This is a genomic window from Halopseudomonas sp. (assembly GCF_036960865.1).
In the GTDB taxonomy this organism is placed as follows: domain Bacteria; phylum Pseudomonadota; class Gammaproteobacteria; order Pseudomonadales; family Pseudomonadaceae; genus Halopseudomonas.
Genome location: NZ_JBALWE010000007.1, coordinates 173,014 through 275,170, shown reverse-complemented (window position 1 = coordinate 275,170; position 102,157 = coordinate 173,014). Strand labels below are relative to the sequence as shown.

94 protein-coding genes and 1 tRNA gene are annotated in these 102,157 nt (G+C 58.5%); 63 read left to right on the top strand and 32 right to left on the bottom strand.

The genetic code is table 11. From position 1 onward, the window contains the following. The 3 genes from V7747_RS12235 to V7747_RS12225 all read left to right on the top strand — a co-directional run. A partial coding sequence (locus V7747_RS12235; protein ID WP_335616303.1) for a transposase occupies window positions 1–558 on the top strand: 558 nt, incomplete at its 5' end. A gap of 63 nt (window positions 559–621) precedes the next feature. Beyond that, window positions 622–942, top strand: a complete 321-nt coding sequence (locus tag V7747_RS12230) for a hypothetical protein (RefSeq protein WP_335616302.1) — start codon at window positions 622–624, stop codon at window positions 940–942. 281 nt (window positions 943–1,223) lie between these two features. Further along, window positions 1,224–1,817: a hypothetical protein gene (locus V7747_RS12225; protein WP_335616301.1), complete on the top strand. Its 594-nt coding sequence runs from the start codon at window positions 1,224–1,226 to the stop codon at window positions 1,815–1,817. Between the two features lie 12 nt (window positions 1,818–1,829). Here the strand turns inward: V7747_RS12225 and V7747_RS12220 are convergent, their stop codons facing one another. Continuing rightward, entirely contained in the window at window positions 1,830–2,402 is a 573-nt protein-coding gene (locus tag V7747_RS12220) for a Smr/MutS family protein (protein WP_335616300.1), read from the bottom strand. Window positions 2,403–2,498: 96 nt separating this feature from the next. Between V7747_RS12220 and prmB the strand changes: the two genes are divergently transcribed. After that, a complete protein-coding gene (gene prmB / locus V7747_RS12215) occupies window positions 2,499–3,410 on the top strand; it encodes a 50S ribosomal protein L3 N(5)-glutamine methyltransferase (RefSeq protein WP_335616299.1) in 912 nt (303 codons plus the stop codon). A 3-nt stretch (window positions 3,411–3,413) separates the two neighbouring features. On the opposite strand, the gene V7747_RS12210 is transcribed toward prmB, so the two are convergent. Both V7747_RS12210 and V7747_RS12205 read right to left on the bottom strand, forming a co-directional pair. Beyond that, a complete protein-coding gene (locus V7747_RS12210) occupies window positions 3,414–4,193 on the bottom strand; it encodes a hypothetical protein (protein ID WP_335616298.1) in 780 nt (259 codons plus the stop codon). Window positions 4,194–4,290: 97 nt separating this feature from the next. Continuing rightward, entirely contained in the window at window positions 4,291–5,064 is a 774-nt protein-coding gene (locus V7747_RS12205) for a sulfite exporter TauE/SafE family protein (protein WP_335616297.1), read from the bottom strand. A 112-nt stretch (window positions 5,065–5,176) separates the two neighbouring features. On the opposite strand from V7747_RS12205, the gene aroC reads away from it, so the two are divergent. The 4 genes from aroC (at window position 5,177) to V7747_RS12185 (ending at window position 8,242) form a co-directional block, all read left to right on the top strand. Beyond that, window positions 5,177–6,268, top strand: a complete 1,092-nt coding sequence (gene aroC / locus V7747_RS12200) for a chorismate synthase (protein ID WP_335616296.1) — start codon at window positions 5,177–5,179, stop codon at window positions 6,266–6,268. 38 nt (window positions 6,269–6,306) lie between these two features. Further along, entirely contained in the window at window positions 6,307–7,437 is a 1,131-nt protein-coding gene (locus V7747_RS12195; protein ID WP_335616295.1) for an MFS transporter, read from the top strand. 10 nt (window positions 7,438–7,447) lie between these two features. Beyond that, window positions 7,448–7,975, top strand: coding sequence for a hypothetical protein (locus V7747_RS12190; RefSeq protein ID WP_335616294.1), 528 nt, complete (start codon window positions 7,448–7,450; stop codon window positions 7,973–7,975). Between the two features lie 75 nt (window positions 7,976–8,050). Next, window positions 8,051–8,242: a PLDc N-terminal domain-containing protein gene (locus V7747_RS12185; protein WP_335610468.1), complete on the top strand. Its 192-nt coding sequence runs from the start codon at window positions 8,051–8,053 to the stop codon at window positions 8,240–8,242. Window positions 8,243–8,332: 90 nt separating this feature from the next. On the opposite strand, the gene V7747_RS12180 is transcribed toward V7747_RS12185, so the two are convergent. Next, window positions 8,333–9,106: a ferredoxin--NADP reductase gene (locus V7747_RS12180; RefSeq protein WP_335616293.1), complete on the bottom strand. Its 774-nt coding sequence runs from the start codon at window positions 9,104–9,106 to the stop codon at window positions 8,333–8,335. Window positions 9,107–9,207: 101 nt separating this feature from the next. Between V7747_RS12180 and V7747_RS12175 the strand changes: the two genes are divergently transcribed. Next, on the top strand, window positions 9,208–10,095 hold the full coding sequence (locus V7747_RS12175) for a LysR family transcriptional regulator (protein WP_335616292.1): 888 nt from the start codon (window positions 9,208–9,210) through the stop codon (window positions 10,093–10,095). 67 nt (window positions 10,096–10,162) lie between these two features. On the opposite strand, the gene V7747_RS12170 is transcribed toward V7747_RS12175, so the two are convergent. From V7747_RS12170 to V7747_RS12160, 3 genes are all read right to left on the bottom strand, one after another. After that, window positions 10,163–10,702 carry a glycine zipper 2TM domain-containing protein gene (locus tag V7747_RS12170; RefSeq protein WP_335616291.1) on the bottom strand — a complete coding sequence of 180 codons (540 nt, stop codon included), beginning with the start codon at window positions 10,700–10,702 and terminating at the stop codon, window positions 10,163–10,165. Between the two features lie 145 nt (window positions 10,703–10,847). Next, entirely contained in the window at window positions 10,848–14,084 is a 3,237-nt protein-coding gene (locus V7747_RS12165) for a bifunctional diguanylate cyclase/phosphodiesterase (RefSeq protein WP_335616290.1), read from the bottom strand. 171 nt (window positions 14,085–14,255) lie between these two features. Beyond that, a complete protein-coding gene (locus V7747_RS12160; protein WP_335616289.1) occupies window positions 14,256–15,191 on the bottom strand; it encodes a LysR family transcriptional regulator in 936 nt (311 codons plus the stop codon). Window positions 15,192–15,344: 153 nt separating this feature from the next. Here V7747_RS12160 and leuC point away from each other — a divergent pair, with 153 nt between their 5' ends. From leuC to V7747_RS12075, 17 genes are all read left to right on the top strand, one after another. Further along, window positions 15,345–16,784 (top strand): 3-isopropylmalate dehydratase large subunit, encoded by a 1,440-nt coding sequence (gene leuC / locus V7747_RS12155; RefSeq protein WP_335616288.1) that lies wholly within the window; start codon window positions 15,345–15,347, stop codon window positions 16,782–16,784. Then, complete coding sequence (leuD, locus tag V7747_RS12150; protein ID WP_335616287.1) at window positions 16,781–17,428, top strand: 3-isopropylmalate dehydratase small subunit; 648 nt, start codon at window positions 16,781–16,783, stop codon at window positions 17,426–17,428. Before leuC ends, leuD begins: the two co-directional genes overlap by 4 nt. A gap of 55 nt (window positions 17,429–17,483) precedes the next feature. Then, on the top strand, window positions 17,484–18,566 hold the full coding sequence (leuB, locus tag V7747_RS12145) for a 3-isopropylmalate dehydrogenase (RefSeq protein ID WP_335616286.1): 1,083 nt from the start codon (window positions 17,484–17,486) through the stop codon (window positions 18,564–18,566). An 80-nt stretch (window positions 18,567–18,646) separates the two neighbouring features. Further along, on the top strand, window positions 18,647–19,759 hold the full coding sequence (gene asd, locus V7747_RS12140) for an aspartate-semialdehyde dehydrogenase (protein WP_335616285.1): 1,113 nt from the start codon (window positions 18,647–18,649) through the stop codon (window positions 19,757–19,759). Between the two features lie 101 nt (window positions 19,760–19,860). Then, on the top strand, window positions 19,861–20,871 hold the full coding sequence (locus V7747_RS12135) for an aspartate-semialdehyde dehydrogenase (protein ID WP_335616284.1): 1,011 nt from the start codon (window positions 19,861–19,863) through the stop codon (window positions 20,869–20,871). A 177-nt stretch (window positions 20,872–21,048) separates the two neighbouring features. After that, window positions 21,049–23,937 carry a FimV/HubP family polar landmark protein gene (locus V7747_RS12130; RefSeq protein ID WP_335616283.1) on the top strand — a complete coding sequence of 963 codons (2,889 nt, stop codon included), beginning with the start codon at window positions 21,049–21,051 and terminating at the stop codon, window positions 23,935–23,937. Then, the gene (truA, locus tag V7747_RS12125) at window positions 23,937–24,797 is read left to right on the top strand and encodes a tRNA pseudouridine(38-40) synthase TruA (protein WP_335616282.1); all 861 of its coding nucleotides are present in this window, start codon (window positions 23,937–23,939) and stop codon (window positions 24,795–24,797) included. Before V7747_RS12130 ends, truA begins: the two co-directional genes overlap by 1 nt. Before the next feature lie 61 nt (window positions 24,798–24,858). Next, entirely contained in the window at window positions 24,859–25,479 is a 621-nt protein-coding gene (locus tag V7747_RS12120; protein WP_335616281.1) for a phosphoribosylanthranilate isomerase, read from the top strand. Beyond that, window positions 25,466–26,683 carry a tryptophan synthase subunit beta gene (trpB, locus tag V7747_RS12115; protein ID WP_335616280.1) on the top strand — a complete coding sequence of 406 codons (1,218 nt, stop codon included), beginning with the start codon at window positions 25,466–25,468 and terminating at the stop codon, window positions 26,681–26,683. Before V7747_RS12120 ends, trpB begins: the two co-directional genes overlap by 14 nt. Window positions 26,684–26,694: 11 nt before the next feature. Further along, window positions 26,695–27,498, top strand: a complete 804-nt coding sequence (gene trpA / locus V7747_RS12110) for a tryptophan synthase subunit alpha (RefSeq protein WP_335616279.1) — start codon at window positions 26,695–26,697, stop codon at window positions 27,496–27,498. Window positions 27,499–27,559: 61 nt separating this feature from the next. Beyond that, entirely contained in the window at window positions 27,560–28,456 is an 897-nt protein-coding gene (gene accD, locus V7747_RS12105; RefSeq protein ID WP_335616278.1) for an acetyl-CoA carboxylase, carboxyltransferase subunit beta, read from the top strand. Then, window positions 28,456–29,745, top strand: a complete 1,290-nt coding sequence (gene folC, locus V7747_RS12100; RefSeq protein ID WP_335616277.1) for a bifunctional tetrahydrofolate synthase/dihydrofolate synthase — start codon at window positions 28,456–28,458, stop codon at window positions 29,743–29,745. The genes accD and folC overlap by 1 nt, the downstream gene beginning before the upstream one ends. Then, entirely contained in the window at window positions 29,738–30,334 is a 597-nt protein-coding gene (locus V7747_RS12095) for an SPOR domain-containing protein (protein WP_335616276.1), read from the top strand. The genes folC and V7747_RS12095 overlap by 8 nt, the downstream gene beginning before the upstream one ends. A gap of 129 nt (window positions 30,335–30,463) precedes the next feature. Next, entirely contained in the window at window positions 30,464–30,946 is a 483-nt protein-coding gene (locus V7747_RS12090) for a CvpA family protein (protein WP_335616275.1), read from the top strand. A 54-nt stretch (window positions 30,947–31,000) separates the two neighbouring features. Continuing rightward, window positions 31,001–32,506, top strand: a complete 1,506-nt coding sequence (purF, locus tag V7747_RS12085) for an amidophosphoribosyltransferase (protein WP_335616274.1) — start codon at window positions 31,001–31,003, stop codon at window positions 32,504–32,506. 49 nt (window positions 32,507–32,555) lie between these two features. Continuing rightward, entirely contained in the window at window positions 32,556–33,770 is a 1,215-nt protein-coding gene (locus tag V7747_RS12080) for an O-succinylhomoserine sulfhydrylase (RefSeq protein ID WP_335616273.1), read from the top strand. Window positions 33,771–33,936: 166 nt separating this feature from the next. Then, window positions 33,937–34,236, top strand: a complete 300-nt coding sequence (locus tag V7747_RS12075) for a ComEA family DNA-binding protein (RefSeq protein ID WP_335616272.1) — start codon at window positions 33,937–33,939, stop codon at window positions 34,234–34,236. A gap of 57 nt (window positions 34,237–34,293) precedes the next feature. Here V7747_RS12075 and V7747_RS12070 read toward each other — a convergent pair whose 3' ends face one another. After that, entirely contained in the window at window positions 34,294–35,718 is a 1,425-nt protein-coding gene (locus V7747_RS12070; protein WP_335616271.1) for a methyl-accepting chemotaxis protein, read from the bottom strand. Between the two features lie 176 nt (window positions 35,719–35,894). On the opposite strand from V7747_RS12070, the gene rnd reads away from it, so the two are divergent. Together rnd and V7747_RS12060 are read left to right on the top strand one after the other, a co-directional pair. Beyond that, window positions 35,895–37,043 (top strand): ribonuclease D, encoded by a 1,149-nt coding sequence (gene rnd, locus V7747_RS12065; RefSeq protein ID WP_442909250.1) that lies wholly within the window; start codon window positions 35,895–35,897, stop codon window positions 37,041–37,043. Beyond that, window positions 37,040–37,333: a YcgL domain-containing protein gene (locus tag V7747_RS12060; protein WP_335616270.1), complete on the top strand. Its 294-nt coding sequence runs from the start codon at window positions 37,040–37,042 to the stop codon at window positions 37,331–37,333. The genes rnd and V7747_RS12060 overlap by 4 nt, the downstream gene beginning before the upstream one ends. A gap of 435 nt (window positions 37,334–37,768) precedes the next feature. Here V7747_RS12060 and V7747_RS12055 read toward each other — a convergent pair whose 3' ends face one another. After that, entirely contained in the window at window positions 37,769–38,170 is a 402-nt protein-coding gene (locus V7747_RS12055; protein WP_335616269.1) for a TM2 domain-containing protein, read from the bottom strand. Window positions 38,171–38,249: 79 nt separating this feature from the next. Between V7747_RS12055 and V7747_RS12050 the strand changes: the two genes are divergently transcribed. The 4 genes from V7747_RS12050 to V7747_RS12035 all read left to right on the top strand — a co-directional run bounded on the left by V7747_RS12050 (window position 38,250) and on the right by V7747_RS12035 (window position 42,180). After that, complete coding sequence (locus tag V7747_RS12050) at window positions 38,250–39,611, top strand: YcjX family protein (RefSeq protein ID WP_335616268.1); 1,362 nt, start codon at window positions 38,250–38,252, stop codon at window positions 39,609–39,611. Further along, window positions 39,608–40,636 carry a TIGR01620 family protein gene (locus V7747_RS12045; protein ID WP_335616267.1) on the top strand — a complete coding sequence of 343 codons (1,029 nt, stop codon included), beginning with the start codon at window positions 39,608–39,610 and terminating at the stop codon, window positions 40,634–40,636. The genes V7747_RS12050 and V7747_RS12045 overlap by 4 nt, the downstream gene beginning before the upstream one ends. Next, window positions 40,623–41,312 (top strand): hypothetical protein, encoded by a 690-nt coding sequence (locus V7747_RS12040; RefSeq protein ID WP_335616266.1) that lies wholly within the window; start codon window positions 40,623–40,625, stop codon window positions 41,310–41,312. The genes V7747_RS12045 and V7747_RS12040 overlap by 14 nt, the downstream gene beginning before the upstream one ends. Window positions 41,313–41,385: 73 nt before the next feature. After that, window positions 41,386–42,180: an acyl-CoA thioesterase gene (locus V7747_RS12035; protein WP_335616265.1), complete on the top strand. Its 795-nt coding sequence runs from the start codon at window positions 41,386–41,388 to the stop codon at window positions 42,178–42,180. A 15-nt stretch (window positions 42,181–42,195) separates the two neighbouring features. On the opposite strand, the gene cmoB is transcribed toward V7747_RS12035, so the two are convergent. Then, window positions 42,196–43,170: a tRNA 5-methoxyuridine(34)/uridine 5-oxyacetic acid(34) synthase CmoB gene (gene cmoB, locus V7747_RS12030; RefSeq protein WP_442909247.1), complete on the bottom strand. Its 975-nt coding sequence runs from the start codon at window positions 43,168–43,170 to the stop codon at window positions 42,196–42,198. Further along, window positions 43,167–43,907 carry a carboxy-S-adenosyl-L-methionine synthase CmoA gene (gene cmoA / locus V7747_RS12025; RefSeq protein WP_335616263.1) on the bottom strand — a complete coding sequence of 247 codons (741 nt, stop codon included), beginning with the start codon at window positions 43,905–43,907 and terminating at the stop codon, window positions 43,167–43,169. Before cmoA ends, cmoB begins: the two co-directional genes overlap by 4 nt. A gap of 343 nt (window positions 43,908–44,250) precedes the next feature. Here cmoA and V7747_RS12020 point away from each other — a divergent pair, with 343 nt between their 5' ends. Beyond that, entirely contained in the window at window positions 44,251–46,293 is a 2,043-nt protein-coding gene (locus V7747_RS12020) for a type IV pilus assembly protein FimV (protein ID WP_335616262.1), read from the top strand. Between the two features lie 77 nt (window positions 46,294–46,370). Here the strand turns inward: V7747_RS12020 and lon are convergent, their stop codons facing one another. Further along, a complete protein-coding gene (gene lon / locus V7747_RS12015; protein ID WP_335616261.1) occupies window positions 46,371–48,773 on the bottom strand; it encodes an endopeptidase La in 2,403 nt (800 codons plus the stop codon). Window positions 48,774–48,886: 113 nt separating this feature from the next. Here lon and V7747_RS12010 point away from each other — a divergent pair, with 113 nt between their 5' ends. The 3 genes from V7747_RS12010 (at window position 48,887) to putP (ending at window position 54,622) form a co-directional block, all read left to right on the top strand. Next, window positions 48,887–49,657 (top strand): AraC family transcriptional regulator, encoded by a 771-nt coding sequence (locus V7747_RS12010; protein ID WP_335616260.1) that lies wholly within the window; start codon window positions 48,887–48,889, stop codon window positions 49,655–49,657. A gap of 240 nt (window positions 49,658–49,897) precedes the next feature. Then, window positions 49,898–53,053 carry a bifunctional proline dehydrogenase/L-glutamate gamma-semialdehyde dehydrogenase PutA gene (gene putA, locus V7747_RS12005; protein WP_335616259.1) on the top strand — a complete coding sequence of 1,052 codons (3,156 nt, stop codon included), beginning with the start codon at window positions 49,898–49,900 and terminating at the stop codon, window positions 53,051–53,053. Window positions 53,054–53,146: 93 nt separating this feature from the next. Continuing rightward, window positions 53,147–54,622, top strand: a complete 1,476-nt coding sequence (putP, locus tag V7747_RS12000) for a sodium/proline symporter PutP (protein WP_335616258.1) — start codon at window positions 53,147–53,149, stop codon at window positions 54,620–54,622. Between the two features lie 63 nt (window positions 54,623–54,685). Here putP and V7747_RS11995 read toward each other — a convergent pair whose 3' ends face one another. After that, window positions 54,686–56,719: a S9 family peptidase gene (locus tag V7747_RS11995; RefSeq protein ID WP_335616257.1), complete on the bottom strand. Its 2,034-nt coding sequence runs from the start codon at window positions 56,717–56,719 to the stop codon at window positions 54,686–54,688. A 54-nt stretch (window positions 56,720–56,773) separates the two neighbouring features. On the opposite strand from V7747_RS11995, the gene V7747_RS11990 reads away from it, so the two are divergent. Then, complete coding sequence (locus V7747_RS11990; RefSeq protein WP_335616256.1) at window positions 56,774–57,145, top strand: MFS transporter; 372 nt, start codon at window positions 56,774–56,776, stop codon at window positions 57,143–57,145. A gap of 21 nt (window positions 57,146–57,166) precedes the next feature. Here V7747_RS11990 and V7747_RS11985 read toward each other — a convergent pair whose 3' ends face one another. The 4 genes from V7747_RS11985 to cysK all read right to left on the bottom strand — a co-directional run bounded on the left by V7747_RS11985 (window position 57,167) and on the right by cysK (window position 61,317). Next, complete coding sequence (locus tag V7747_RS11985; protein ID WP_335616255.1) at window positions 57,167–57,748, bottom strand: TetR/AcrR family transcriptional regulator; 582 nt, start codon at window positions 57,746–57,748, stop codon at window positions 57,167–57,169. Window positions 57,749–58,022: 274 nt separating this feature from the next. Next, on the bottom strand, window positions 58,023–58,229 hold the full coding sequence (locus V7747_RS11980) for a cold-shock protein (RefSeq protein WP_036989629.1): 207 nt from the start codon (window positions 58,227–58,229) through the stop codon (window positions 58,023–58,025). 283 nt (window positions 58,230–58,512) lie between these two features. Beyond that, window positions 58,513–60,228 (bottom strand): bifunctional isocitrate dehydrogenase kinase/phosphatase, encoded by a 1,716-nt coding sequence (gene aceK / locus V7747_RS11975; RefSeq protein WP_335616254.1) that lies wholly within the window; start codon window positions 60,226–60,228, stop codon window positions 58,513–58,515. A gap of 114 nt (window positions 60,229–60,342) precedes the next feature. After that, the gene (cysK, locus tag V7747_RS11970) at window positions 60,343–61,317 is read right to left on the bottom strand and encodes a cysteine synthase A (protein ID WP_335616253.1); all 975 of its coding nucleotides are present in this window, start codon (window positions 61,315–61,317) and stop codon (window positions 60,343–60,345) included. A 124-nt stretch (window positions 61,318–61,441) separates the two neighbouring features. Here cysK and V7747_RS11965 point away from each other — a divergent pair, with 124 nt between their 5' ends. From V7747_RS11965 to V7747_RS11955, 3 genes are all read left to right on the top strand, one after another. Next, on the top strand, window positions 61,442–62,512 hold the full coding sequence (locus V7747_RS11965; protein ID WP_335616252.1) for a DUF748 domain-containing protein: 1,071 nt from the start codon (window positions 61,442–61,444) through the stop codon (window positions 62,510–62,512). A 176-nt stretch (window positions 62,513–62,688) separates the two neighbouring features. Continuing rightward, window positions 62,689–63,534: an AAA family ATPase gene (locus tag V7747_RS11960; protein ID WP_092283849.1), complete on the top strand. Its 846-nt coding sequence runs from the start codon at window positions 62,689–62,691 to the stop codon at window positions 63,532–63,534. Between the two features lie 139 nt (window positions 63,535–63,673). Further along, a complete protein-coding gene (locus tag V7747_RS11955; RefSeq protein WP_092283847.1) occupies window positions 63,674–64,852 on the top strand; it encodes a vWA domain-containing protein in 1,179 nt (392 codons plus the stop codon). Between the two features lie 45 nt (window positions 64,853–64,897). Here the strand turns inward: V7747_RS11955 and V7747_RS11950 are convergent, their stop codons facing one another. Both V7747_RS11950 and V7747_RS11945 read right to left on the bottom strand, forming a co-directional pair. Beyond that, the gene (locus V7747_RS11950; protein WP_335616251.1) at window positions 64,898–65,365 is read right to left on the bottom strand and encodes a MaoC/PaaZ C-terminal domain-containing protein; all 468 of its coding nucleotides are present in this window, start codon (window positions 65,363–65,365) and stop codon (window positions 64,898–64,900) included. Next, a complete protein-coding gene (locus V7747_RS11945; protein ID WP_335616250.1) occupies window positions 65,352–66,296 on the bottom strand; it encodes an alpha/beta hydrolase in 945 nt (314 codons plus the stop codon). Before V7747_RS11945 ends, V7747_RS11950 begins: the two co-directional genes overlap by 14 nt. Before the next feature lie 240 nt (window positions 66,297–66,536). Here V7747_RS11945 and V7747_RS11940 point away from each other — a divergent pair, with 240 nt between their 5' ends. From V7747_RS11940 to V7747_RS11885, 12 genes are all read left to right on the top strand, one after another. Next, window positions 66,537–68,225, top strand: a complete 1,689-nt coding sequence (locus V7747_RS11940) for a long-chain-fatty-acid--CoA ligase (RefSeq protein ID WP_335616249.1) — start codon at window positions 66,537–66,539, stop codon at window positions 68,223–68,225. A gap of 243 nt (window positions 68,226–68,468) precedes the next feature. After that, a complete protein-coding gene (gene fadD1 / locus V7747_RS11935) occupies window positions 68,469–70,154 on the top strand; it encodes a long-chain-fatty-acid--CoA ligase FadD1 (RefSeq protein ID WP_335616248.1) in 1,686 nt (561 codons plus the stop codon). Between the two features lie 87 nt (window positions 70,155–70,241). Continuing rightward, window positions 70,242–74,138: an ATP-dependent RNA helicase HrpA gene (gene hrpA, locus V7747_RS11930; RefSeq protein ID WP_335616247.1), complete on the top strand. Its 3,897-nt coding sequence runs from the start codon at window positions 70,242–70,244 to the stop codon at window positions 74,136–74,138. Between the two features lie 59 nt (window positions 74,139–74,197). Further along, window positions 74,198–75,100, top strand: coding sequence for an alpha/beta fold hydrolase (locus V7747_RS11925; protein WP_335616246.1), 903 nt, complete (start codon window positions 74,198–74,200; stop codon window positions 75,098–75,100). Window positions 75,101–75,205: 105 nt separating this feature from the next. Next, complete coding sequence (locus V7747_RS11920; RefSeq protein ID WP_335616245.1) at window positions 75,206–76,327, top strand: beta-ketoacyl-ACP synthase III; 1,122 nt, start codon at window positions 75,206–75,208, stop codon at window positions 76,325–76,327. A 33-nt stretch (window positions 76,328–76,360) separates the two neighbouring features. Continuing rightward, on the top strand, window positions 76,361–76,963 hold the full coding sequence (locus tag V7747_RS11915) for an RNA polymerase sigma factor (protein WP_335616244.1): 603 nt from the start codon (window positions 76,361–76,363) through the stop codon (window positions 76,961–76,963). Next, the gene (locus tag V7747_RS11910; RefSeq protein WP_335616243.1) at window positions 76,957–77,214 is read left to right on the top strand and encodes a zf-HC2 domain-containing protein; all 258 of its coding nucleotides are present in this window, start codon (window positions 76,957–76,959) and stop codon (window positions 77,212–77,214) included. Before V7747_RS11915 ends, V7747_RS11910 begins: the two co-directional genes overlap by 7 nt. A 108-nt stretch (window positions 77,215–77,322) precedes the next feature. Beyond that, a complete protein-coding gene (locus V7747_RS11905) occupies window positions 77,323–77,565 on the top strand; it encodes an HvfA family oxazolone/thioamide-modified RiPP metallophore (RefSeq protein WP_335616242.1) in 243 nt (80 codons plus the stop codon). 3 nt (window positions 77,566–77,568) lie between these two features. Beyond that, window positions 77,569–78,417: an HvfB family MNIO-type RiPP peptide maturase gene (locus V7747_RS11900; protein ID WP_335616241.1), complete on the top strand. Its 849-nt coding sequence runs from the start codon at window positions 77,569–77,571 to the stop codon at window positions 78,415–78,417. Continuing rightward, the gene (locus V7747_RS11895) at window positions 78,414–79,172 is read left to right on the top strand and encodes an HvfC family RiPP maturation protein (protein ID WP_335616240.1); all 759 of its coding nucleotides are present in this window, start codon (window positions 78,414–78,416) and stop codon (window positions 79,170–79,172) included. Before V7747_RS11900 ends, V7747_RS11895 begins: the two co-directional genes overlap by 4 nt. Before the next feature lie 248 nt (window positions 79,173–79,420). After that, window positions 79,421–80,470 carry a porin gene (locus tag V7747_RS11890; protein WP_335616239.1) on the top strand — a complete coding sequence of 350 codons (1,050 nt, stop codon included), beginning with the start codon at window positions 79,421–79,423 and terminating at the stop codon, window positions 80,468–80,470. A 177-nt stretch (window positions 80,471–80,647) separates the two neighbouring features. After that, entirely contained in the window at window positions 80,648–81,370 is a 723-nt protein-coding gene (locus V7747_RS11885) for a DUF2057 family protein (protein ID WP_335616238.1), read from the top strand. A gap of 120 nt (window positions 81,371–81,490) precedes the next feature. Here the strand turns inward: V7747_RS11885 and V7747_RS11880 are convergent, their stop codons facing one another. Then, window positions 81,491–82,420: a DNA-3-methyladenine glycosylase 2 gene (locus V7747_RS11880; RefSeq protein WP_335616237.1), complete on the bottom strand. Its 930-nt coding sequence runs from the start codon at window positions 82,418–82,420 to the stop codon at window positions 81,491–81,493. Then, window positions 82,417–83,511: a bifunctional DNA-binding transcriptional regulator/O6-methylguanine-DNA methyltransferase Ada gene (gene ada, locus V7747_RS11875; protein WP_335616236.1), complete on the bottom strand. Its 1,095-nt coding sequence runs from the start codon at window positions 83,509–83,511 to the stop codon at window positions 82,417–82,419. Before ada ends, V7747_RS11880 begins: the two co-directional genes overlap by 4 nt. Before the next feature lie 205 nt (window positions 83,512–83,716). Between ada and V7747_RS11870 the strand changes: the two genes are divergently transcribed. Then, entirely contained in the window at window positions 83,717–84,841 is a 1,125-nt protein-coding gene (locus V7747_RS11870) for a GNAT family N-acetyltransferase (protein ID WP_335616235.1), read from the top strand. Between the two features lie 10 nt (window positions 84,842–84,851). On the opposite strand, the gene V7747_RS11865 is transcribed toward V7747_RS11870, so the two are convergent. From V7747_RS11865 to V7747_RS11855, 3 genes are all read right to left on the bottom strand, one after another. Continuing rightward, the gene (locus V7747_RS11865) at window positions 84,852–85,412 is read right to left on the bottom strand and encodes a peptidylprolyl isomerase (RefSeq protein WP_335616234.1); all 561 of its coding nucleotides are present in this window, start codon (window positions 85,410–85,412) and stop codon (window positions 84,852–84,854) included. A 27-nt stretch (window positions 85,413–85,439) separates the two neighbouring features. Continuing rightward, window positions 85,440–86,261 carry an alpha/beta fold hydrolase gene (locus V7747_RS11860; RefSeq protein ID WP_335616233.1) on the bottom strand — a complete coding sequence of 274 codons (822 nt, stop codon included), beginning with the start codon at window positions 86,259–86,261 and terminating at the stop codon, window positions 85,440–85,442. Window positions 86,262–86,328: 67 nt separating this feature from the next. After that, window positions 86,329–87,219, bottom strand: coding sequence for a LysR family transcriptional regulator (locus V7747_RS11855; RefSeq protein WP_335616232.1), 891 nt, complete (start codon window positions 87,217–87,219; stop codon window positions 86,329–86,331). Between the two features lie 78 nt (window positions 87,220–87,297). Here V7747_RS11855 and V7747_RS11850 point away from each other — a divergent pair, with 78 nt between their 5' ends. Further along, a complete protein-coding gene (locus V7747_RS11850) occupies window positions 87,298–87,621 on the top strand; it encodes a 3-phosphoglycerate kinase (RefSeq protein WP_335616231.1) in 324 nt (107 codons plus the stop codon). 104 nt (window positions 87,622–87,725) lie between these two features. Beyond that, window positions 87,726–88,328 carry an FMN-dependent NADH-azoreductase gene (locus V7747_RS11845; protein WP_335616230.1) on the top strand — a complete coding sequence of 201 codons (603 nt, stop codon included), beginning with the start codon at window positions 87,726–87,728 and terminating at the stop codon, window positions 88,326–88,328. Between the two features lie 76 nt (window positions 88,329–88,404). Here the strand turns inward: V7747_RS11845 and rutF are convergent, their stop codons facing one another. From rutF to rutA, 6 genes are all read right to left on the bottom strand, one after another. Then, entirely contained in the window at window positions 88,405–88,926 is a 522-nt protein-coding gene (gene rutF, locus V7747_RS11840; protein ID WP_335616229.1) for an NADH-dependent FMN reductase RutF, read from the bottom strand. Window positions 88,927–88,937: 11 nt separating this feature from the next. Next, window positions 88,938–89,528, bottom strand: coding sequence for a malonic semialdehyde reductase (locus V7747_RS11835; RefSeq protein WP_335616228.1), 591 nt, complete (start codon window positions 89,526–89,528; stop codon window positions 88,938–88,940). An 11-nt stretch (window positions 89,529–89,539) separates the two neighbouring features. Further along, the gene (gene rutD / locus V7747_RS11830) at window positions 89,540–90,337 is read right to left on the bottom strand and encodes a pyrimidine utilization protein D (RefSeq protein ID WP_335616227.1); all 798 of its coding nucleotides are present in this window, start codon (window positions 90,335–90,337) and stop codon (window positions 89,540–89,542) included. 15 nt (window positions 90,338–90,352) lie between these two features. Next, window positions 90,353–90,736, bottom strand: a complete 384-nt coding sequence (gene rutC, locus V7747_RS11825) for a pyrimidine utilization protein C (RefSeq protein ID WP_228247615.1) — start codon at window positions 90,734–90,736, stop codon at window positions 90,353–90,355. Further along, window positions 90,733–91,428, bottom strand: coding sequence for a pyrimidine utilization protein B (gene rutB, locus V7747_RS11820; RefSeq protein WP_335616309.1), 696 nt, complete (start codon window positions 91,426–91,428; stop codon window positions 90,733–90,735). The genes rutC and rutB overlap by 4 nt, the downstream gene beginning before the upstream one ends. 71 nt (window positions 91,429–91,499) lie before the next feature. Then, window positions 91,500–92,588 (bottom strand): pyrimidine utilization protein A, encoded by a 1,089-nt coding sequence (gene rutA / locus V7747_RS11815; RefSeq protein WP_335616226.1) that lies wholly within the window; start codon window positions 92,586–92,588, stop codon window positions 91,500–91,502. A gap of 280 nt (window positions 92,589–92,868) precedes the next feature. Here rutA and rutR point away from each other — a divergent pair, with 280 nt between their 5' ends. From rutR to V7747_RS11775, 8 genes are all read left to right on the top strand, one after another. Further along, complete coding sequence (gene rutR, locus V7747_RS11810) at window positions 92,869–93,564, top strand: HTH-type transcriptional regulator RutR (protein ID WP_335616225.1); 696 nt, start codon at window positions 92,869–92,871, stop codon at window positions 93,562–93,564. Window positions 93,565–93,830: 266 nt separating this feature from the next. Continuing rightward, the gene (locus V7747_RS11805; protein ID WP_335616224.1) at window positions 93,831–94,838 is read left to right on the top strand and encodes an isopenicillin N synthase family dioxygenase; all 1,008 of its coding nucleotides are present in this window, start codon (window positions 93,831–93,833) and stop codon (window positions 94,836–94,838) included. Window position 94,839: 1 nt separating this feature from the next. Continuing rightward, entirely contained in the window at window positions 94,840–95,226 is a 387-nt protein-coding gene (locus tag V7747_RS11800) for a VOC family protein (RefSeq protein ID WP_335616223.1), read from the top strand. 42 nt (window positions 95,227–95,268) lie between these two features. Then, window positions 95,269–96,360, top strand: coding sequence for a BMP family ABC transporter substrate-binding protein (locus V7747_RS11795; RefSeq protein WP_335616222.1), 1,092 nt, complete (start codon window positions 95,269–95,271; stop codon window positions 96,358–96,360). Continuing rightward, a complete protein-coding gene (locus V7747_RS11790) occupies window positions 96,357–97,877 on the top strand; it encodes an ABC transporter ATP-binding protein (protein ID WP_335616221.1) in 1,521 nt (506 codons plus the stop codon). Before V7747_RS11795 ends, V7747_RS11790 begins: the two co-directional genes overlap by 4 nt. Next, window positions 97,870–98,964 carry an ABC transporter permease gene (locus tag V7747_RS11785; RefSeq protein ID WP_335616220.1) on the top strand — a complete coding sequence of 365 codons (1,095 nt, stop codon included), beginning with the start codon at window positions 97,870–97,872 and terminating at the stop codon, window positions 98,962–98,964. Before V7747_RS11790 ends, V7747_RS11785 begins: the two co-directional genes overlap by 8 nt. Next, window positions 98,964–99,893 carry an ABC transporter permease gene (locus V7747_RS11780; protein WP_335616219.1) on the top strand — a complete coding sequence of 310 codons (930 nt, stop codon included), beginning with the start codon at window positions 98,964–98,966 and terminating at the stop codon, window positions 99,891–99,893. Before V7747_RS11785 ends, V7747_RS11780 begins: the two co-directional genes overlap by 1 nt. A gap of 52 nt (window positions 99,894–99,945) precedes the next feature. After that, window positions 99,946–100,737 carry an SDR family NAD(P)-dependent oxidoreductase gene (locus V7747_RS11775; RefSeq protein ID WP_335616218.1) on the top strand — a complete coding sequence of 264 codons (792 nt, stop codon included), beginning with the start codon at window positions 99,946–99,948 and terminating at the stop codon, window positions 100,735–100,737. 44 nt (window positions 100,738–100,781) lie between these two features. Here the strand turns inward: V7747_RS11775 and V7747_RS11770 are convergent. Then, window positions 100,782–100,857 (bottom strand) — tRNA-Asn (locus tag V7747_RS11770). 78 nt (window positions 100,858–100,935) lie between these two features. Continuing rightward, window positions 100,936–102,138, bottom strand: coding sequence for an amino acid aminotransferase (locus V7747_RS11765; RefSeq protein WP_335616217.1), 1,203 nt, complete (start codon window positions 102,136–102,138; stop codon window positions 100,936–100,938). Window positions 102,139–102,157 lie beyond the last annotated feature (19 nt).

Here is a 102,157-nt window from a genome sequence, read left to right as displayed (position 1 = left end):
CTGTTGGCCCGGCGCAGCCAGCTCATGGAGATGTCCACCATGGAGAAAAACCGCCTGCAGATCCTGCCAAAATCACTTCACAGCTCCATCAATAGTCTACTCAAAACGCTCCAGACCCAGATCAAAACCATCACCAAGCAGATCGAGCAGGAAGTCGCCAAGGTTGATCATTGGCAAAGCAAAACAGACATCCTGACCAGCGTGCCAGGCGTTGGCAAAGTCATGGCGTTTACGCTACTGAGCGAGCTTCCTGAGCTAGGCAAGCTTAACCGGCGAGAGATCGCAGCCCTGGTTGGCGTGGCACCCATCAACCGCGATAGCGGCAGGCTGACGGGCAAGCGTCGGATCCGTGGCGGGCGTCATAGAGTGCGAACAGTGATGTTCATGGCCATGATGTCAGCTATCCAATGCAACCCGGTATTCCAGCAGTTCTATGAACGCCTGAAAGCCCAAGGAAAGTTACCAAAAGTCGCTCTCATTGCCTGCATGCGAAAGATGATCGTGATGCTCAACACCATGGTCAAGAACCAAGAGCCATGGCGTAAAAAAACAGCCTAGTTTGGGGTGTTGACACCACAGTCACTTGTTAGTGCGGCGACGAGCAGCTTGAGGAATACCAATATGAACAAACTCAAACAGGACATGCTGGCTACTGACATGGCCCCCTGGCGAAAGAGGGGGCTTTTTGCCGTTATTCTGTTGCTTGGCCTGTTCCCCTTCATTATCAGCTGCGCTGCAGTTACGCCCGACGTCAGCGCGGGTCTATGGCAGCTTCGCCATTTTCTGGGCGTTGCGGCGCTACAGGCGGTAGCCCAGGTCTCCATCGCTTGGTATCTGTTGAAGAACCCGGTGCCTAATTACGTGATATTGGGCTTTGTCGTTATGGTGATGTTTTTTCAGCTCACATTTGGGCTGACGGTTATTCTGCTCTCGAACGCATGACAAGCGGCGGTGGGTCGATTACCTTGCTCCGTTGACGGTGCTGATCGCCAATTAGCTCTCCATCAAGGATGATATTTGCGCATGAAGTACTACAAGTTCTGGGTTAAAGAATCGGTAAACATACAGGTTGGGGAGACGACTGAACGGCTAAGCATGCTGGCGGGTTCAAACCAATCAGTAGAGGATGCACGGCGCGAACTGGCGAATCAATCCGCTTTGTTGAGCAGAAGATAAACGGCGAGGCGCCTGGGGACGATTACAAGGTCGCCATCAAAGAGTACGTGGAGCAGGTGATTGACGATGCCAATATCATCACCATCTGCCGCTATGGTGCCAGGATACTCAACACCTGCCAGTACACGGTGCTGGATCTGGATGATTACCCCATCGATTTTTTTGACATGTTCAGAGCGCTTAGGAAGCTGCCGAAAAAGGAGCGCATCGTCGCCAAGTTTCTGCAGCGCCTGGCCAAGCATCCGGAATTGGGTACGGATTTTCGTATCTACGAGACGACCAAGGGCGTTCGGGTTATCGGCAAGAAGTACATCGAGCCGACCGGCAAGGGCTACGCGGCGCTGATGCGCAGCCTGCGGGTGGATTGGTTGTACATTGTGCTGTCGCAGAAGCAGCAGTGCTACCGCGCCAGGGTAACCCCCAAGCCGTATCGCATGAAGATCAAGACCATCAAGGTCACCAGCCCGCTCGATTGTGAAACTCAGACCTATCAGGACTGGGCGCAGGATTATGCCGTGGCGGCGCAGCGCTACAGCGTGGTGAAGTTGATTCAATCGGTAGGGGCTGACTTTGCTCGCGAACCGGTGATACGGCTGCACGATACGCTCTGCAATGAGGGTAGAAGCCGAACCCTGGCATAGAGGGTAGGGGACTCAGTCCTCCCGCCCCTCCAGCATGTTCCGCTTGAGCAACACATAAACCGACCCCGTGCCGCCGTGGCGCGGGATGCACGAGGTGAAGGCCAGTACGCTGGCGTGTTGGCGTAGCCAGGTGTTGACGTGGCTTTTCAGGATGGGCGTGCGGCCGTCCTTGCGTTGCGCTTTGCCGTGGGTGACGCGCACGCAGCGGATCTCCTGTTTTACCGCTTCGGCCAGAAAGGCCCAGAGTAACTCGCGGGCGCGCTCGACGGTCATGCCGTGCAGGTCGATTGAACCGTCAAAGGGGATTTGCGCTGCTTTGAGTTTGCGCAGCTGGCTGGCCTGCACGCCGTTGGCGCCCCACATCAGTTCTTCTTCCGGGGCTACATCAATCACAAACTGGTCGGAAAGGCCGTCTATCACGATGCTGGTAGCGCTGTTCAGCGCGCGGGCGCGGCTGGCGGCGATGCGGGCGCGGTCGGTTTTGGGCTTGCCGGTATCGGCTTGCTGGTGTTTGAGTGGTTTGACACCCTTGATGGCCTGCCGGAACAGGTTTTCGTCATCGGGTTCGACGTTATCCTGAGACATTTTTCAGTGATCAGTTGCCAAAAAACCGCAGTGTACCAGTAGTCGTTGGCACGCGGCAGCGTAGAATGGTCGCCTGACAGAACAAGGATTTACATCATGAGTGAACACGCCGCTTTGAAAACCGTGCAGGATCTGATCCGCTGGGGCGTTAGCCGTTTTCATCAGGCCGAGCTGTTTTTTGGGCACGGTACCGACAACGCCTGGGACGAGTCCCGCCTGCTGGTTTTGCATGCGCTCTACTTGCCGTGGGAAACCCCTGAGACTTACCTGCAATGCCGGATAACCGAAGAGGAGCGTGACGCCGCTGTGGCGTTGTTGCAGGAGCGCGTGCGCTTGCGCATACCGGCGGCGTACCTCACCGGCCACGCGCGCTTTGCCGGGCTGGACTTCATTGTTGACGACCGCGTGCTGGTACCGCGCTCGCCGATTGCCGAGCTGATTGATTCCCGGTTTGAACCCTGGTTGGAACGCGACCCATTGCGCATTCTGGATCTGTGCACGGGTAGCGGGTGCATCGGTATTGCCTGCGCCTACGCCTTTGATGAGGCCGAGGTGGTGCTGGCCGATCTGTCTTCCGATGCGCTGGCGGTGGCTGAGGCCAATATTGAGCTGCACGGTCTGTCTGAACGGGTAGAGGCGCGCTGGTCGGATGGCTTTGATGGCTTGGCAGGGGAGCGCTTCGACCTGATCGTCAGCAACCCGCCCTATGTTGATGCCGAAGATATGGGCAGCCTACCAGAGGAGTACCATCACGAGCCCGAGATGGGCCTGGCCGCAGGGGATGATGGTCTGGACCTGGTGCGCCGCATGTTGGCTGAAGCAGCGGACTACCTGAGTGAAGACGGCGTGCTGGTGATTGAGGTGGGTAACAGCATGGTGCACGTGATGGCCGAATGGCCAGAAGTCGACTTTGAGTGGGTCAAATTCGAGCGCGGCGGGCACGGTGTGTTTGTGCTCAGTGCCGAACAGTGCCGCCATTTTCAGCCATTGTTTGCCGAGGGCGTGTAAGCCTTAGCGCAACACCACCCAGAGCAGCATCAAGGCCTGGAAAATGCAGAATACGATGAGGCAGCCGATGGCAAAGCGGTTGCCCATGTCGGCTCGCTTGTAGCTGGCGATCACGCTTTGCAGGTTGTTCAGCTGGGCAGTCTGCTTGAGATTCAGGGCCTCGTGCTCGCGCAACTGGCCCAGCAGGTTGCCGATCTGCAACGGTTGAATCTTTTCGGTGTTCCAGCTGCCAATCAGATCATTCACCCGGTTGCTTTGCGCAACGCCGCTGTGGGTTTCTTCGTCGAGGGTGCTGAGCGTAAAGCCGGCGCGGTTGAGGATGTCTTCAAGGGCGCTGCGCGCATCGCCACTCTTGAATTCATCCGCCCGTAGGCTGATCGGCGTGACGGCATAATCGCCGCAATAGCGCTGACACCAGTGAATCAGTTGCGCCAGCATGAAGGTGCCCAGGCCACGCTGGGCAGGTTGAATGCTGACACCGCTGATGGGACCAAAGCGCACGCGCTGGCGTTTGTGGTCGACCATCACTTCCAGACAGTTACCGCTGTCGGGGAGCGGCTCACCCTCAAAGCGCACTTGCAACCGCAGCAGCTCCAGGCTGCCGGCCTTTTCCTGGGTGACGGCTATCTGTGCGAGTCTTTCCTGGTGCACCAGTACGCGGGCCTTGAATACCGGCTTGAGCTGCACCCAGTAGAAGTCGGACGGTTTGGCGCGCGCAAAGGGATCGCGCAGGGCGGCGTGCTCCTGGGCGGCTTCCGGGCTGATGGTTTCGGTTTCGCTCATGCTGGGTCCTGGGCGCTCGTACTGCGTTCGGCGGCTACTTCAACCTGTATCGGCGTTGAGGCGTATTTCTGTAATTTATCGCCGTGCGCGGCAAAAGTCATGTCTGCCAATGGGCGATTGCCTCCCAAGCCAGACGCAGGGCGAGCAAGGTCAGCACCACGTTGAACAGGCGGCTGAAATGTCGGTCGTTCAGGCGCTGCAGAATATGCAGTCCAGCCCAGGTACCCAATGCGCCAGCGGCGATCATACTGATGATCAGCGGCAGCCAGCTGTGGAAGACAAACCCGGCGGCGCCAAACGCCAGTGCCTTGGGGGCATGCTGCAATGACATAGCGGCAGCGAAGGTGGCGACTGTCTGCAAACGTTTGCTGTCTTGCTGCTGCTTGATGAAGGCGGCCACCAGTGGCCCGGTGGCGCCGACAAACAGACTGAGAAAACTGGTGAGCGTGGCGGCCAGCAGGGTGCCCACGCGCCCGGTGGCGACCTTGGGGATAGCCGGCCCCCAGCAAAGCAGCAGAATGAACAGGGCAATGCTGAGCTGAATGCTGGCCAGCGGCAGGTTCACCAGCAGGCGGCTGGCCAGCCAGGCGCCGATCAGCACCCCCGGTAGAAACCAGGCAATCACCCGCAGGTTGATGTGCCGCCAGGTCATCAGCGCGCGGTTGGCGTTGGAGCCCAGCTGCACCATGCCATGTACCGGAATGATGGCGGCAGTCGGCATGCTCAGCGCCATGATGGCCAGCAGCATCACGCCGCCGCCGGCGCCCAGCGCGGCGGTGATCATTGAGGTGACGGCAGAGCAGAGGATCAGTGCCACCGCCAGCAGGGGGGGGACCTGGTCGGGTAACAGCGACGCCAGAAAGCTAGGCATAGGGGCTCCGGATACAGGAAGAGGCTAGCCTAACGGGTGGATTTCAGGCTGTCACCCATGCGGGGCGAACGGTATACTGCGCCACTGCCGTCGCTTACATCAGGTTGAGTCTATGTCCGGAAACACCCTTGGAACCCTGTTCACCGTCACCACGGCCGGCGAAAGCCATGGCCCTGCACTGGTTGCCATCGTGGACGGTTGCCCGCCGGGCTTGCCGCTCTCCAGCGAGGACCTGCAGCGCGACCTGGATCGCCGCAAACCCGGCACCAGCCGCCATACCACGCAGCGCCAGGAGGCCGATGAGGTCGAGATTCTGTCGGGCGTGTTCGAGGGCGTCACCACTGGCTGTCCGATTGGTCTGCTGATTCGCAATACCGACCAGAAATCCAAGGACTATTCGGCGATCAAGGATCTGTTTCGCCCGGCGCATGCCGATTACACCTACCACCACAAATACGGCGTGCGCGACTATCGCGGCGGCGGGCGCTCCTCGGCGCGCGAAACCGCCATGCGCGTGGCCGCCGGTGCCATCGCCAAGAAGTACCTGGCGACCCAGGGCATTCAGGTGCGCGGCTACATGAGCCAGCTGGGCCCTATCGAGATTCCCTTCAAGAGCTGGGATGGGGTTAACGACAACGCCTTTTTCAGTGCCGACCCGGACAAAATCGCTGAGCTGGAAGCCTATATGGATCAGCTGCGCCGCGATCAGGATTCGGTCGGTGCCAAGATCACGGTCGTCGCCGAAGGCGTGCCGCCTGGTCTGGGCGAGCCGATCTTTGATCGCCTGGATGCCGAGCTGGCTTATGCCCTGATGGGTATCAACGCGGTCAAGGGCGTTGAGGTGGGCGCCGGTTTTGCCTCGGTGGCCCAGCGTGGCACGGAGCACCGCGACGAGCTGACGCCGGAAGGCTTTGTCAGCAACCAGGCGGGTGGCGTATTGGGGGGTATTTCTTCGGGCCAGCCGATTGTTGCCAGCCTGGCACTGAAGCCGACCTCCAGTATTACCACGCCAGGTCGCTCGATTGATGTAGACGGCAATGCGGTCGACGTTATCACCAAGGGGCGCCATGATCCTTGCGTGGGCATCCGCGCCACGCCAATTGCCGAGGCCATGATGGCATTGGTGCTGATGGATCATCTGCTGCGCCACCGTGGCCAGAACGCCGACGTCAAGGTAACCACGCCGGTACTGGGCCAGCTTTGAGCCCAGCGGGCAGCGCAACAGGGGCGGCGGCATCCCCCTTGCCCTATTGGCGGCTGTCCGGCTTCTACTTCAGCTACTTCGCCCTGTTGGGCGGGGTAGCGCCTTTCCTCGCGCTTTATTTCGAGTCCCTGGGCTTCTCTGCTGCACGCATTGGCGAGTTGGTGGCCATTCCCATGCTGATGCGCTGCCTGGCGCCCAATCTGTGGGGTTGGATTGGTGATGCCACCGGGCAGCGTTTACTGATCGTGCGCTGCGGCGCGTTCTTTACCGCACTGTGTTTTGCCGCCATTTTCTACCGCCAGGATTACTGGTGGCTGGCGGCAGTCATGGCGCTGCACAGTTTTTTCTGGCACGCGATTCTGCCGCAGTTCGAGGCCATTACCCTGGCACACCTGCGCGAGCAGGCCTCGCGCTACAGCCAGGTACGCTTATGGGGCTCGGTCGGTTTTATTCTTACGGTCGTGCTGCTGGGTGGGGTGCTGGAGCGTTTTGGCATGCCGGCCTATCCACGGGTTTTGTTCGCGGTGATGTGCGCTATTGTTGCCTGCAGTCTGTTGATACCGCCGCCACCGCTAGCGCCGACCAGCCAAGTGATGGGCGAGGGCATGCTGCAGCAGTTACGCCGCCCGGGTGTTATCGCGTTTTTTCTGTGTGTGGCGCTGATGCAACTGTCGCATGGGCCGTATTACACCTTTCTGACCATTCATCTGGAGCGTCTGGATTACAGCCGCGGCTTTATTGGCCTGCTTTGGGCGCTGGGGGTTCTGGCGGAAATTCTGCTGTTTCTGCTGATGCGTCCCTTGTTGGCGCGCTGCAGTTTGAAGTCGATTCTGGTGGTGAGTTTTGCCTTGGCGGCCCTGCGCTGGCTGCTGCTCGGCAACTTCGCTGCGGCGCTGCCCACATTGTTGTTTGCCCAATGCCTGCACGCCGCCACCTTTGGCGCCTTCCATGTGGCGGCGGTGCATTTTGTGCAGCACAACTTCAGCGCGCGCCTACAGGGCCAGGGCCAGGCACTCTATGCGACCTTGGCCGGGGTTGGTGGCGCGTTGGGTGCCCTCTATTCTGGCTACGTTTGGGACAGCCTGGGCGCGGCCTGGACCTTCGCGCTGGCGGCACTGGCTGCCGCCGTTGGAGCCATCATTCTCGCGCTGCGATTGCAGCGTGCATGAGGAGCAGACCATGAGCATTTTGGCGATGTACGAGGCGGGACAGTGGCACTGCCCGGCGCGGGTGCTTACGCACCTGGACGACATTAGCGTGCAGCTGGCCGAGCGCGGCCTGTTGCTGGCACAGATCGCGGCGCTGGCAGAGGATCCACTGCAACAGGAACATCAGGCGCGCGACTGGATCGCCGCGCAGGGCAGGGCGATACCTGACACTGCGCTGGCAGGTGAGCGCCAGGGTGAACCGGGCTACGTTGAGGAGACCACGCTAGTACCTGCTGAGGCCATCCGCCGGTCAGAAGGGCAGTGGCTACTGCTCGGCGCAGGCCAGGCCCGGCTGTGCCTGGCCAAGGCAGACCATGCCCTGATATTGGCTGTGCGCCGAGGCGATCTGCTGTGGCTGCCCGCGGGTTACGACTGGGCTTTGGTTCCTGCGCCCGGCACTCGCTGTGTGTGGCTCGAGCTGGCGGCGCAGGCACAGGCGCTGAACGATAAGCCCGTTGCCGGGTCGAAGCTAGGCGAGCTGCAGCTGCTGGACATCTGAGCGCGAAGGATTTCGTGCCGCCGACTATAGTCAGGGCAGTGTGCGGCGATTTGCCAGACCAAAAGGGAGAGTGCGATGAACTTCAATACCGGTGGGGGTATTCTGGGCCTGCTGATTCTTATCGGCGATATCTGGGCGGTAATCAACATTCTGCAGAGCAATGCCAGCATGGGCGCCAAGCTGCTTTGGGTGTTGCTGGTGGTGCTGTTGCCGTTGCTGGGCCTGATCATCTGGTTCTTTGCGGGGCCGCGCGGCAACAAGGTTTAGCGCGGCCTTCACGGCCACGTTAAAGAAAAGGGCCCGGTGCGGAAGACGCACCGGGCCTTTTCGTTGGGCACCGCCGAGGCTACCTGGTGCTTACTTCTCGACGAAGGCACGCTCGATCACATAGTGCCCTTGGTCGCCGTGGCGCGCTTCCTTGAAGCCCTGGGCATCCAGAATCTCGCAGCAATCCTTGAGCATGCTGGGGCTGCCGCAGAGCATGAAGCGGTCCTGCTCCAGATCAAATTGGGGCAGGCCAATATCCTCAAACAGCTTGCCGCTGGTCATCAGGTCGGTCAGGCGACCCTGGTTACGGAACGGCTCGCGGGTCACCGTGGGGTAGTAGATCAGCTTGTCGCGCACCAGCTCGCCCAGGTACTCGTGGTTGGGCAGATCCTCGGTAATCAAGTCTTCGTAGGCCAGCTCGCGCACATGGCGGCAGCCGTGGGTGACGATCACCTTGTCGTACTGCTCGTAGGTTTCCGGGTCCTGGATGATGCTGATGAAAGGCGCGAGGCCGGTGCCAGTACTCAGCAGGTACAGGTTGCGACCGGGGATCAGGTGATCCAGTACCAGGGTGCCGGTGGGCTTGCGGCTGATCATGATCTGATCGCCTGCCTTGATGTTCTGCAGGCGCGAGGTCAGCGGGCCGTCCGGCACCTTGATGCTGAAGAACTCGAGGGTTTCCTCGTGGTTGGGGCTGGCGATGCTGTAGGCACGCATCAGCGGACGGCCCTCAACTTCAAGACCGATCATGATGAAATGACCGTTCTTGAAGCGGAACCCCGGATCGCGGGTGGTCTTGAAGCTGAACAGGTTGTCAGTCCAGTGGTGGACGCTGAGTACGCTTTCGGTATTGAAGCCTGCCATGTCGCCTCCCGGCATGAATGATGTCTTGGCGTGGAGTCTACATCTGGCTAATCTATCGGATAAACGGGTAATTGTTATAAACGTATTCGGAAAAATCGATTATGAAGTACAGCCTGCGGCAACTCGAAGTTTTTCTGGCCACGGCCTATCACGAGAATCTGACACGCGCCGCCAGCAGCTTGGCAATGTCGCAGTCAGCTGCCAGCAGTGCGCTGAAGGACTTGGAGAGCCAATTTGACGTACAGCTGTTTGATCGCGTGGGCAAACGGCTGCAGTTGAACGAGCTGGGTCAGAGTATCCGTCCCCGTGCCCAAGCGTTGATGGAGCAGGCCAAAGGGCTGGAAACGGCGCTGGCTCGCCATCAGGACGTGGGGCATCTGAAGGTGGGCGCCACGCTCAGTATCGGTAACTACCTGGCGGTGGAAATCATGGCACGCTACATGGGCGAGCAGGATGGCGCGCGGGTGGAGCTGGAGGTGGCCAACACTGAAACGATAGTGCGCAAGGTAGCCAACTTCGAGTTGGACATCGGCCTGATCGAGGGCGAGACGCGTCACCCCGAGCTGGATCTGGTGCACTGGCGTGATGATGAACTCATGGTGTTTTGCGCGCCGGATCACCCTTGGGCTGGCCGTCCGTGGTTGAGCGATGAAGAGTTACTGGAGGCGCAGTGGATCGTTCGCGAGCAGGGCTCAGGTACTCGACAGCATTTTGAATGGGCGATGCAGGGCCTCTTGCCGCACTTGGGCATCAAGCTGGAATTGCAGCACACCGAAGCGATCAAGCGCGCGGTGGAAGCCGGGCTGGGGATTGGTTGTCTGTCCGAGATTACCCTTGTTGATGCCTTTAAGCGTGGCAGCCTGGTGCCGCTCCCGGTGCCGCAGCGCAACTTTCATCGCCGCTTTTACTTTGCTCTGCATCGGCAGAAGTTTCGTAGTGCGGGTATCGTGCGTTGGCTGGAGCTGTGTCGCAGCAGTCTGTCGGAGTAGAGGGAATGCTGGGCGTAAAAAAGGGCATCTGCCGAAGCGGATGCCCTTGCGGTGAGCCAGTGTAGCGTTACTGGTTGCTGCTGAGCACCAGCTCGCCGTTCTGCAGCGGAATACTGCTGCCCGGATCATGATCCATGCGCACGGAACCGGTTTTTTCGCCGATCTGATACTTCACCTGATAGCCAACTACTTCGTCGTGCTTGTCGTAAACGGTGTTACAACGACGCTCAGTGGTGGTGTAGGTACTGTTGGCCTGCATGCGTTCCTGGGTTTTGTTACCGGCATAGCCACCAGCGGCTGCGCCTGCGACCGTGGCAATGTCCTTGCCGCTGCCGCCACCCACCTGGTTACCCAGTACGCCGCCGATGACTGCGCCAGCTACCGAGCCAATGATCTGGTGCTGATCCTGTACGGGTTTTTGTCGGGTTACGGCAACGTCGTTGCATACTTCGCGGGGGGTGCTTTTGGTTTCTTTGATCTCGCGAACATCAAGAACCTCAGCCTGGTCAGGTGTTTTATCTGCAAAAGCGGTATAACCCGCGATGGCACCGCCAGCGGTTGCCACAGCCGCGCCAATCAAAACACCGGTCAACATAGACTTGTTCATGATGAGTACTCCCTGGTCTATGACTAGTCTTCCACGGCACAGCCGTGGTCCATGCGCTAATAGACTAGCGATTTCAGCGGAGGTTCCATCGGCCGGCGCGGCTGCATGCGTGAATGTGAACTGGTTCGCGCGGCGCTAGGCCCCGTTAATCGTAATGGCGGGAGTTTAACAGCAGGCGGAAGGCCTGCTCGTCTACCGGGGGGCTGAACAGGTAGCCCTGATAGTGATCGCAACCCAGTTCGTGCAGGAAGGCGAGCTGCTCCTTGGTTTCGACGCCTTCGGCGATAAAGTCCAGACGCAGGCTGGAGGCGATGGCGATGATGGCGCGAATGATCTCGGCGTCGTTGGGGTTGCGGGTGCAGTCCCGGACGAAGGATTGATCAATCTTGAGCACATCGACCGGCAACTGCTTGAGGTAGCTTAGCGAAGAATAACCGGTACCGAAGTCGTCGATTGCAAAGTGCACACCGCGTTCGCGCAGCACATTCATTTTGTCGATGGTGTCGGCTACGTCCTGAATAACAATGCCTTCGGTGATCTCCAGCTTGATGCATTGCGGTGGGATGCCATAGGTGTTGATGGCGTGGAGCACATCGCTGACAAAGCTGGCCTGACGGAACTGCCGGGGGCTGATGTTGACGCTCAGACTGAAACTGGCAGGATCGATGACTCCATCCTGCAGCAGGCGCGAAAGAAAGCTGCAGGCGCTCAATAGAACCCATTTGCCCGCGGGCAGTATCAGCCCACTTTCCTCCAGAACGTCGATAAAGGCGCCTGGGCCGATGGTGCCCTTGTGCGGATGTTCCCAGCGCAACAAGGCTTCAGCGCCTTCGATGGCCTGGGTGCGATGGTTGATCTGGGGCTGGTAATGCAGCACAAACTGCTTTTTCAGCAGCGCACGGCGTAACTCCGATTCGATGGCCAGACGCTCGCTGGCGGCGACCTGCATTGACTGCTCGAAAAAGGCGATGCCATTGCGGCCGCGTTCTTTTACCCGGTAGAGCGCAATGTCGGCGCGCTTAAGCAGGTCGTCCGGGGTCTTGCCGTGGTCCGGCAACAGGGCAATGCCGATACTGGCGCTGAGTTGCAGGGCGTGACCTTCAATCTGCATGGGTGCAGAAACCGCATCCAACAGTTTTCTGGCGGTGCACTCCACTTCCTGCGCCAGTTGCGCAGCGCGTGACTTTAGGCCACTGAGCAGTACTACGAATTCATCGCCGCCCAGACGCGCAACAGTGTCTTCTTTGCGTACCAGGGCGAGCAGGCGTGCGGTGACCTCTCGCAGTACGGCGTCGCCACACGAGTGGCCAAGGGAGTCGTTAATGTGTTTGAAGTGATCAAGGTCGAAGAACAGTAGCGCGCCGCGCAGGTTGTGCCGCTGGTTCAGGGCGTTCAGCTGGTTCAGACGATCGCTCAGCAACAGGCGGTTGGGCAAGTCGGTGAGGGCATCGTGGTAGGCCAGATGCTTGACGCGCGCCTCTATTTTTTTCTGTTCGGTGATGTCCCGAGAGGTCAGCAGAATGCAGTCCAGGCCGTCAATGTTCAGCGGTTGAATCGAGACAGCCACGGTGATCTGGGTGCCGAAGCAGGTGTTGACGGTCATCTCCTGATGATGGACGCGACCGTGGCGATCCAGCTCGTCAATCAGCTTCTGTCGGTCACTATAATTGGCCCAGATGTTCAGCTCCATTGCCGTTTTGCCAATCACCTGCTGCGCAGTGTATCCGGTCAGGCGGGTGAAGCCGTCGTTGACCTCCAGGTGCTTACCGGTGTGCTTTTCCGTGATGCTGATGGCATCGGGACTGCCCTTGAATGCACGGGCAAACTTGTCTTCGGAGGCGCGCAAAGCTGCTTCAGCCTGTTTGCGTGCGGTGATGTCGCGAAAGCTGAACAGCACACAGGGTTGGCGGTTGATGCTCAAACTGGCGGTAGACACCTCGCAGATCAGCAGTTTGCCTTGCTGAGTTGCGAAGGTCCCGATCAAGCCGTTCAGTACTCGTTTGCCGTGGATCGCCTCCTCCAGTGGTGCGTGCATTTCAGACTCGCTCCATACGCCTGCTGCTGCCGGCGTGCGACCTACCAGCGCCTGCGGTGAGTGGCCAAAGATTGCGGTAAAGCTGAGGTTCACTTCAATTATGCGGTGGCTGTGACTGTGGATCAGGCAATAGGGGTCAGGTGCGCCCTGGAATAGGGCGGCGAATTTGGCTTCGCTGTCGATCAAGGCTTTCTCGTTCTTGCGCCGTTCGGTGATGTCGAGCAGGGTGCCAACCAATCGAACGGGCTTGTGGTGCTCGTCGCGGTGCAGTGTGGCAGTCGCCTCTAGCCAGCGCTCTTTGCCGTTTGGGTCGCTCACGCGGTAAGTCAGTTTGTGGTGTTGTCCTTGGCTGCGGCAGATTGAAATGAAAGCGCGTCTCAGGCTGCGGCGATCGCCGGCCAGCACATGCTGGGTGAAATGGCTAATGCTGCCTTCCAGTGCAGTAGCGTTCAGACCGTTGAGCTGTGCGCTGCGTGCTGAGCAATGCAGTATGCCGCTATGGATATGCCAGTCCCAGATACCCATTTCGCTGGCTTCCAATGCACGGTTGAGGCGCTCTTGGCTTTCGTTGAGTGCGGTTTCACTGAGCCGTTGTGCGGTGATGTCACGGGCAGTGACGACCAGGCAGGTGCGTCCCGCCAGGCTTATACTTTCAGCCTGTACCAGAATATCGTAGCTGTTATGGTTGGGGCCTAGCCTTACCTGGATGTGCTCGTCGTCCAGACGTCCGCGTAACTTCAGTTTGGCCATCAGCCTTGCGGCGGTATTGGTATCTAGGATCTGCAACTCGCTGAGTCGGTGGTTGACGCAGTGGGTGTTTCTCAAGCCGGTGAGGCGCTCAAACCGGCTGTTGACCTCCAGTACTGTGCCCGTGGTGGCATCGACCAGCAGCAACGCCTCGCCCGTGGCATTAAAGACCTTGAGGTGGCGTTCATCAATGCCGACCGTGGCAGGCGCAGAGGGCCGCTCGACCTGGAGTGTAATCAACAGGCACGTTGACCCTTGGTGGATGGGGGAGATATTCACGAGGCAGCTCTGGATGCTGCCATTGCGGCTGCAGATGTCGCGCCGCTGATTAGTCAGGTTCGTCCGTTTGTCCAATTGGCGCAGCAGGTTGTCCCAGTGCTCGCTGCCGCACCACAAAGGGAATTGGCCTGCTGGCTGGCCAACGATACGGTCCGCCTGCCAGCCAAACTGCTGGCTAAGCGCTGCATTGATTTGCAGCACACGCTGGTTGCGCGCGTCCACCAGCATGCCGGCGGCGGGCATGGTCTGGAAGAGTGTGACAAATGCGCTGTCCGCATTGGTCAGAAGATCGCTCGGAAAGGCACCGGTGGTGCTTGGCATAGAGTCTCCGCGGGCGCTGATGGTCCTTTGGATCAAGGCTGCAAGCGCGACCTGTACTGGCTGGCCTGCGCGTGCGTTCCCGGCCTTTTACTGCCATGGCCCGTGGGTGCGTACTGGCCGGCTCATACGGCATGAGTTCGGCGGCTTTTATTGGTCGCTCAGTACGCCCCTTCAATCTTCAAGATAGTCTGTGCCGAGCGGCTCAACAAGGCGGGTGTTGGGGTTTTCCTTGGCCATGTCGCCCGCCAATTGCAACAATCGGATAAGCGCTAGGGCGGCGTTGGAGCGCGTACGGCCGCTATGCCAGATGCAGCCGAGATCGCGCTGCAGGTTGATGCCCGGCACTGGCAGGGCATGCACCTGATCGTCCAGCATGCTGCGCGGCAGCACGCTCCAGGCCAAGCCGATGGAGACCATCATCTTGATGGTCTCCATGTAATTGGTGCTCATGCTGATCTGCGGGGTTATCTGGTGCTGCTCGAATAGCGCGCTGACAATGCGGTGGGTAAAGGTGTTGGCCCCGGGAAAAACGGCCGGATAGGCGGCCAACTGCGCCAGACCAACGGTATCTGCTTGGGCTAACGGGTGTTCCGGTGCGATCACCAGATCCAGCGGGTCGTGCCAGATCAGCTCGGCCACCACTGGCGGCTCGACCTCGGGTGCCAAGGTGATAACGGCCAGCTCTATTTCGCCATGCAGCACTTTTTCGTAGGCTATTTCCGAGTCAAGAAACTCGATGTCCAGCGCGACTTGCGGGTAGGCACGTGTGAACTCGCGCAATACGGGCGGCAAGCGGTGCAGGCCAATGTGATGACTGGTTGCCATGCTCAGGCGGCCTTGCACGTTGTCGGATAGATTGCTCAGCGCGCGGCGCGTATCATTGAGCAAGCCCAAGACCTCTTCGGCGCGCGGCTTGAGCGCTCGTCCTGCCTCGGTGAGTGCTACCTTGCGGCCGATGCGATCAAATAACCTGGCGTCTAGCTGCTGCTCCAGCATGGCGATACGCTTGCTTATGGCCGGCTGGGTAAGATGCAGTTGTTCTGCGGCGCGGGAGAAGGAACCGGTCTCGGCGACGGCTAGAAAGGCGGAAAGGTTGGCCGTGTCCATGTTGTATTCCTGTTGGTTATCTATTTAATAAATAATATTCCTTTGTTTTATCTTTGGCCAAAATTTATCCTTTGCCGGGTCAAAGAACCGCTGCGGACCGGATACCTCCGGCCATATTCGATGGCGGTCACAGTCTGATTTCAGGAGTTCCGGATGTCTGCGAAAACGCTTTACGACAAGCTGTGGGACAGCCATCTCGTCAAACAACGAGATGATGGTTCGGCATTGATTTACATCGATCGCCACATTCTTCATGAAGTGACCTCGCCACAGGCATTCGAGGGCTTGCGCCTTGCAGGTCGGCAGCCTTGGCGTATCGATGCCAATATCGCCACCCCGGATCACAACGTACCGACCACCAAGGCTGAACGTGCCGGCGGTCTGGAAGCGATCGCCGATGAGGTGTCGCGCATTCAGGTCAAAACCCTGGACGAGAACTGCGACGCCTTCGGTATTCTCGAGTTCAAGATGAACGATCTGCGTCAGGGTATCGTGCATGTGATCGGGCCGGAGCAGGGCGCTACCTTGCCTGGTATGACCGTGGTCTGCGGTGACTCGCATACTTCTACCCACGGCGCCTTCGGCGCGTTGGCGCACGGCATTGGTACCTCTGAGGTCGAGCATGTATTGGCTACCCAATGCCTCGTCGCCAAGAAGATGAAGAACATGCTGGTCAACGTTGAAGGTGAGCTGGGCTTTGGCGTCACGGCCAAGGACATTGTGCTTGCGGTCATCGGCAAGATCGGCACCGCTGGCGGCAACGGCCATGCCATTGAATTCGCCGGTTCGGCCATTCGCGACCTGTCGATTGAAGGCCGCATGACCATCTGCAATATGGCCATTGAAGCGGGTGCGCGCGTGGGATTGGTCGCCTGTGACGCGAAAACCGTCGAGTATGTAAAAGGCCGTCCATATGCTCCCAAGGGCTCCGATTGGGACAAGGCCGTGGAGGCTTGGGCCGACCTGGTGTCTGACGCCGATGCGCGCTTTGACAGCGTCATCGAACTGGATGCTACCGAGATTAAACCGCAGGTCTCCTGGGGTACCTCGCCAGAGATGGTGTTGGCGGTCGATCAGCGAGTGCCGGACCCGGCGGCGGAAGCAGACGCGGTCAAGCGTGATTCCATCGTGCGCGCACTGAAATACATGGGCCTAAGTGCCAACCAGCCGATTACCGATATCCATTTGGATCGGGTATTCATCGGTTCCTGCACCAATTCGCGCATAGAAGACCTGCGCGCCGCGGCGGCCGTGGCCAAAGGGCGCAAGGTGGCTGCCAGTGTCAAACAGGCGCTGGTGGTACCGGGCTCGGGGTTGGTCAAGGCACAAGCCGAGAAAGAAGGGCTGGATGCAATCTTCACGGCGGCGGGTTTTGAATGGCGTGAGCCGGGCTGTTCCATGTGCCTGGCCATGAACCCGGACAAGCTGCAGTCCGGCGAGCACTGCGCCTCGACCTCGAACCGCAACTTTGAGGGGCGTCAGGGTAATGGTGGCCGCACTCACCTGGTCAGCCCGGCCATGGCCGCGGCGGCTGCAATTGCTGGTCACTTTGTGGATGTACGCGAGATGTTGAATCAGGAGGCGAGCGCATGAAACCCTATACTCAGCACACCGGTCTGGTCGCGCCGCTCGACCGCGCCAACGTGGATACCGATCAGATCATCCCGAAGCAGTTCTTGAAATCGATCAAGCGGACGGGCTTTGGGCAGAATCTGTTTGATGAGTGGCGCTATCTGGATGAAGGACTGCCAGGGCAGGACTGTGCCAACCGCCCCCTGAATACCGACTTCGTACTTAATCAACCGCGTTATCAGGGTGCCAGCGTACTGTTGGCGCGCAAGAATTTCGGCTGTGGTTCCAGCCGTGAGCACGCGCCATGGGCGCTTGAGGAGTACGGTTTTCGGACCATTCTGGCCCCCAGCTATGCCGATATTTTTTACAACAACAGCTTTAAGAATGGCTTGTTACCCATTGTTTTATCGGAAGAAGATATCGATGAACTGTTTGCGCAAGCAGAGGCTCAGGAAGGCTACGAGCTGACGGTAGATCTGCAAGCGCAGACCGTCACTCGCCCGGATGGCAAAGCCTATACCTTTGAGGTGGACGCTTTCCGCAAGCATTGTCTGCTCAACGGTCTGGATGATATTGGCCTGACGCTGCAGGACGGCGACGCCATCAAGGCGTTCGAGCAGAAACATCAGCAGAGTCAGCCTTGGCTGTTCGGCGCAATCCAGTAACTATTTGCCTGTGCCAGCGGTGGCTGAGCACTGGCATCTTTTCTAAGGATGAGTAATGAGTAAGCGTATTCTGGTTTTGCAGGGCGACGGCATTGGTCCCGAGATCATGGCCGAAGCGGTCAAGGTGCTGAACCTGGCCAACGAAAAGTACGAGCTTGATCTTGAGCTGTCATCGGGCGAGCTGGGCGGCGCGTCCTACGACAAGTACGGCGTACCCTTGGCCGACGAGACCTTGGAACGCGCACGTCAGGCGGATGCCGTGCTGCTGGGCGCAGTCGGCGGTCCCAAGTGGGATACCATTGATCCGGCGCTGCGCCCCGAGCGCGGCTTGCTGAAAATTCGCTCCGAGCTGGGGCTGTTTGGCAACCTGCGCCCGGCAATTCTGTATCCGCAGTTGGCTGAATCATCAACCCTCAAGCCCGAAGTGGTTTCCGGCCTGGATATTCTGATCGTGCGTGAGCTCACCGGCGGCATCTACTTTGGCCAGCCGCGGGAGAAGCGCGTGCTCGCCAATGGCGAGCGTCAGGCCTACGACACCTTGCCCTACAGTGAAAGCGAAATCCGCCGCATTGCCAAGGTCGGTTTCGATATGGCGATGGTGCGCAACAAGAAGCTGTGCTCGGTCGACAAGGCTAATGTGCTGGCCTCCAGTCAGTTGTGGCGCGAAGTCGTTGAAGAGGTCGCCAAGGATTATCCCGAGGTCGAGTTGTCGCACATGTACGTCGACAACTGTGCCATGCAGCTGGTGCGCGCGCCCAAGCAGTTCGATGTGATTGTCACTGACAACATGTTTGGCGACATTCTCTCGGATCAGGCCTCGATGCTGACTGGTTCCATCGGCATGCTGCCTTCGGCGTCGCTGGATGTGAACGGCAAGGGTATGTACGAGCCTTGCCACGGCAGTGCTCCGGATATTGCCGGCAAGGGTATCGCCAATCCGCTGGCCACTATCCTCTCGGTTTCGATGATGCTGCGGTACAGTTTTGCTCAGACAGAGGCCGCTGACGCCATTGAGCAAGCGGTTAGCCTGGTGCTGGATCAGGGGCTGCGTACCGGCGACATTTACGCCGAGGGTTGTCGCAAGGTAGGTACCGCGGAAATGGGTGACGCCGTGGCCGAGGCCTTGAAAAACCTGTAATCTGTTGGATTATTCGAAAACGCCCGGCCCAGGTCGGGCGTTATTGTCTTTGAATTTGTTACCCCATGGGGGGTGTTGTTATGAAGCGAGTTGGTCTGGTTGGTTGGCGTGGCATGGTGGGTTCCGTGCTGATGCAGCGCATGCGCGATGAAAACGATTTTGCCGATATTGAACCGGTCTTTTTCACTACCTCCAACGTAGGTGGTAAAGGGCCTGACATCGGCAAGGATATTCCTGCGCTGAAAGATGCCTTCGACCTTGAATCTCTCAAGCCGATGGATGTAATCATTACCTGTCAGGGCGGCGACTACACCAAGGAAGTCTACGCCAAGCTGCGCGCTGAAGGCTGGAATGGCTACTGGATTGACGCTGCCTCAACGCTGCGGATGGAAGATGATGCCGTCATCGTACTGGACCCGGTCAACCGCCGTAATATCGATCAGGCGCTGCGTGATGGCGTGAAAACCTATGTTGGCGGCAACTGTACTGTCAGTTTGATGCTGATGGGCCTGGGTGGTCTGTTCGAGCAGGGGCTGGTTGAATGGATGAGTGCCATGACCTATCAGGCGGCCAGTGGCGCCGGTGCGCAGAATATGCGTGAGCTGATTGGCCAGATGGGTACTATCCACGGCTCGGTTGCCGATCAATTGGCTGATCCGGCCAGTGCTATCTTGGACATTGACCGCAAGGTGGCTGAAACCCTGCGTAGCGATGCTTTCCCGGCGGATAACTTCGGCGTGCCGCTGGCAGGCAGCCTGATCCCCTGGATCGACAAGCAACTACCCAATGGCCAGAGCCGTGAAGAGTGGAAGGCGCAGGCCGAGACCAACAAGATCATTGGTCGTAGCGCACGCCCGATCCCGGTTGACGGTATCTGCGTACGTATCGGTGCCATGCGTTGTCACAGTCAGGCACTGACCATCAAGTTGAACAAAGATGTGCCGCTGGCGGATATCGAAGGCTTGCTGGCTGAGCATAATTCCTGGTCGCAGGTCGTGCCGAACACCAAGGAGGCCACATTGGCGGGGCTCACCCCGACTGCCGTTACCGGCACTCTGAATGTGCCTGTTGGGCGCCTGCGCAAGCTCAATATGGGGTCACAGTACCTATCCGCGTTCACCGTGGGCGATCAGTTGCTGTGGGGCGCCGCTGAACCGCTGCGTCGCATGCTGCGTATCCTGCAGGAAGGTTGAGGCTTTACCGGCAGCAGGTTTGCTGGCGTTGACATAGGGCATCCCTGACTAGGTTGGGGGTGCCCTTTGTCTTTAATGAAATCAAATACGGGTTGGTAATCATGAGTAAGAAAACAGGTGTTGCAATTGTAGGTGTGAACGGTCTGGTGGGGGACATGCTGGCCAGTGTGCTGGAAGATGACAGCTTCACGTTTGCCGATTTGCACCTGGTGGATGCCGACGACGACGCTGGTGAGCGCCGAATGGTCAAGGGTCAGAGCCTGCGTGTCGAACCTGTTTCTCGTTTTGATTTCAGTCAGATCGCAGTTGTGGTGCTGGCCGGTACAGCCGATTTTGTAAACCAGTGGGCGCCGACTATTCGCGCAGCGGGCGCGGTAATTATAGATACCACGGGTACCCTGGGTGGCGCACCGGTGGTGGCCGAAGTAAACCCTGAGTTGCTCGCAGGCGCTAAAGCGGAAGGGGTTGTCTGCGCGCCGGATGCACAAGTGGTGCAAACCTCAATAGTACTGAAAGCACTGGACGGGATGGGAGCGCTTCAACGTGTAAGTATCGCCACCTACCAGTCCATGTCGACCCACAGCAAAGCCGCGGTTGAGGGGTTGGCTATGCAGACAGGCAAGTTGCTCAACGGTCAGCCGGCAGAGAAGGGGGTTCTGGATAAGCAGGTCGCATTCAACCTGTTGCCCTGTGTTACCGATCTGGATGAGTCTGGAGCTAGTGCTGAAGAGCGCGCTCTTACCAACGGCGTGCAAGCCTGCCTAGGATTGCCTGCCTTGCCGGTGCTGGTCAACGCCGTACTGGTGCCGCTGTTTTATGGTACCGCGCAAATGATGCAAGTGAGCTTCGATACAACGCTCGATGCCAAACGTATTGTCAATGTTCTGCGCCGGGCGAAGGGTATCAAAGTGCTTGATAAACCAGTGGCCGGCGGATTTCCTACACCAATAACCGATGCGACCGGCAGTGATCATGTGTGGGTGGGGCGCATCCGGGTCGATGCCGCGGAGCCGAACACTATTCATTTGTGGATTGTGTCTGATAATCTCCGTAAAGGTGTCGCAATTAACAGTCTTAAGCTTGCCGAGTTGTTGATAAAAGACTATTTGTAATCGATACTTGCTGGTGTTTTTGTATTAAGCGGTTTAGGTTTGTCCATGCAAGCCCTGATTGGATTCAGCGGTTGCTGGTTGTCTCAGACTGGGTGGGGGATGTTCGTAGTAGGCCAGTCAGTGCACAACAGGGTCTGTTGAAGCGTGAGAAAACGATAAAAGCAAAGGATTTTCGCTATGGTTCGCAAACTGGTTATAGCTGTCGCCGCAGCAAGTGCCTTGATGTCCACGGGAATGGTTCAAGCATTGGGAGTAGGCGACATTAACCTGCGCTCATCCTTAAACCAGCCGCTGGATGCTGAAATTGATCTGCTTCAAGTGCGAGATCTTACCAGCGAAGAGATTCGCTCAATGTTGGCCTCACCGGATGACTTTGGTCGCGCCGGAATTGAACGTACCTTCTTTCTCACCGATCTGAAGTTCACCCCAGTTGTGAAGCCCAATGGCAAGTCGGTCATTCGTGTTACCTCAAGTCGCCCAGTCAACGAACCCTATCTGAACTTCCTGATGGAAGTGCGCTGGCCCTCCGGCAAAGTACTACGTGAGTTCACCGTATTGCTTGATCCGCCGCTATATCAGCCCACTTCCGTTACCAGCAGCGCTCCGGTAACCGCCCCGACCACTTCGTCTGCGCAGATTTCGCCGCCGCGGCCAACCATTGCTCCGGCGCAGCCCCGTGGCAGTAGGCCTTATGCTGCGGCGCCTGCCGCAACCTCGCAGGCGAGTTCGACGGAGTGGCGTACCACTCGTTCTGACACTCTGTGGGAGGTCGCCCTGAAATCGCGCCCCTCAGGAGCGAATGTTCATCAGACCATGCTGGCGATTCAGGATCTTAATCCTGGTGCCTTCATCAATGGCAACATCAATCAGCTTAAATCCGGGCAAACCCTCAAACTGCCGACCAGCGAGCAGGCAACCAAGCGCACTGGCAGCGAAGCAGTAGCTGAAGTTGCTGCACAGAATCGCGCCTGGCAAGAAGGTCGTTCGGCGCCCGCAGCGGCTGCAGATAGCGCGCCGAGTGCTCCTCAGTTGGACGCGCGTCAGCGCGAAAGTGCAGGCAATGCACCCGAGCAGATCGATGCTGAAGATTCACTGCGTCTGGTTTCTGGCGTGGATGAGCAGGTCAGTGAGGGCGCCGGCGACGGCGCGGCCAATGCAAATAACGCCTCGCAGTTGCGTGACTCGCTTGATCGCACCAAGGAACAGTTGGATGCGGCCGAACGTGAGAAGGCCGAAATGGGTGAACGTCTTGACGATGTGCAAGGCCAGCTGGAGACATTGCAGCGCTTGCTTGAGTTGAAAGATGCACAGCTCGCAGCATTGCAACAGGAAATCAGCGCCAGTGGTGAAAACAGCCAGCTGACCACAGAGCCGCAAGCGGACCTGGACGAAATTGCAGCACTTGAGCAGCAGCAAGCTGAAGCAGCTGTCGCTGCCGCTACTGAGGGTGGCGAGCAGATTGAAGGCGCCCCTGCGGAGGGAGAGCAGCCACTAGCAGGAGTCAGCGATGCTGATGTCGCTGAGGTTGACGCTGAGCAGGCCATCGACCCGGTCGATTCCGAGGTGGTAGTGGATCAGCCCGCCGCCGAGGAGACGGTAACCCAGGATGAAGTGACACCTGCAGCCGACGTAACGCCGGAGGTTGAAGAGCCGGCAGTCGTGGCACCCGAAGCACAGGCGCCGGCCACTGCCGAGTCTTTGCTGCAGCGCTTGATGCAGAACCAAATGCTGCTTATAGGCGGCGGGGTTATTGCCATCCTGTTGCTGCTGATGGTGCTGATGGCGGTATCGCGCCGCAATGCTCGCCGCGAAGCCGATATGGCTGATAACTTTATCGCCAACGCTGCTGACGCTCATGATGGTGATACTGCGGTTGATGAATCGGACGATTTCAACGTGGCCCTGGCAGCAGAGCTGGATGAAGATGCCGGCATTGCGGTTGACCCTTTGACCGAAGCCGATGGCCTATTGGCTTACGGCAAGCCGCAGGAAGCGCGCGATGTGCTGCTTGCAGCGGTAGAAGAGGAGCCCGAACGTACCGATCTGCGTCTGAAGCTGCTTGAGGTGGAAGGTTTGCTGGAAAATGCCGAGGGCTATCGTGCGCAGCACGAAGCGCTGCGTGCTGCGGGTACGGTGGACGGGCAAGTGAATGCGATGGACGCACGCTTCCCCCTAATGGCTGCGGCCGTAGCGGGTGCTGCTGCAGGGCTGGCGTACGAGAGCAGTGAAAACGAGGAAATCTCCTTTGAGATGCCCGTCGAAGACGCCTCAGAGGCTGTGGTAGAAGAAGAGGACATGGATTTCGATTTCAGCGAGTTTGAGATGGGCGATAGCACAGCTCCTGCCGCTGCTCCCGAAGTTGCTACTGAACCGGCTGCCTCTAGTGATGAAAGCATCGACTTCGATCTCGACTTTGATCTCGATGACACGGTAGCGCCTCAAGACCTGCAAGGTGCGATTGAGCCAGAAGCTACCGCGTCGGATGCTGCGGTAGAGCTGGATGACTCGCTGGACTTCACCGAATTCGAAACTCTGGAAGAAACGCCAGCGGCTGAAGCTGAAGTCAGCGCTCTGGATGATGACTTTGATCTGTCGCTCACCGATGACTTGCAGTCTGACGGCTTGAGTGCCGACTTTGATGCTGTCGAAGAGCATGCAGCAGGCAAGCCGGAATCCGAGGAAAGCTTCAATCTGTCTGAAGACGACCTCGCAGACTTTGAAGTGGAGCTGGATGAGGCGGCCGGTAAAGCGCAGCAGGCTGATGTGTTGTTGCCGCTCGATTCTCTGGAGTTGGATGAAGATGAGGCGCAGCCTGCTGATGGCGACGACCCCATGCCGCTCGAGAATATGATGGAGGAGCCAGTGGCTGGCGATCTGGACGAAGACGACGAGTTTGATTTCCTCTCAGGTACCGATGAGAGCGCGACCAAGCTCGACCTGGCCCGCGCCTATATCGATATGGGTGACAGCGAAGGTGCTCGTGACATACTCAACGAAGTGATCGATGAGGGGAGCGAGCAACAGCAACAGGAAGCGCGCGAGATGATGGAGCGTTTGACTGACTGATGGATGGTAATCAGTATGAAGCAGCGGCCGCCCCTGAGGCGGCCGCTGCTGTTTCAAGGGTTGCAGCGTGCGTCGAGTATCGCGGTAGTGCCTACCGTGGTTGGCAGCGGCAGCAGAGTGGTGTCGCCAGCGTGCAGCAAGCCGTTGAGAAGGCACTCAGCCGGGTGGCCAATCATCCAGTGCAGGTGTTCTGCGCCGGCCGCACGGACGCAGGTGTGCATGCCTCTTGTCAGGTGATTCATTTTGATAGTAACGCGGTGCGTACACCCCGAAACTGGATTCACGGCGCCAACGCCAATTTACCCGCCGATATTTCGCTGAGTTGGGTACAGCCGATGGGGATGGATTTTCATGCGCGCTTTTCGGCAGTCGCCCGCCGCTACCGTTATGTCATCTACAATGACCCGATTCGGCCCGCACACCTCGCTCACGAAGTGACTTGGAACTACCGTCCGCTGGATGTCAGCCTGATGCGGCACGCCGCGCATGCGCTCTTGGGGACCCACGACTTTACCTCTTATCGCGCTGTGGGCTGTCAGGCCAAGTCACCGATCAAGACAATCCACCACCTTGAGCTACTGGAATACGGTCGCTTCATTGTCCTGGATATTCGTGCGAACGCATTCCTGCATCACATGGTGCGCAATATTGCCGGTGTGCTCATGCAGATTGGCGCAGGTGAGCGTCCGGTCGAGTGGGCGGAGCAGGTTTTGGTGGCGCGAGATCGTGCCCAGGGAGGGCTGACTGCGCCGGCATTCGGCCTTTACCTGGTTGACGTTACCTATCCGGAAGAGTTTGTGTTACCGGACCGCTATCTGGGGCCGCATTTTCTCTCTGCACTGCCAGATGTGGCTGACTGACGCTCGCGGTGCTATCTGCTACTATCGTTTCCCCCTGTCGAATTGAGGTGCTTGAGTACCTATGGTGCGCATTAAAATCTGTGGCATCACCCGGGTCGAAGATGGCCTGGCAGCGGCGCTAGCTGGTGCTGACGCCATTGGGCTGGTGTTTTATGCGCCTAGTCCACGCGCAGTTAGTCTCGACAAGGCTGCTGAAATCGTAGCCGCCTTGCCGCCATTCGTGACAGTAGTCGGGTTGTTTGTCGATGCCGATCCTGCCTATGTGCGCGATGCCCTGACACAAGTGCCTCTCGATCTACTGCAATTTCACGGCGATGAAGATGCCGCTTACTGCGACCAGTTCGGACGACCTTACCTGAAGGCGATCAGGGTCCGTGAGGGGCAGGACTTGGGCAGTGTTGCGGCAGCTTGGCCCCGAGCAAGCGGTATTCTTCTGGATAGTTATAAGCCCGGTGTGCCCGGCGGTACCGGAGAGGCCTTTGACTGGGCTCTGGTGCCAGCCGAACGGCGCTGGAGCCTGGTGCTGGCAGGAGGTTTAACGCCGGCCAACGTGGCCCAGGCGGTTGCTGAAGTGAAGCCGTGGGCAGTTGACGTTAGCGGCGGCGTAGAGGCCGCCAAGGGCATCAAGGATGCCGAAAAAATTAACGCTTTTATTCAAGAGGTGAAGCGTGTCCGAGTCTAGTAAAACCGATTATTCCGCCGTCCCCGATGCGCGTGGTCACTTTGGCCCTTACGGTGGCAGGTTTGTCTCTGAAACCCTGATGGATGCACTCGACGACCTCGAGAAGCTTTACCGTGAATTGTCCCAGGATCCGCAGTTTCAGGCCGAGTTCGACCGGGATCTGGCGCATTATGTGGGTCGTCCCTCGCCGCTGTATCTGGCTGAGCGACTCACCGCCAAGTTGGGAGGCGCGCAAATCTACCTGAAGCGAGAAGACCTTAACCATACCGGCGCGCACAAAGTGAACAACACTATTGGTCAGGCGCTGTTGGCCAAGCATATGGGCAAACCACGCGTGATTGCCGAAACTGGCGCGGGTCAACACGGCGTTGCTACTGCCACGGTTGCTGCGCGGCTGGGGCTCAAGTGTCAGGTTTACATGGGTGCTGAAGACGTTAAGCGCCAGGCGCTGAACGTGTATCGCATGAAATTGCTGGGCGCGGAGGTCATTCCGGTGACATCCGGTTCAAAAACGCTCAAGGATGCGATGAACGAGGCGATGCGCGATTGGGTAACCAATATCGACGATACCTTCTACATCATCGGCACTGTGGCGGGACCGCACCCTTATCCTCAACTGGTGCGGGACTTTCAGTGTGTGATCGGTCGCGAGGCGCGCGAGCAGTGCTTGGCGCAGGCTGGCCAGTTGCCTGACGCTCTGGTTGCCTGTGTAGGTGGCGGTTCAAATGCGATTGGCCTGTTCCACCCCTTCCTCAATGACGAAAGCGTCAAGATGTACGGCGTAGAGGCGGGTGGTCACGGCATCGCCACTGGCGAGCACGCGGCACCGTTGAGCGCGGGCCAGCCAGGCGTGCTTCACGGCAACCGCACTTATTTGATGTCGGACGCGGCTGGCCAGATCATTGAGACCCATTCGGTCTCGGCGGGCCTCGATTATCCTGGCGTAGGCCCGGAGCACAGTTGGCTCAAGGATATAGGCCGAGTTGACTACGTTGATGCAACCGACGACGAGGCGCTGGCCGCGTTCCGCGAGCTGACTCGCGTGGAGGGCATTATGCCCGCGCTGGAGTCCAGCCATGCTGTCGCGTACGCAATGAAGCTGGCTGCTCGCATGCGTCCTGATGAGATTATTGTCGTCAATCTGTCAGGTCGTGGTGACAAGGATATTCATACTGTTGCCGGTATCGACGGCATCAGCATTTAACGAGATCGAGCATGAGTCGAATCAAAGACTGTTTTACCGCCCTTGAGGCTGCCGGCCGCAAGGCACTGATTCCTTACATTACCGCCGGTGACCCTGCGCCAGAGGTGACGCTACCGTTGATGCACGACCTGGTGGCAGCGGGCGCCGACATTATTGAGCTGGGCATACCGTTTTCCGATCCGATGGCCGACGGCCCAGTCATTCAGTTGGCGATGGAGCGCGCCCTTGCACACCATGTCAGCCTGGAGCAGGTGCTGGACATGGTGCGGCGCTTCCGCGAGGATGACGACAAGACTCCAGTGGTGCTGATGGGGTATTTGAATCCGATCGAGCGCATGGGATATGCCGCCTTTGCTGAGGCGGCGGCCAAATCCGGGGTGGACGGCATTCTCACCGTAGACCTGCCGCCAGAGGAAGCTCAGGACGTTTTGCCGGTGTTCAAGGCCCAAGGGCTGGACAGTATTTTCCTGCTGTCGCCGACGACAACCAAAGAGCGCGCGCGGCTGATTTGTGAGCAGGCCAGCGGTTATGTCTATTATGTTTCATTGAAAGGTGTGACCGGGTCCAGTGCTTTGAACGTCACCGAAGTAGCAAACAGGTTGGATATGCTGCGCACGGTGACTGATCTGCCGATCGGTGTGGGTTTCGGTATCCGCGATGGCGCGTCGGCGGCGGCGGTGGCCAAAGTCGCTGATGGTGTGGTGGTAGGCTCGGTTCTGGTGAACCAGATCGCCGATCATGCGGATCAGCCTGAGCAGGCCCGCAAGGGTATCGCTGCCATTATCAGTAGCATGCGCAGTGCAATGGACCAATAAAAGATGTAGTCAGCCGGACTATTAAAGCAGGCTGGCCCGATAAACGAAATAAGGAATGGCGATGAGCAATTGGCTGGTGGACAAACTGATTCCTTCCATCGTGCGCTCTGAAGCACAAAAGAGCAGCGTGCCCGAAGGGCTGTGGCGCAAGTGCCCATCATGCGAGGCGGTCCTGTACCGTCCTGAGCTGGAAAAGAACCTGGATGTCTGCCCCAAGTGCAGCCACCATTTGCGCATCAATGCTCGTCGACGGCTGGATATCTTTCTGGACGAAGGCGATCGCAGCGAGATTGGCGCCGAGCTGGAGCCGGTTGATCGGCTGAAGTTCCGTGACAGCAAGAAGTACAAGGACCGCCTGACTGCGGCGCAGAAGGAAACCGGCGAGAAGGATGCACTGGTTGTCATGCAGGGCAAGCTCAAGGGCTCGCCCATTGTCGCCAGCGCCTTCGAGTTCAACTTCATGGGTGGTTCCATGGGCAGCGTGGTTGGTGCGCGCTTTGTGCGGGGTGCCGAAGTGGCGCTGCGTGAGCGCATCCCGTACGTCTGCTTCTCCGCGTCCGGCGGCGCGCGTATGCAGGAAGCCCTGTTCTCGCTCATGCAAATGGCCAAGACCAGTGCCGCATTGGCGCGCCTGAAGGAAGAGGGCATCCCGTTCATTTCGGTGATGACCGACCCAGTTTATGGTGGCGTCTCCGCCAGTCTGGCGATGCTGGGTGACCTCAACGTGGCCGAGCCCAATGCCCTGATCGGTTTCGCCGGTCCGCGGGTTATCGAGCAGACGGTGCGTGAAAAGCTGCCTGCCGGCTTCCAGCGCAGCGAGTTCCTGCTGGCCCACGGCGCGCTGGATATGATCGTTGCGCGTGGCGAAATGCGTGATCGGCTGGCCAGTATGCTGTCTATCTTCACCAATTCGCCGGCACCGGTGAGCGAAGACAGTCCCGAGCCGAGTGAGGTCTGATGTCACAACGCAGTCTTGCCGAGTGGCTGACCCGGCTGGAAGGGCTGCACCCGAGTGAAATTGATATGGGCCTGGCGCGTGTGCGCCAGGTCGCTGAGCGGCTCGAGCTGCTGCAGCCCGCACCGCTGGTCTTTACAGTAACCGGAACCAACGGCAAGGGTTCCACCTGTGCGGCGCTGGATTCTTTGCTGCGCACGGCCGGTCAGCAAACCGGCTGCTACACCTCCCCACACCTGTTGCGCTACAACGAGCGCGTTCGCATCAATGGCCAGATGGTCAGCGATGGGGCGCTGTGCGAAGCCTTTACGGCTGTTGATCAGGCGCGCGCTGACACCTCGCTCACGTATTTTGAGTTTGGCACCCTGGCTGCGTTATGGCTGTTCAAGGCTGCTAGGCTGGATGCTGTGGTCCTGGAAGTAGGTTTAGGTGGTCGGCTGGATGCCGTCAATGTGGTCGACGCCAACGTGGCCATCGTTACTAGCATTGGCTTGGATCACCAGGAATATCTGGGCGACACCCTGGAGTCGGTGGGTTTTGAGAAAGCGGGCATTTTGCGTAATGGGCGGCCGGTGGTGAGCGGTGAACAGCACTTGCCGAACAGCTTCCAGAAAAAAGTGGCAGAGCTAGGCTGCGAGTTGCTGCTGCGCGGCGTTGATTTCGGTTGGCAGTCCGAAGATGGAGACGCTTGGAGCCTCTTTGCCAAGGTGGACGGAAGTCAGCACGACTATCCCCATCTACCGCCGGTTACCTTGCCGCGTGACAATCTTGGTGTGGCCTTGCAGGCATTCTTGCGGGCAGGATTTTCTCTCTCGCAGGCAAAAGTCAGAGAGGCATTGGCCGCCGCCACGGCGCCGGGCCGCTTGGAAGTGCGACAGATCAACTGGCGAGGACGGTTGCGGCAAGTTTGCTTGGATGTCGGCCACAACCCCCATGCGGCGACTTTCATGGCCAGTGCGTTAGCTATGGAAAAATGCGAACGCGTCGCGGTGTTCGGCTTGCTTGCGGACAAGGACCTTGCCGGTGTCCACGCGCCGTTAAAAGGGCTCTTCAGTCAATGGTATACAGCGCCGCTCGATAGTCCGCGTAGCCGGCCCGCAGCCGAGCTGGCGGCGTATCTGAGTGAGCAGGGGGAGCAGGTACAGGCCTGCGGTAGCATCGCCAAGGCGTTGCAGTGCGCACTTGATGAGAGCGAAATGGATACTGAAATTGTCATTTTCGGGTCGTTTTTCTGCGTCGCTGCCGCCATACTCTGGTTGTCTGAAACGTCCGGAGAACTGATTGATGGATGAAGGTCTGAAACAGCGCATCATTGGCGCCTTGGTCTTGATCGTTGCCGCCGTGGTGTTTTTGCCGATGCTGTTGTCCGGGCAGGATGAGACGGTCGAGGTGGTCGTCGATGTGCCGGAGCAGCCGGTGCTTGATCAGCAGCCCATCGCGCCTGCTGAACCCGTTGCCTTGCCTCAACCGCCCCAGGTGCCGGTGATTCCCACCCCGGATACATCGACTGAGCAGGCATCGACACAGGGTGTGCCGGTGCAGCCGCCAGCGGAACCTGAACCCGCGGCTGAGGCAATTCCGGCAGCAGAAGAACCAGTGCCTGACGTTCCGCCGACCGCTGCGGTTAATGGTGATTGGGTGATTCAACTGGGCAGCTTCTCCAGTAGCAGCAACGCCGAGGGTTTGAGTGAGACGCTGCGCAAACAGGGCTATAACGCCTATACCCATTCTGTTTCAGTACAGGGCAAGCCAATCACCCGGGTTTACGTTGGCCCGCTGGCCAGCCGGGATGCGGCCAATCGTCTGCGGGATGAACTGGCCAGCAAGCGCGGCAGTAAAGGGCTGGTTGTCGCATACGATGCGGACAGTGGCCGCGGCTGATGCAGGCCCTGTTTGGTTGTAGCTTCGTATTGGCTGATTGACTAAATCTGCGGGGCGCAAGTTTGCTGTTTCGATGCCCTTGGCTGCTCTGCTAGAATACCGCTCTTTGCGTAACAGGGTGTCGTGACCGTGCCATTTACCTGGGTTGACTGGGCTATCATCGCCATCATTGCTGTATCGGCCCTGATTAGCCTGACCAGAGGCTTCGTCAAAGAAGCGCTATCGCTGGTAACCTGGATTCTGGCGGGGCTGGTGGCTTGGTTGTTCGGCGGCGCGCTGGCCGAGTTGCTGACGCCCTACATTGAAACGCCCTCACTGCGGGTTATCGCAGCCTGTTCTATTCTTTTCATACTGACGCTGTTGCTGGGTGGGTTGATCAACTATCTGATTGGCCAACTCGTTAAAGCAACAGGCTTGAGCGGCACAGACCGCTTTCTGGGCATGGTGTTCGGCGCTGCGCGGGGCGGTTTGCTCGTCGTGGTGATGGTGGGGCTGCTTAGTCTCGCTCCGGTGGATGCCGATACCTGGTGGCGCGAATCGGCGCTGATCCCTCACTTCTTACTGGTAGCTGACTGGTCCAAGAACTTTATTCTGCAATTGGCTGGTCGCTGATTCGGCCGCGGCGCCGAATGGTTTTTCACATACTCTACTAAAAGGTGTTTAGGCATGTGTGGCATTGTTGGCATAGTGGGCAAGTCGAACGTCAATCAGGCGCTCTATGATGCCTTGACCGTCCTGCAGCATCGCGGCCAGGACGCCGCCGGCATTGTGACCTGTGATCGGGGCCGCCTGTTTCTGCGCAAGGACAACGGTCTGGTACGTGACGTCTTTCATCAACGTCATATGCAACGTCTGGTCGGCAATATGGGAATTGGCCATGTGCGTTATCCCACGGCAGGTTCTTCCAGCTCCGCCGAAGCGCAACCGTTTTATGTCAACTCGCCCTATGGCATCACGCTGGCACATAACGGCAACCTGACCAATGTCGAGCAGCTGTCGCGCGAGATTTATGAGTCCGATTTGCGCCATGTAAACACTACGTCCGACTCGGAAGTGCTGTTAAACGTTTTTGCCCACGAGCTGGCCCGTGGCGGCAAGCTGCAGCCCAGCGAAGAAGATATTTTCAATGCCGTTCGTGCCGTGCACGAGCGTTGCCGTGGTGGTTATGCTGCGGTAGCGATGATTACCGGCTATGGCATCGTCGGTTTCCGTGATCCCAATGCGATTCGTCCCATTGTGTTCGGCAAGCGCGAGACGGAGAACGGCGTCGAGTACATGATTGCCTCCGAAAGCGTATCGCTCGATGTGTTGGGTTTCGATCTGATTCGTGATCTTGAACCCGGCGAAGCAGTGTATATCACCGACAAGGGTGAACTTTTCACCCGTCAGTGCTCCAGCCACCAGGAATACTCGCCGTGTATTTTCGAGCACGTGTACCTGGCGCGTCCCGATTCGATGATCGACAAGGTGCTGGTCTACAAGGCCCGCTTGCGCATGGGCGAAAAGCTGGCGGAGAAGATCGAGCGTGAGCGCCCTGATCACGGCATAGATGTAGTTATCCCGATTCCCGATACCAGCCGTACCTCGGCAGTAGAGCTGGCGAACCATCTGGGCGTGAAGTTCCGTGAGGGCTTCGTCAAGAATCGTTACATCGGCCGTACGTTCATCATGCCGGGGCAGGCCGCACGCAAGAAGTCGGTACGCCAGAAGCTGAATGCCATTGACCTTGAGTTCCGTGGCAAGAATGTGCTGCTGGTAGATGATTCCATTGTGCGGGGTACTACCTGCAAGCAGATCATCCAGATGGCCCGTGAGGCCGGTGCTGCCAAGGTCTACTTCTGCTCTGCGGCTCCGGCAGTACGCTACCCGAACGTCTACGGTATTGATATGCCCACGGCGCATGAGCTGATTGCCCACGGGCGTACAACCGAGGAAGTCGCCGAACTGATCGGCGCCGATTGGCTGATCTATCAGGATCTCGAAGACCTGATTGATGCAGTATCCGAAGGTAATCCAGATATCAAGCGATACGACTGCTCGGTGTTCAATGGCGAGTACGTAACAGGCGATGTCAGCGAGGCTTATCTTGGCAAAATCGAGCAGGCGCGCAACGATTCGGCCAAGGCGATCGCGGACACCGGCAACGCCATCATTGATCTGCACAACAATTGACAGTAGAGGCCGCACCGCCTAATCGCGGTGGGCTCAAGAGGTTCTCAGGATGACACAGGATTGGGACGCCGGACGGCTTGACAGTGATCTGGATGGTGCCGGTTTCGACACCCTGGCGGTACGTGCTGGCCAGCGCCGCAGCCCCGAGGCAGAGCATGGTGAAGCGCTGTTTTTGACTTCAAGTTACGTGTTCCGTAGCGCCGCTGAAGCAGCCGCCTGCTTTGCTGGCGAGTCTGGTGGCAACGTGTATTCACGTTACATGAATCCGACAGTGCGTAACTTCGAAGAGCGCATCGCGCTGATGGAGCAGGCTGAGCAAGCCGTGGCCACGGCGTCCGGTATGGCAGCCATCTTGGCAACAGTGATGAGCCTGTGCTCGGCCGGGGACCATATTTTGGTATCTCGCAGCGTTTTTGGCTCGACCGTGACCCTGTGCGAGAAGTACCTCAAGCGTTTTGGCGTCGAGGTCGATTATGTGCCCTTGTCGGATATCGCCGCCTGGCAGGCGGCCTGCAAGCCCAACACCCGGATGATGTTCCTGGAGTCGCCATCCAATCCGCTTGCCGAGTTGGCAGATATTCGTGCGCTTAGCGCCGTAGCGCGGGAGCAGGGCGCACTGCTGGTCGTGGATAACTGCTTCTGCACGCCTGCATTGCAGAAGCCGCTGACGTTGGGCGCCGATATCGTGGTGCACTCCGCGACCAAATACATCGATGGTCAAGGGCGCTGCTTGGGTGGCGTAGTCGCTGGACGCAAAGAGCACATGCAAGAACTGGTGGGTTTTCTGCGCACGGCCGGACCAACACTCAGCCCCTTTAACGCCTGGGTATTTCTCAAGGGGCTGGAGACCTTGCGACTGCGCATGCGTGCACACTGTGAAGCTGCGCAGACGTTGGCAGAGTGGTTGGTACAGCAACCTCAGGTTGAGCATGTCTACTACGCCGGACTGCCCAGCCACCCGCAGCATGAATTGGCCAAAGCGCAGCAATCGGCGTTCGGTGCCGTGGTCAGCTTTGAGCTGAAAGGTGGCCGGGAAGCGGCTTGGCGTTTTATTGATGCCACGCGACTGCTTTCGATTACTGCCAATCTGGGCGACAGCAAATCGACCATCACTCACCCAGCGACGACCACCCATGGCCGCCTGACGCCGGAGGCGCGCGCTGCCGCTGGAATTCGGGATGGTCTAATACGTTTGGCGATTGGGCTGGAAGAGGTAGCGGACCTACAAGCCGATCTGCAACGCGGGCTGGACGCACAAAGCTGAGTTAATTGCGCAGCAAAACGCTATTGGTGTCACATTCAAGGCCGGCCGGGTTATTACCCCGCCGGCCTTTGTTTTAGTGTTCTCAGGCCGCGGGGATGGCGGTCAAGGGCTGCTGAAGTAGGTTCCTTCAGTGCGGCGAACCCTAAAATAAGATAAGGAGAGTCCTATGCGTAAACTTGTTACTGCAGTCTGTCTGTTAATGACGTGCTGGCTGGCTGTTCCGGTGCTGGCAGATGACGCCGCCGCACCCGCTGCCGCTCAGGCGACTGTCAGCGTCAACATCAATAGCGCCAGCGCGGATGAAATTGCCGAAGTGCTGCAAGGTGTTGGTCAGGCCAAGGCGCAGGCAATTGTAGATTATCGCGAGCAGAACGGTGCTTTTACCTCGGTCGATGCGATTACTGCGGTGAAAGGTATCGGGCCGAGCACGCTGGCCAACAACAGCGATCGCATCAAACTGCAATAACCTCTACTGAGGCGGCCTGAATATAGGCCGCTTCAGCTTTTGCGCTACATCCTGCCGTTACGCTTTCAACTGGCTCACCGAGAGCTTCAACTGGTGCGCCAGCTTGGCGAGCTGATCACTGGTCGCCGCGCTTTGCATGGTCTGATCGACAGTGCGTTCGGTGACGTCGCGAATTTCCACAATGCTCTGGGTAATGGCTTCTGCGACCAGGCTTTGTTGGTCAACCGCCGAGGCGATTTCGCTGTTGCCGCGACTGATCCTGCTGACGGCGCTGGCAATTTCATGCAGCGAGTCGCCGGCCTGGGCTACTTGCTCCACAGAGTCATGGGTCAGCCCGGCGCTGGCCTGCATGTCCTGCACCGCCACTTGGGTGCCCGACTGCAAGGTTTCAATCATGCGCTGGATGTCATCAGTCGAGTTCTGCACGCGTTGCGCCAGGGCTCGCACCTCATCCGCCACCACCGCAAAGCCACGGCCAGACTCACCCGCACGTGCGGCCTCAATCGCAGCGTTGAGGGCTAGCAGGTTGGTTTGCTCCGCGATACTGCGAATTACCTGCACCACGCCGCTGATATCTTCGCTATTGGACGCCAATGTCTGCATATGCTGAGTGCAACGCTCGATGCTGGTCGCCAGACCGGTGATGGTCTCGCGAACCTGCTCCACCTGGTCGCGGCCGTTGCTTGCGAGCGTATCGGCCTGGCTGGACTGGTCACGGGTCGTTGAGGTGTTGCCGGCAATATCTTGCACTGTGGCGCTCATTTCATTGACGGCAGCGGCTACCTGATCGGTTTCTCCTTGCTGTTGTACCATGCCGTCGCGCACTTGGCCCATCAGACCGGCGAGGTTGCTCGCGCCCTGATCCAGTTCGAGCGAGGCTTGGCGGACAGCGGCGACCACCTGTTGCTGGGCCTGCTGCATGGCGTTGAAGGCGGCTGCCATAGAACCAACCTCGTCTCGGCTGGATGCGCGCGCGCGCAGTGTCAGGTCGCCGGTCTGCTGCACTTGGGTCATGGTGTCGCGCAGGCTGAGAATATGCCGCGTAATAAACAGAATCAGCAATTGGGAGACGGTGAGTACCAAGAGCATCAGCGCAAAAACAACCACCGCATACAGCGGCGCACGCGCGAGCAGCAGACTCAAATAGCTCTGGTGTTCCACACCCAGTGCACGGGTCGGGGTGCTCCAGACACCTTGCAGCTCGCTGCCAGGGCTGGCCGGCAGTTCACTGGCGTTGCGCCATGCCGGAGTCGAGCCGGGCGTGTTGAGACTGTCGACACCCAACCAGCGCAACCCGGGGAGGTCTGGCTGCTGCTCGCCTGGCGCGCTGACCACGGCTTTGCCAAGCGCCTTGCGATAGTCCTGAATACTGTGCTGCTCTATCCAGACTGCCACCAGTACCAACAGCAGGGTGGCGATAAACGCGACACTGTTGACGGCCCAAAACTTGTATTTCAGTGGCAGGTGCTGAAGAAATTGCATGCGTGCTCCAATAGTGCAGTGAACTCGTGAGTACTGACGGCGGACGTAGAACGGCATTATGCCAAATATACTCGCTGTATCGGTTGATCCGAATCAAACTTGAGCGCAGCAAGGAGTCCGGGGCAGGGCGGTTGCAGATCAGTTATACTCTCGGCAATCTATCGAAAAGGTCTCCCATGACAAGCCCGCTGGCTCCCCCATTGATGATCGACAGTAACGCCGAATTGGCCTCCTGGTGTAGCCGCTGGCTTACCCTGCCTTACGTCGCTGTGGATACCGAGTTTGTTCGCACTGAAACCTTCTACCCTATTGCCGGCCTTATTCAGGTAGGCGACGGGCAACGTGCTTATCTTATTGATCCCTTGGCAATTACCGATTGGTCTCCGTTGGTAGCGCTGCTGCAGGCGCCTGACGTAGTCAAGGTGCTGCATGCCTGTAGTGAAGACCTTGAAGTTTTTACCCGGCTTTGCAATGCCGTGCCTTTGCCGCTATTTGACACCCAGCTGGCGGCGGCCTTTCTCGGAATGGACTTCTCCATGGGGTATTCGCGCTTGGTGAGCGAGCTGCTGGATATCGATCTGCCCAAGGAAGAAACGCGTTCGGACTGGCTGCAGCGGCCGCTGAGCGCGGGCCAAGTTGAATACGCGGCACGGGATGCACAACACCTGGCCGAGTTGTATCAGCTGTTGGCGCCGCGCGTCGCAGCCGCCGGAGTAGAGCAGTGGCTGTTTGCCGATACAGCCGAGCAGGTGAGGGCGAGCGGTCAGGTTACCGATCCTGAACTGGCTTATCAGCAGGTTAAGCAGGCCTGGCGGCTGAATCCGCCCCAACTGGCCATTTTGCAGCGGCTGGCCTATTGGCGTGAAACCGAATCACGGCAGCGCGATCAGGCGCGTAATCGCTTGGTGCGCGAGCGAGCGCTGGTGCCCTTGGCTCAGCAGCAACCAGATACCTTGCAGGCGTTGGCACGTATCGAGGACATGCACCCGCGTACCGTCCGTCAAGACGGTGAAGCCCTGCTGCAGTTGATTCGTGACGGCAAAGCCACAGACCCCCAGAGCTACCCTGACAGGCTGCCAGAACCGCTACCTGCTGCAGCTAACAAGCTGCTCAAGGTCATGCGCAAGGTAGGGCAGGCAGAAGCCGAACGCTTGGGTATCGCGCCAGAGATCATGCTGCGAAAAAAGGTGCTGGAAGCCATGCTGCGGACCGGGTTCCCCAATGGGCCCTATACTCTGCCGGAGGAGCTCACCGGTTGGCGTCGCGAACTGATGGGCGAGGCACTGTTGGCCGTGGCCAACGCGGAAGTGGAAGAGCCGGTATGAAGGTGCTTTGTTCTATATATCGCAGCACGAAGAAGCTTGGTATGTATTTGTATGTACCCCGTGAGAAAGGGCTGCGCGAGGTGCCGCCTGCACTGATGGCGCTGTTTGGCCGCGCGGAGCACGCGATGGACCTGGTGCTTACCGAAGATCGCAAACTGGCTCAGGAAGACATTCTCAAGGTGCTGGAAAATCTGCGCGAGCAGGGCTTTCATGTGCAGATGCCACCGCAGGAAGACGATTATATAGTGCACCTGCCGGATGAACTGCTGACGCGTAACGATCCCGTCTGAAGGGTTTTCAAGGCGCCTTGTCGTGGGTATGCGACTGTGTCGTTTTGCGGCATATTTCGAAGGATATTTCGGTTTGAGTCTATTCAATTCACAGGCAGGCGGTTTGTAAAGTTAACTATATGTCTATGGTGTTTTCTGTGGTTACCCATCCCAGGTGCCTGTGTGAATCGCCTGGTGCGCAAGACCTTCATTTCCAGTCTACAAACCGACGGCCATCATGGATGAGCAGCTCACACCATGATACAACTCTCTACGCGAAGGGATGCGACAGGCTGTGTTGACCGACACCCTTTAGATTGAGCCCCTCACGCTGTACTTGGCGTCATGATGTGGTTTGCCTCGAGCGCCTTCCCACTGCTGGTATTGCTGCAGCGCCCTCCACAGCGGCGTCTAGATGACGCCGGGGTTATGGAGCAATTGGCTAGCGATTCGTGCTTACCAGTCGCGCTGCATGTTCTTAACCGAAATCTGCTCGTTCAGGGTCCAATAGTCATACAGCAGGCCTAGGCCGAACAGGCCGACAGTAAAGAAATAGATGATCGCGGTAATCCACTTGCCCATGTACAGCCTGTGGGCGCCAAAGATGCCTAGAAAGGTCAGCAGAATCCAGGTCAGGTTGAAGTTGATGGGACCGGTGCGGAACCGGCGATCCGCGTCGCGGTCCATCGAAGGGATCAGGAACAGATCCACAATCCAGCCGATGAAAAATAGCCCCAGAGTGAAGAACCAAAGCGTTCCGGTTATGGGCTTTCCGTAATAGAAGCGATGTGCCCCCATAAAGCCGAATATCCAGAGTAGATATCCGATTGCTTTGCTGTGGGTGTCCGAATAGGCCATGGGGTGTGCTCCTCCGCTCCATCTGTTGGGTGTGTAATACTGGTCATAGACCATAAACGATTTAGGGAGTGCCTGCGCGGTGTCAAATAAAAGTGCGAACTGGTTCAAGCAAGCGGGACGCGCAAGCAACCCGCTGCGGCGGCAACGTTTACGCGTTGGCGTGACTGGTTTAAGTGGCGCCGGCAAAACGACCTTCATCACCAGCTTGATCAATCAGTTAGAGAATTACCAGAAAGGGCTGCTGGCGCAACGCGCGCCCTTCGATCGCCTGGTGTCAGTGCGCTGGCGTCGTGACGAGGTGAAGCAGCCTTTTCCCTACCTGGATTCGCTAGCCTCTTTGTCCGCGGAGCCCGCGAGTTGGCCGGAATCTACTGCGGACCTGTCACGCGTATTGCTCGATCTGCGGTTCAAGCCACAGGGGCTGCTGGGAAAAATGCAGGGCACCAGAGAAATCAGTATCGAGATACTCGATTATCCGGGCGAATGGCTGCTCGATCTGCCGCTGCTCAATTTGAACTTCGGACAATGGTGCGAGCAGATGACGCTGTGGCTGGCGCAGTCGCCGCGGGCCGAGTTGGCCTCCAGCCTGCGTGAGCGTTTGCAGGCGTTGGAGCCGGATGCGGTCGCCGATGAAGCGGAGCTGGCCAATCTGGCTGGACAGTGGTCGGCGTTCCTGCAGCGCTGCCGTGCGGAGGCGGGGCTTTCGCGTAACCAGCCTGCGCGCTTTCTGCAGCCAGGTAGCGATGTGGCGGCGCAGATGCTGCATTTTGTGCCGCTGTTGCGCGCCAATCAACATAGCCATGGCAGCGCCGGTAGCTGGTGGGCAGTCTGTGAAGCGAGGTTTAACTACTACCGCGACTTCATTGTGCGCGGCTTTTACGACGAACACTTTCGCCACCTGGATCAGCAGATACTTCTGGTCGATATGCTTACGCCTATGGATGCCGGACAGGCTGCGCTGAGCGATTTAAAGGGGGCGATGGAAGCGGTACTGGAGAGCTTTCATTACGGCCAGAATGGATTCCTTGCGCGTTTGCTACGGTTTCGTCCGCGTATTCGGCGCCTGGCACTGTGTGCTACCAAGGTCGACAAGGTTGGCCCATTGCAACAACGCGCAGTACAGCAGTGCCTTGAGGACCTTATGGTCGATCGGCTTGCCGATGTGCGGCATGGTGGGGTGGAAATCAAAGGTATTCCTTTATCGGCCATCCGTGCGACTCGGCAAGAGGGCGACGCGCTGGTCGCCGGTTTGCAAGGCAAAACGGGTTGGGTGCGTTATCAGCCCGGCGATATACCCGCGCATTTACCGCAATCTCTCCAAGTTAACAGCCCGCAACTGCTGGCATTGCGTCCACCGCCAGGTTTGCACCGCAATGAGCCTTTTCCGCATTACCGCATGGACGATTTGGTGGCCTGGATCTTGAAAGGGGCAAGGCTTTGAGTGACGACAACAAAACCCGGATTCTGGATGCCTGGGAGTTGCCCCCCGAGCAGTCGGATGCGCGGGTGACCGAGCTACTGGGTGAGGTGGACGAGCAGCAGCTGCAGGCAGAGCGGGCCACTGAAGTCCCACTACCCGGTACCCTGAATGCCCCACCACCAAGCCGCTGGCCATCGCGCCTGCTCAAGCTCGCCGTCATGATCGTGATTGGTGGTGCGGCTGTTGAGTGGGGGCAGTGGGCCTGGGCTTCGTGGCACTGGCATCCGGTCGCGGGCGCGCTGGTGGGTGGTCTGGGCGCTCTCTTGGGCGGCGCCGGCTTGTTCGCATTGCGCGACTTGCGACGCCAGCGTCATCGTCTAAGTGATCTCGAACAATTGCGCAGTGAAATGCAGGCTGCGCTGCGAGACCCGCGTCAGCGCCTTGCCCTGGACTGGCTTGATCGCTTGGCCGGTGTTTACGCTGGCACGCCGCTGGCCGCCAGGTTGCAGGCCGCCTGCGCTGACCTCGATGCAGCGCATGAGGCGGAAGAGGTCTGCCGGCGTTTGAACCTGCAGTTTTACCAGGGCATCGACCAGCAGGCGCGTCAGATCATCCGTAATGAAGCGGTGGGTACCGGCGTGCTGGTTGCTTCCAGCCCTTGGGTGTCTGTGGATCTGCTGCTGGTAGTGTGGCGTAACATACGCATGATGCAACGCGTGGCGGTGTGCTACGGACTGCCGATTGGCCGCTTGAGCCGCTGGCGCCTGGCCCGTCACGTGTTGCGTAATATTGCCTTGGCAGGCGGCACGGAAATGGCCATGGGTGCGTTCAGCGACTCACTCTTGTCGGGTTTGCTGGAAAAGCTCGCTGCCCGCGTTGGGCAGGGTGTGGGCATTGGCCTGTACAGTGCTCGCCTGGGTCATTTTACGCTGGATCTTTGCCGCGCAGTGCCGTTGTCTGAAACCAGTGCTTTGCTGGAAGACAACAAGGGCATCATCAGAACCATGAAGGAACGGTTGGGACGTACAACGGATGACAGGTTATAAATCACGGAGACGTTGGCTGGCGGAGCGCTGGCTAGCCGAACGCAAGACAGTGCTGGATGAAAAGTGGGGCAGGTTCCAGCAGCAGTTTGTACCGGCGGCCTGGCCGGAGCGTATGGCTGCAGTCGCGTCTATTCCCGATGGCGTGGTGAGCAGCTGGCAACCGGCGCCAGGCTCCAGCAGCGCGGAGCTGCGTATTTGGCTGGATAAGCTACCGCTGTTCCAGCGGCGTTGGTTAGCGGCATTGCTTGGTGCTCCAAGAGCAGGCAGTAACACGCTGATTGATGCCATTGAACGCCAGCAACTGGACTGGCGAAGCCAGATAAATCCGCTGAAAAGCCACCGCGAGTACGCGGTTCAACTGGCAATCCTGGCCCGCGAGATGGGCTGTGATGCCGCCGCGTCCAGCGCCTACCTGGAAAATGAAAAGCGCATTTTCGTTGCTCTGGATGAGCTGCTGTTTGCCTCTTTGCCGATGCGTCTGCGCAGTGTATTGGCTAACGAGCACCGCACAGGTCATGGCTTCTACGTAGTTTGGTGGTATGAGCGCCTGATGGCTCGCGCAGGCGTGCCGGACTTTGAGCTGACCGACCTCAGTGAGGCTGACTGGCCCGATATTCCGCCGGCCTGGCTGGCGCTCGGCTGGTTGTGCGGCTTGCGGCTGCAAGCGGCCAACTAAGCGCGGTGTCTGACTGGTCAGTATGGTCTGATTTCAACTACCATGCTGGGCCGTCTTCTAGCAGGATACCCAGATGAACTTTGCAGACTTGTTGAGCGCCTTCACCGCTTCCGTGGACCAGCGCGTGACCATACCCACCGATTGGGCTCAGGGCCGCGCGGGTTACGGTGGTCTGGTTGCCGCACTGGTTGTGCAGGGTATGCGCGCCAAGGTGGCCGATGGGCGGCCGCTGCGCTCGCTGGCAATCACCTTTGTTGGTCCCGTCACGCCGGGTGAAGTGATGTCGGTAGAAGTTGAAGTTCTGCGTGAGGGGAGGGCTGTCAGTCAGGTGCTGGGGCGAGCGCTGCAAAACGGACAAACCATGTGCATTATTCAGGGCAGCTTTGGGGCCGGGCGTGAGTCCAGCGTCGATGTCGCTGCCTTGCCGGCGCCGGCGGCGCCAGAGCCGGAAAGCTGTCAGCGCATGCCGTACATTGAAGGCCTGAATCCGCCGTTCATTCGCTATTTTGACGTGCGCTGGACCATCGGGGACTACCCTTGCACCAATAGTCGCAAGCGGGAAATGGGTGGCTGGATGCGCTTTGATGAGCAATTTGCGCACTTTGATACAGTACATCTCGTCGGCTTGGTCGATGTCTGGCCGCCAGCGGTGCTCCCGCACCTGAAAGAGCGTGCGCCTGCCAGTTCTCTGACCTGGACCATCGAGTTCGTGCAACCGCAGCCGGATTTGGGCGCAGAGGGCTGGCTGCTCTACAAGGCCAATATCGAACATGCGCGCGATGGTTATGGGCACATCGCGGCGATGATCTGGAGTCAGACCGGTGAGCTGGTGGCGATCAGCCGGCAAACAGTGGCGGTTTTCGGCTGATGAATAGCCTGGCGCTCAGCTTCCCGGCTTGAGCGCGACCAGCGTGGCACGCAGCGGTGCCGGGTGGCCTTCGATGGTTTTGCTCGGATCGCCAGGCTGCAGAAAGTCCGGCAACGACTGAAAACGCATCCAGTCGGTGCTGCGCTGCTCTTCCACGCTGGTGCGGTTCAGGTCGACACAGCGAATATCGTTGAATCCCGCGCGGGCTAGAAAGCGTTCCAGCATGGCTACCGACGGGAGAAACCACACATTACGCATCTGCGCATATCTGTCTTCCGGCAGCAGGCATTGCTGCTCATCACCCTCAATCACCAGGGTTTCCAATACCAGTTCGCCGCCGGGACGCAGGCACGCCTTGAGCTGCAGCAGATGGTCTATCGGTGCGCGCCTGTGGTAGAGCACTCCCATAGAGAACACTGTATCGAAGGCGTTGCTGGGTTCCGGGAGAGCTTCAAGGGTGAAGGGCAGTTGCCATACCGGTGCGTTGGGCAGATAGCGTTTGACCGCTTCGAACTGATGGAGGAATAGCAGGTTGGGGTCAACCCCAATGACCATGCTGGCTCCGTCCTGCCACATGCGCCACATGTAGTAGCCGTTGCCGCAGCCTATATCCAACACCCGCCGGCCGCGCAAATCGATATGCGGGGATACTCGCTGCCATTTCCAGTCGGAATGCCATTCAGTGTCGATATGTACGCCAAATAGGTCAAAGGGACCTTTGCGCCAGGGCTGCAGGCCCCGCAAACCGTCTTCAAGTGTGGTTTGTGACTGAGCATCCAGCGGCTGTTTGCTGCGCAGACGCACGCCGTCCGCCAGGTCTGCGTCGACCTGAACGAGGGGTGGCAGTTGGTTCAGACTGGCTTGCCAGCGCTCAAGGTCGCCGTGCTGCAGGCTGTCGAAACGTTGCTGAAGGCCTTCGCTGATGGGTTGGCGCCATTTGGCTAGCGGGCCGTCGGCCAGAGAGTCGAGAAAAGCGGTGTAATCAATCACGTGTGGGCAATCATCGAGCAGAAGTTGAGACATTGGAACCAGATATGACTGTGGCTGAAGCCCGCTTGCTGCAGCCGTTGCTGATGCTGTTCCTGCGTGTCGGGCAGCATGACGTTTTCGATGGCGCTGCGCTTCTGGGCAATCTCCAAGTCGCTGTAGCCGTTGGCGCGTTTGAATGCGTAGTGCAATTGCTCAAGGCTATGCTGAGTATTGCTATCGGCGAAATTCAGCTTCTCGGAGAGAATGAGCACGCCACCAGGTTTCAACGCCTGGCGTATGCGGGTGAGCAACGCTAGGCGTTCCTCCGGTTTGACGAACTGCAGGGTAAAATTGAGCACCACTACAGAGCAGGGCTGCAGCGGATAGCTGATGATGTCACCTACCACTACCTGCGCTGGCGGCGCCTCTTCCAGCATTGCGTCTTGTGCGCTCAGATACTCTTTGCAGCGTTCAACCATCGCCGCTGCATTGTCTATAGCGACGATGCGGCACCCTTCGCTGTTAAGGTGGCGGCGCATGGATTGAGTCGCAGCGCCAAGCGAGCAGCCAAGGTCATAGATCAGCGATTGTGGTTGCGCATACTGCGCTGTTATCAGGCCGATGCTCTCGATGATGGTCGGATAACCCGGAACAGAACGCTTGATCATGTCGGGAAACACGCGCGCGACCTGCTCGTCAAACGCAAAGTCTGCGACCTTGCTGAAGGGCGTTGCGAAGAGATTGTCTACGTCAGTCATGCGCGAGATCCAAAGACGAAAGCCAGCCCGCTATTCTAACCCAACTCGGCAACCTTGACAGGAGCAGCATCTGATTGCTTGACTGACGTAAGTATGACGTGATGGCTGTGCGAGTCAAAATTATGACTTTGATCTATCATGTTGGTATTTAATCGCGTATTTTTTGGCATAAGGCTGTGGCAGGGTTATTTTTTTGAAGTACGTGGTGGCATAATGATCCCAGTCAGATTGCCTTGCAGTCAGCAGGTTGGCAGCACCGGCAGTCAAAAAAATCAAGCAACGGATAGCAGAGTTTCACGCGTGCAAGGCGCAGTTGAAACTCACATGCAAATGAGGAAAGGGTATGGCTGTTAAGCGCCAAATAGTCATGGGAGCAGCTTCGTTGGCTTCTCTCTACGTCGGAGTCACCAATGCGCTGGGGCTGGGCGAGATGCAGCTGGACTCTGCGCTTAACCAACCATTGAGTGCAGTTATCGTACTGCAGGGCGCGGAAGGCCTCTCTCCAGACGACGTTCTGGTGTCGCTGGCCGATACGGAGGCCTTTGACGAGGCAGGTATAGAGCGACCCTTTTTCCTTACCGATCTGCGCTTCAAACCAGTGATGCAAGGCAACAAGCTGGCCATCAAGGTGGATTCCAGCCAGCCGGTGCGTGAACCCTACCTCAATTTTCTGGTGGAGTTGCGTCGCCCCAATGGCCGACTACTGCGTGAATACACTCTGCTACTCGATCCGCCGCTGTATGGCAATAACGCGCCTGCCCCAGTGCAGAGCATGGCCCAGTCAGCGCCGCCGGCTCGCGTTCAATCGGCAGACCGCGCGCCTGCACCAATTGCCGCTCCCGAGGCGCAGCCGCTCCCTTCACTGCAGCCCCAAGCCGGTGCTAAGCAATACACTACCGTCTCGGGTGATACCTTATGGGACATCGCACAACGTACACGTCCGGCAGAAAGTGCCAGCATCCCTGATACCATGGCGGCTATCCATGCCTTGAATACCACGGCTTTTGTGAACGGCGACCGAAACCGCCTGAAGCTGGGTCAGACGCTGACGCTGCCAACCGCTGACCAGCTGGGCGTCGCGGCCAGTGAGCCGGTAGCTGCGCAAAGCTCGCCGGAAAATGTACCCACATCCGGACCCGCCAGCAGTAGCGAGTCGTTACCCAGTGAAAGTACGCAGACGCCGTTGACCGAGTCCGAGTTGGCAGAGATCACTGCGGCCGAAGCGGCAGATGACGCCGCTGCTGGCGCAGCTGGTAGCTCGCAGGCGACGGATGCTAGCCAAGAGCAGCAGGCGCGCCTGCGTATCGAAGAGGGCGAAGCCACGGCGGCACAGGCAAATGCCGCCGAGCTACTCGGTCGATTGACTGAGCTTGAAGGACGTTTCAATGCCTTGCTCAGTGAACTGGATGACCGTGATCGCCAGATAGCCAGTCTTCAGGCCGAGCTTGAGGTGTTGCGTGCAGCGCAGGACGCGGAAAGCGAAGCAGCAATCGCCAGTGCTGCAGCAGGCACAGTGGGTTCAGGCGCGGGTGGCGTGAATGCCTCTGCCTCGGGTAGCGATGACCCTGCGGCGGGCGCAATTTCAGCAGAGGTGCTGCCGCCAGAGGCGACGCAACAGCAAGAGTCCTCCTCCTGGTTCAGCTGGTGGTCACTTGTCGTTGCCGGTTTGGCTTTTCTGTTTGGCTGGCTGATTTCCAAATTGCGTTCTACCGGCAAGGCCACTGAGCGTGGAATTGTGCCATCAGAGCCAGTCATTGGCGCCGCTGGTATGGCTTCGCCGCGCGAGCAGAGCAGCGCGCGGGTAGTCGAAAACACAGGCGCTGCAGAAGCTCCACCGGCAGATCCTCTGGATGATCTGGATGGCGTAGAGCTTTACATCACCTACGGCCGCTTTCCCGAAGCACGGACCATGCTGGACAAGGCGATCGCGGAAGAGCCTGATCGCCTGGAACTGCGTTATAAGCAGGCGCGCGTAATGGGTGAGCTGGGTGATGCCGAGGGTTTCGCGGAGCAGGCCGCCGCCATTGATTCACTGGGCGGTGACATGGCCCGTGTTGATCAGCTCAAGGCGCGCTTCCCGCAACTGGAAACAGGTGTAACGAGTGCCGCGGCGCTGGACACCGTTGAGGATGTGATGGCGAACGACGAAGACCTTGCCGAGTCTCGCCTTAACCTCAATGATTTTACTCTGGATCCCGATTGGGATCTGATCGAAGGTCTCACGCCAGCACCGGCACGCAAGACAGTGGAGAAGCAAGAGGCTGAATCTGAGCAAGACGATGACTTCGAGAGCAGTTTGCACGAGTTCCCGGAGATCGAAGAGCTAGATGAAGATCATCGTTTCAGCGTGACCTCTGGGGATGATCGGCGCAATCGTGACGATTGATATCCAGTGCTGTTCTTGCTTTACAGGCAATAAAAAGGGCGACTGAAAAGTCGCCCTTTTTATTGCCTGTCTCCCGGTTAGTCGAACAGTTGCTTGGCGACGTCGCGGAAATGCCGGGCAAAGTGGATTTGCATTCCGTCCTTGAGATAATCCGGCAATTCATCGTAATCGCCGCGGTTTGCTTCCGGCAGTACCAGCTCGTGTATTTGTTGCCTACGCGCGGCGATGACTTTTTCGCGTATGCCGCCAACAGGTAGTACGTGACCGGTAAGCGTAATTTCACCCGTCATCGCCAGGCCGGCACTTGGTGCCTGTTGACGGGCCAGCGAGAGCAAGGCGCTGGCAATAGTCACGCCAGCAGAGGGGCCGTCCTTGGGGGTTGCGCCAGCGGGGACGTGCAGATGCACATAGGCGTCATCAAAGAAGCTTTTGTCGGCCTGATAGGTCTTGAGGTTTGCGCACAGGTAGCTGTAGGCGATCTCGGCCGACTCTTTCATCACGTCACCCAGTTGACCGGTCAGTTTGAAGCCGCGGTTGAGAGTGTGAATGCGTGTGGCCTCAACGGGCAGCGTCGCGCCGCCCATGGAGGTCCACGCCAGCCCGGTAATGATCCCAATACCTTTCAAGCGTTTTTCGGTCTTGAAGGCGGGCGCGCCAAGCAGGGTTTGCAGGTGCTCAGGCTTGATACTGAGTTTTTTCTCGGGTGTTTCCAGCAGCTGCATCAGGGATTTACGCACCAGCTTGGCCAGTTGCTTGTCTAGGTTACGCACCCCGGCTTCGCGTGCGTAGCCATCGATCACCTGACGTAGCGCCTTGTCGGTAATGCGCAGCTGGCTTTTGCGTAGTCCTGCTCGCTCAAGCTGCCTTGGCCAGAGATGGTGCTTGGCGATGGCGAGTTTCTCTTCAGCGATATAACCGGAGAGGCGAATGACGTCCATACGGTCGAGTAGGGCAGCGGGAATGCTGTCCAGGGTATTGGCTGTGCACACGAACAGCACCTTGGATAGATCCAGGCGCAGATCTAGATAATGATCAAGAAATTGATTGTTCTGCTCGGGGTCCAGCGTCTCCAGCAAGGCCGAAGCCGGATCGCCTTGATGACTGCTGCCGAGCTTGTCGATTTCGTCCAGCATGATGACCGGGTTCATCACGCCGACATCCTTCAGCGCCTGCACGAACTTGCCGGGCATGGCACCGATGTAGGTGCGCCGGTGGCCCTTGATCTCAGCTTCATCACGCATGCCGCCGACGCTGAAACGGTAGAAGGGACGCCCGAGGCTTTCGGCGATGGAGTGGCCGATGCTGGTTTTGCCGACGCCAGGTGGGCCGACCAGGAGGATGATGGAACCTGACACACTGCCCTTGAAGGCGCCCACGGCAAGAAATTCCAGAATCCGCTGTTTTACGTCGTCCAGACCATCGTGGTCGCGATCGAGCACCTTTCGCGCGTGCGGGATGTCCAGTTTGTCGGTGTGGGTTATGCCCCAGGGCATTGCCGTCGCCCAGTCTAGATAGTTACGTGTGACGGCATATTCGGGTGAGCCCGTTTCCAGTACCGAAAGCTTGTTCAGTTCCTCGTCGATTTTCTTCTGCGCCGCTTCGGGCACCTGCTTGCCCTCCAGACGCTCGCGGAATTGTTCTATATCCGCCGTGCGGTCGTCCTTGGACAGCCCAAGTTCTTTCTGGATGACCTTGAGCTGTTCCTTCAGGAAGAAGGTGCGCTGATGCTCACTGATGCTGCGGTTGACCTCGGCGCTGATCTCACCCTGTAGGCGAGCAACGTCGATTTCCTTCTTCAGCAGCACCAGCACTTTTTCCATTCGCCGCAGAATTGGCACCGTGTTGAGCACGTCCTGTAACTCGCTGGCTTTGGCAGAGGTGAGTGCTGCTGCAAAGTCGGACAGCGGGGAGGGTTGGTTGGGGCTGAAACGGTTCAGGTAGTTTTTCAGCTCTTCGCTGTACAGCGGGTTGAGCGGCAGCAGTTCCTTGATCGCGTTGATCAAGGCCATGGCGTAGGCGCGTACCTCATCGCGCTCATCATCCGCGGTATCTGGATATTCGACCTCGACCAGATACGGCGGTTTGCGACTCAGCCACTGGGTGATGCGTACCCGCGTTAGCCCTTGGGCAATGAACTGGATCTTGCCGTCCTCGCGCACCGCGTGACGAATGCGCACCGCACAGCCGGTAGCCGGTAGTTGGTCCGCCGACAGTTCACCATCGGCTTTGGGTGGGTGCTCGAGATAGAACAGTGAAAGCGCCTTGTGCTCGGTATTGGCGACCAGGTCGATAGTCTTTGACCAGGGCTCTTCGTTGACTACAACCGGCATGACCTGCGCCGGGAAAAAGGGGCGATTGTTGATGGGTAACAGGTAAAGCCTGTCGGGCAAGCGCTGGTTGGGCAGCGCCAGGCCGGTGCTGGTCGGCTCGGCCTGGTCGCGTTCGATATAGTCTGGAGCTGCTGAATCCTGATCGGTCATGGGTCTACCTTGCGGCTGCAAAAGGGCGTTGTCTCACTTGCTTTAGAAGTGGAGACGGCAACGACGTTTTTCAATGGCAGGTAATTTTATGGGGATTGTGGCAAGATCGGCTGATGATCAAAACACGTATCCTCGATCTGCCGAGCCAATCCGCAACGCATTCCCATCCCGAACATCAATTGGTGGTCGGGCTGCAGGGCTGCGCGGATTTCGAAGTGATGGGGCAGGGCGGTGCGGTGAGCCGCCTGCACGCGTGTCTGGTGCCCGGTGGTGAGGCACACGCATTTTCCGGACGTGGCCACAATCACATGTTGATCATGGATCTGCCGGTCGAGGCGTCGGGTCTGGCGGGATATGAGGACGACAGTTTAACCGAACTGTTTGATCGCCCCCGCTTTGTCCATCTCGACCATCAGCTGCAGGGGTTACTCGATTTTGCCGATCACAGCCTCAGCCAGACGCATAGCTCGCCTGGGCTGAACTGGCATTTGGGTGGTGTGCTGTTGCATGCGTTGCATGAACGTCTGGTGCGGCCTGTCCACGAACGACCGCGCGCGTTGGACGCGGCGGACTTGCAGCGGATCGACGCTTACATTCTCCAGCACCTTGAGCAAAGCGTGAGTGTGGCAGCCTTGGCGGCCTTGGTCTGCGTCAGCCCCAGCCACTTTCACACGTTGTTTCGCGCGGCGAGTGGGAAAACGCCCCATCAACATGTGCTAGAGATGCGGCTCCGAGAGGTTAGCCGCTTGCTACGCGACACTACGCTTCCCGTGGCCCATTTGGCCAGTCGCTGTGGCTTTTCCAGTCAGAGTGCGCTCAACCACGCCATGCGCCGTCAACTGGGTCTCACTCCGCGCCAGCTGCGTCTCGGCCGCCTGCACTAATCTCGATATTTCGCAGTTTTTTGCAAAAAAAACATAGTTTCCAACAATATTTTCCTCCAGCCAGCTTCTAGAGTCGCTTATGGCCTGCATCTACGTGCGCGTGGATCGGTCGACAGGTGTCAATAACAACGGGTGATTCGTTCAATTGCCGACCATGGTCTAGGGTTAGGTAATAGGCGAACTCATTCAACTGTTGCTGGCGTGGCTGCCAGTAGCAGGCGATTCCAGGAGCGTGCCAGGATGTTTAAAGCGAGTGCGGTTTTGCAGGGCGACTTCATGGGCAGTGATCCGGAAGGCTTTCTGCTGAAAGTGAGTGAAAACTATTCGGTAGATGAGTCAGCTTATCTGCAGGAGCTGCTGGAGCTTGCGCGCCCGCGCGACCTCGATGCGCTCACGCAGCAGGCCAAGCAGCTGATTCTGGATGTGCGCAAGCGCGACAACGCCGTCGACAGCATTGATGCGTTGCTGCAACAGTACAGTCTGGATACTCAGGAAGGCATCATGTTGATGTGCCTGGCAGAAGCGCTGTTGCGCGTGCCGGATGCTGATACTGCCGATGCATTGATTCGCGATAAGCTGAACGCCGCCCAGTGGGACAAGCATGTGGGTCAGAGCGAACACACGCTGGTCAATGCTGCGGCCTGGGGTCTGGTAATGACCGGTAAGGTCGTGAATCTCGACAAGCGACACGATGGTACTCCAGGTACAGTGCTGGGACGCCTGGTCAAAAATAGCGGTGAGCCGGTCATTCGCGCCGCAATGATGCAAGCTATGAAGATCATGGGCCGCCAGTTTGTACTCGGCCGCACCATCAAGGAAGCACTGAAGAACGGCAAGCCACAGCGCGACCAAGGCTACACCTACTCTTTCGATATGCTCGGCGAGGCAGCCCTGACACACGCTGACGCGACCAAGTATCTGAAAGACTACAGCGATGCCATCGCTGCCTTGGTGGATGATAAGTACAAGGGCACCAGCCCGAAACCGACCATCTCTATCAAGCTCTCCGCGCTGCATCCCCACTATGAAACCGCCCGCGAAGAGCAGGTGCTCGCGGAGTTAAGCGATACGGTTCTGCAACTCGTGCGTCAGGCACGCAAGGGCGATGTGGGCATCACCATCGATGCGGAAGAGGCTGATCGCCTGGAGCTGTCGCTCAAACTCTTCAAAAAGGTTTATCAGCACCCCGAGGTCAAGGGCTGGGGCAACTTCGGACTGGTGGTGCAGGCCTATTCCAAGCGTGCACTACCGGTATTGTGCTGGCTGACAGTGCTGGCCAAACAGCAGGGCGACTGCATTCCGGTGCGGCTGGTGAAAGGCGCTTACTGGGACTCCGAGATCAAATGGTGTCAGCAGGGCGGCACTGAGGGGTATCCGGTATTTACCCGCAAGGAAGCCACCGATGTGTCCTATCTAGCCTGCGCTCGCTTCTTGTTGAGCCCGCTTACCAGGGGACTGATCTACCCGCAATTCGCTACCCACAATGCTCATACCGTCACATGTATCCTGGCGATGGCCCAAGGCGAAACGTTCGAGTTCCAGCGCCTGCATGGCATGGGTGACGCGCTCTACGACACCGTGATTGAAAAAGCTGGCTGCCCGGTGCGTATCTACGCGCCAGTTGGTGCACACAAGGATCTGCTGCCTTATCTGGTGCGCCGCCTGCTGGAAAATGGTGCCAACTCCTCCTTTGTGCACAAGCTGGTCGACTCGCGGGTGCCGGTGGAAGGCTTGATCGAGCATCCGGTGACCAGTCTGCGGCGGCACGCTTCGCTAGCCAATCCGCGGATTCCTCTGCCGCCGGCCATTTATGGCGGAGAGCGTCGTAATTCCCGTGGTATCAATATGAATATTCTGGATCAGTGGTTGCCACTGCAGGCCGAACTCAACAACTGGTGGGGTAGCCGATGGAGCGCTGCGCCATTGGTGGGCGGTAAGCGGCTGACAGGTGAGGTACGAAAGGTTATGTGCCCGTACCAGCTGTCGCATCAGGTTGGCGAGGTGGTATGGGCCAGCGCAGAGCAAACGCGTGATGCCATTGATCAACTGAGCGCCGCTTTCGTCGGCTGGAACGCAACCGCGGTAGATACCCGAGCGGCCATTCTGGAGCGCACGGCTGACAAGCTCGAAGAGCATATGCCGGAACTGATGGCTCTGTGTACCCGCGAGGCAGGCAAAAGTCTGCAGGATGGCATTGATGAGGTGCGCGAAGCGGTAGACTTCTGCCGCTACTACGCGCTGCAGGCGCGTCAGCGTTTCGCCACCATTACTCTGCCGGGGCCGACCGGTGAGAGCAATGAAATCTACCTGCAGGGCCGCGGAGTATTCGCGTGTATCAGTCCGTGGAACTTTCCTTTGGCCATCTTTCTTGGCCAGGTGTCGGCCGCTCTGGTGTGCGGCAACACGGTTGTTGCGAAGCCGGCAGAGCAGACCAGTCTGGTAGCCATGCGCTGTGTCGAGTTGATGCACGAGGCAGGTCTGCCCAAGGAGGTGCTGGCGCTGCTACCGGGCGACGGCGCGCAGGTGGGTAGTGTGGTGACCTCAGACCCTCGCATTGCTGGAGTGGCGTTTACCGGTTCCACGCAAACGGCGCATATTATCAATCGCGCACTTGCAGCACGCGATGGAGCCATTGCGCCGATGATTGCCGAAACGGGCGGTCAAAACGCAATGATCGTTGACTCTACTGCGTTGCCGGAGCAGGTCATCAAAGACGTGTTGCACTCCGCGTTTCAGAGCGCTGGTCAACGGTGTTCCGCGTTACGAGTGCTGTTCGTGCAGGAGGATATCGCTGAGCGCGTGCTGGAGCTGCTGAAAGGGGCGATGGCCGAATTGAATATTGGCAACCCCGGTTACCGCTCGACGGATGTGGGTCCCGTCATTGACGCCGAGGCGCGTGCTGGATTGCAGCAGCACATCGACAGCATGAAAGCTGCGGGCCGGCTGATTGCTGAAACGCCGTTGCCAGAAGGGCTTGATGGTTACTTCGTTTCACCGGTAGCCTTCCGTCTGGAAAGCATCAGTGAACTTGAGAAGGAACAGTTTGGGCCGGTGTTGCACGTGGTGACTTGGCGCAACAAGGATCTGGACAAAATTATTGACGACATTAACGCGACCGGATTCGGCCTTACACTCGGTATTCACAGCCGCAACGAAGACACCGCTGAGCATATCGATGCGCGCGTACGCATTGGCAATGTCTACGTCAATCGCAACCAGATTGGTGCTGTGGTCGGCGTTCAGCCGTTTGGTGGTCAGGGTTTGTCGGGTACCGGGCCAAAGGCAGGCGGGCCGCACTATCTGCTGCGCTTTGTCACTGAGCGCACGCGGACGATCAACACGACAGCGGTGGGTGGCAACGCCAGCCTGCTGTCGTTGGGGGACGGCGAGCCATAACGGCTCGCTGGTAGGTGCTACACCAACAGGGAAGCCAATTCAGCAGGGATAGTTAATGCTGGGAACGTTCAGCAACCAAGAGAGAGAAGAATAATGGACGGTAATACCGCAATCGTGACGGCCACTTTCGTGGTCTACATCGGGGTCATGCTCGCCCTGGGCTATATTGCCTACAAGCGCACTACCAATCTGTCGGATTACATTCTCGGCGGGCGTTCGTTAGGGCCGGGTACCGCTGCGCTGTCAGCGGGCGCGTCAGACATGAGCGGCTGGCTGCTTCTGGGCCTGCCCGGCTACGCATTGACTGCCGGTTATGAGGCGATCTGGATTGCCGCAGGCCTGTTGGTAGGCACCTGGCTTAACTGGTTGATTGTTGCACGTCGTCTGCGCGTGTACTCACATACCGCCAGTGACTCACTTACGCTGCCGGCTTACTTTGAAAACCGCTTTGAAGATAACAGCCGTCTGCTCCGGGTAATTTCGGCTATCTTCATTCTGTTGTTCTTCCTGTTCTACACCAGCTCAGGCTTGGTAGCGGCAGGCAAGCTATTCGAAAGCACCTTCGGTTTCGATTACAGCATCGCCGTGATTGTGGGCACGCTGGCAATCATTTCCTACACTTTCTTCGGCGGCTTTCTTGCGGTGTCCTGGACCGATGTGATTCAAGGCTTGTTGATGGCCGCGGCGCTGGTTCTGATTCCCATTATGGCGTTAACCACAATGGGAGGTTGGGAGTCGGTTCATGGTGCCATGGAAGCCCGTAATCCCGAACTGCTGAATATCTGGACCGACGTCGAAGGGGCGCCGCTCGGCTTTGTGGCCATTATCTCGCTGTTGGGCTGGGGGCTTGGTTACTTTGGACAGCCACACGTGCTGGCACGCTTCAAAGCAATCGAGAGCGATGCTGCCATGCCAACGGCACGACGCATTGCGGTTATCTGGTCTGGCGTATGCCTGCTGGCCGCGCTGGTTATCGGTTGGATCGGTATCGGTTATTTTGGAGAGGAAGGTCTTGCGGACGCGGAAACCGTGTTCTTGGCCCTGGTGCAGGCGCTGATGCATCCTTTGGTGGCTGGTATTCTGCTGGCAGCGGTCCTGGCCGCTATCATGTCGACGGCTGATTCCCAGTTGCTGGTGTCGTCGTCTGCCTTGGCGGAAGACTTCTACAAGGCGCTGTTCCGTCGTGATGCAACTCAGCAGGAACTGGTCTGGGTTGGTCGCTTTGCGGTAATTGCAATTGCCGCGCTGGCGCTGATGTTTGCCTTCAACCCTGAAAGCACGGTGCTGGGTCTAGTGTCCTATGCGTGGGCCGGTTTTGGTGCTGCATTTGGTCCTGCCATGATCCTGTCACTGTTCTGGCGCCGGATGAACCGCAACGGCGCGCTGGCAGGTATTGTGGTCGGTGGCATTACCGTGGTGATCTGGAAACAGCTGGGTATCTGGGGATTGTACGAAATTATTCCCGGTTTCATTCTGGCAACCATCGCGATCATTGTTGTTTCGCTGCTGACCGCGCCGCCGTCTGCGAGTATTGAAGCGCAATTTGACGATGTAAACTCACGCTTCTGATCCCGGCTGCACAAAAAAACCGAACCCGGCAACGGGTTCGGTTTTTCTTTGACTGCGGCTAGGTCAGGCCGTTGGGGCGGAAGGCACTACCGTGAGCACAAAGGCGTACTCTTCCGCTAGTTCACGCATCGCTTGATAGCGCCCGCTGGCTCCACCGTGGCCGGCGCTCATCTGCGTACGCAGTAGCAAGGGGTTCTCATTGCTGCGCATATGACGCAGTTTGGCAACCCACTTGGCCGCCTCCCAGTACTGGACCCGCACATCGTGGTAACCGGCGGTAACCCATAGCGCAGGGTAGGGCTGCTGGGTGACGTTTTCATAAGGCGCGTAGCGCTTGATAAGCTCCGCCACTGCAGGCTCGTTTGGATTCCCCCATTCCTCGTACTCGCCCACAGTCAAAGGCAGGTCAGGGTTGTTCATGGTGTTCCAAACATCGACAAAGGGCACATCGGCCACCGCTGCGGCAAAAAGCTCCGGCCGCTGATTGACTACGTTACCTATCAGTAGCCCTCCGGCACTGCCACCCGCGATTACCAGCAGTTGCGGTCGGGTAACCTTCTCGCGGATCAGCTCCTCGGCACAGGCGATAAAGTCGGTAAAGCTATTTTCCTTGTGCTCCAGCTTGCCCTGTTGATACCAGTGCTCGCCCATATCTGCGCCTCCACGAACGTGTGCTATGGCGAAGCGCCAGCCGCGCTGCAATAGCGACAGGCGTGCGTGGGAAAACCAGGGGTCCATGGAGGCGCCATAGGAGCCGTAACCATATAAGTACAGCGGTGCAGGCCCTTGCGTCTCGCGGTGACCGATGAGGCTGATTGGCACGCGCGTACCGTCAGCGGCGGTGGCCCAGCGGCGCTCGACCAGATAATCCTCGGCGTTGAACTCGCCCTCTACCGGCGTCTGCTTGAGTACCTGCTGTTCACCATTAACGAGCGTCAATGCCCTTATCTCAGCGGGGCGGTTGAGTGACTCGTAGCGCAATCGGATTTGCGGGCTGCTGTACTCCTCGCCGCTTTGCACGCCCAGGCTGTACACGGCATCGGGCATGCTCAGGGTGTAGGGCGGCGCAGCAACCGGGCGGACCTCCAATTCGGTCAAAGCCTGGTTACGATACTGCAACACCAAGGCGGTACTCTGCAGGCTGACTTCTTCCAGCGTACGCTCGGCATCCGGTGCGGTAATCAGCTCCCAGTTACTGATTCCCGGCAGCTCAGGTACGCAGCGGTACAGACCGAACGTCTCTCCAAGTCGGTTGCTGCGAATCATGAAGCCCTCGGTTCCATGATCGGCATCGTATTCGTGTCCGCTCTCTCGGTCAGCGAGGCAGCGGGGCACTGCTTCGGGTTCCGCGGCGGACAGAAAGTGCACTTCGCTGGTGTTCTTGCTGGTACTGCTGATACAGATAAACTGATCTGAACTACTGCGGTACACACCCAGATAGAAACGCTGGTCGGGCTCATGAAAGACCTGCGCCGGCGCTACCCCGGATTGCAGTCGCCACAGGGTAGCAGGGCGCGATGTCTCATCCATGCTGACGGCAAACAAGGTTTTGCTGTCCAGTGCCCAACACAGGCTGCCGTCTGCCTCATCAAGTGCCAGCTCTTCAGTGCTCAGGTCGGTGAGTGAGCGCTGAAACAGTCTATAGGTCTCGTTGCCTTGGGTATCGAGACTATAAGCAAGCCAGTTGTGATCCGGGCTGACGCTGAAGTCGCCCAGTTGAAGGAATTCGTGCTCTGTGGCCAGTTGGTTCAGGTCCAGCAGCAATTGCTCGCTCGACTCGTCGATGGCGAGGCTTGGCGGCGTCGGCCGTTGGCAGCGGTAAAAGCGCGGGTACTCTGCGCCAGCTTCTGTGCGTTGGTAATAGAGCCAAGGCCCACGAGGGCTGGGCAGGCCCAGATCGGTCTCGCGAATACGGCCACGTATTTCTTCGAACAATTGTTGCTTTAAAGCCCGTTGGGGCTCGAGCCAGAGGTCGGTGTATGTGTTTTCTTCGTGCAGGTAGGCAAGCACATCCGCCGCGTCGCGCTGCTCTAGCCAGGCGTAAGGATCGGCACCGTTCTGGCGGCGGGCTATAGGCTGGTTGTGATCAGGACGCATGGGCAAAAAACCGTTATGATGGGCCGCGTATTGTAGCCGAGTGGATAACTGTCGATGTTCAATGAATCAGAATACCAAACCGTATGGCTGGTCTATCTGGCTGCGGCCGCGGGTTGCTGGTTGGTTTGGTGGCAGCTGACCGGGTTGATCAAGTGGTGGTTTATCCACGAGCCGCTGTGGATCATCATGGCAGTGCTGTTATTCACTCCCACCGAAGCAGAAGTGGGCGCAGGTTGGCAGGCTCCGGCGTTTCTGATTTACCTGTTAGACACATTGCTGGATACGGGCGACAACCAAGCGCGCATGCTGGGTGAACTCAGTCTTGTCATGACATTGGCGTTCGCTGTGTATCTGGTCTTTGTCGGTTTGCGCGCGTTATATCACCATTGGCGCAAACAAGACGAGCCCGCTGTTTCCGACACCTGATACCCTCTGTTTAGGCGGCGATTACTCGCCGCTGCGCTGCTCGTTCATTATGCGCGCCAGGCGCATGATCTGCTCTTGAAACTCGGTGCGCTGTGCATCGGTCATCGGACACATGCCTAACTGCTCGAACAGGCGATAGCCGCGGACAGAGAAAAACAGAATGCTGGCCTGAGCCAATCCCAGCGGCGACTTCTCCAGAATATCAAACAGCCCTTCAACGTTGTCTGCACTGGTTTGCAGCAAGGCAGGGTTACTCGCCGCTGCGGCGAAAATGGCGGAGTCGAGGTTCTTCTCTTCACTCGATTCGCTCATATTGCTGAGCAGGAGGGCCTTTAGCTCGCGCATAGGTTCATCGGGCAGGACACTTTCGTAAGCACCCCAGCGTACGCGGAAACGCTCCAGTCTGTACTCGATCATCGCGGTGAGGAGCGCTTCACGGTCAGGGAATAGGGCCTTGATATCGGACTCGGCGATTTCGCTGCGGGCACTGAGCGTTTCAAAGGTCAGTTGCGATGCACCCAGCTCACTGACGATGGCTTCTGCTGCACGGAAAATGGTGACCTTGATTGTTTCCGGGCTCTGGCTGCTACCCTTGGTGTCCACTGGTAAACCCCCTTGTGAAGATAATCGACGTTGCCGGCACGCAAGAGACTGCTGGCAGCGGAAAACGAGGCCTGGTGTTGCGGGGTAGGTATGGCGTGCGCCGCCCGCACGGGCGATTGCATGGCTACCGGGGCCTCTGGTACATGCGCCATAGGGTACGATGTACGGCGACCTGAGGCGAGCAATTTTTCCTGTGGTGGTGACCTGCGGCGGGAGCAAATTCAGGCAACAAAAAACCCGGCATAGGCCGGGTTTTTTGGTTCAGAGATCGGGATTAGCCGATGATCTGAATGTTTGCAGCTTGCTTGCCCTTAGGACCAGTAGTGATGTCGAAAGACACCTTCTGGTTCTCGGCCAGAGACTTGAAGCCCTGAACCTTGATTTCGGAGAAGTGGGCGAACAGGTCGTCTCCACCGCCATCTGGAGTGATGAAGCCGAAACCTTTAGTGTCGTTGAACCACTTAACTGTACCAGTTGCCATTTCAGATAATTCCTATCAAATTGAAATACTTGAGCTTGCACTCAATTAAAGCGTGGGAATCAAAGATTACGAGAATGACAAACTTACGTACTGAAAAGTGCGCTTGCAGCCTACAACTCTATCTCTTGAAAACCTACGCGCTCACTCTGCGCCTTTCAGTAGTACAAGTCAAGCTGTGTTGACAACCACTGTCAGGCTCGAATAAACGAAATTCAGTATACGACAGTTTCCAGAAATAACACGCCTTTCGTCGGATTTTTTGCATGGCCCCAAAAGCTTTGTTTCAGTCTGCGGGCTGGGTCCGCCGATACGGGTAGACATCAATCACCTGTCCGTCCTCTATCTGCCGTTGCAGACCCTTCCAATAGCTGGCGTCGAACAAGTCTCCATGCATTTTGAAAAAGAGCCGGCGGTGGTTGATGTCGGCAAACAGAAAGACCGGAAATTCTTCAGGGAAAACATCGTTGGGCGCAACCGAATACCAGGGTTCAGATGACATTTCCTGTTCTGGGTACATCGCCTCGGGGATGACCCGAAAGTTAACTTCGGTGAGATAGCTGATCTCGTCGTAGTCATAAAACACCACTCGGCCATGGCGGGTTACGCCAAAGTTTTTCAGCAACATGTCGCCTGGGAAGATGTTTGCAGCAGCCAGCTCCTTGATGGATTTGCCGTAATCGAACAGGGCTTCTTCGGTCTGGGCTTCGCTGGCGCTCTCCAGATAAATGTTGAGCGGCGTCATGCGGCGCTCGGTCCAGCAGTGTCGAATCAGAATTACATCGCCTTCTTCCACTACAGTCGAGGGCGCTACTTCCAGCAGCTCGTTCAAGCAATCAGGGTCAAAGCGCTCGCGGGGAAAGCGGAAGTCGGCAAACTCTTGGGTGTCTGCCATACGCCCAACGCGATCATGGCGTTTAACCAGTCGGTATTTTTCGATGACGGTCGCACGGTCAATGTTCTTGGATGGAGCAAACTTGTCCTTGATGATCTTGAACACGGTGTTAAAGCCGGGCAGGGTGAATACGCTCATCACCATACCGCGCACGCCAGGGGCCATTATGAAGCGGTCATCGCTATTGGCCAGATGAGTAATCAGCGCCCGGTAGAACTCGGACTTGCCCTGCTTGTAAAAGCCGATCGCAGTGTACAGTTCGGCGATGTGCTTGCCGGGAAGCAGGCGCTTGAGAAAAGCGACCATTTCACTGGGCACCGGCGCCTCTACCATGAAGTAGGAACGCGTGAAGGAAAAGATGATCGAGACCTCGGATTCGTCGGTAATCAGAGTGTCGACGCAGATACCCCGGCCTTCGCGGTGCAGCAGCGGCAACACAAACGGCCATTGCTCCTGCTGGCTGATCAGCCTGCCGACCAGGTAGGCGCCCTTGTTGCGGTAGAACACGCTCTGCACCACTTCGACGGTTAAACCATGATCCATCTGAGCCCAGTCGGGAAGGCCTTGCTGCAGCTCGGCAACGATCATCTGGGTATCCCTTTCCAGGTCCTCCCAGGGAGTATCGAAACTGAATTCGCGCAGTATCTGGCTCGCCAGGTTTTCCAGTGAGCCATCTGAAATAAATCCGCGCGTTAGCGCGTTGCGTGACGGTGGGCGTGAGAGCGGGCGGGTGCTGTGCACGAACATGGTGTCGTCGCTGATCTGGTCGTGCTGATGCAGACTGCAGAAAATCGAGTTGAACCAGGTCTCCGCCAGTTCGTCATCGAAGCGGCTTTCAATGGCTGCGATGTAGGCCAAGCGGATGTCTGGCCAACTGCTTACATCGGTGACGGCCGGGCCTGCGGGTGAGGAAACCAGCTCGTTGGCGGTGCGCTGAACCTGGTCTTCATAAGCGTTAATGCGCTGGGTGGACGCTTCCTGAATGTCGTTCCAGCGGGCCTGTTCAAAACGTGCACGGGCGCCGGCGGTAAGCTCGTGAAACTGAGCGCGATAGCGATCAAAGCCGTCGAGTATGTGCTGCACAATAAGGTCGGGGGAGTAGGACATTTAACCAAGCCTGTTGCGGGAAACTTCCTCGCAGCATAGCCAGTCTGCGCGCGATGCGGAAGCGCTGCGACCGCTCAGGTTGCCGCGCCAGCGAAGGCGCGGCGACGGGGAGTATTACTGCACGTTTTCCTGTTCGCTGAACATGTCGGCAAACAACATGGTAGACAAGTAACGCTCACCGGAATCCGGCAGGATCACCACGATGGTCTTGCCCTGCATCTCGGGCTCTTCGGCAATACGCACAGCGGCGGCCATAGCGGCGCCGCAGGAGATGCCGCAAAGAATGCCTTCTTCGCGCATCAGGCGCAGGGCCATTTCCTTGGAGAGTTCGTCGCTGACTTGTTCTACACGATCTACCTGGCTGAGGTCGAGGTTGCCAGGCACGAAGCCAGCGCCGATGCCCTGAATCTTGTGCGGGCTGGGCTTGACGTCATCGCCAGCCAGCGTCTGGGAGATTACGGGCGAGCTGCTGGGTTCGACGGCGACTGAAAGAATCTGCTTGCCGCAGGTCTGCTTTATGTAGCGGGAAACCCCGGTGATGGTGCCGCCGGTACCTACGCCGGCCACCAGCACGTCGATGCTGCCTTCGGTGTCCTGCCAGATTTCCGGGCCGGTGGTCTTTTCGTGAATGCTTGGATTGGCCGGGTTCTCGAACTGCTGCAGCAATACATAATCATTCGGATTCTGCTCAGCCAGTTCGTTGGCTTTCTCGATAGCGCCTTTCATGCCCTTGGCCGGTTCTGTAAGGACCAGCTCCGCGCCCAGCGCCTTGAGTACCTTGCGTCGTTCCAGGCTCATCGAGGCCGGCATGGTCAACACCAGCTTGTAACCACGCGCCGCCGCAACGAATGCTAGACCAATGCCGGTGTTGCCGGACGTCGGTTCGACTATCGTCATGCCGCTTTTCAGTCTGCCGCTGGATTCGGCGTCCCAGATCATGCTCGCACCAATTCGACATTTGACCGAGTACGCCGGATTACGGCCTTCAATCTTGGCCAGAATGGTTACGCCCTGGGGGCCTAGTCGATTGATTCTGACCAGAGGCGTGTTGCCGATGGCCTGTGAGTTGTCTGCGAAAATGCGGCTCATGCGAGAGCTCCTTGTAGGCAAAGAAGGTGTAGGTCACTATCGAATACAGGTCAATCAGCCTATGCCTGGCGGCAATCTCCGTCAATCAAGGTGAACTGCGCTGAGGAGTAATGGTCAACCAGGCATGAACGGAAAAAAACGCTATCTCCTTGGGTTTGTCGTATTGCTGGCCATATTGCTGCTGGCGGTTCATCTGTTGTTGCCAGTCGTGGTGAAGGACGTGCTCAACAAGAAGATGGCCAACATGGGCGATTACCGTGGCCACGTTGAGGACGTCGATATCGTCCTCTGGCGAGGTGCCTACCGCATGGAGGGCTTGAGCATCGTCAAGAAGGAGGGCAATACACAGGCTCCCTTCCTGACGTTACCGGAAACGAACGTGAAGATTCGCTTGCGTCCTTTCTGGAGCGACGGTGTGCTGGTAGCCGAGATGGAGGTAAACCGACCGGAGCTCAACTTTGTGGACGGTGACAGCGAGGAGCAGAAACAGTCCGGTACCGGTGTCGATTGGCGAGAAAAGGTGCAATCCATCCTGCCGGTGCGCCTTGACCGCGTCGATATCAATCAGGGCGTGATTGCCTTTCGCAATTTCAACTCAGAGCCGCCGGTTAATGTTTATCTGAATGAAGTTGATCTCACCGTCCTCAATCTGACCAACGCCAAGCAGCGAGAGGGTGCTCGGGATGCCTCCGCAGAAGGTACGGCGTTGTTTCTTGGGCAGGCGCCAGTCGAGGCGTCGGCGAATTTTGACCCGCTGGTGCGTATGGAGAACCTGGATTTCCGCCTGCGCATGACCGATCTGGAGTTGCCGCGGCTCAATGAATTCGCGTCGGCCTATGGCAACTTCGACTTCAAGGCAGGGACGGGTGATCTGGTCATTGAAGCCAAGGTGCGGGATAGCCAACTGAATGGGTACGTCAAACCCTTGCTGCGCAATGTTGATGTATTTGATATGGACCAGGATCTGCGAAATGCAGATAAGGGCCTTTTCAGGGGTATCTGGGAGGCGCTGGTCGGAGGTGGACAGCAGTTACTGCAGAATCAGAAGCTCGATCAGTTTGCTACTCGTGTAGAGCTTTCTGGCAGCGTTGATCAGGCTGATGTAAGCCCCTTGCAAGCATTCTTCGGCATTTTGCGTAATGCCTTTGTCGAGGCTTTCACCACGCGATTCGAGCAAATTCAGGAGGAGGGCTAGGCGCTAGAGTCAACTAGGCTGTGCGATCTCGCCAATAGTAATGACGTCGTATCATTCAGATCTTGAATCCCCTACCTTCGTTTACAGTCCAATTGCCCGCACGCTATAGTTTCCGACTACCCATTTACTCCTACGTATCGCCTGGTCTAACCGGGCTTCGGCCCAAGGAATATCCAATGAAGTTTGAAGGCACTCAGTCCTACGTCGCCACCGACGACCTGAAACTGGCGGTCAACGCCGCCATTACCCTGGAACGCCCGCTGCTGATCAAGGGTGAACCTGGCACAGGTAAAACCATGCTGGCCGAGCAACTGGCCGAATCCATGGGGGCCAAACTCATTACCTGGCACATCAAGTCGACTACTAAAGCGCATCAGGGACTTTACGAGTACGACGCTGTTAGCCGCCTGCGTGACTCCCAGCTGGGCGTCGACAAGGTGCATGACGTTGCCAACTACATCAAAAAGGGCAAGCTGTGGGAGGCGTTCGAGTCTGAAGAGCGCGCGATTCTGCTGATCGATGAAATCGACAAGGCCGACATCGAGTTTCCGAACGACCTGCTGCAGGAACTCGACAAGATGGAGTTCTTCGTTTACGAAACCAACCAGACGATCAAGGCCAAGCAACGCCCGATCATTATCATTACTTCAAACAACGAAAAAGAGCTGCCGGACGCCTTCCTGCGCCGTTGCTTCTTCCACTACATCGCCTTCCCTGATCGCGAGACCATGAAGAAGATCGTTGATGTGCATTTCCCCAAGATCGAAACGCACCTGCTGTCTGAAGCCATGGACATCTTCTTCGATGTACGCAAAGTACCCGGCCTGAAGAAGAAGCCCTCTACTTCTGAACTGGTTGATTGGCTGAAACTGCTGATGGCCGACCAGATCCCCGAGGCGGTGCTGCGTGACCGTGATCCGACCAAGGCGATCCCGCCGCTCTACGGCGCGCTGGTGAAAAACGAGCAGGATGTGCAGCTGCTCGAGCGCCTGGCCTTCATGACCCGTCGTCAAAACCGCTAAGGAAGGTCGGCTGGCCAACGCCCGCCGTGCATTCGCAGAACGCTCGCGCCGGGCCTTGCCTCGGCGTGAGAGTACAACGGCGAAAACCAGGCTGGCGGGTAAATCGCCATAGCCGTCTTTCCCTGATTGGGAGGTGCCCATGTTACTGGGCCTGTTCAATGAAATGCGTGCAGCCAAGGTGCCGGTATCGGTACGCGAGCTGCTCGATCTGATCAACGCATTGAAGCATCATGTCGTGTTTGCCGACATGGACGAGTTTTACTATCTGGCACGCACAGTGATGGTCAAGGACGAGCGTCACTTCGACAAGTTCGACCGTGCCTTCGGTGCCTACTTCAAGGGGCTGGAAAACCTTGACCAGTTGATTGAAGCAATGATTCCCGACGACTGGCTGCGCAAGGAGTTCGAGCGCATGCTGAGCGATGAGGAGCGCGCAAAAATCGAGTCGCTGGGTGGCCTGGACAAGCTCATCGAGGAGTTCAAGAAGCGTCTCGAGGAGCAGAAGGAACGTCACGAGGGTGGTAATAAATGGATCGGCACGGGCGGCACCAGTCCGTTCGGCTCCGGTGGCTACAACCCTGAGGGCATCCGCGTCGGTGACGCCGGTAAGCGCCAGGGCAGGGCGGCCAAGGTGTGGGATCAGCGTGAGTACAAGAACCTGGACGATCAGGTTGAGCTGGGTACGCGCAACATCAAGGTGGCGCTGCGTCGTCTGCGCAAGTTCGCGCGCCAGGGCGCAGCGGACGAGCTGGACATCGACGGTACTATCGACCACACCGCCAAGGACGCGGGCTTGCTGAATATTCAGATGCGGCCGGAGCGACGCAATGCGGTCAAGTTGCTGCTGCTGTTTGATATCGGCGGCTCGATGGATGCGCACATCAAAGTCTGCGAGGAGTTGTTTTCCGCCTGCCGTACCGAGTTCAAGCACCTGGAGTACTTCTACTTCCACAACTGCATTTACGAATCGGTGTGGAAGAACAATATGCGCCGCACCAGTGAGCGCACCTCCACGGTGGATCTGCTGCACAAGTATGGCCCGGACTATAAGGTCATTTTTGTTGGTGACGCCGCAATGGCGCCCTACGAGATTACCCAGCCGGGTGGCAGTGTGGAGCATTGGAACGAGGAGGCGGGCCACGTCTGGATTCAGCGCTTCACCGAGAAGTACAAGAAGCTTATCTGGATCAATCCATACCCGCGCGATGCCTGGGATTACACGACTTCGACCAAGATCGTGCGCGATCTGATTGAGGACCGTATGCATCCGCTGACGCTGGAAGGCCTGGAAGAAGGGATGCGTTACCTGAGTAAATAGCCCACGGCTATTTACTCAGTGATCGGGGGGCAGTACGCCCCCGGTTCAAAAACTGATCGGCGGCAGCGCGGGCTGCGGAATAGCAGTTTTTTCCGTAGGTGCCATCACAGTGGCGACGCCGTCGACAACCTGCTTGCCATCCTGGTTGAACACGCGGGTGGCGATCTTTACGCGGTTTTTCGGCAGTTTCTCCAGCACTTCCAATTCAATGCTGATGGTATCGTCCAGCCGCACCGGACGCAGAAAGCTCATTTCCTGCCCAATGTAGATAGTGCCGGGGCCTGGTAGCTCGCAGGCAATGGTCGCCGAGATCAGCGCGCCGGAAAACATGCCGTGGGCGATGCGCCCCTTGAACGGCGTATTGGCGGCAAAGGCTTCGTCCAGGTGCACCGGGTTAACGTCGCCCGACACCTCGGCAAACAGAATCAGGTCGCGTTCCTTGACCAGGTGATCGACACGGACGCTGTCGCCCACATTGAGTTCGTCGTAGGTGCGGTTTTCAAGCATTTTCATCAGCCGGATTCCCTATGCTGTCGAGTGAAAGAGTGGCCATGATCCAGTCGAGGGTCTCGCGGGTGACTTGCTCGCGGTTAGTCTCGTTGAACACTTCATGGCGCGCTTGCGGATAAAGCCGCAATTCTACCTGTTTGAGCTGTGCCTGCTGCAAGCGGCTTTGCAGTTTACGCAGTCCGTCACCGGCGCTGACCGGGTCCTGATCGCCCCCGATGATCAGGACCGGCAGATCGGGTCTTATCTTGCGCAGTTGCTCTGGGTCGGCGATACGCAGCAGCGTGGTAAAAAGTCCATGCCAGTAATCGGCGGTCAGGGTGAAGCCGCAAAACGGGTCGTTGACGTAGGCGTCGACTTCGTCGGCATCGCGGCTGAGCCAGTCATAATCGGTGCGATTTGGCGTGAACGCCTTGTTGAATTGCCCGAAGCTCAGTTTGCCGAGTAGCGTCGCGGGCGCGGTGTCGGCGCGCAGCGCGCGCTCCAGCGCAGCGGCCAGGCGGCCCACTCGGCTGAGCGCCGGCGGATGAGCGTTGCTGCCGCTGAGAATGACCGCGTCCACCAGCGCTGAATGCTGCAGCAGGAATCCCTGAACCAGATAGGAGCCCATGCTGTGCCCCAACAGTATCAGCGGCGCATGAGTGTCGCGTGCGCGAATAGCGTTCAGCCACTGCTGCAGGTCGCTTTCCAGGGCGGGCCAGCCGCCAGGCAGTTGGCCCAATGCGCCTCCCGCGGCGGGGCCGTGGCCGCGCAGATCGGGGGCATAAACACTGACTCCCTGCGCATTGAGGGCGGCGGCCAGGCGCGCATAGCGGCCGCCGTGTTCAGCCATGCCGTGGCAGATCAATAAATTGGCGCGCGAGCGGGTTTGCGGGTGCCATTGCCGCAGCAGGTCAAGGCAAGGGTCGGTGGGGTTGGCGGAGCTGGCGGCTTTCATATGGGCTGTTATCCTGATTGTTGTTATTGATCTCGGCAGACCAGAGTCGGTGCTAACCGCAAGCGGGTGGTGCAAGGTATTCACAAACCAAATGAAACATATCTGCAGTTTGTATTTTTCAGAGCAGCTGTTAGCTTTGGCATCTTTGCGTGACTGCGCTGGCATGAGGCTTTATGCAATGCTTGGCCGTCGCCAGTTCAGCTTATAACAAATGCACTAACGGGAAAGAGGATAAAAACAATGGACGCATCCTTCTGGGACGACAAACGGCCAGCCGGAGTCCCGGCTACCATTGACCCCGCACAGTACACATCGGTCATTGATGTCTTCCAGCAGGCCTGCCAGAAGCATAGCGATCGCCCGGCCTTCAGCAATATGGGGGTGACCCTCAGTTATGCTGACCTGGATCGCTATTCTGCTGCGTTCGCCGCTTACTTGCAGCAGCACACCAGCCTGCAGCCAGGTGACCGCATTGCCGTACAGATGCCCAACGTGCTGCAGTTTCCGATTGCCGTGTTTGGTGCCATTCGCGCCGGTCTGATTGTGGTCAACACCAATCCGCTGTACACAGCGCGCGAGATGCGTCACCAGTTTAAGGACTCCGGCGCACGCGCCCTCATCTTCATGAACGTGTTTGGCCATCTGGTACAGGAAGTTCTGCCAGATACCGACATCGAGTTTCTGTTTGAGGCCAAAATCGGTGACATGCTGCCAGGGTTGAAAGGCGTCATCACCAACGCGGTAGTCAAGCATGTCAAGAAGATGGTGCCGGACTATCAACTGCCGCAGGCTATCCCCTTCAAGAAAGCCTTGCAGCGCAGCCAGGGCCAACGCCCTACAGCGGTCAGCAAGACCCTGGACGATGTGGCAGTGCTGCAGTACACCGGCGGGACCACAGGTGTGGCCAAGGGCGCGATGCTGACCCACGGTAACCTGGTGGCCAACATGCTGCAGGTGTACGCCAACATGCAGCAGTTGGATAAGGACGGCAACAAGATCACCAAGGACAGTGGTGAGGTCATCATTGCGCCGCTGCCGCTATACCATATCTTTGCGTTTACCGTGAACTGCATGTGCATGATGATTGCCGGTCATCACAACGTGCTGATTACCAATCCGCGCGACATTCCCGGTTTCGTGGCTGAGCTGAAGAAGTGGCCGTTCTCTTCCGTGGTCGGCCTCAATACCCTGTTTGTCGCGCTGATGGATCATCCTGAGTTCGCCAATATCGACTTCAGCCATCTGAAAAGTACCGGCTCCGGTGGCACCGCGTTGGTGAAGGCTACTGCTGAGCGTTGGGAGAAAAAAACCGGCTGCAAGATTGGTGAAGGTTATGGCCTGACCGAATGCTCACCAGTGGTGACCGCCAGCCCAGGCGATGGTCTGGCGCGTATCGGTTCCGTAGGCTTGGCGGTGGCTGGCACAGCGCTGAAGGTGATCGACGAGGAGGGCAAGGAACTGGGAATCGGCGAACGTGGCGAGCTCTGTGTAAAAGGGCCTCAGGTAATGAAGGGCTACTGGAATCGTCCTGAAGCGACTGACGAGGTGCTGGATGCCGAGGGTTGGTTCCACACCGGCGACGTCGCAATCATTGATGCCGATGGCTTTGTGTCCATTGTGGATCGCATCAAGGATCTGATTATCGTATCGGGTTTCAACGTTTATCCCAATGAAATCGAAGATGTGGTAGCTGCGCACCCGAAAGTCGCTAATGCCGCGGCCATCGGGGTGCCGGATGAAAAGTCCGGTGAGGCGGTCAAGCTGTTCGTCGTCGCCAACTCGCCTGACCTGACAGTGGATGAATTGAAGGCCTATTGCCGCGCCAACTTTACCGGTTACAAGGTGCCTAAATACTACGAAATGCGTGAGTCCTTACCCATGTCGGCGGTAGGTAAAATCCTGCGCCGCGAATTGCGCGACAAGGAATAGATTCTCTCGTAAAGCTGACTGTTCGGTCAGTCTCATTCCGCTTGCCAACACCCGTAGTCAGCGCCTTGGTGCTGATTCCGGGGTGCTGGTCTGCCCTTTGAAAAGCTGCTAGTCTTCCGGCTCTTCGACCGCAGAAATAACGATATTTTATAAATCTGCGTCGAAATGCGTGCATCGGCACGTTAAAACCATAAGACATTAGCGCGGCGTATCACGGCCGACTGCGTTCAGGAGCGGGCATTCATGCTTGAGAATTTCTGGAAAGACAAATATCCAGCGGGCGTTGACTCAGAGATCAACCCCGATCAATACCCCAACATTCTGGCTGTGCTCAAAGAGTCCTGCCAACGCTTCGCCAACAAGCCCGCCTTTACCAATCTTGGCAAGACCATCACCTACGGTGAGATGTACACCTTGTCCGGCCACTTCGCCGCCTACCTGCAAAAACACAGTGGTCTGCAACCCGGCGACCGCATTGCCGTGCAGATGCCCAACGTATTGCAGTACCCGATTGTGGTATTCGGCGCCATGCGCGCCGGTTACGTGGTGGTGAACACCAACCCGCTGTACACCCAGCGTGAAATGGAGCACCAGTTCAACGACTCCGGCGCCAAGGCGCTGGTCTGCCTGGCCAATATGGCGCACCTGGCTGAACAGGTGGTGCCAAAGACCGGCGTTAAGCAGGTCATTGTTACCGAAGTGGGCGACATGCTGCCGCCGCTGAAGCGGTTTCTGGTCAACACCGTGGTCAAACACGTCAAGAAGATGGTGCCGTCCTATTCCATTCCGGGCATGATCAAGTTCAACGATGCCATGGCCAAAGGCCGTGCATTGTCCTTCACTGAGGCTACGCCCAGCGCCGAAGATCTGGCTGTGCTGCAATACACCGGCGGCACCACAGGGGTTGCCAAGGGCGCGATGCTCACGCACCGCAACCTGGTGGCCAACATGCTGCAGGCCAAGGCGCTGATGGGCTCGAACATGATCGACGGTGAAGAGGTGATCATCTGCCCGTTGCCGCTCTACCATATCTACGCCTTTACCTTCCATTGCATGGCGATGATGCTCAGCGGTAACCACAACATTCTGATCACCAATCCGCGGGACCTGGATGCCTTCGTCAAAGAGCTCTCGCAGCATCGCTTCACCGGTTTTGTAGGTCTGAATACGCTGTTTGCCGGCCTGTGCAACAACGCCGCTTTCCGTGCGCTCGATTTCACCGGCTTCAAGGTGACCCTGTCCGGCGGTATGGCGTTGCAGCTGGCCACAGCAGAGCGCTGGAAAGAGGTCACCGGCAGCCCGGTATGTGAAGGTTTTGGTATGACCGAAACCAGCCCGGTCGCTACCGTAAACCCCATCAGTGACATTCGCCTTGGTACTATCGGCATTCCTGTCCCCTCGACGCTGTGCAAGATCATTGATGAGGAGGGCAACGAGTTGCCGTTGGGCGAGCGCGGCGAGCTGTGCGTGAAGGGCCCGCAGGTCATGAAAGGGTACTGGCAGCGTAAGGAAGCCACCGACGAGATTCTGGATGCCGAAGGCTGGCTGAAGACGGGCGATATCGCCATCATTCAGGAAGACGGCTACCTGCGCATCGTGGATCGCAAGAAAGACATGATTCTGGTCTCCGGATTTAACGTTTACCCCAACGAGCTGGAAGATGTTATGGCTGCCATTCCGGGTGTGGCGCAGTGCGCTGCGATTGGTGTGCCGGATGAAAAATCGGGCGAGGCAATCAAGGTCTTCCTGGTCAAGAGCCCAGATGCCAGTCTGACCGAGGCGCAGGTCAAGGAACACATGCGCAGCAACCTGACCGCGTACAAAGTGCCCAAGTTCGTCGAGTTCCGCGACAGCTTGCCCACCACCAATGTCGGCAAGATTCTGCGCCGTGAACTGCGTGATGAAGAGCTGAAGAAACTGGCCGGTTAATCGCCTGCAATCAGGCGCGCATTTTTGCGACAATAAAGCCCCGCCTGGCTGGTCCTGGCGGGGTTTTTTCATGCTACAGGAAGCTCCATGTCCGACTCAGAAATGCGCAGCCCCGATTTTTCCAGCGTAATGGCGGCAGACCGCCAGCGCCTGCAACAACAGTTTCGCAAACTGAGCGGTGCCGACCACGCCAGCGCCAGTGCCGACTGGGTCAGGCGCTTCGAAGCCTCGGCAGCCAGGGTTGCTGCGCGTTCGGCCAGCATTCCATCCATTCGCTTTGTCGACAGTCTGCCGATTGCCGAAAAACGCGAGCAGATCAAAGCCACGATTGCCGCGCATCAGGTCGTGGTTATTGCCGGGGAGACCGGCTCGGGCAAAACCACCCAGCTACCGAAGATCTGCCTGGAGTTGGGGCGTGGCACCCGCGGCCTGATCGGTCACACCCAGCCAAGACGTCTGGCAGCGCGCAGTGTGGCCAGCCGCATTGCTGACGAACTGGGTACGCCCCTGGGTGAGCTGGTGGGCTACCAGGTGCGCTTTACCGACCAGAGCTCGGACAAGACGCTGATCAAGCTGATGACCGATGGGATTCTGCTGGCCGAGACGCAGAACGATCGCTTTCTCAACCGCTACGACACCCTGATCATCGATGAGGCACATGAACGCAGCCTGAATATCGACTTTCTGCTGGGTTACCTGAAAACCATTCTGGCCAAGCGGCCGGATCTGAAGGTGATTATTACCTCGGCGACCATCGATTTGGAGCGCTTCTCGCAGCACTTCGATAATGCTCCCGTGATTGAGGTCTCCGGCAGAACCTATCCGGTCGACCTCTGGTATCGTCCGCTAACTGCCGAGCAGGATGAAGAGGGCAACGCAGTAGAGGAAGACCTGAGTATTGATCAGGGAATCGTCTCTGCCCTGCGCGAAATTGCTGATCATGAACGCACACAACGCCAGCCACCAGGTGATGTGCTGATCTTCCTGCCCGGCGAGCGAGAGATTCGTGATACCGCAGACTATTTGCGCAAAGCCAACCTCAAACACACCGAGATTCTGCCGCTTTACGCACGACTGTCGGCGGCGGAGCAACAGAAGATCTTTGCTCCCCACGCCGGACGCCGGGTGGTACTGGCCACCAACGTAGCGGAAACCTCGCTGACGGTGCCTGGGATTGTCTATGTGATTGACCCGGGCGAAGCGCGCATCAGCCGTTACAGCCCACGCTCCAAGGTGCAGCGACTGCCCATCGAGGCGGTCTCGCAGGCCAGCGCCAATCAGCGCAAGGGGCGCTGCGGGCGGGTGGCGCCCGGCATCTGTGTGCGGCTGTACAGTGAAGAGGATTTCAACGGTCGGCCGGCGTTTACCGATCCGGAGATCCGGCGCACCAACCTGGCGTCGGTCATTTTGCAGATGCTCAACCTGCGTCTGGGACGAATCGAGGATTTTCCCTTTATCGAGCCGCCGGACAGCCGTGCCATCAGCGACGGCTTTACGCTGCTGCAGGAACTGGGCGCCGTCGACAAGGCCGGCGGCATGAGCGAGTTGGGTCGCCAGCTGGCGCGTCTGCCGGTCGATCCGCGGATCGGCCGCATGCTGCTCGAAGGCGCGCAGCAGAACTGCCTGCATGAGATCGCGGTGATTGCCAGTGCGCTGGCGGTGCAGGACCCGCGCGAGCGGCCGCTGGAGAAACAGCAGGCTGCCGATCAGGCGCACGCACAGTGGGCTGATGATGCCTCCGACTTTGCCGCCTTCCTGAACCTGTGGGCAGGCCACGAGCAGCAGCGTCAGGCGCTGACCCAAGGCCAGTTGCGCAGCTGGTGCCGGCGCAATTTCCTCAATTACCTGCGACTGCGCGAATGGCGTGAAACGCATCGCCAGATTCGCCTGACCTGCCGTGATCTTGGATTGAAAGAGAACGATCAGGCCGCGGGTCATGAGTCCATCCACAGGGCATTGTTATCGGGCCTGCTCAGCCACTTGGGTAACAAGACCGAGGAGGGCGACTATCTGGGTGCAAGGCAACGGCGCTTTCTGCTGCATCCGTCCTCTGCGCTGGCGAAGAAAAAGCCGGCCTGGGTGATGGTGGCTGAGCTGACCGAAACCAGGCGTCTCTATGGTCGCTTGGCTGCCAAGGTCGATCCGGCCTGGATCGAGCCGCTGGCGACGCACTTGACCAAGACCAGTTACAGCGAACCGCACTGGGAGAAGAAACGGGGCCAGGTTGTGGCCTTCGAGCAGGTAACGCTCTACGGCCTGATCATAGTGCCGCGGCGTAAAGTGCATTACGGGCCAATAGATCCGGTGATGTCGCGCGAGCTGTTTATTCGGCATGCCCTGGTGGGCGGTGAATGGCATGGCCGCGCCGCGTTCAACAAGGCCAATCAACAGTTGATTGGTGAGCTGGATGAACTGGAAGCCAAATCGCGCAAGCGCGACATCGTCGTCGACGATGAAACCCTGTACCGCTATTTCGATCAGCATTTGCCAGGCGATATTGTGCAACTGGCTAGCTTCGAGCGCTGGTTGAAACGTACCAGCCAACAGCAGCCCAAGCTGCTGCACATGACCCGTGACGACCTGCTGCAACGCGAAGCCAACGAGGTCAGTGCCGACCTCTATCCGGATGTACTGCGTTGGGAGTCGGTCGCGCTGCCGCTCAGTTATCACTTTGAACCGGGGCATCCGGCGGACGGTGTGACCGTACGGATTCCCGCGTCCTTGCTGCGCCGGGTTCCACCGGCCCGGCTGGAATGGCTGGTGCCGGGCCTGCTGTTCGACAAGTGCGTAGCACTGGTGCGCGGCTTGCCCAAGACGCTACGCAAGAACTTTGTCCCGGTGCCGGATTTTGTGCGCGCGGCGCTGGAGCGTATGTCCTTTGCCGAGGGCAGCCTCACTCAGTCGCTTGGCCGCGAACTGACGCGCATGACTGGCGTACGCCTGGATGAGCAGAATTGGGATGATATCGCCCTGGAAGATCACCTGCGCATGCGCATCGAGGTTGTTGACGCCGCCGGCGAGGTGATTTGCAGTGGGCGTGACTACAGCGCGCTCTGCGGTGAACTGGAAGGCCGCCCCATGGAGTCCGAGCCAGCCAGCAGTGGAGAGCAGGAGGCGCCTGCAAACGATCAGCCCGCTGGCAGTTATGCCTTGGCCGAGGCGCGCGTGCGCAAGCAGGCGGGCATTGCGGTGCAGGTCTATCCAGCCTGGGTGGAGCAGGGCGAAGAGGTGGTGGAGCAGCTGTTTGATGTGGCGCAGATTGCCACACAGCAGCACCGACGCGGCGTACAGCGCTTGCTGCTGCAAGCGCTGCCGGAGCAGGCGCGCCTGGTGCGACAGAAAAACCAGGCATTGAAAGACGCAGCTATCTACTACAGGGACCTGGGCACCCAAAAGCAGCTGGTCGAAGATGTATTGCTGGGCGCGATTGACCGGGTTTTTCTGCTTGAAGGTGAGCCGCTGCCGCGTGACCCTGAGGCGATCAAGACCTTGCTCGACCAGCGCCGCGCAGACTGGGTGCCAGCGGCGGAGCAATTGGCGCAGCAAGTGCTGGCGATCCTCAACCAGTGGCACGGCCTGCGCAAGCGCTTCAAGGGCAAGGTCGAACTGGCCCACGCGCTGGCCATGAACGATGTGCGCGATCAACTGGCCAAGCTGATTTATCCAGGCTTTGCACGCGAGGTGCCAGCGCAGTGGCTGGCGCAGTTCCCGCGCTACCTCAGTGCTATCGAGCAGCGGCTCGACAAGCTGCCGGGCCAGGTGCCGCGTGATCGAGCCTGGACCGATGAGCTGCAGGGCTTTCAGCAGCAGTACCAGGCGCTCACTGACAAGTGGCAGCGCGAGGGTCGCTGGGACAGCCAATTGGATGAGTGGCGCTGGATGCTGGAGGAGTACCGGGTGTCGCTGTTTGCCCAGCAACTCGGCACGCGCATGCCGGTTTCGGCCAAGCGACTAGCCAAACTTTGGCGCGAAATCACAGCTTGAGATGCCATTGCTCGCTACACTGCCAGGCCAACAACCACACAACGCAATAAGGATGGCCGGTGGAAGACCCTGCGATTGAACACCTCAGTCTGACTCTGGACTCGGTCGCGCTGCAACTGCGCTGCTTTGCCGGTTCGCCGCAGGGCGCTGTGGTCCTGCTGGTGCATGGCGCGCTGGAGGATGGCCGGGTGTTTCATCCGCGTGGTGATCAGGGCCTGGTGGGAGTGCTGACGGCAGCAGGACACAGCGTTTATGTGCTCGATCTTCGCGGTCATGGCGCGAGTCAACCCAGGCTGCAGGACGCCGGCGCCGCTATTACGCAGCATCGGCTGATCACCGAAGATCTGCCAGCAGCGCTGGCGCTGCTGCAGGAACGCCATCCCGGGCAACGCCTGTTTGCCGGGGGGCATGGCTGGGGCGGCGTATGGCTGGCCAGCGCGCTGATTCGTCGTCCGGACTTGCTGGCGGCGGTAGCCGGTCTACTGCAGTTTGCGGTGCGCCGGAGACAGCGACATGGCGGCCTGTTCACCCGGATCACCAGTGCGCTGTTCTGGCAGCGTCTGCTACCGCTGTTGGGCCGCATAAAGGGCATGATTCCGGCCCGGGCAATGGCCTTGGGGTCAGCGGATGAATCCACGGCTATCTATGCAGCCAATCTGGCCTGGATGGGCGGTGAATGGCGTGATCTTGAAGATGGATTCGACTATGCTAGCGCGATAGATGAACTGGCGTGGCCGGCGAGTTTGTATCTTGCCGGCGAAACGGATCGTCAACAGGGGCATATCGGCGATGTTCGTGACTTTGCCCGCGAGCTGGGGCCTCACGACGCGCAGGTAATCCTGTTGCAAAAGGGCCAGGGTTGTTCCCGGCGCTATAGCCATAACGACCTGCTGACTCACCCGCAGGCGGAGGTTGATCATTTTCCGCTGGTATTGAGTTGGCTGGAGCACCACCTGCGCTAGTATCTGACGCATAGCTGATTTGTATTTGAAAATTAGAGTGGTCTACTGGTTGTAACGCGCCGGCGTGCAGTAGACCGCGTCCATAACATGAGAAGAGGACCGACCGTGCACAAAGTCGTGATCAGCGGAACAGGTTTGTACACCCCCACAGAAAGCATCAGCAACGAAGAGCTGGTGGAAAGCTTCAATACCTATGTCGCACAGTTCAATGCCGACAATGCCGCCGCCATCGAAGCTGGTACCGTTGAGCCCATGGCTGGCTCCAGTACCGAATTCATCGAAAAGGCTTCCGGCATCAAAAGCCGCTATGTGATGAACAAGAGCGGCATTCTTGATGTTAACCGCATGGTGCCGGATATTCCCGAGCGCAGTAACGACGAGCCTTCGCTACTGTGCGAAATGGCGGTCAAGGCGGCGCACCAGGCACTCGAAGCTGCTGGCCGCACTCCAGCGGATATTGACGCGGTGATCGTCGCTTGCTCCAACCTGCCGCGCGGCTATCCGGCGCTGGCGGTCGAAGTTCAGGAAGAGTTGGGCATTGAAGGCTTTGGCTTCGACATGAATGTTGCCTGCTCCTCGGCCACCTTTGGCATTCAAAATGCGGTGAGCGCCGTGCAATTGGGCCAGGCCCGAGCGGTTCTGATGGTCAACCCTGAAGTGTGCACCGGTCATATGAGCTTCCGTGATCGTGACAGCCATTTCATCTTTGGTGACGCCTGTACCGCAGTGGTCATCGAGCGTGCTGACCAGGCGGTTTGCGAGCACCCCTACGAGATCCTCGGCACCAAGCTGCTGACCAAGTTCTCCAACAACATCCGCAACAACTTCGGCTTCCTCAACCGTTGTGATGAGGAGGGTGTCGGCAAGCCAGACAAACTGTTCGTGCAGAATGGTCGCAAGGTGTTCCGTGACGTTTGCCCCATGGTGGCCGAGCTGATTGGCAACCACCTGCAGGAAGTAGGTCTGAACGTAGAAGACATCAAGCGCTTCTGGCTGCATCAGGCCAACCTCAACATGAACATGCTGATTGCGCGCAAGTTGCTGGGCCGCGATCCCAGTGCCGAGGAAGCGCCGGTGGTACTCGACAAGTACGCTAACACCAGTTCTGCCGGCTCGATCATCGCGTTTCACCAGAACCAGGCCGATCTGCCGGTGGGCAGCCATGGCGTAATCTGCTCGTTCGGTGCCGGCTACTCGATCGGCAGTGTTGTAGTGCGCAAGCACTGATGCCACGGCCGTCCGCTGCGAGGTGGTAGCCCGGTGACTGAAGAGCAATTGCTCGCCGGGTTACGTGCCGGCCATCAGGCGGCCTACGCCGCCCTGGTAAAGCAGTATCAAGGCGCCATGCGCGCCGTAGCCATAGCCATCGTCGGCAGCAGTAATGCCGACGAAGTGGTGCAGGACAGCTGGCTTGCTGTAGTTCGCAATATCGATGGCTTTGCCGAGCGATCCAGTCTCAAGACCTGGTTGTTGACCATCACCGCAAACACGGCTAAGACTCGTCTGAAAAAGCAGCGCCGCGAGGTCTTTATCGAGGACCTTCGCGGCCCCCATGGCAGCATAGACGCAGACCGATTCAAACCGGACGGCCATTGGGCCGAGGGCCCCGCCGGCTGGCACAGCGACTCTCCCGAGGCGCTGCTGGATGCGCAGGAGCTGCGTGATTGCCTGGAACACACCCTCAACAGTCTCTCGGAACTGCAGCGCAGCGTATTGATGCTACGTGACCGCCAATGCCTGGAATTGACTGAAATTTGTAACCTGCTCGACATATCGCACTCTAATGTTCGGGTGCTGTTGCACCGAGCGCGCCTGAGCGTGTTTGCGACTTTGGAACATTTTGAGGTGACCGGCGAATGTTGACGTGTAGGGACCTGGTGGCACAGTCCAGTGGCCTGCTGGATGGCGAGTTGGGCCTGCGGCAGCGCTTGTCCATGCGTGCGCATCTGGCAATCTGCTTCCGTTGTCGGCGTTTTATCCGGCAATTGCGGGTCAGTCAGCGGGTTATCCGTCAGTTGCCCGAAGCACCTGCAGCAGAGCTGGATGACTTATTGCGGGCGATGACCGCTCAGCGCCGTGATAACGCCGGCACCGATCGCCAGGACAATCATTGATCAGCGCGCAGTGAAGAAAAAATCGCTTTTTTGTAACCCTGGCGGTTGGCCCTAGTCTAGTTTAGTGAGAGGGCAGTGCCTGTCCTCATTACAAAATGGAGATTGACCATGAATAAACTCAACACTGCAATCGTTACCCTGGGCGTCACGCTGATGGGCGCTGGCGCCAGCGTCAATGCCGCAGAAAACCCGTTTGCCGTACAGGAACTGCAAAGCGGTTATAACCTGGCTGACAACCATGGCGAAGGCGACATGGAAGGTAAGTGCGGCGAAGGTAGCTGTGGTGAAGACAAAGGCGAAAGCAAAGGAGAGCGCGAAGGCAAGTGTGGTGAAGGCACTTGCGGTAGCTAAGCGATGACGACTCCCCACGCTTTCGGCGTGCAAGGCGCAGGCCTGGGTCTGCGCCGTAGCCTGCTTAACGAGATCAATGCCGGCCCGGTATCTGGGGCCGACTTTCTTGAAGTGGCGCCGGAAAACTGGATCAATCTGGGCGGCCGTTTTGGCCGCCAGTTTCGCGCCCTCACCGAGCGTTATTCCTTTGCTTGTCACGGTCTTTCGCTCAATCTGGGCGGTCTGGCACCGCTGGATCAGCGTCTGCTGGGTGATATAAAGCAGTTTCTCGATACCCATCACATCAGTGTTTACAGCGAGCACCTGTCGGCCTGCGCCGATGACGGGCAGCTGTACGATCTTATGCCGGTGCCCTTTACCGACGACAATGTGCGGCGCATAGCGGCGCGTATCAAACAGGTCGAAGACGCGCTGGAACGGCCATTGATCATTGAGAATGTGTCGGCCTACGTTTGCCTGCCAGGCGAATTGGATGAGCCTGGCTTCGTCAACGCGGTATTGCAGGAAGCCGATTGCCAGCTGTTGCTGGACGTCAACAATGTGCTGGTCAACAGCATCAACTTTGCCACCGATGCCGAGCAGTTTATCTGCGCAATGCCGAGTGAGCGGATTGCCTATATGCATGTGGCTGGGCATTTCGATGCGGAGCCGGACTTGAAGATCGACAGTCACGGTGCTCCGGTCATCGATCCTGTATGGCAACTGTTGCAGCTGGCCTATCGGCAGCATGGCGTGAGGCCAACGCTGCTGGAGCGCGACTTCAATTTCCCACCCCTGGCCGAGCTCTACGCTGAGGTCGAGCACATTCGCAGACTGCAGCGAGCGGCTGCGCCGCAGGCGTTACGCGCATGAGTGCCAGCGTCCAGCAGCGTAATTTTGCCGCCAGGTTGCGCGCGCCGCAGCGCGCAGCCTTGCCAGAGGGGTTGCCGCCCGATCGCGTTGCAGTGTACGAGCGCCTGTTCTATCAAAGTATCGAAAGCTTCGTGCGCGGGACTTTTCCAGTATTGCATAGCCTGATACCGGCGCCCCGTTGGCGCATGCTGGTAACGGATTTTATCGCCGAGCATCACTGCCGCTCGCCGTACTTTCTGGAGATCGGGCAGGAGTTCATTCAGTGGCTGCAGCAGGGTTATCGCGCGCAAGCGGATGACCCGCCGTACCTGCTCGAGTTGGCGCATTACGAATGGCTGGAGCTGGCGCTGGATACCGCCAGTGCAGAGCTCCCGGACGCGCCAGAGCAGGGCAGGACGCTGGGTCTGCAGAGCAGGGTTCAGGTCTCGCCACTGGTTTGTGCCCAGGCCTATCAATGGCCGGTACATCAAATCGGGCAGAACTTTCAGCCGCAAAGCATGCCAGACCAAGCAACCTGTTTGCTGGTCTGGCGCGACCGGCAGGATAAGGTGCGCTTCATGCAACTGACGACCTTTACCTACCGGTTGCTGACAGAATTGGACCAAGGGCAGCAGCGTATCGACGAACTGCTCGCGCAGGTGGCAGTGCAGTGCGGATTAACCTGTGACGGCGCCCTGTTGAGCAATGGCCTGCAGCTTTTGAACGCCTGGCTTGCAGACGACATTCTGCTGCTGGGGGAGGCAAGCCTGAGCTGACAATGATTCTGGATTGTTTTTCTATCTTGCTGATTTAGCGGTATTCCTTTTCACCTCCCTGTTTCCTCTCCGCTGCACGAGCCTGCCTTGCGTTAAAAAGTTCCGCTGTCACCGAATGTTCATCTTTGCGCAACTGATATGAAATATAGCGCTGCCAAGATTCCCTCCAACACCGGGCCTGAAGCCACATGGCAGCCCAAATGTGTTGTTCCACTGTCAACGCAAAAACACAAATGAGGGAAGACTCAATGACACTGCGTAAGCAACTTGCCGGATTCGCCGTTACAGCTCTGGCGGCAGCCATCCCGGCTACTGCCATGGCCGATGTAAGCATCTATGGCCGTGCCCATGTATCCGTCGATTTTCTGGACGATGGTGCTGATTACTCCGAGACCAACCTGTCCAGCAACTCTTCACGTCTGGGTTTCAAAGGTGATCATGAGATTAATTCTGACCTGACTGCCTTCTTCCAGATCGAGCAGGAAATTCGCTTTGGCACCGACAGCGACACCAACTTCGCTACTCGCGACACCTTTGTCGGTCTGAAAGGCGGCTTTGGTGCAGTTCAGATGGGGCGTTTCGACAGCCCGTTCAAAGCCGCTCGCGGCCCAGCCAACCTGTTCGGTGATCAGGTCGGTGACATGCGCAACCTGACTCGCGTCGGCAACGCCCGTTTCGATGAGCGTTACGACAACACCGTTCAGTACACCACGCCGAACATGGGCAATTTCTACGCAGTCCTGGGTTACTCGGCGCAGGAAGGTGAAGAAGCTGACGCCGATCTGGATGAAAGCGTATTCAGCGGTTCCGTGAACTACATGGGCGAAGTGCTGGAAGCCTCTTTGGCTTACGAAACTGCCGAAGAAGATACCGGTCGTGGCGAGCGTGATGGTTTCCGCGGAGCAGCAGCTTTTAAAATCACCGACGCTATCAAGGCCGTTGGTTTTTACCAGACTGTTGATTACACCAACGACACCGTTACTGAAGCTGTCCGTGACCAGCTGACCTCCGACACCTATGGTCTGGGTGCAGAGCTGAAAGTGGGTTCCAGCACTGCCGTCAAAGGTATGTGGATGACTCGCGACGCTGATGCGGAAAACTACGATAGCGATATGTGGGTAGTTGGCGTTGAACACAAGCTGGACAAGGCCGTTCGCGTCTATGCCAACTACGCCATCGTGGACAACGAAGACAATGTTGCTCTGACTCCCTGGGGCCAGGCACGTACCGCTACTCCAAGCGGCGCAGCGGGTGAAGAAGCCTCCGGTCTGTCAGTAGGCCTGCGTTACGACTTCTAATCCGGCTCCCATCAAGCTGGATCGAAGTAGTAACACCCCAAAGCCGGACTGTTTGCAAAAACAGTCCGGCTTTGTCATTAAAGTGAAACCCTACCGTCTTAATCTCGTCGCCAAGTGGTCATCTCATGTTGGTCATGACGTGATCAAACAACACCGTCACTTGTGCTAGGAGTTCCCATGCGCCATCTACTTTCTGTTGCCGCCGCCGTGCTGCTGTCCGCCTGTGCTCAGCAGGCTCCCGTTAAACTCTACTCCGGTCCTGAGCTGCCGATGTCGCAGGTGGTCGTGGTGCAAGTACCCGATACGCTGGAAATTCTGGATATCAATGGGCAACCCGCACCTGATGCCAACCGCATGACCGGCAACGATCTGCGCGAGTTGCAACTTGAGCCGGGTGAATACCGCATCAACGCCTACTTTGAAAACGGTTATGACATCGGCGGTGGTCTGAGCCACGAGATCATTCGCACACGCAGTGCTACCTTCAGCATTGATGGGCAGTCAGGTGATATCTGGTTGCTCGACTTCGTCGCCCCAGCCAATTTGCAAGAAGCACAAGCCATGGAAGAAAACTTCTCGGGTGCGGCAGTCAATACTCGCACCGGCCAGCGCGTTGCCACAGTACCTGGCCCTGCTTACGTTTCATTGCTTGGTCAGATGCTCGGCTCTGGCACGCAAGCGGTCGGTGATAGCACTACCGGCATCGCCCCGCTGAACGCGCAGGCAGCAGGCCAGGTAGCAGCGCCGGCTGCAGTGGCTGCCGTTCCGGTGCCGTCCCAGGCTGCCACGCCACAGCAGACGCTGCCAGCGACTGACGCCACCTTGTCTACGCTGAAACAACTCTACCTGATGCTGTCGCCGCAAAGCCGCGAAGATTTCATCAACTGGGCAGCGAAGTAACCTTTGTAATGTAGGCGCGGTAGCGTAGTGGGAGCTGATTCAATCAGCTCCAGTGTTGCTCCTGATTCCCCCCGCTTGCGGGGGATTTTTTTTGCCTGCTTTTTGCCTGCTTGTTCTTGTTCAGTAGTCTTGCGTTACCGTTGCCGTTGCGGACGGCATGGCCCAGAGATACGCGGCGACCAGCGCACGGTAGGGGCTGAATGCGGCCAGCCAGGCGGCAGTTTGGCGTTGATCCGGAGGTTGCGGCAACGCCAGCAGGTACTGCAAGCGATTGCGCACCACGACATCGCCGTGCAATGACCCATCCAGCGAGCTGAAACCGCGTAGCAGTATGTAGCTGACGGTCCAGGGACCGATGCCGCGCAGTGCCAGCAGGTCTGCTGCCAATTGCTCGGGGTCGTGGTCTGCGAGCGCGGCGGGGGGCTCCAGCGGCAATCTGCCTGCGCAGGTTTCCCTTGCCAGCAACAGCAGACTTGCAGCCTTGCTACGCGACAGGCCACAAAGTCGCAGTTGCGTCTCATCCAGCGCAGCAAGGCTGGCCGCATCCGGATGACAGAGCAGACCGCCGCTATGCGTTACGCCAAACTGCTGGATCAGCCGGCGGCGGATCGAGATGGCGGCCTGAACACTGATCATCTGTCCGATCACCGCCCAGCAGGCGGCTTCATGCGGCGTTGTGGCCTGTGGTATACGCAGCCCTGGTGTTGCGCTGATCAGCCCGCCGAGCTGCGGGTGTTCTGCGTATCCGCGAGAAAATTCCTCAATGGGTTGCTGCAGGCCTAGCAGCCTTTCACACCAGTGCTTGAGCAGCGCGGCATTCAGTGTGATAGGTGCATCGCTCAGCAGCGTGATATTCACCTGGTTCGCTACAGTAAAGTCGAGCGCCAGGCAGGCGGGTACGCCCTGATACAGCAGCGCCTTTTCTACTTTGCGGTTAGTTACCCGCTCTGCCAGTTGCTGGCTATCGCGCCGATAAAAGCGCAGCACGTCATCCACTCGAAAATCAGTCGGCAATGCCAGGCTGATGCGTAACTCAGTAACAGGGCTCATAGCTTGCCGGTATGGCCGGCCTCACGGTCCAGCAGCGCCTGTTTGCGCATAAGGCCCCAGCGGTAACCCGATAGTGAACCATCGCGGCGTACTACCCGGTGACAGGGAATTGCCAACGCCAAGGAGTTGGCCGCACAGGCGCTGGCCACTGCGCGTACCGCACGGGGAGAGCCGATTTCAGCGGCTATTTCGCTATAGCTGCGCGTCTGCCCCGGTGGGATCCGTTGCAACGCCTGCCACACCCGTTGCTGAAACGCCGTGCCCCCTATGTCCAGCGGCAAGGTAAAGGCGAGCTCGGGTCGCTCTACCAGCTGTATGACCGCGCTGAGGCTGACGCTCAGGGCAGTGTTCTGAGCTACGCACTCGGCAGCCGGGAAGCGCTGCCGCAGGTCAGTTGCGAGTTGTTTCGCATCGTTGCCCAGCAGAATGGCACACACGCCTTTGCTGCTCAGCGCAACCAGCACTACACCCAATGAACAGGGTGCGGTGGCATAGTTTATCCGCAGCGATGCACCGCCCGCGCGATAGGTGCCGGGCGCCATGCCCAATAGCGCCGGCGCGTGGCTGTATAGCCCACTGCTGGAATCAAATCCCGCAGCGTAGCCAGCCTCGGTGACGCTGTTCGCGGTGGCTAGCTGGTGCTGCAAGCGACGCTGACGCACGGCATTGGCGTAGGCTTTGGGCGTTATGCCGAGGGTTTGCTTGAACACACGGTGCAGGTGATAAGGGCTGAGCTGGGCAAATTCAGCCAGCTGTTGCAGCGTGGGAAATTGCTCCGCTTGTTCAATCTTCTGGCAAAGCGATGCAATCAACCTTTGTTGCCGTTCAGCGCTGCTGGCATCTTGAGGGCGGCAGCGTTTGCATGGACGAAAGCCGGCCTGTGCTGCCTGCTGGGCGTCGCTGAAAAAGCGCATATTGTCGCGCCGAGCTTGGCGTGACGGGCAGCTTGGTCGGCAGTAGACGCCGGTAGTGAGAACGCCGTAAATAAACCGGCCATCGGCGGCAGGGTCACGGCGTAACACCGCCTGCCAGCGTTGCTCGTCGAGGTTTGCCGCATCGGCTGCGCTATTACTGGTAGATGCAGTGTTCATGGGCTCTCACTGTTTACTCGTATCGGTCAACAGAATGCCAGTCAGGTCGCTGATAACGCCTCGTATTTCTTGCGATTGAATCCGCATTAACCGGGTTTGCTGATAATACGGATAAATCGTTTCGGCAATCCGCGTCGGCTGTGGCACTCTCTGCGCTAGGTCTCTACGCATAAAACACTCTCACGCCAGCGTTTATATAACACCTATGAAGTTACGCCAGCTTACGCAGATTGATCAGGTCAGCGCCAGTCGATGGGATGCGCTCCTGCCTAACGCTTACCCGTTTTTGCGCCACGGTTTTTTGGCCGCACTGGAGCGCAGCGGTTCGGTTGGTGAAGGCACCGGCTGGCTGCCGGCGCACTTGGTCGTTGAGAACAGTGACGGCAGCCTGCAGGCCCTGTTGCCGCTCTATCAGAAGATGCATTCGTACGGCGAGTACGTGTTTGATTGGCAGTGGGCGGAGGCCTGGGAGCGGGCAGGGCAGAACTATTACCCCAAGCTCCTCGCTGCCGTGCCGTTCTCGCCGGTGCAAGGGCCGCGTTTGCTGGGCCGGTGTGAAGCCAGCCAGCAGCTGATAGTGCAGGCGTTGAATGAAACTTTGGAGCGGGGTCTGGTATCGGGCGTTAATTTGCTGTTCAACGATGATGCGCAGAGCCCCTTGTTGCAGCAGGCTGGCTGGGAGCAACGACTGGGCTGCCAGTTTCACTGGTTCAATCGCGGTTACCAGTGCTTTGAGGATTTTCTGGCGGAGTGCAGCTCGCGCAAACGCAAGAATTTTCGCAAGGAGCGCCAGTCGGTGGTGGCGCAAGGCATCACCTTTGAATGGCATCAGGGTGTTGAGATAACCGAGGCTCTTTGGGAGCGCTTTTTCCCGTTCTACGCCGCTACCTATCTCAAGCGCGGCCAGCAACCCTATCTCTGTCGTGCTTTTTTCAGCGAGCTCTCAGCCGGGCTGAGTGAAGCGGTACGTCTGGTGTTCGCTCGGCAGGATGGTCGCGACGTGGCAGGGGCGCTCTTTCTGGTCGGCGACGACACGCTCTATGGGCGCTATTGGGGCTGCCTGGAGGAGTTTGACCGACTGCATTTTGAGACCTGTTTCTACCAGGGCATGGATCGTTGTATTGCCGAAGGGCTGAAACGCTTTGATGCGGGGGCGCAGGGTGAGCACAAACTGGTACGAGGTTTTGAGCCGGTACTGACGCAATCCTGGCACAAATTGCAGCCCGGCCTGCACGAGGCGGTGGCGGAGTTTCTGCAGCGCGAACGCGCCGGGGTAAGGGCTTACCAGCAGGAGTCTGCAGGTTACCTGCCGTTCAGACAGGTAACCTGAGCCAGCGGTTTTATTCCGCGTCCAGCACCTTGGCGCTGAGGATGGTGACCGGGTTGACCGGCACATCAGAGTGGCCGCCCTTGCTGGTCGTGGCGACCTTACCAATGGTTTCCACCACACCTTCACCGCTGACCACCTTGCCGAATACCGCGTAGCCAAAGTCGCGGCCACCGTGGTTCAGAAAGTCGTTGTTACCCAGGTTGATGAAAAACTGGCTGGTGGCGCTGTCGACGACGCCGGTGCGTGCCATGGCGATGGTGTAGCGGTCGTTATCCAGGCCGTTGTCGGCTTCGTTCTTGATCGGCTTGCCGACGTCACGCTGGCGCATATTCTCTTCAAAGCCGCCGGTCTGGATCATGAAACCCGGAATCACGCGGTGAAAGATCACGCCGTCGTAATGCCCGGATTCCACGTAGCGGAGAAAGTTGGCCACGCTGATGGGGGCTTTCTCTTCGTTAAGCTCCAGTACGATATCGCCGAGCGAGGTCGAGAGTTGCACGCGAGGGCTATCGGCCAGCGCGGTGCAGCTCAGCAGCATCAGGGTGGCAGCGCCAATAAGGTGTTTCAGCATCATTTACTCCGTTATTCAGAGTCCTGCTCAGGCAGGATCTACTTCGTGGGTCAGGGTCCGTTCGGCGTCCACTTCCTGCAGAAACGACAGCAGCAGCGTATTGAAGGCCTCGGGTTGGTCAACCGGTGTAGCGTGCCGTGAATCGGCGACGACTTCCAGTCTGGCATCGCCCAATCGACTGACATATTCGCGCTTTTGTTCCACCGGGGTGTAATCCTGGTCGGCACTGACGACCAGTACCGGACAGGCGATGCGATCGAGCTGGGCGCTCACGCCCCAGCCGACAATGGCGCGCAGTGAAGCCAGGTAGCTGGCCCGATGATTCTCGTTCCAGCGCGCCTGAAAAGTGTCGCGGTGATGTTGCTGGTCCGGTTTGGGGAACAGCAACTTGCTCAGCCCACCCGCGATGGCGCGCATCGGCAGGACATGAGCAAAGAACAGGCGCTTGCCCGCCATCCAGTATTCTTTGGGTTTGCGCGGTATGACTTCCGGCGCGCTGTTGACGATCGTCAGGCTGGCAGGCGTCTGCGGCGAGTTGACCGCCAGTTGGAAGGCGATCATGCCGCCCATCGACAGGCCGACAATGTGCGGCTTTTCCAGCTGCAGCGCATCAATGAATGCCAGGCAATCGGCGGCAAACAAGGCGATGGAGTAACCTGCGCCGCCTTTTTCGCTCTGCCCGTGTCCGCGGCTATCGAGGCACAATACCCGGTAGTGCGGGGTAAGCGCCGGGAGCTGGTACTCCCAGTCACGTTCGCTGGAGCCCAGCCCATGCAACAGTAGTAACGGCGGGCCGCTGCCCTGATCGGTGTAGTGAAACTGGCAGCCGTTGAGTCTGATCTGCGGCATGTGGTGCGTCCCTGGAAGCCGAAAAGCCCATTCTAGGCACGGAGCTGCCGAGATGAGAAGCCTGCCATCAGGCTGTCATTGAATGTTCAATCAGCAGGTCGGCCAGGATGCGAGTGGCCGGGCCCATCGGTCGCTCACGGTTGGCGTACAGAAACAGGTAGGCCGAGCGGCGCGCACCTTGCTCCAGCGGCAGTATCTTGAGTTTGCCGAGGGAGATTTCTGTACTCACCTCGTGTTCCGGGACCCAGGCGAAGCCCAGACCGCGGGCAACCAGCTTGGCGGCGGTGGCGAGACTGGCGACAGTCCAGCGCTGTTCGGCGCCCAGCCAGCCGGAGTCCCGTGGTTGGCGACGGCCGGAATCGCGGATGACGACTTGCAGCTGACTCTGCAGGTCGTCGTGGGTGAGGGTGCGTTGTAGTTGATGTAGAGGGTGATCGGGATGCGCCACCGCAACAAACTCCACAGCATTGAGTTGTTGCGGCAGAAAGCCCGCAATGCTGATGCCCGAGATGGCGAGATCAGCGCTGCCGTTGAGCAGACACTCTTCCACGCCGGAGAGCACTTCTTCGCGCAGTTGCACGCGGCAACCTTGGCTCAGCGGCATGAAGGCCTTGAGCGCCATGGCCAGACGTTCGGTGGGGTAGGCGGCATCGACCACCAGCTGAACTTCTGCCTCCCAACCTTGCTCCATCTGATGCGCGAGCAACTCCAATTGGCTTGCCTGTTCCACCACTTGGCGAGAGCGTCGCAACAGCGTGATGCCAGCCTCGGTCAGTACCGCCTTGCGGCCCTCAATCGTCAGCAGCGGCACCCCCAGCTGTTCCTGCATGCGGGCGATGGTGTAACTGACAGACGATTGTGAACGGTGCAACGCCTCGGCCGCCTGAGCGTAGCCGCCATGGTCGACCACAGCTTGCAGTGTGCGCCATTGCTCAAGGGTTACCCGGGGTGCTTTCATCTATACTGCCTCCGTAGCCTGACAATCTGTCGCGCAGGCGTTCTTGCTGTGTGCTGTTCGATAACAAGGAGCTTTAGCATGTCGCGCTTTCACCCGTTTTTCCTGTTGAGCTGTATGGTGCCCGCTGTAGCTCTGGCATCGTCGTTTCCCATTGACGTTGAAATCCACGCCGACGGCCTCAGTATTTCTGCCACCTCGGACGACGTCAGCAACGTAGCGACGGTAACCGTGAGTAATGACGGCGACACCACCGCAGAATGCGAGGGAACCTTTGTCAGCGGTCCTGAGCGTCCCTTTCCGCGTCGCACTATTCTGGAGCCCGGAGAGAGCACGGTGCTGACGCAGGCTTTCGAGCGGGCGATCACCCGTGTGCGCGTGACCCTGGACTGCAAACCCAAGTAAATCTATCAAATTAATAGATCATAATCAGCGTATATTTGCGCTTTTATATCTTTTTTTTGGGTCTAATATAGCCTCCATCGCAACGCATTCGATGGAGGTTTTTTATGCAACAGATTCTGGTAGTTCAAAGCAGCGCGCGTCAGAACGGTTCTCTTTCCCGTGAGTACACCGCCAATCTGGTGGCTAAGCTGCAGTCGCAATACCCACAGGCCAAGGTGGTCACGCGTGATCTCGGAGCAGCCCCGGTGCCGCACCTGGATGAAAGCCTGCTCAACGGCTGGATGAAAGCGGCCGATGAGCAATCTTCTGAAGATCGCGCCGCGGCCGCGCGCTCGGACGAACTGATCGATGAACTGCTGGCCAGCGATGTGGTGGTGATTGGCTCGGCAATGTACAACTTCGGCATTACTTCTACGCTGAAAGCCTGGTTTGACCACGTGCTGCGCGCCGGCCGTACCTTCAAGTACACCGAAGCCGGCCCCGTCGGGCTGGCAGGCGATCGCAAGGTCTATGTGGTGACCTCGCGTGGTGGTCGCCACCAGGGTATGCCGCAGGACCATCAGCAGCCTTACGTCACCACTGCACTGGGTTTTATCGGCATCCAGGACGTCACCTTCCTGCATGTTGAAGGTCAGGCAATGGGTGAGGAGGAAGCCGGAAAGGGCCGAGCAGAAATCGAGCAAGCCATGGCAGAAGTCGCGGCCTGAGTTCAGCTAGCCCTCAGCTAGAGACAAAAAAGCCGGCATACCCTGGGTATGCCGGCTTTTTTTATGTGCAATGACGTCAGCTGCGCGCCGCCGCATTGCAGTAGCCCCGCTGAAAGTAGATCAGCCCGTCACCGCTGGTCTGCTGTCGTACGGCAACTACCTCGCAGATGAGAATGTCGTGACTGCCGGCGGCGACGCGATTGCTGATGCGGCAGTCGAAGTTGATCAGCGCGTCATCCAAAAGCGGCGCCCCGGTGCATTCGGTGCTCCACTGTGCAGTGGCAAAGCGCTCCTCCATGGACGACTTGCCACCAAACAGATTGGAAAGCGCCTGCTGACCAGCGGTCAGGGTGTTCACGCACAGCTGACCGTTGCGGCAGAAGGTCTCGTACACCGAGGCGTTGCGGTTCAGGCACACCAGCAGGCTGGGTGGCTCGTCAGACACGCTGCACACGGCGGTGGCGGTAAAGCCGGCGCGGCCGGCAGGGCCGTCGGTAGTGACGACGTTGACCGCGGCTGCCAGCACGGACATGGCGTTACGAAAGGCATCACGGCTGACTTCCACGGGCATCGGCTCTGGGGTTTTCATGGCCAACATGGTGAACTCCTTCAGGTAAGTATGCAGGTTTTCGAGTAGGGCAGACGCGGCAGGCGATCAAACACCTTGCTGCTGTCGCCGTAACCCAGGTTGATCAACAGATTGGATTTCCAGTGGCTGTCACTGAAAAACGCGGCGTCCAGCGCCTTCGGGTCAAACCCGGACATCGGCCCGGTATCCAGGCCCAGGCTACGCGCGGCAAAAATAAAGTAGGCCGCCTGCATTGAGCTATTGCGGAACGCAGTCTCGTGAATCATCTCGGGGCTGCCGGTAAACCAGCTGCGCGCATCGGCGTGCGGGAAGAGAAAGGGCAGTGAGTCGTAGAAACGGCTGTCGTACGCGACGATGACGGTGACCGGTGCGGCCATGGTCTTTTCCAGGTTGCCGGAAGACAGGCACGGCTTGAGCAGCTCCTTGCCTTGCTTGGTGCGCACGAAGACAAAACGTGCCGGGCTGCAGTTGGCTGATGTGGGTCCCATTTTGGTCAGATCATAAAGTTCTTCGAGCAGACTGTCGGGCACAGCCTTGTCGAGCCAGCCGTTGTGGCTACGGGCGTCGGTGAAAAGTTGCGCAAGGGCGCTTTGGTCGAGTGATTGGTGCATGTGGCCCTCGCTCAGGCGGCGGTATAGGTGTGTGTTACGCGGGCGATAAAGTCGCTCAGCGTGGTGTTGATGGTGTCGGCACAGGTCACGCTGGAGGCATGTCCGCCGTAGTCGAAGACTGCCAGCTCAGCGCTCGGCAGCAGTTGCTGCAGCGCTTGCGAACAACGCCAGGGCACCAGCATGTCGTCTTTGTTGGCGATCAGCAGGGTTGGCTGGCGAATCTGCTGCAGGGCGGCGCCCGGCGCAAAGCTCAGCAGGGCGTTGATGCGGCGCAGCAGGTTGTCGGTCGGCGGGAAGCCGGCCACGTGCTTGCGGTCATCAATGTTCAGTTGGTCGATGTTGTCGGCAATCCAGTCTGGCGGATACAGAAACAGCGCTTGCGCCTCGACATAAGCCGCAGGCCCCGCACCGGCGAGTAATTGCTTGCGCACCGAGAAACAGCGCGCGGTGTGCGGGCTGGCGGCTGCCCAAGCATTCATCAGCGCCAGACTGCGCAGCCCTGGTGCCTCCTGCAACGCCAGTTCCAGACCAACCAGACCCCCCAGGGCGTGGCCCACCAGGTGATAGTCACCAATGTCGTTGGCCGCCAGTAGCTCACGCAGCTCATCGGCCATGGCGGCAATGCTGTAGTCCGCCGGCAAGGCGGCCGGGCTGCGGCCGGTGCCGAGCTGGTCGTATAGTACGATGCGAAAATCATCGGCCAGTGCGGCCAGCTGTGGCGCCCAGAAATGCGCGGCGCCGCCGAGCCCTGAGCTGAATACCAGCGTCGGGGCTGCGGCGTCCTGCCGGCCATGGATCTCGATGTGCATGGCGTGGCTCATGGTTCAGCCAACGTGCGCGATGCTGGCGATCTCGATCAGCGCGTCCGGCTTGACCAGGCCACACTGGATGCAATAACGCGCCGGTTTTTCACCGGGGAAGTACTCGGCATAGACGGTGTTGATTGCCGCGTAATCGCTCCAATCGCGCAGCATGATCATGTTGAAGGTGACGTCATCCATGGTGCCGCCGGCTTCTTCGACCACACCCTTGATGGTTTCCAGCACGTGACGGGTTTGCGCGGCGGCATCGCCGACGTGGACCACGTTGTTGTCCTTGTCGAAGGGCAGGGTACCGGAGACGTAGAGAATGCCGTCGGCCATGGAGCCCGGGACGTAAGGGGCCAACGGTTTGCCGGTGCCGGCGGGGAGTACGGTCTGCTTGCTCATGCGGTTGCTCCTTGGGTTTGGGTTGCGGCGGCGAGGGTGCTGCAGAAGTCATCTACAGTGCTGACCCAGCCAAAAAAGGTTTCGATGTTGTACAGCGAGGCCTGCTGCACATACTCGGGGCCGGCCTGATGGGTGGCATCGGCCAGCACCACGCCGAAGTATTCGAGGAAGAAGCCATCACGCAGGGTGGACTCGACGCACACGTTGGTTGCGATGCCGGTGAACACCAGATTGCGGATGCCCCGGCTGCGCAGCAGGCTGTCGAAGGCGGTATTGAAGAAGCCGCTGTAGCGGGGCTTGGGCACCACAAGATCACCTGGCTGCGGTTTGAGCTGATCGACCAGGTCATAATCCCAGGTACCCTTGGCCAGCAAGGTGCCCATGAGTTCAGGGTTCTTGCGCATGGTTTTCAGCGCATTGGACTTGTGCCAGTTGGGCGAGCCCGGTCCGCCGGCTTCGGCGTATTCCGGGTCCCAGCCGTTCTGGAAGAACACCACTTGCACGCCTGCTTCGCGTGCGGCTTTGATCGCCCTGGCGATGGACTCGATGACCGGTCCGGTGCTGGAGATATCAAACCCGGCGAGATCAAGGTAACCGCCCTTGGTGGAGTAGGCGTTCTGCATATCGACCACGATCAGCGCCGTGTCATTGGTACTGATCGCCAGTGATTCCGGGCGTGCTGGCAGGACCATGTTGCTGCTGTCGTTGCTATCAGCGCCGTGGTTGGGCGCGTATCCCACAACCGGTGTGCTCAGGCTGTTCATTACGCGCTCTCCAGCATATCGACGACGTGTTTGCGGCTCTTCATCAGCGGCTGAATCTTCCGACCGAAGTCCTCGATGCCTTGGACAAAGTCATCGAAGGTCAGCATCACACCGCTGGTGGCGGGCACTTCGGCAATTTCGTCGAGCATCCTGGCGACGTTCTCGAATGAGCCAACGAGCGTGCCCATGTTGATGTTCACCGCGGAGGTCGGATCGGCCATCTGCCGAATATTGGTATCACCCTTGGACTTGGTGTCGGCGGCGCCTTGCTGACCCAACCAGGCGACAGCTTCTTCGTCTACGCCGTCCTTGTAGGATTCCCAGCGGGCGCGGGCGGCTTCGTCGGTCTCGTCGGCGATGACCATGAAGAGCGCAACCGAGGTCACGTCACGGCCGGATTCGGCGGTGGCTTTTTCCAGACGCTCTACCGTGGGGGCGAAGGCTTTCGGGGTGTTCACCCCCTTGCCGAAACAGAAGTTGTAATCGGCAAACTTGGCGGTGAAGGCCATGCCGGCTTCGCTTTGGCCAGCGCAGATGATCTTCATGTCGGCCTGGGGTTTGGGGCTCACGCGGCAATCTTCCATCTGGAAATGCTCGCCCTTGAAATCACTGGTGCCGGTGTTCCACAGATCGCGCAACACGGTGGCATACTCGCTCAGATAGTCGTAGCGGTTGGCAAAGAACTCATCGCCCGGCCACAGACCCATCTGCGAGTACTCCGGCTTCTGCCAGCCGGTTACCAGGTTGACGCCAAAGCGGCCGTGGGAAATGGAGTCAATGGTGGAGGCCATGCGCGCGACAATCGCCGGTGGAATGGTCAGTGTGGCGGCGGTAGCGAACAGCTGGATGCGGTCGGTGACGGCGGCCAGGCCAGCCATCAATGTGAAGGATTCCAGGTTGTGCTCCCAGAACTCGGTTTCACCACCAAAGCCGCGCAGTTTGATCATCGACAGCGCAAACTCGAAACCATAGTGCTCGGCGCGCTGGACAATGGTCTTGTTCAGATCAAAGGTTGGCATGTATTGCGGCGCGTTTTTCGAGATCAGCCAGCCGTTATTGCCAATGGGGATGAAGATGCCTACGTTCATTGCTGTGCCCTCAGGTTCTGCTATCAATTCGTTTGCGGCACCGAAGGCCGCGTGGTGAGGAGAGAACAGCATCAAGCGTGCCAGAATTGGGTTTTATATATTTATCAATAGGTTGTGGTTTGATTGTGCTTTGTGGTGGACCATTTAGTCCAAGTTAGAGCACTTGGTTTGTGCGCGGCCGATCCGATTTGGGGCATGCGGGCGAGGCATAACCAGGGCTTGAGTTGCATAGGGCGCAAGGGGGTAGAATGCGCACACCAAGGAATGAGGCTGATAACCCGTGAGCAAACAGATACAGCGTCCAGGCACGCCGGCGAAGAAGCCCAAGGCGCGCAGCAGGGTGCCGAGCGAGGCGACGCTGAACCGTCGCAAGCGGCTGATGGAAACCAAGCGCAGCGCCATCATGGAGGCCGCGCTGGACATTTTTTCGCGCTACGGCCTGCACGGCACCAGCCTGGATCAGGTCGCCAGCCAAGCCGATGTATCCAAAACCAACCTGCTTTATTACTTTGCCTCCAAGGAAGAGTTGTATGTCAATGTGCTGCGGCAGTTGATGGAGGTCTGGTTGCGCCCGTTGCAGGCGTTTTCCGTCGAGCAGGACCCGGTTGAGGCTATTGGCGACTACCTGCAGGTCAAGCTGGAACTGTCGCGTGACCATCCGGCGGAATCGCGGTTGTTCTGCCTGGAGGTAATTCAGGGCGCCCCCTTGTTGCTGGAGGAGCTGCGCACCTCGCTACGCGAGATCGTCGAGTCCAAGGTGGCGGTAATCAATGCCTGGATTGAAAGTGGCAAACTGGCCCCGGTCGAGCCGCACCATCTGATCTTTTCGCTCTGGGCCACTACGCAGCATTACGCGGACTTCCGCGTTCAGGTAGAGGCTGTTTCCGGCCGTACCCTGGACGACCCTGCCTTCTTTGCCGAAACCCTGGCGAATCTAAAGATGTTGGTGTTGCAGGGTATCTGCCCGCGCAACTGAGTCCGGGCGACGGCCACGTCGCCCCCTTTTTGGGCTGCCCGCACAAACCGGGTGCTCTGAATCAGACCGTTTGATCAAATCTAATCTCGCATTTTTATTCAAGCCGCTGTAATTATTGGAAAAAAGCGTTACTGGCATATCTTGGCATAGTTGCTGCAATTGTTTTCCTCGTTTGAAACGGTGGGCGATTTCAACCGCCTGCAGATTCTTCAGGTCCGGCGACGCAGCGATGTGTACTCCGGAACTCAGTCGGAGGATGCAATCGTATGACGCTTCAATATGTACCCATCATCGATCTTGGTCCCTATTTCAGCGGTAGCCCCGAGGGCAAGGCCGCAGTGGCCAAAGCAGTCAATCAGGCATGCCGGGACATCGGCTTTCTGGTGATTACCCAACATCAGATTCCTGCCGAGCTGATAGAACGGGTCAGCCACCTGACAACGCAGTTCTTTGATCTGCCCATGGACGAAAAACGCAAGGCAAACAGGCCGCGTCCGGACATGGTGCGCGGTTACAGTGCAGTGGCAGAGGAGAGCCTTTCTTACTCCATGGAAGAGGCAGCGCCCGGCGACCTGAAGGAATCGTTTTCCATCGGCCCGTTGAACGTGCCGGATGAACCTTATTATTCCGAAGCCATGGCCGGCCCGCATTTTGCGCCGAATGTATGGCCAACCGCATTGCCGGGCTTCGATGCCGCCTATGCCGAATACTTCGAGGCCATGGGCGATCTGGCACGCAGCCTGATGCGCATCTTTGCTCTGGCGCTGGAGCTGCCGGAGAACTTTTTCGATGACAAGATCGACAAGCACATCAGCATGTTCCGCAGCCTGCGTTATCCGCACCTGAAGGAAGGTATTGAGGAAGGCCAGCTGCGCGCAGGCGCGCACACCGACTATGGCAGCCTGACCATCGTCAAACCCGACGGTGCCCTGGGTGGACTGCAAGTACGCAACCGTGAGGGTGAGTGGGTCGATGTGCCCTATGTGGAAGACAGCTTCGTGGTCAACATTGGCGATCTGATGATGCAGTGGACCAACGACCAGTGGATCTCGACCCTGCACCGTGTGGTCAACCCGCCGGAAGACGTTGAAGGCGATCAGCAGCGCCAGTCGCTGGTGTTTTTCCATCAGCCCAACTACGACGTCATGGTCGAGTGCCTGCCCAGCTGCCTGGCGGCCGGGGAGGTGCCTCGTTACGCACCAGTCAGCTCGGGTGATCACCTGCAGTCGAAGTTTGTGCGCCAGACCACCTTCGGCGGCAGCAAGGTGGCCTGACATGAGCAAACTCTTCTACGTCAATGTGTTTGCCCGCGACATCGAAGCGCTGAGCGGCTTCTATCAACGCGTATTCGGCTTCCCGGAAGTTGAAGCCATCCGCTCGCCCATCTTTGTCGGTCTGGACGCCGGCACCTGCTGCATTGGCTTTAATGCACCGGATGCCTATGACTTGCTGCACCTGGCTGATTACGCCGAAACCAGCGGCTGCAAGTTTCTGTTGAACATCGACGTCGATAGCCCAGGCGACGTCGATCGCATGGTGCCGATTGCCTGCGAGCACGGCGCCACCCTGATCAAGCCTCCCTATACCACCTATTACAACTGGTATCAGGCGGTTCTGTTGGACCCGGAAGGCAACGTGTTCCGGATCAATCACATGCTGTAACGCGCTTAAACCTCAAGACCCACCGCAAGAAGGACTTTGGCAATGAAAAAACTGCTTACGGGCACGTTATGTGCTCTGGCCGCGTGCGGCCTGATGAACACTGCTTCGGCAGCGGATGAAGGTTTCACTCTCAAGGGCCCGGCGAAGATCGCCATGCTCTATATCAGCCCGCGCAACGACGGCGGCTGGACCCAGGCCTTTGATGAAGCGCGTATGCGTCTGGAAGACGACATTGATCAGAAAATCCAGTACGTGGAAAGCGTGCCGGAAACCGCCTCGGCCATCAAACCTACGGTTGAGCGCCTGATTCAGCGTGGCTCCAACATCATTATCGGTACCGCGTTCGGTTACTCCGATACCTTCAAGGAATTGGCTGACAAGTACCCCGATGTAGCCTTTCTGAATGGCTCCGGCACCACCAACTCGCACAACCTGGAATCTTTCTACGGGCGTACCTACGAAAGCCAGTACCTGTGCGGTATGGCAGCAGGTGCAGCGTCACCCACCGGCAAACTGGGCTTTGTCGCGGCCAACCCCTTTGGTCAGGTTAACTGGACGGTTAACGCCTTCGCCATGGGTGCACAGCAAATCAACCCGGATGCCACCGTGACCGTGATCTACACCGGCGCCTGGAACGATCCGGTCAAGGAGCGCGCAGCGGCAACTGCGCTGATCGACCAGGGCGCCGACGTTATCGGTCAGCACGTTGACAGCCCAACCCCGCAGATCGTCGCTCAGGAGCGCGGTGTTTACGGCACCGGCCACCACCGTGACATGAGCGAATTCGCCCCCGAGGCCACCGTGTGCTCCTCCGTCTGGGTCTGGGATCGCTTCCTGGCGCCTGAGCTGAAGAAGGTCATGGCCGGTAACTGGAAACCAGCCGAGAACGGCGCGCTGCTGTCGATGGAGCAGGGCGGTACTGACGTGGCTTGCTGCGGCAAGGCCGTAAGCGAAGAAGACAAGGCCAAGATCATGGCGGCACGCGAAGAGCTGCTTAACGGTGAAAAGCTTATTTACGCCGGCCCTATCTCTGACCGTGACGGCAACGTCAAGGCTGCTGAGGGCGAGAGCCTGGACGACGGTCAGCTGTGGTCAATGGACTGGTTCGTGAAGGGAGTGATTACCCAGCAATGAGTCATACCAAAGCGATTCAATTGGATGCCGTCAGCAAGTCGTTTGACGGTTTCAAGGCTCTCTCAGAGGCGTCATTTACCGCCTGCTGGGGTGAGGTGCACGCCTTGCTGGGTGAGAACGGCGCAGGCAAGTCGTCATTGATGAATATTGCTGCTGGGCTGTACGCACCTGAGACCGGGTCGCTGTTGATTGACGATAATCTGGTGCGCCTCAAGGGGCCGCTGGATGCTGCTAATCAGGGCATTGGGATGGTGCATCAGCACTTCAAGCTGGTTAAGCCATTCAGCGTTGCGGAAAACATACTCTTGGGCCTGCGCACTGATCAGGCCCTCGGTTACCGCAAACGTTTGCAGCAGACCGCCGAGGACATCAAAGCCATGGCGGCCAAGCTGGGCTTCAGTATTGATCCCTTTGCCCGGGTTGATCAGTTGTCGGTCGCCGAGCAGCAGCGCGTTGAAATTCTCAAGGTGCTGTTGGCCGGGGCCCGCATCCTGATTCTCGATGAACCCACCGCAGTACTGACCGATGCGGAAGCAGAAAACCTGCTGACCACGGTCAAGCATTTTGCTCAGCAGGAGGGCGCTGCCGTCATCCTGGTGACGCACAAGATGAACGATGTGATGCGCTACGCCGACCAAGTCACTGTCATGCGTAGCGGGCGCACCGTCGCCAGCCTCAAGCCACAGTCGGTCTCGGTCGGCGAGTTGGTCAAGCTGACGGTAGGTGATGCGCCAACGCCACCGCAGATTCCAGCCAGCCGCGCGCCCGGAGAGGTGCGTCTCAAGGTCCGCGAGTTGCACTCGACCGATCCCAATAACCCGGTACTGCGCGGCGTGAATCTCAGCCTGCGCGCCGGTGAGATCTATGGTATCGCCGGCGTTGGTGGTAACGGCCAGAGCGAGTTGGCCAACGCGCTTATGGGGCTGCCGGAGCCAGTCAGCGGCAGTATGGCGCTCGTGGGCGAGGGCGAGCTGAACAGCCTAAGCCCAGCGCGCCGACGCGAACTGGGCATCGCCTGTATTCCGGCGGACCGCTACAGCGCCGCGCTGGCTGCACCGCTGTCGATCAGTGACAACTTCGCCATGGGCGAAATCCACAGCGGCCGCTATGGGCCGTTCTGGTACTTGCGCCGCGGTCGAATCGAGGCCGATACCGCGGCGGCGGTCAGCGAGTTTGATGTTCAGGGCGTGCGCTCACTGCAGCAAAAGGCCGCACTGCTCTCGGGCGGCAACGCGCAGAAGCTGGTGATTGCCCGTGAGTTCAACCGCCAACCGCAACTGGTGATAGTGCACAGCCCCAGCCGTGGTCTGGATGTACGCGCCACCCTGGCAGTACACGAGCGTTTGCGTAGGGCGCGCGACGCGGATGCGGCGGTACTGCTGATCAGCGAGGACCTGGACGAAGTGATGGCGCTTGCAGACCGCATAGGCGTGATGTCGGCGGGACGAATCATCGGCGAGTTTGCGCAACCGGCAGACCGTCAGGCAATAGGGCAGGCCATGGTGAACCATGTTTGATGCAACTGATTTTCAACCCTTGCTGGCGCGGCGCTACACGCTGGAGGTACGCCAGCAGATGGCCTGGTATTGGCAAGCGCTGGTCATTGCGCTGGCCCTGATAGTCGGGCTGCTGATTTCCGCTGCCATTCTGGTCGCCGCGGGTGTGCCGGCGGGCGAGCTGCTCAACGAGTTTGTCATTCTCACGCTGTTCGATAACCAGAGTCTGCGCGCGGTGCTGTTCCAGGCTGCGCCCCTGATCATGGTGGGGCTGGCGGGTTGCCTGGCGTTTCGCGCACGTTTCTGGAATCTGGGCCTGGAAGGCCAGATGATCTGGGGTGCCATTGGCGCGACCGCTATCTCGCTGTTCGAGATCGGGCCACCGGCGCTACGGCTGCCGCTGATGATGGCCTGCGCGCTGGTGTGTGGCCTTTTGTGGGCGCTGGCCCCGGCGCTGCTGAAGCTGCATCTCAAGGTCAACGAGATCATCTCGACACTGATGCTCAACTACATAGCGCTTAATTTTCTGCTGCACCTGGTGTACGGCAGCTGGAAAGACCCGCGTGACTCCTTTCCCTATTCGCCGCAGTACCGGGTTTTCGAGCGACTGCCGGAACTCTTCGACGGTCTCAGCCTGGCGGTGGTGATCGCCATGCTGGTCGCGCTCTTTGTGCTCTGGTTCACCGGGGTATCACGTGCCGGTTTGTACTTGCGCTTTGTCGACAACAGCCCGGGTGTCGCGCGGGCCGTTGGCGTGCCGGTCAGCCGGGTGATTCTGGGCACGGTGTTGTTGTCGGGTGCGCTGGCCGGGCTGGCCGGTTTTATGGTCACCGCCGGGCAGGAAGGCCGCCTGACCCACTCGTTTTACGCCGGGTACGGTTTCTCCGGGATTCTGATTGCCTTTCTGGCACGTAATCAGCCCATTGCCGCGACTGTGGTGGCGATGCTGGTCGCTACGCTCTTTGTCGCAGGGCGCAGTTTGCAGGTGTTTTATCAGATTCCCTTCTCGATGGTTCAGCTGATCCAGGCAATTCTGGTGATCTGCGTGGCGTCATCGGAGTTCTTTATTCGCCACCGTATTCGCCGTATTCAGGGGGGGCAGGGCTGATGAATATGATCGCAAGCTGGATCGGCAATATCCCAGACTTTGCCGTGCCCTTCGCACTGGCTGCGCTGGGCTTGATCGTCATTGAGCGCAGTGGCGTACTGGCGTTGGGCGCCGAGGGCCTGATGCTGGTGGGCGCGCTGACAGGTATTGGTGCCTCGCTGATGACCGGTGGCGCGACGGTCTGGGCCTTGGTCATCGCCATGATTGCCGCCGCAGCCGTCTCGCAGTTGTTCGCACTCATGGTGCTGGTGATGCGCATCAATCAGGTAATTGCCGGTCTGGCGCTGGTGTTCTTCTGCCAGGGTCTCACGGGTTTGCTGGGTACCCTGATGAACTGGACCAACAAACCGGTGAGCGGATTGCAGTCGGTTTCCCTGTGGCCGCTGTCGGAACTGCCGGTAGTGGGCAAGCTGTTTATCCAGAACCCGGTGGTGTACCTCACGCCGGTCATCTTCCTGCTGGTGATGCTGGTGCTCAATCGCAGCGTGACCGGCTTGCGCTTGCGCGCTGTGGGTGAAAACCCCCAGGCCGCCGACGCTGCGGGCATTCCGGTACTGGCTTATCGCTGCGCGGCTATTGCCGCCGGTTCGGCGCTGATTGGGCTGGCGGGCGCCTATATCTCGGTGCTCAGTACCAAGATGTGGATTGCCGACATGGTCGGCGGGCGTGGCTGGATAGCCGTGGCGCTGGTGATTTTCGCGCGCTGGGCGCCCTGGAAGGCGCTCGCTGGCGCTTTGCTATTCGGTTGCATCGAGGCGCTGATTCCTCAGATGGCGGCATCCGGCATTCGTCTGCCGCAGTACTTCGTGTTCATGACGCCCTACGCGGTCACCCTGGGGGTGATGATCTGGGTGGCCATCGTCAGCCGTGACAACAGCAGTCAGCCGGGTGCCTTGGGCGAGCCCTTCATTCGCGAGGAGCGCCGCTGACGCGGCGTATCTGCTCGGCACACTTCATAACGACTTGAAACAGGATATTGGCATGCAAGGTGTAGCTTTGATTACCGGGGCAACCTCCGGCTTTGGCGCGGCCAGCGCGCGCCGCCTGGCGGCGGACGGTTGGGCGCTGATTATCTGCGGTCGGCGCCAGGCGCGACTTGACGCGCTGGCAGCCGAGTTGTCACCCAGTACGTCGGTTCTGGCATTGCAGATGGACGTGCGTGACGCCGCAGCCGTGAAACGGGCTATTGATGAGCTGCCGGTGGGTTTTGGCGATATTCAACTGCTGGTCAACAACGCCGGTCTGGCTCTCGCCCCGGGGCCGGCGCAGGCGGTCGAGCTGAGTGACTGGCATACCATGATTGATACCAACATCACCGGGCTGGTCAACGTCACCCACGCGGTGCTGCCGCGCCTGATTGCCTGGGGCGCGGGTGCCAGCGTCATCAATATCGGCTCGACGGCCTCAGGCAATCCGTACCCCGGCAGCCACGTGTACGGTGCGAGCAAGGCCTTTGTACAGCAGTTTTCGTTCAACCTGCGGTGTGACCTGCAGGGCACCGGCGTGCGTGTAACCGACTTGTCGCCCGGCATTGCGGAAACCGAGTTCAGCCTGGTGCGCAACGCGGGTAACGAGACGGCAGCCGATGCGGTCTACCGCGATACCGTCCCGCTGACGGCAGAGGACGTGGCCGAGCAAGTTGCCTATATCGCCGCCTTGCCTGCGCATATGAACATCAATCGATTGGAGGTGGTGCCGGTGCGCCAGGCCTGGGGGCCGTATGCCATTCACCGTGAGGCGCTGAGTGCGGAGAAGAAGCCCGAGCCAGCCTGAAAACAGGCAATAAAAAACCCCGGATCAACCGGGGTTTTTCAATTTGGCTCCGCGACCAGGACTCGAACCTGGGACCCAATGATTAACAGTCATTTGCTCTACCAACTGAGCTATCGCGGATCGGACGCTGCGCACTTTATCAAAATAATGATTAAAGTCAACGTCTTGAAACCAGTTTAAGTGCTACTACCCGATTGCTCAGTCCTTCATCACGGCGGCCATGGCATTGGCAACGGCGTCAATATTGCTGGTGTTCAGGGCGGCGACACAGATGCGTCCGCTGCTCACTGCGTAGATGCCAAACTCATCGGCCAGACGCGCTACTTGCTCCTTGGTCAAACCGGAGTAGGAGAACATGCCACGTTGACGCTGGATGAAGTCAACATCGGTTTGCACGCCAGCGGCCTGCAGCTTCTCGACCAGCGCGCTGCGCATGTCACGGATGCGGTCGCGCATTTCAGCCAGCTCTTCTTCCCACAGCTGATACAGCTCCGGTGAGTTGAGTACTGCAGCAACCACCTTGGCGCCGTGGGTCGGTGGGTTTGAGTAGTTGGTGCGAATCACGCGTTTGAGCTGCGACAGCACCGGCGCGGTCTCACCCTGATTGGCGGTGACCATGGTCAGTGCGCCAACCCGCTCGCCGTAGAGCGAGAAGGACTTGGAGAAGGAGCTGGCAATCAGGAAGGGCAGGCCGGACTCGGCAAACAGCCGCACGGCAAAGGCGTCGTCTTCCAGGTTCTCGCCAAAGCCCTGATAGGCGATATCAAGGAAGGGCACGTGCTTGCGACGGGAGACCACGTCAATCACCTTGGCCCAGTCGGCCAGGCCCAGATCCACGCCAGTCGGGTTATGGCAGCAAGCGTGCAGGACCACAACCGCGCCTTCCGGCAGGGCTTCGAGGCCGGCCAACATGCCTTCCAGGTTCAGGCCATTGGTGGCTGGATCGTAGTAGGGGTAGTCGACGACTTCGTAACCGGCGGCTTCAAACAGCGAGCGATGGTTTTCCCAGCTGGGGTTGCTGATGGCGACCAGGCGCTTCTCGGCCTGACGGTAGAGAAAGTCTGCGCCCAGCTTAAGGGCGCCGGTGCCCCCTAGGGCTTGCGCGGTAATCAGTCGGCCGGATTTGAGCAGCGCGGAGTCGGCACCAAAGAGCAGCTTCTGGACGGCCAGGTCGTAGGGCGCCAAACCGTCGATTGGCAAATAGGCACGGGCAGCGTGCTCCGCCACACGGGCTTCTTCGGCTTCTTGCACGGCGCGCAGCAGCGGCACCTTGCCTTCCTCGTTGCAGTAAACCCCAACACCAAGATTGACCTTGTTGGCACGGGTGTCAGCGCCAAAGGCTTCGTTCAAACCGAGGATAGGGTCACGCGGGGCCAATTCAACCGGGGAAAACACACTCATGATATGGGCAAACTCGATA

Excerpts from the sequence above, each read along its gene's own strand:
- V7747_RS12230 (WP_335616302.1), top strand. The coding sequence starts at position 622 with ATGAACAAACTCAAACAGGACATGCTGGCTACTGACATGGCCCCCTGG.
- V7747_RS12220 (WP_335616300.1), bottom strand. The coding sequence starts at position 2,402 with ATGTCTCAGGATAACGTCGAACCCGATGACGAAAACCTGTTCCGGCAG.
- prmB (WP_335616299.1), top strand. The coding sequence starts at position 2,499 with ATGAGTGAACACGCCGCTTTGAAAACCGTGCAGGATCTGATCCGCTGG.
- V7747_RS12210 (WP_335616298.1), bottom strand. The coding sequence starts at position 4,193 with ATGAGCGAAACCGAAACCATCAGCCCGGAAGCCGCCCAGGAGCACGCC.
- V7747_RS12205 (WP_335616297.1), bottom strand. The coding sequence starts at position 5,064 with ATGCCTAGCTTTCTGGCGTCGCTGTTACCCGACCAGGTCCCCCCCCTG.
- aroC (WP_335616296.1), top strand. The coding sequence starts at position 5,177 with ATGTCCGGAAACACCCTTGGAACCCTGTTCACCGTCACCACGGCCGGC.
- V7747_RS12190 (WP_335616294.1), top strand. The coding sequence starts at position 7,448 with ATGAGCATTTTGGCGATGTACGAGGCGGGACAGTGGCACTGCCCGGCG.
- V7747_RS12185 (WP_335610468.1), top strand. The coding sequence starts at position 8,051 with ATGAACTTCAATACCGGTGGGGGTATTCTGGGCCTGCTGATTCTTATC.
- V7747_RS12180 (WP_335616293.1), bottom strand. The coding sequence starts at position 9,106 with ATGGCAGGCTTCAATACCGAAAGCGTACTCAGCGTCCACCACTGGACT.
- V7747_RS12175 (WP_335616292.1), top strand. The coding sequence starts at position 9,208 with ATGAAGTACAGCCTGCGGCAACTCGAAGTTTTTCTGGCCACGGCCTAT.
- V7747_RS12170 (WP_335616291.1), bottom strand. The coding sequence starts at position 10,702 with ATGAACAAGTCTATGTTGACCGGTGTTTTGATTGGCGCGGCTGTGGCA.
- V7747_RS12165 (WP_335616290.1), bottom strand. The coding sequence starts at position 14,084 with ATGCCAAGCACCACCGGTGCCTTTCCGAGCGATCTTCTGACCAATGCG.
- V7747_RS12160 (WP_335616289.1), bottom strand. The coding sequence starts at position 15,191 with ATGGACACGGCCAACCTTTCCGCCTTTCTAGCCGTCGCCGAGACCGGT.
- leuC (WP_335616288.1), top strand. The coding sequence starts at position 15,345 with ATGTCTGCGAAAACGCTTTACGACAAGCTGTGGGACAGCCATCTCGTC.
- leuD (WP_335616287.1), top strand. The coding sequence starts at position 16,781 with ATGAAACCCTATACTCAGCACACCGGTCTGGTCGCGCCGCTCGACCGC.
- leuB (WP_335616286.1), top strand. The coding sequence starts at position 17,484 with ATGAGTAAGCGTATTCTGGTTTTGCAGGGCGACGGCATTGGTCCCGAG.
- asd (WP_335616285.1), top strand. The coding sequence starts at position 18,647 with ATGAAGCGAGTTGGTCTGGTTGGTTGGCGTGGCATGGTGGGTTCCGTG.
- V7747_RS12135 (WP_335616284.1), top strand. The coding sequence starts at position 19,861 with ATGAGTAAGAAAACAGGTGTTGCAATTGTAGGTGTGAACGGTCTGGTG.
- V7747_RS12130 (WP_335616283.1), top strand. The coding sequence starts at position 21,049 with ATGGTTCGCAAACTGGTTATAGCTGTCGCCGCAGCAAGTGCCTTGATG.
- truA (WP_335616282.1), top strand. The coding sequence starts at position 23,937 with ATGGATGGTAATCAGTATGAAGCAGCGGCCGCCCCTGAGGCGGCCGCT.
- V7747_RS12120 (WP_335616281.1), top strand. The coding sequence starts at position 24,859 with ATGGTGCGCATTAAAATCTGTGGCATCACCCGGGTCGAAGATGGCCTG.
- trpA (WP_335616279.1), top strand. The coding sequence starts at position 26,695 with ATGAGTCGAATCAAAGACTGTTTTACCGCCCTTGAGGCTGCCGGCCGC.
- accD (WP_335616278.1), top strand. The coding sequence starts at position 27,560 with ATGAGCAATTGGCTGGTGGACAAACTGATTCCTTCCATCGTGCGCTCT.
- folC (WP_335616277.1), top strand. The coding sequence starts at position 28,456 with ATGTCACAACGCAGTCTTGCCGAGTGGCTGACCCGGCTGGAAGGGCTG.
- V7747_RS12095 (WP_335616276.1), top strand. The coding sequence starts at position 29,738 with ATGGATGAAGGTCTGAAACAGCGCATCATTGGCGCCTTGGTCTTGATC.
- purF (WP_335616274.1), top strand. The coding sequence starts at position 31,001 with ATGTGTGGCATTGTTGGCATAGTGGGCAAGTCGAACGTCAATCAGGCG.
- V7747_RS12080 (WP_335616273.1), top strand. The coding sequence starts at position 32,556 with ATGACACAGGATTGGGACGCCGGACGGCTTGACAGTGATCTGGATGGT.
- V7747_RS12075 (WP_335616272.1), top strand. The coding sequence starts at position 33,937 with ATGCGTAAACTTGTTACTGCAGTCTGTCTGTTAATGACGTGCTGGCTG.
- V7747_RS12070 (WP_335616271.1), bottom strand. The coding sequence starts at position 35,718 with ATGCAATTTCTTCAGCACCTGCCACTGAAATACAAGTTTTGGGCCGTC.
- rnd (WP_442909250.1), top strand. The coding sequence starts at position 35,895 with ATGACAAGCCCGCTGGCTCCCCCATTGATGATCGACAGTAACGCCGAA.
- V7747_RS12060 (WP_335616270.1), top strand. The coding sequence starts at position 37,040 with ATGAAGGTGCTTTGTTCTATATATCGCAGCACGAAGAAGCTTGGTATG.
- V7747_RS12055 (WP_335616269.1), bottom strand. The coding sequence starts at position 38,170 with ATGGCCTATTCGGACACCCACAGCAAAGCAATCGGATATCTACTCTGG.
- V7747_RS12040 (WP_335616266.1), top strand. The coding sequence starts at position 40,623 with ATGACAGGTTATAAATCACGGAGACGTTGGCTGGCGGAGCGCTGGCTA.
- V7747_RS12035 (WP_335616265.1), top strand. The coding sequence starts at position 41,386 with ATGAACTTTGCAGACTTGTTGAGCGCCTTCACCGCTTCCGTGGACCAG.
- cmoA (WP_335616263.1), bottom strand. The coding sequence starts at position 43,907 with ATGACTGACGTAGACAATCTCTTCGCAACGCCCTTCAGCAAGGTCGCA.
- V7747_RS12020 (WP_335616262.1), top strand. The coding sequence starts at position 44,251 with ATGGCTGTTAAGCGCCAAATAGTCATGGGAGCAGCTTCGTTGGCTTCT.
- lon (WP_335616261.1), bottom strand. The coding sequence starts at position 48,773 with ATGACCGATCAGGATTCAGCAGCTCCAGACTATATCGAACGCGACCAG.
- V7747_RS12010 (WP_335616260.1), top strand. The coding sequence starts at position 48,887 with ATGATCAAAACACGTATCCTCGATCTGCCGAGCCAATCCGCAACGCAT.
- putA (WP_335616259.1), top strand. The coding sequence starts at position 49,898 with ATGTTTAAAGCGAGTGCGGTTTTGCAGGGCGACTTCATGGGCAGTGAT.
- putP (WP_335616258.1), top strand. The coding sequence starts at position 53,147 with ATGGACGGTAATACCGCAATCGTGACGGCCACTTTCGTGGTCTACATC.
- V7747_RS11995 (WP_335616257.1), bottom strand. The coding sequence starts at position 56,719 with ATGCGTCCTGATCACAACCAGCCTATAGCCCGCCGCCAGAACGGTGCC.
- V7747_RS11990 (WP_335616256.1), top strand. The coding sequence starts at position 56,774 with ATGTTCAATGAATCAGAATACCAAACCGTATGGCTGGTCTATCTGGCT.
- V7747_RS11980 (WP_036989629.1), bottom strand. The coding sequence starts at position 58,229 with ATGGCAACTGGTACAGTTAAGTGGTTCAACGACACTAAAGGTTTCGGC.
- aceK (WP_335616254.1), bottom strand. The coding sequence starts at position 60,228 with ATGTCCTACTCCCCCGACCTTATTGTGCAGCACATACTCGACGGCTTT.
- cysK (WP_335616253.1), bottom strand. The coding sequence starts at position 61,317 with ATGAGCCGCATTTTCGCAGACAACTCACAGGCCATCGGCAACACGCCT.
- V7747_RS11965 (WP_335616252.1), top strand. The coding sequence starts at position 61,442 with ATGAACGGAAAAAAACGCTATCTCCTTGGGTTTGTCGTATTGCTGGCC.
- V7747_RS11960 (WP_092283849.1), top strand. The coding sequence starts at position 62,689 with ATGAAGTTTGAAGGCACTCAGTCCTACGTCGCCACCGACGACCTGAAA.
- V7747_RS11955 (WP_092283847.1), top strand. The coding sequence starts at position 63,674 with ATGTTACTGGGCCTGTTCAATGAAATGCGTGCAGCCAAGGTGCCGGTA.
- V7747_RS11950 (WP_335616251.1), bottom strand. The coding sequence starts at position 65,365 with ATGAAAATGCTTGAAAACCGCACCTACGACGAACTCAATGTGGGCGAC.
- V7747_RS11945 (WP_335616250.1), bottom strand. The coding sequence starts at position 66,296 with ATGAAAGCCGCCAGCTCCGCCAACCCCACCGACCCTTGCCTTGACCTG.
- V7747_RS11940 (WP_335616249.1), top strand. The coding sequence starts at position 66,537 with ATGGACGCATCCTTCTGGGACGACAAACGGCCAGCCGGAGTCCCGGCT.
- fadD1 (WP_335616248.1), top strand. The coding sequence starts at position 68,469 with ATGCTTGAGAATTTCTGGAAAGACAAATATCCAGCGGGCGTTGACTCA.
- hrpA (WP_335616247.1), top strand. The coding sequence starts at position 70,242 with ATGTCCGACTCAGAAATGCGCAGCCCCGATTTTTCCAGCGTAATGGCG.
- V7747_RS11910 (WP_335616243.1), top strand. The coding sequence starts at position 76,957 with ATGTTGACGTGTAGGGACCTGGTGGCACAGTCCAGTGGCCTGCTGGAT.
- V7747_RS11905 (WP_335616242.1), top strand. The coding sequence starts at position 77,323 with ATGAATAAACTCAACACTGCAATCGTTACCCTGGGCGTCACGCTGATG.
- V7747_RS11900 (WP_335616241.1), top strand. The coding sequence starts at position 77,569 with ATGACGACTCCCCACGCTTTCGGCGTGCAAGGCGCAGGCCTGGGTCTG.
- V7747_RS11895 (WP_335616240.1), top strand. The coding sequence starts at position 78,414 with ATGAGTGCCAGCGTCCAGCAGCGTAATTTTGCCGCCAGGTTGCGCGCG.
- V7747_RS11890 (WP_335616239.1), top strand. The coding sequence starts at position 79,421 with ATGACACTGCGTAAGCAACTTGCCGGATTCGCCGTTACAGCTCTGGCG.
- V7747_RS11885 (WP_335616238.1), top strand. The coding sequence starts at position 80,648 with ATGCGCCATCTACTTTCTGTTGCCGCCGCCGTGCTGCTGTCCGCCTGT.
- V7747_RS11880 (WP_335616237.1), bottom strand. The coding sequence starts at position 82,420 with ATGAGCCCTGTTACTGAGTTACGCATCAGCCTGGCATTGCCGACTGAT.
- ada (WP_335616236.1), bottom strand. The coding sequence starts at position 83,511 with ATGAACACTGCATCTACCAGTAATAGCGCAGCCGATGCGGCAAACCTC.
- V7747_RS11870 (WP_335616235.1), top strand. The coding sequence starts at position 83,717 with ATGAAGTTACGCCAGCTTACGCAGATTGATCAGGTCAGCGCCAGTCGA.
- V7747_RS11865 (WP_335616234.1), bottom strand. The coding sequence starts at position 85,412 with ATGCTGAAACACCTTATTGGCGCTGCCACCCTGATGCTGCTGAGCTGC.
- V7747_RS11860 (WP_335616233.1), bottom strand. The coding sequence starts at position 86,261 with ATGCCGCAGATCAGACTCAACGGCTGCCAGTTTCACTACACCGATCAG.
- V7747_RS11855 (WP_335616232.1), bottom strand. The coding sequence starts at position 87,219 with ATGAAAGCACCCCGGGTAACCCTTGAGCAATGGCGCACACTGCAAGCT.
- V7747_RS11850 (WP_335616231.1), top strand. The coding sequence starts at position 87,298 with ATGTCGCGCTTTCACCCGTTTTTCCTGTTGAGCTGTATGGTGCCCGCT.
- V7747_RS11845 (WP_335616230.1), top strand. The coding sequence starts at position 87,726 with ATGCAACAGATTCTGGTAGTTCAAAGCAGCGCGCGTCAGAACGGTTCT.
- rutF (WP_335616229.1), bottom strand. The coding sequence starts at position 88,926 with ATGTTGGCCATGAAAACCCCAGAGCCGATGCCCGTGGAAGTCAGCCGT.
- V7747_RS11835 (WP_335616228.1), bottom strand. The coding sequence starts at position 89,528 with ATGCACCAATCACTCGACCAAAGCGCCCTTGCGCAACTTTTCACCGAC.
- rutD (WP_335616227.1), bottom strand. The coding sequence starts at position 90,337 with ATGCACATCGAGATCCATGGCCGGCAGGACGCCGCAGCCCCGACGCTG.
- rutC (WP_228247615.1), bottom strand. The coding sequence starts at position 90,736 with ATGAGCAAGCAGACCGTACTCCCCGCCGGCACCGGCAAACCGTTGGCC.
- rutB (WP_335616309.1), bottom strand. The coding sequence starts at position 91,428 with ATGGTCCTGCCAGCACGCCCGGAATCACTGGCGATCAGTACCAATGAC.
- rutA (WP_335616226.1), bottom strand. The coding sequence starts at position 92,588 with ATGAACGTAGGCATCTTCATCCCCATTGGCAATAACGGCTGGCTGATC.
- V7747_RS11805 (WP_335616224.1), top strand. The coding sequence starts at position 93,831 with ATGACGCTTCAATATGTACCCATCATCGATCTTGGTCCCTATTTCAGC.
- V7747_RS11800 (WP_335616223.1), top strand. The coding sequence starts at position 94,840 with ATGAGCAAACTCTTCTACGTCAATGTGTTTGCCCGCGACATCGAAGCG.
- V7747_RS11795 (WP_335616222.1), top strand. The coding sequence starts at position 95,269 with ATGAAAAAACTGCTTACGGGCACGTTATGTGCTCTGGCCGCGTGCGGC.
- V7747_RS11790 (WP_335616221.1), top strand. The coding sequence starts at position 96,357 with ATGAGTCATACCAAAGCGATTCAATTGGATGCCGTCAGCAAGTCGTTT.
- V7747_RS11785 (WP_335616220.1), top strand. The coding sequence starts at position 97,870 with ATGTTTGATGCAACTGATTTTCAACCCTTGCTGGCGCGGCGCTACACG.
- V7747_RS11780 (WP_335616219.1), top strand. The coding sequence starts at position 98,964 with ATGAATATGATCGCAAGCTGGATCGGCAATATCCCAGACTTTGCCGTG.
- V7747_RS11775 (WP_335616218.1), top strand. The coding sequence starts at position 99,946 with ATGCAAGGTGTAGCTTTGATTACCGGGGCAACCTCCGGCTTTGGCGCG.
- V7747_RS11765 (WP_335616217.1), bottom strand. The coding sequence starts at position 102,138 with ATGAGTGTGTTTTCCCCGGTTGAATTGGCCCCGCGTGACCCTATCCTC.